Raw genomic sequence first — 114,107 nt, 5'->3', positions numbered from 1 at the left:
AGTCATTGCGATTACCGATACCGGGGATCAGTGCGGACCGGTCCCGGCACAGATGACCTATGAAGACTCTCAGGGCCAACAACACGTTCTGCAGTATCAAGTGATGGGCACTGGCTGTTCAAACGGTTGAGGACCGTGCAGAAGATGGAGGGTCGACACTCCATACCTGCGGCGCCGGCGACGATCACCTTTTCGATGAGCCGACGACTTTTGCATCCGCGGCCAACATGCCCGGAATGTAGTCTTTAAGAAACTCCACCCATGTCCTTATCTTCGCGTCCACGAACTTGCGTGACGGGTAGATCGCAAACAGATTCAACTCTTCCAGATGGTACTCCGGCAGTACGCGCACTAACGTGCCGGCTCTCAGGCCATCGACCGCCGAGGCAATCGGCTGAATCCCAATCCCCATCCCGCTGAGTATGGCCACCGTCATGGCGTCGGCCGTGTTGACATGAATGGGAGACTCGGGAATGGTCACCGTCGCCACGCCTTCCGGCCCCTCGAATGCCCAGTTTTCAACCGGCATTACCGTGTTAACAATCCGCAAGCAATCATGTGAGACCAACGCATCCGGCGAATCGGGACTTGCGCGTTTTTTCAGGTACGCGGGCGACGCGCAAAGAATGCTGAACGTGATGCCGAGCCGCTGCGCGACGAAACCTGAGTCGGGCAAATCCCGCGCCAGGACAATCGACATGTCATAGCCCTCCTCCAGCATATCCGGCAGCCGATTGGTCAGGGTCAAATCGAACATGACCGAGGGATGCGTCTCGCGATACTTGGCAATGGCATCGATCACGTAATGATTACCGATGGCGGCCATCGCATGAATCTTCAGCCGGCCAGCGGGCATGACCTGAGCGGTGCCCGCCTCTTCGTCGGCCTCACGCACCTCATCCAGAATTTTCTCGCAGCGCTGCAAATAACGTTGGCCGGCTTCGGTCAAGGCCAGGCGTCGGGTGGTGCGGTTGATCAGGCGTGTTTGCAGCCGGGCTTCCAGGCTGGAAACCGCTTTGGACACGTTGGTTGTGGTGGTGTCCAGCAGGTCCGCCGCCGCCGTGAAGCTGCCGCTTTGCGCGACGGCGATGAAGACCCGCATGGTTTGGAAAACGTCCATCAATGGCACCTCAATAGCCCGGAAAAAAATCATGGTGGACACAATACCTGTGGCGAGGGGGCTTGCCCCCGCTGGGCTGCGAAGCGGCCCCAAAACCTGCAACCGAAGTGTGTCAGGGACACCGAGTGCAATGGTTTGCGACTGCTTCGCAGCCGAACGGGGGCAAGCCCCCTCGCCACAGGGTAAGTGTCAGTCCAAGTGACCGGGGTTACTCAGCTTTCTTACGCGGAATAAACCCCGGCACACCGGTCTCCACCACCGAGTTGAAGCGCACTCGGGTCGTAATGTCTTCCTTGATCTCACGCATGGCCCGTTGCGGCAAGGTCTCAATATCGATGTTTTCCTGGATATGGCTCGGTGTCGCCGACGTGGTCAGGAACGCCACGCCGCGCTGCACCGACCAGGCCAACGCCACTTGCGCCGGGGTCTTTTGCAAACGCTTGGCGATGCCGGTGATCACCGTATCTTCCAGTACGTTCGGTTCCATGCCATGGCCCAGTGGCGCAAACGCCAGGACGATGATGCCGTGTTGCTGACAAAACTCCAGCAGTTCCCATTCCGGCAGATACGGGTGGGATTCCACCTGCACGACCGCAGGCTTGATCCGGGCGGCGGCCACGATCTCTTTCAAAGCCTCCAAAGTAATATCAGACAAGCCAATGGACCTGCACCGCCCTTCATCCACCAGCCGTTCAAGTGCCCGCCACGTCTCAAGCAACGTCACGCCTGAATCGTAGAGCACATGCCCAAAAGCATCCCTCGGGTCCTGGTTATCACCGGGCTGAAAGGCAAACGGCGTATGGATCAGGTAGCAATCAATGTAGTCAACCTGCAGTCGCCGGCAACTGGCCTCAAAAGCAGGTTCGACCCGCTCGGGACGGTGGTTGGTGTTCCACAGTTTTGTGGTGATGAACAAGTCCTCGCGGCGGATCGTGCCCGCCTCCAGCACTTCGTTTATCGCAACCCCGACCCTATCTTCGTTCCGATAACGCTCGGCGCAATCGAAATGGCGAAACCCGGCGTCCAACGCATGCTTGACCGCTTGGGTCGTGACTGCGAGATCCTTAAACAGCGTGCCAAATCCCACGGCCGGCATCTCGACCGAGCCGTGATTAAGCGCGAACCGGGTATCGCGAAGTCCATCGTGAAAAGCTTCGTATGACATATCGTTACTCCACAACTTGGGGCCGCAGCCGTTATTGATACGAATGTTTCGGTGCTTCGCGAGACGCGACTTTCTGCTCGAACACGCCGACGGAGTTGCCGCCGAGTGCCACGTACAACCGCACGGTGTCGAGGTACTGCGCCGTCTTCACGCGGATTTGCCCGAGCAGTGCCTGCTCATAGGCGCGCTCCGCTTCCAGCACTTGCAGGATGCTGTTCTCGCCTTGGGCGTAGGCTTGCTGGTTCAAGCGAAAACTCGTGTCGGCGGCGCGCAACGCGTCTTCCTGCGCGAGGTTTTGCTCGGCGTCATGGTTGATCGCTTGCAGCGTGTCCGCGACCTGACCGAACGACTGGATAACCGTCTGCTGATAACCAGCGAGAGACGCCTGGTAGCCATCGACGGCGGCCTGACGTTCAGCCTTGAGGGTGCCACCATTGAAAATCGGTGCCGTCAGCCCTGCCGCAAAACCCCACAGCGCCGCGCCGCCATTGCCGGAAGCCGCTTGCGCCAGTGAGGCCGAAAGCTCGACATGCGGATAGAGGTTGGCGGTCGCGACGCCCACCGCCGCGCTGGCCATGTGCAGCTCGGCCTCCGCTTGCAGGACATCCGGCCGGTCGTGGGCCATCTCCGAGGGCAGACTGACCGGCACGTTAGACGGCAAGGCAAACTCCGCCAGTTCAAACTCGGGCGCGATCCAGTCCGCCGGGCCTTTGCCCGTCAGGATCGACAGCGCATGGCGTGCCGAATCGCGCTGCTGTGCGAGAGGTGGCAATAACGTGCGGTCCTGGGCCAGACGGGTTTCGGCCAGCGACACGTCGATCTGGGTGGTGGCGCCACTGACATGCGCCGCGCGTACCAGCTCAAGGTTTTTGGCGTCATTGGCCAGCAACTTTTCAACGGCCTTCATCTGCGCGTTGGCGGACGCCAGCAACAACGCCTGACTGGTGACATCACCGGTCAAGGTCAGGTACGCCGCTTCGTAGCGATGCTTTTGCAACTGGGTAAACGCTTGCTGTTGTTCGACCAGGCGCTTGTTGCCGCCGAACACATCCAGGTCGAAACCGACCCGTGGCCCAATCGCGTAGAAGTTGGAGACGGTTGGCTCGGGTCCGTTATGGGTGCGTTGACGGCCCGCCTGCGCACCAAAATCCACCTGAGGGTAAAGCGCCCCTTCCGCCGCCGCGACCGAGGAGGACGCTTGCCGAATCGTTGCGTCGGCAGCTACGAGTTCAAGATTGCCGTCGATGGCCCGACGCACAAGCGCATCGAGCTTGGGCGAACGAAACGCTGACCACCAATCACCGTTGATCTTCTTGCCGTAGCCGATGTGTTGAGCAAGTTGCTGTTCGGCCTGTTGGTCAAAGTGCTGCGACTCGCTGGCCGCAGGCGTTTTAAAGTCTGGGCCGACGGTGCAGGCGCAGAGGAACACCATAAACGACATCGCACTGACCATCCTTGGGAGCTGATGTCTGGTGATGAAAAGCGCATGAGATTTCATTGGGCACACTCCACGACAAATCAGTAGGTCGGAACGGGTTTGCGAAGGAAGACAACCAGTGGGCTCACCACCAGCATCGCCAGCATCAAAATCTTGAATTGGTCGATCACGGCGATAAAAGCCGCCTGGCCGGTGATCATTTCATTGAACCCCGCCAGCGCTTGCAGGGACGGCATCGCGGCGCGATACGGCGTCACATTGCTGGCCAGCGCCAGGTGCATCGCCTGGGTGTTGTTGAAGAAAAACAGCTGCACAATCGCCACGCCGAGGGTGCTGCCGTAGACCCGTGACAGGTTGAACAGACCGGTGCCTTCCGGGCGCAGTGCCGGGTCGAGGGTGCTGAACGCAACCTTGGTCAGCGCCGGCATCAAGATGCCGATGCCGATCCCCTGAATGGCGCCGGCAACGGCCACCGGCGACCAGTCCATCAACGGCGAATAGCCGAGCATCAGCCAGTTGGCATAAACCACCAGGGCCACACCCGCGGCGACGAACAGCCGACGGTCGAAACGCTCGGGAACCCGGCCCATCAACAGGAACGCGCCCACCAGGCCGATGCCGCGCGGGATCGTCAGGGAACCGGTGGTGTCAGGCGGGTAGCCGAGAATCTCGTCGAGCATCGGCGAGGTCAGGGCCATGGTCGACAACAGCACGAAACCCACGGCGAAAAAGATCACCGTCGACAGCACGAAGTTACGGTCGTCGAACAAACGCTTGTTGAGGAAATGCACCTTGGCGGTTAACACATGCACAAGGAACAGGTAGAACCCCAGCGCACAGCCCAGCGCTTCCAGCCAGATTTCGGTCGAGGCAAACCAGTCCAGGCGTTCACCGCGATCGAGCAACATCTGCAGGCTGATCAACCCCAGCGTGAAGGTGCCGAAGCCAAAGAAGTCGAACGTCGGGCGCTTCTCGGCCTTCTTCTCGGCGAGCAACAGCGCCATCGCCAGGAAGATGAACGCTGATAACGGCAGGCTGAGGTAGAAGATCGGGCGCCAGCCGAAATGTTCGCCGACCCAACCACCGATGCTCGGGCCGCTGACGATGCCCAACAGCACGATAGCCGTCCACGTCGCGCCAAATTTCGCACGCTTGGGCAGTGGCAAAGTCTCCATGGCAATCGCCATCGACAGCGGCGCCAGCACACCACTCGCCAGTCCTTGAACAATCCGCGCGCCGATGAATTCCAACGGGGTCGTTGCTCGCGTAACCAGCAGCAAGCCAAGGACGAAGCAACCCAACGCGACCAGGTAAACCCGCTTCAAGCCAAAACGCCCGGCGAGCCACTGCGCAATCGGCAAAGTGATGGCGCTCGCCGCGAGGTACGAAGTAAAAATCCAGCCCGCCTGGTCGTCGGTCATCGACAGGCTGCCCTGAATCAAGCGCAGTACTGCGTTCGGCAACGGCAAGTTCGCCGACTGCATATAGGTCGCGAGCAGCGCGGCGAACCTTAATGTCCGCGTGTTCATCAGAAGTTACCCGCAGTCAGCAATGATTTCAGTGGATGCCACCACGGCGAGCGAAACCCGGTATCAACCTTGACCGTGGCGCTGGTCCCGGAGAACAGCGGCAGCGCTGGATCTGCTTCATCGAGCTCAAGACGAACCGGTACCCGCTGGACCACCTTGACCCAGTTGCCGGTGGCATTTTCCGGTGGCAGCAAGGCGAAATCCGCGCCGGCGCCTGGGCTCATGCTGGTGACGTGGGCCTTGAAAACGTGATCGGGATAAGTGTCGATGCTGATCGTCGCTTCCTGGCCAGGGCGCATATGAGTGACTTCGGTTTCGCGGAAGTTGGCTTCGATCCACACCTGACGACCGGACAGCAGCGCAAAGGCTGGCGCGCCGTTATTGACGTAATTGCCTACCTGCAAATCGTCGACTTTGGCGACGATGCCATCGTCCGGCGCGTACACCGTCGCGTACAACAGGTAGAGCTGCGCTTCGTCAAGCTGGGCCTTGGCCTCATGCACCGTTGGGTGATTGTCGGCGTTGATGTTGGGGTCACCGTTCAAAGCAACGATGGTGCTGGCGATCTGTTGTTCGATCGATGCGATTCGCTGCCGGGAGACTTTAAGGTCGGTGTCAGCGCGCTCGTAAATGGCGCGGGAGACGAACTCGGTCGCCACCAGTGCCTTCTTGCGAGCAAATTCTTTCTGGTCGAAATCCGCCGACTCTTTGGCCGATTGCAGTTCGGCCTGCTGCTGGCGGTAACTGGCCTTGAGGCCGTCAATGCGCAGCCGGGCGACGCTCAGTTGAGCCTGTGCGCGGTCAACCGCGATCTGCAACGGTTTCGGGTCGATGCGAAACAGCACTTGGCCCTTGCGAACCGGCTGGTTGTCCTCGACCGCGATTTCCACGACTTGCCCGGAAATGCGTGCGTTGATCGACGCTTTCGCCACCCGGGCGTAGGCGTTATCAGTGGTGACGAAGGGTTCGCCGGCCACGTAGTGCGCATACCCGACGGCTGCGAAAAGTACCGGAAAACCAATCATCAGAAACGGCCGCAGTTTCTCTCTGAGGGGCTTCTTGATGGGCATGTCCGGGCCTGGATGCTCGATGGCTTGTGCCGCTGAGATGTCGAACTGTTTAGTCATGATCGCCTGCACCTGTCACTGGGTAATCGGTCAACGCCTGCAAGATTCGCCTGCGGCCCTGATGTCAATAATTGCTATGAGAAAGCCAGCCCGTGCGCGGTCAGGAGGATCACTCCGCCGCGCCTGTTTGGTCGCCGCAACACCCAGTTCGAGCTCCGCTACAACAAACCTGAAGCCAAGGAATTTTTGGTTCCTTATTTTTGTGCGATGATGTAAGAATATAGACACCCCCACCTTCCATCAAGAGTTTTATACGATATGGCACAAAAAAAGATCACCGAGGGAAAAGGACGCGGCCGCCCTCGCGCATACGACCCGCAAACAGCCTTGCAGCAAGCGCTTGGCGTGTTCTGGAACACCGGCTATTCCGGCGCGTCACTGGACAGCATCGCCACCGCGGCCGGCATGAATCGCCCCAGCCTGTATGCCGCGTTCGGTGACAAGCACGCGCTGTACATCAAGGCACTGGAGCAATATTGGGAGTTTGCCGCGGCGGCCATGCACGAGGCGCTGACGGACAGCACGCTGACATTGCGCGAGGCGTTGATGCGTTTCTATGAGGGGCAACTGTCGATCTACTTCTCTGGCGAAGGCCAGCCGCGCGGCTGTTTTGCGATTGGTACGGCGACCACCGAAGCTGTGGAGGATCAGGAAATTCGCGACGTGCTCTCCGATCGACTGAGCCGGCTCGACGCCGATCTCGAAATCCGTCTACAAACAGCAGTCAGTGCCGGCGAGCTGAAAGAAGGCGCAGACCCGGCAGCCCTTGCCGTCCTCGCCTCCTCCCTGCTGCACAGCATTTCTATACGCGCACGAGCAGGCAAATCCCGGGATGAACTGACGGAACTGGCGCGCAACGCGGTCAACGTAATCTGCGGATGAGAGGCTTTTAAGGTGGGACTCGAAGACATTCTGGCCAAGCAATTGGCGGTGGTGTTCTGCGGGATCAACCCGGGAATGACCGCCGCCGCCCAAGGGCATCATTTTGCCGGCAGGAGCAATCGCTTCTGGCGCACGCTGCATCTCGCGGGCTTCACGCCGCAGGAAGTGCGTCCGGAACACGACCGGACAATCTTGCAACACCAGTGTGGATTAACCGCCGTGGTTGACCGGCCCACGGCGCGGGCGGATCAGTTGTCGCGAGATGAGTTCGCCGCTGCCGCCGGAGACTTCGAACAGAAGATCACCCGCTATGCACCACGCTTTGTGGCGTTTCTCGGCAAAGCGGCGTACTGCGCGTTATCCGGTCAACGAACTATTGCGTGGGGACTTCAGCCAAGGACATTTGGAGGTGCAGCGGTCTGGGTCCTGCCGAACCCGAGCGGGCGAAATCTGGCATTCACACTCGATCAACTGGTAGACGCGTACCGCCAACTCTATTTAGCCGCGATAAAGGAAGCAGGACTCCGGTAGCATTACCCAACGGATCAATCCCCCCTCAAGGAGCTTCAATGCTGTTCACCCAACGCTCGACCTACACCCCGTTTCTGCTGTGCGTGGCGATCTTCGGCACTTTCTTGCTGGTCCAGATCAATGTGTTCAACATCATTGTCTGGAGCTACAACTTCTGCCATTTCCTGTATGGCTTCTGCGCGGCAATGTCGTTGGGCTACGTGACCGTCCCGTCGCGGTTTTTCAAGCGCTCGTTGCGGGAAAATTTTTACGCGCTGAAGGCCGGAATCCCGTGGAGTCCGTGGGGTGGTTTGATCATTGTGCTGTTCCTGTCGGCGTACAACGAGATGTATGTGGACCCACGAGAAAACGGCATCCCGTTTGCCTCTGCGTACGCCAATTTTGTCGCCGACATGCTGGGCCTTGGCCTATGCCTTTTTCTCAGCCACTTCACCTTCCGCGACCGCCAGGGCAAGACCCGGACGGATTACGAAACAGCGCCAGCGATGAGTTCCGCCGGCGATCAATGCTGACTCATCAACCCATGCATCACCCCAAAGCGTAATCCCGGCTCGGACGGTGTCATGTGCGAGATGCCAAACACCTTGAACGCCGCCAGCATCACCACCAGGCCGCCGGGCAAGATACTCAGCCGATGAGTCTGCAACCCGGCCAGCTTGAGTTGTTTGACGTGCCCGACTTCGAGCAGGCGCAATGACAGGCGCAACAATCCGCCGTAAGTGATGCCGCTCTGGCCATCGTCGTTCAAGCCGTTGGCCTTGAGCACTTTGGCCAGCATCCGCGCGGTGCCTGACGAGCCGATGGTCTGTTGCCAACCCAGCGCACGATAACGCCGGGCGACTTTTTCAAACTGCAGCGAGGCTACGCGCTCGGCCTCCAGCAGCGCCTGGGCGGTGATGCGTCCGCCATGAAAGTAGCGTGAACCGAACGTGCCGCTGCCGATGGCAATGCTTTCGGTCATCAGTGGCTGAGTTCCGCGCCCCAGAATCAACTCGGTCGAGCCGCCGCCAATGTCCACAACCAAACGCTGACTCTCCGCGCCCGGCAGCGTGTGGGCAACCCCGGCGTACACCAGGTGCGCCTCTTCCTGCCCGGAGATGACGTCGATCCGAAATCCAAGGTGACGCTCGGCGCTGGCCAGGAACAGTTGCGCGTTGTTAGCCTCGCGAACCGCGCTGGTGGCCACCGCCCGCACCCGGCACGACTCAAAACCGCGCAATTTCTTGCCAAATCGCGCGAGCGCCTGCCAGCCCCGATCCAGCGCCAACTCATCCAGCGCCCCACCCTGGAATCCCTCCGCCAGACGCACCGGTTCACGCAGGGTTTTCACTTCCTGGATGACGAACTGCTGATTCCGCCGGACCGACTGGCCAATCATCATGCGAAACGCATTCGACCCCAGGTCAATGGCTGCAAACAGAGAGGCGTCTCCTTTCATGGTAGGGATTCCTGGCAGATTCATTCGCCCGCAGTCGGGGCCTTCAAGACGGTTTGCGAAGATCTTGCCATGGCTTAGGTGACACGAAGATGACACCGCCTCATCCCACGTCCTACAGTCTTTTCGTCACCACTTCGTCATATCTCCCGGAATACCATCGTCAACGCCACCTTCCACGGGAGCCTCCCACCATGCTTGCCAACAACGACACCCTGATGCAGCGAATCCATCGCGAGCTGCTCGATCACAACGACGAAGAGCTGGAACTGGAATTACTGGAGGATGGACACGACCTCGATGCGCTGTTCGACGGGCACGTCGACGAGGGCAGTGAAAAGGAAGAGAGACGACGTTATTTCAGCGAGCTGTTCCGCCTGCAAGGCGAATTGGTGAAGCTGCAAAGCTGGGTGGTCAAGACCGGCGCCAAAGTGGTGATCCTGTTCGAAGGACGCGATGCCGCCGGCAAGGGTGGCGTGATCAAGCGCATTACCCAGCGGCTCAATCCGCGGGTCTGCCGGGTCGCCGCGCTGCCCGCCCCCAATGATCGCGAACAAACCCAGTGGTACTTTCAGCGCTACGTCTCGCACCTGCCGGCGGCGGGGGAAATCGTGCTTTTCGACCGCAGTTGGTACAACCGCGCGGGTGTCGAGCAGGTCATGGGTTTTTGCAACGCCGATCAGTACGAAGAGTTCTTCCGTACCGTGCCCGAATTTGAGCGGATGCTCGCCCGTTCCGGTATTCAGTTGATCAAGTACTGGTTCTCGATTTCCGACCAGGAACAGCACCTGCGCTTTCTCAGTCGCATTCATGACCCGCTCAAGCAATGGAAGCTCAGCCCCATGGACCTGGAGTCCCGTCGGCGCTGGGAAGCCTATACCAAGGCCAAGGAAATCATGCTCGAACGCACCCACATCGCCGAAGCGCCGTGGTGGGTGGTGCAAGCCGACGACAAGAAAAAGGCCCGCCTCAACTGCATCAACCACCTGCTCGGGCAAATGCCCTATGAAGAGGTGGAACATCCGACAATCGAGCTGCCCCAGCGCGTGCGCCAGGAAGATTATTCCCGCAGCCCGACGCCACCGGAACTCATCGTGCCGCAAGTCTATTAAGCGTCATCATTCTGTAACCTGACGCCGTCAATACTCAGGGCATACAACGCGTGCTTTTTTATTGCTGCCTTAACCGGCGGCATTTTTTTTGCCTGTCGGTTTTACCGCGTAAGGGTCTTCAACCTTGCCGGTCAAACCGTTTCAACGAAAACGCCGACAAATCCAGGTCACTGCTGCCCCGCACGCACCATTGCGCCAGTGCTTCGCCCAAGGCTGCGGAATGCTTGAAGCCGTGACCGGAACAGGCGGACACCACCAGCGTGTTTTTCAGATGAGGATGCTCGTCGATGATGAAGTCGCCGTCCGGCGTGACGGTGTAGGCACACACCGACGACTTGGCGACACGCGAAGTGACACCGGCGATCTTGCCGCGCACCTGGGTCTCGAACATCTCACGTGCTTCGGCGTCGCTAACGGTCCGGTCCAGGGTGTCTGGCGAAGACTCCTCGCTGTATTGCTCGGTGCCGACTTTCAGGCTGCCCTCTCCTGGCAACGGCGGAAAACCGTAGTGCATGTCCTCATCACCGGGCCCGTGGTGAAGGATGAACGTCGGTGAGACCTCGGCAAACCGGGCGTTATCTTCCAGTTCGAACCAGAACAACTTCTGTCGGCACACCCGCAGCAAGCGGTCGAAGGGCTGGCCCAACAAGTCGCGGGACCACATGCCGGCACTGATCACAACCTTGTCGGCAAGGATCGTTCGTTGGTCGGTAGTGACGGTGACGCCCTGCTCGTCCGAGGTTATTTGCGTGACGGTTTCACCCTTGAACAGAGTCGCGCCAAGTGCTTCGGCGAGCTGCAGTTGCACAGCTATGCAGCGCTCAGGACGGACGTATCCGCCATCGGGTTCGAAGTAGCCGATGGCGGTGTCCAGCACCGGTGAAAACTGCGGGAAGCGTTGGCGAATCTGTGCGGCTGAGAGCCGTTCATGCTCGATGCCGTTGGTGTGCGCGAGTTGCAGTGTGCGATGAGTGAAGTCAGTGGCGTCCTGCGCGTCATAGTCGGGGTTGGAGGTCATGACCAGCACACCGCACTGCTCGAACAGCGACTCGCCCGACAGCGCTTCGAGCTCACGCCAGATTCTGTGGGAGTTGCGAACGATGGGCAGATAAGCGGCACCTTCACCGACGGAGAGCCGGGTGATGCGCGTATCCCCATGGCTTGAGCCTTGAGTGTGAGGGGGATGATGACGGTCGACGCCGATCACCTTGACCCCTGATTTCGCCAGTTGGTACACCGTGGCAGCGCCCATCGCGCCCAATCCTAGAACCGCTACGTCACATCGTTCCATCGACTCGCCTTCCGAAAAATCGCCATTTGAGTCGTTAACCGTAAGACATTCAACGGTTGAAAAGCCATAAGCCTATGCAGGAATGATGTCGGCGCAGCGCTTCCAGGCCAAGGGTTCAGGCCGTAACCAAGGACACTGAAGCGTCAAGGGGCCGGATATCCCTCGACCTGATCCGGCCAGGAGGTCAACACCTCGAAGCCGTCGTCCGTAACCGCCACCATGTGCTCCCACTGGGCTGACAAAGACAGGTCTTTGGTGACCACCGTCCAGCCATCGGCCAGGGTTTTCACATGGCGTTTGCCGACGTTGAGCATCGGTTCGATGGTGAAAATCATCCCGGTTTTCAGTTTCAGACCCTGGCCCGGAAAGCCGTAATGCAGGACCTGCGGCTCATCGTGGTAAACCTTGCCGATGCCATGCCCGCAGTACTCGCGCACCACACTGAAGCCGTCCCGCTCGGCCACGCTCTGAATCGCATGGCCGATATCACCCAGTGTCGCGCCGGGGCGTACGACGCGAATACCGGCGCACATCGCTTCATAGGTGGTCTGCACCAGACGCCGTGCCTGCGGGCTCGGTTCGCCGACGAAGTACATGCGACTGGTGTCACCGAACCAGCCATCCTTGACCACGGCAATATCGATGTTGACGATGTCGCCGTCCTTCAGCACCTGGGGCGAGGGAATGCCGTGACAGACCACTTCGTTGACCGATATGCACACGGTTTTCGGAAAGCCGTGATAGCCGACATTGCCTGGAATGGCTTTCTGCACGTTGACGATGTAGTCGTGACAGAGCCGATCGAGCTCGTCCAGGCTGACCCCGGCTTTGACGTGGGGCGTAATCATCGCCAGCACTTCGGCTGCGAGCTTGCCCGCCACACCAGACTGGGCGATTTGAACCGGAGTATTGATCACTACGTTGGGCTTCACTGCACGGTTCATTGCGCGGCTCCCGCTGCGACTTGAGCGTCATCGGCAAGTGCGCACACCTGCTTCAAATCAAGGCCACCGACGTGTTCGGCCCGAATCAGCAAACGGCTGATGTCACTGTGGTCCAGATCCGGATGCAGCTCCGCCAGCATACCGATGCGCATCCAGTGCTCAGCCTGAGCATTGATCGAACGACTCAGCGCGTTGCTGGCGACACGCAGATTCTCGTGCATGTCTTCTGAAATTTTTACGATACCCATACAACCCCCCACAACAATACGAAATGCATATGAAACGTATACTAATCGAACCATTGAGGAAGTCGCAAATTTCGATAGCGTTTTTCCGTCCTGCCACACTTTTGCTTGAGCATAATCGGTCTAAAAAGCCCCTTCCGGGCCTTGGGCTTTTTGCTATTCTGAGGTGGTAGGTGAAGACGCAGACTGATGCGCAAGAGGATAGCGAGGAAGCGTGGGGCGCGCTCCGAAGGGTACACGGTTAGAAAGATCTCCGCGCTGAGATCCAGCCCTTATGCCGTGTGAGGCAGTGAAGCACAAAACTTCGCTGTGAGAGGCCTGATAAATCTCGTAAGCCGGAGACCAGCACCGGCCACCTACTCAACTTTCAAAGCCCGCCCAGTGCGGGCTTTTTCATGTTTGCATCCCGCTCCATGACGGCACGCTCCGACAAACGCCACAGACTAAAAAGCCCGGCTAAACCGGGGCTTTTTCACGTCTCGGGCACGCTCGCCAATCGGCGAAGCATTGCGCTTATTGAACGTTTTTCAACTTGACCACATCACCGGAAACCTTGGTGGTGTAACCGGTCAGGACCCACGCCCAGAACCAGTTTTCCTGCACTTGGGTGTTGATCATGGCGTCGCCGCCCTTGGCCTGGATCGCCGCGTCTTGAGCGCGAACAAAACGGCTGTTCTGCTTGATCGGGATGACGCCAAACAGCAACAGGCCAGTAGCGGTTGCTTCACTGTGGCCCAGGACGGTGTATTGGCTGCTGTCATAGTGCTGGGTTTTCATCGGCGCGCCGGTGCAACCCGCCAAAACCAGACCGAACATTGCGACGGCAACCACTTTGCTGAGGTAATTCACTGCGTAACTCCATTAGAAAACGCCCGGGATCCGTCTCCCGGGCGGCGCGTACTCTAACGGAGGTGATGGCCAATTGGTATCGCTTATTCGCACTGTTCAGATTTCTTTCTGCACCACGCCCCGTTCCTCCAGCAAGCGCACAAACATAGTCAGGCTTTGCGACACCGTGCCCCGGCGCCACACCAGCCAGGTGCGCAAATAACGGAAAGACTCCGACAACGGCCAGATGCTCACCGTGGTGCAGCCGGGCATGCTTTCAAGCATGCTGCGGGGCATCAGCGCCAACCCCGCACCGGCACTGACGCAAGCCAGCATGCCGTGATAGGACTCCATTTCGAAGATCTTGCCGGGCACCGAAGCGTCCTTGCTGAACCAGCTTTCGAAGTGATGTCGGTACGAACAATTGGCGCGGAAGGCGTAGATGTTCTCGCCATTGACGTCTTGCGCCCGATGGATCGGGGCATGATTGAGCGGTGCGATGAGCACCATTTCTTCCTCGAACGCCGGCACGCCTTCCAGCGCCGGGTGCAGGACCGGCCCGTCGACAAACGCGGCAGCCAATCGCCCGGAAAGCACGCCGTCGATCATGGTGCCGGAAGGTCCAGTGGACAGGTCCAGTTCGACCTTGGCGTGCTTCTGATTGTAGGCGGCCAACAACTCGGGAATCCGCACCGCCGCCGTGCTCTCCAGCGACCCCAAGGGAAATGATCCCTGCGGTTCTTCGCCCGCGACTGTCGCCCTGGCCTCCTGGACCAGGTCCAGAATACGCCGGGCATAGTCGAGAAAACTCCACCCGGCCGGCGACAGGCGCAAGCGGCTTTTCTCACGGATAAACAGGTCTACGCCCAGATCCTGCTCCAGTTGCTTGATCCGTGTCGTCAGGTTCGACGGCACCCGGTGGATGTGCTGAGCGGCCGCACTGATGCTGCCGTGCTCGGCGACAGCTTTGAAAATCTCGAGCTGGATCAGATCCAAGTCATTCTCCAAACGTGAACGATAGGCTCAATATTATTCAGTTTCCAGAAAACAACCATCCCCTTAACCTGAGCGCATCCCCCACCCAGCAGGACGGTGCCATGACCCAGATTTCCAGTCTCACCCATGCCATTTCGATCAACCCCGCCAACGGCGAGCAGATCGGTCACTATGCTTTTGAATCCGCCGCGGAACTGGATGCCGCCCTCGCCCATGCCGCCAGCGGCTTCGCTGTATGGCGTCGCACGCCCGTAGCACAGCGCTCGCAACAGCTGATTGCCCTTGCTCAGGTGCTGCGCGATGACGCGCAAAAACTGGCGCGCATGATCACCCTGGAAATGGGCAAGCCGATCAACCAGGCCCGTGGTGAAATCGAAAAGTGTGCGCAGCTCTGCGAGTGGTATGCCGAACATGGCCCCGCCATGCTGACCGCCGAACCGACCCTGGTTGAAGGTGGCAAGGCGCGCATTGAATACCGTCCGCTTGGCCCGATCCTCGCCGTGATGCCGTGGAACTTTCCGATCTGGCAGGTACTGCGTGGCGCCGTTCCAGCACTGATCGCCGGCAACACCTACGTCCTCAAGCACGCCCCCAATGTAATGGGCAGCGCCTATCTGCTGCGCGACGCCATCCAGCGCGCCGGGTTTGCCGAAGGGGTGTTTGAAGTCATCAACGTCACGCCGGAGGGCGTTTCCACGGCGATCACCGATCCACGCATCGCTGCCGTGACCCTCACCGGCAGCGTACGCGCGGGTATGGCCATCGGCGCTCAGGCCGGTGCAGCCTTGAAGAAGTGCGTACTGGAACTGGGCGGTTCCGATCCGTTTATCGTGCTCAACGATGCCGACCTGGACGACGCGGTCAAAGCGGCCGTGATTGGCCGTTATCAGAACACCGGGCAAGTCTGCGCGGCGGCCAAGCGCCTGATTGTCGAGCAAGGTGTAGTCGAGGAATTCACCCGCAAGTTTGTCGAAGCGACCCGCCAACTGGTGGTCGGCGATCCGCTGTCCAGTGACACTTACATCGGCCCAATGGCCCGTTTCGATCTGCGTGATGAACTGGATCAACAGGTTCGCGACACCCTGGAAGAAGGTGCGACCTTGTTGTTGGGCGGCAACAAAGCTGAAGGCCTCGGCAACTTCTATGAGCCCACGGTGCTCGCGGATGTCACCGACCAGATGACCTCGTTCAACCAGGAACTGTTTGGCCCGGTGGCCTCGATCATCACCGCACGGGATGCTGCCCACGCACTGGCGCTGGCCAATGACAGCGACTTTGGGCTGACGGCGACGATCTACACCCGCAATCTCAAACTGGCCAAGCAGTTGGCCGACGAACTGGAAACCGGTGGTGTATTCATCAACGGCTACGCCGCTAGCGACCCACGCGTCACCTTCGGCGGCGTGAAGAAAAGCGGGTTTGGCCGCGAGCTCTCGCATTTCGGCGTGCGCGAATTCTGTAACGCGCAGACTGTCTGGCTGGATCGTCGCTGATTACACCGATAAGCCCGGGGGCGTTTGGCTCCCGGGCTTCCTTGTTTAACCGTTGATCTGTCATTTTAGCGTTCAACCAATAAAAACATATTTACATGCTTTAATTGATATTGTTGGACAATCCCACGAATCAGAGGGTGCCGTCATGAATATCAAAACCTTGGCTTTACTGTTGTTGGCTTTCTGCGCTCAACCCGTCTGGAGCCAAACGCCCCCCGCCCCCGCGACCTCCGCCGACAGCGCCGCGCTCACCACGCGCCTGGCGATGCGTGACCTTTGGGTCGAGCATGTTTTCTGGATTCGCAATTACGCGATCGCCAATCAGGCCGCCGACAAATCCCAAGCCAAAATCGCTGCCGATCAGGTCGTGGGCAACGCCACCCAAATCGCCAACAGCATTGCCCCGCTCTATGGCCAGCCTGCTGCCGATCAATTGCTCAAGCTGCTTGCCGGTCACTGGGGCGCGGTGAAACACTACAGCGACGCCACAGTTGCCAAAGATACGAAAGGCAAGCAGGCGGCAGTCGCGGATTTGACCAGCAATGCCAAGGCGATCGCGGCGTTCCTGTCCGGCGCCAATCCCAACCTGCCGGAAAGCACACTGGTCGGCATGTTGACCGCCCACGGCGGGCATCATGTTGCGCAAATCGATGAGCTTGCCGCCCACGACTACGCGGGTGAAGCCCGCACCTGGCAGATGATGCGCCCGCACGTACTGGCACTGGCGGACGCGCTGACGGCGGCACTGGTCAAGCAGTTCCCGGACAAGTTCTGACACCGCACGAGGTCACACTATGTTGGAAGGACTGGGCCGCACACAGCAGGACTTGCTCAATGCGCTGCTGCACCATGCGGGCGGCATGAGCATTGACGAGTTGGCTGATCGCTTGGCGGTCACCCGCACCGCGATTCGTCAGCATCTGGCGGCCCTGGAGCGTGACGGATTAGTGCTGCGCGGGGAAACCCGCCCGACGGGTCGGCGGCCGGAGCAACTGTATCGGCTCACCGACCATGCAAAAGAGCAGTTCCCGCGCCAGTATCAGATGTTGGCCAGCGTGCTGATTGACGAAGTGGCCGACATCATCGGCCCCGAAGCCCTGGGCTCGATGATGCGCAGCCTGGGCCGAAAACTGGCGCTGGACCGTGAACATCAGGTAGTCGACGAAGCCCGGATCGTGCAACACATGAACCAGGCAGGATACGAGGCTGAAGTGTTCTTTCGCAGCGCCGACGAACCGGAAATCGTCGCGCATAACTGCGTCTTCCATCGCCTCGCCGAGGCCCATCCGGTGGTTTGCGAACTGGACCTGGCCTTGATCGGGGCGTTGGGCGGCGCGGAAGTCGACCACACGGAATGCATGGTCCGCGGCGGTCACGTCTGCCGATTCAAACTGCGCCCCATCGAGCCTCAAGCCCGCACCGATTCGACATCAGATTGACGGGCTACCCCGCGCAGCTCTAACAAACCATTGCCCGGTAATCCGTCCTCCCCAGTGCTCGCCCTCTTGTTCCCGCTCCAGGGTGAAGCCCACGTCCTCATAGAGTTTACGGGCCGCATCCAGCCCCTTGAACGTCCAAAGCCGCGTTTCACGAAAGCCCCATTCGTCACAGAACTGCATGGCTTCAGCCAACAGCCGTTTGCCGACGCCTTTGCCCCGCGCGCTGTCATCCAGAATGAAACAGCGCAGCACCGCGCCGTCCTCCTCGCCTTCGCCATCGATGGCAATTGAACCGACAATGCGTTCGCCGTCCAACGCCACCCACACCTCGTTGCGCGGGTTGTGCAAGCGCCCCATCAGCTCGGCCATGTCACTGGCCACCAGACTTTCGAACGGCTGACCGAAGTTCGCGTATCTGGCGTAGTAAGTGGCATGCATTTCGACCATGCGGCCAATGATGCCAGGGCGATAACCCCGGGCAATCTGCAACGAATCCATGGACGGCTCTGTGCCGAGTCGCTGGGTTCGCAGGGCTTCGGCGTAACGGCCCAGGCCTTCACTCACCGTTTGCTGTTGCGTCTGCGTCAGATGAGTCAGGGCCGCGCCGACCCGTTGGGTGGCGAACGCATCCACCGCGCGCAAGGTCCGCCGGCCCTGCTCCGTGAGTTGCAGTTTTTTTGAGCGGGCATCCTGCTCGTTGGGCACTTCTTCGATTTCGCCCGCCTCGATGAGCTTGCGCACCATGCGACTGACACTGGATTTTTCCAGGCCCAGCAGCGCCACCAGTTCCACAGCGGTCAGGGAATCACGGTTCCCCAGCTCGACGATGGTGTGAACGGATGACGGCGGATAATCCGTTGCAGCCAGCGTGGCCTGCATGAAACCCAACTCGCGCACCATCAGGCGCGACGCCGAGCGAACGTGGTGAATCAGGTTTGAATCGATCACGGCGCGCACCTCGAATGCAACGATCATTTAGTTGTATCGCACAACAAAATACTCGTCAATCGGGAGGCTTCTCAATGACCGCCTGTAACCCTGCTCGGGGCCACTGTCCTGCTTAACTATCCTTAACGACACACGGCACTCTGGAGTAAGGATTCTGGTAGGGAGCAGTCACTTCAACCGAGATTCGAATAATGAAAATGATAATGACGGTCGAGTTCCCCCACGAACCCTTCAACACGCTGGTGCGGGCCGGCAAGGTGGGTGAAATCATTGGACGCGTGCTGGAAAGCCTCAAACCGGAGACGGTTTACTTCACTGAGCAAGACGGCAAGCGCGGCGGAATTTTGCTGATCGACGTGCAGGACGCTTCCGAAATCCCGCGTTTTGCCGAACCGTTTTTTCTCAACTTCAACGCCAACTGCAAATTCCGTATCGCCATGAGTCCGCAGGATTTGCAAAAGGCTGGCCTGGACGCGCTCGGCAAAACCTGGAGCTAAGCAATAGGACCGACCACTTTTGTAGTGCAATGCACAGTCCCTGTAGGAGCGGGCTTGCTCGCGAAGAGGGCGTGTCAGTCAATGCTAATGGCGACTGACAGGCCCTCTTCGCGAGCAAGCCCGCTCCCACAGGGTCCGCACGCCTTTATAAGATCTTTATCCCCCCGCCCCCAATCCTGATAACAACTTTCCAGCCATCTCTCTAGGCTTTTCCTCATAGCGGGAGGAAACGCCATGGACTTCATATTTCTGGTACTCGGTGCCTTGTTTTTCATCAGCCTTATCGGCCTGGCACGCGGCTGTGCGGCGCTTAACAGGAGACGGTCATGACAGGCTTCTATCTGTTCGGCGGCATCATTGCGGCCGGGTTGCTGGTGTACCTGGTCGCCGCGCTGTTTTTCCCGGAGGACTTCCTATGACCACGCAAGCCTGGGGCCTGCTCGCAGCCTTCCTGTTAGCGCTGGGTCTGTTGGCCTGGCCGCTCGGGCGTTGGCTGACCACGGTGATGGAGGGTCGGTTTGCCTTCGGCGCGCGCCTCGAATCGCCCCTGTATCGCCTCGCAGGCGTCACACCTGAAGCGCAGATGAGTTGGCTGCAATACGCCCTCGCGCTGGTCCTGTTCAACGCATTGGGATTGCTGTTTGTCTACGCACTGCAACGGTTGCAAGGTGTGCTTCCGTTCAACCCGCAAGGCTTCGGTGCCGTGACACCGGACTCCTCGTTCAACACCGCCGCCAGTTTCGTCACCAACACCGACTGGCAAGGTTATGGCGGTGAATCGACGATGAGCTACCTGACGCAGATGCTCGCGCTGACGGTGCAGAACTTCCTCTCGGCGGCCACCGGCATCGTGGTGGCGGTGGCGCTGATCCGCGGGTTCGCCCGTCACAGTGCAACCAGCATCGGCAATGCCTGGACCGACCTCACCCGCATTACGTTGTGGGTGCTGCTGCCGTTGTCGCTGATCTTTGCGCTGTTCTTCGTTAGCCAAGGGGCGATCCAGAACCTTGACCCGTACAAGGACGTTTCGACGCTGGAAGTCATGCAATACCAGGCGCCGGTGCTCAATGACGCCGGCCAACCGAAGCTCGATGCCCAGGGCAGTCCGGTCACCGTGGCCGCCAGCACCGACAAGCAAACCATCGCCATGGGCCCGGTCGCCTCCCAGGAAGCCATCAAGATGCTCGGCACCAATGGCGGCGGGTTCTTCAATGCCAACTCGGCGCATCCTTATGAAAACCCGACCGCGCTGAGCAATTTTCTGCAATTGATCGCGATCTTTCTGATCCCGACCGCGCTGTGTTTCGTCTTCGGCCACGTCGTCGGTGACATCCGTCAAGGCTGGGCACTGCTGGCAACCATGACGATCATCTTCGTCATCGCGGTGATCGCCGTCACTCATTACGAACAACTCGGTAATCCGCAATTTTCCGCGCTGGGCATCGACACGGCGGCGGGCAATATGGAGGGCAAGGAACTGCGCTTCGGCATCAGCGCCTCCAGCCTGTTTGCCGCCGTGACCACCGCTGCGTCCTGCGGTGCGGTCAACGCGATGCACGACTCCTTTACGCCACTGGGCGGCGCAGTGCCGCTGGTGCTGATGCAACTCGGTGAAGTGGTGTTTGGCGGCACTGGCTCGGGGCTGTACGGCATGTTGGTGTTCGCCATTCTCGCGGTGTTTATCGCCGGACTGATGATCGGCCGCACCCCGGAATACCTCGGCAAGAAAATCGAAGCCTACGAGATGAAAATGGTCGCCATCGCGATTCTGGTGACGCCGTTGCTGGTGCTGTTCGGCACCGCCATCGCCGTCATGGCCGAGGCCGGCCGACTGGGGATCGCCAACCCCGGTGCCCACGGCTTCTCGGAAATCCTCTACGCCTTCAGCTCGGCCGCCAACAACAACGGCAGCGCCTTCGCCGGGCTGTCGGCCAACACCCCGTTCTACAACACGATGTTGGCGATCGTCGCCTGGTTCGGCCGTTTTGGCGTGATCGTCCCGGTGCTCGCCGTCGCCGGCAGCCTGGCGGCGAAGAAACGCCTGGCAGTCACCGGCGGCACCATGCCTACCCACGGGATGTTGTTTGTGGCGCTGCTGATCGGCACGGTGTTGCTGGTCGGCTTGCTGAACTACGTGCCGGCGCTGGCGCTCGGGCCCGTCGTCGAACACCTCAACCTGATCAAGTGAGACCACGAACATGACACGCAAAGCGTTCTCCTTGTTCGACCCGAAACTGATAACCCCGGCCATGCTCGAGTCCGTGCGCAAACTCAGCCCCAGAATCCAGTGGCGCAACCCGGTGATGTTCGTCGTCTACATCGGCGCGATCATCACCAGCGCCCTGTGGGTCCAGGCCTTGCGCGGCCAGGGTGAAGCCAGTTCCGGGTTTATCCTCGCGATTGCCTTGTGGCTGTGGTTTACCGTGCTGTTCGCCAATTTTGCCGAAGCCCTGGCCGAGGGCCGCAGCAAGGCGCAAGCGGCCTCGTTGAGGGACCTGAAAAAGGAAACCTGGGCGAAAAAACTGCGCGAACCGCACTACGGCGCCGAATGGCAATTGGCGCAATCGAGCGGCTTGTGCAAAGGCGATGTGGTGGTGGTCGAGGCCGGCGACCTCGGCGACTCGATCATCCCCGCCGACGGCGAAATCATCGAAGGCGCGGCCTCGGTGGATGAGTCGGCAATCACCGGCGAATCTGCCCCGGTGATCCGCGAATGTGGCGGCGACTTCTCGGCGGTCACCGGCGGCACCCGGGTGCTCTCGGACTGGATCGTCGTGCGCGTCACCACCAACCCCGGCGAAACCTTCGTCGACCGCATGATCGCCATGGTCGAGAACGCCAAACGGCAAAAAACCCCGAATGAAATCGCCCTGTCGATCCTGTTGGTGGCGCTGACCATTGTGTTCCTCGGCGTCACCGTAACGCTGCTGCCCTTCTCGCTGTTCGGGGTCGCGGTGGCCCAGGCCGGGACGCCGGTGTCGATCACCGTGCTGATCTCGTTGCTGGTGTGCCTGATCCCCACCACCATTGCCGGCCTGCTGTCGGCGGTCGGTGTGGCGGGCATGAGCCGCATGATGGAAGCCAACGTCATCGCCACTTCCGGCCGTGCCGTGGAGGCTGCCGGTGACGTGGACGTTCTGCTGCTCGACAAGACCGGCACCATCACCCTCGGCAACCGTCACGCTTCGGCGTTTTTACCGGCGCCGGGGATCAAGGAAGCGGAGCTGGTGGACGTTGCGCAACTCGCGTCCCTCGCCGACGAAACGCCTGAAGGCCGCAGCATCGTGGTGCTGGCCAAACAGCGCTTCAACCTGCGCGAACGGGACATCGGCGCACTCGATGCGCACTTCGTGCATTTTTCGGCGCAAACCCGCATGAGCGGCGTCGACATGGGCACTCGCCAACTGCGCAAAGGCGCTGGCGAGGCGATCCTGAGACATGTGCAGAGCCTGGGCGGTCATTTCCCCGACGCGGTACAAACCATTGTCGAAGACGTGGCCCGCCGGGGCAGCACGCCGCTGGTGGTGGCCGACGGCGCCAAAGTGCTGGGCGTGATCGAGCTTAAGGACATCGTCAAGGGCGGGATCAAGGAACGCTTCGTCGAACTGCGGCGCATGGGTATCAAGACGGTGATGGTCACCGGCGATAACCGGGTGACCGCTGCCGCCATCGCCGCCGAGGCCGGGGTCGATGACTTTCTGGCGGAAGCCACGCCAGAGCAGAAACTCGAACTGATCCGCCGCTACCAGGCCGAAGGCCGGTTGGTGGCGATGACCGGTGACGGCACCAACGATGCCCCGGCGCTGGCCCAGGCCGATGTCGCGGTGGCGATGAACTCGGGGACGCAAGCGGCCAAGGAAGCCGGGAATATGGTCGACCTGGACAGCAACCCGACGAAGCTGATCGAGGTGGTGGAAACCGGCAAACAGATGCTGATGACCCGTGGCTCGCTGACCACGTTCTCGATTGCCAACGACGTCGCGAAGTATTTCGCCATCGTCCCGGCAGCGTTCGTCACCACTTATCCATCGCTGGCGGCGCTGAACATCATGGGCCTGACCAGCCCGAATTCCGCAGTACTGTCGGCGGTGATTTTCAATGCACTGATCATCATTTTCCTGATTCCCCTGGCGCTCAAAGGCGTGAAATACCGCCCGGTCGGCGCCGCCCTGCTGTTGCGGCGCAACCTGTTGATCTACGGGCTGGGCGGGGTCGTCGTTCCATTCATTGGCATCAAAATCATCGACATGGCGCTGGCCGCCGTCGGTCTGGTTTGAGGAGCACTGTCATGGCCACTCTGTTGCGTCCGGCGCTGACCCTGTTGATTGTGTTTTCACTGCTCACCGGCCTGGCTTATCCGCTGGTGACCACTGGCATTGCGCGGCTGGTGTTTCCCCATCAGGCCGCCGGCAGCCTGATCGAACGGGACGGCAAAACCGTGGGCTCGCTGTTGATCGGCCAGGGTTTCAGCGACCCGAAATACTTCTGGAGCCGCCCTTCCGCCACCAGCCCCATGCCCTATAACGCGCAGGCCTCCAGCGGCTCGAACCTCGGCCCGCTGAACCCGGCGTTGATGGACGCGGTCAAGGGACGGATCGGCGCCCTGCACGACGCCGATCCCGACAACAGCGCAACGGTGCCCGCCGACCTGGTCTACAGTTCCGCCAGTGGTCTTGATCCGCATATCAGCGTGGCGGCCGCGTTGTATCAGGCCGGCCGGGTGTCGCGGGTGCGTAACCTGCCGGTCGAACGAGTCCGCCAGTTGATCGGCGAGTATGCTGAAGGCACGCTGCTCGGTTTCCTCGGCGAGCCTCGGGTCAACGTGCTGGCCCTGAACCTGGCGCTCGACGCCGCACACTGAGCGCCAACTCACACACGGTGAGCGTGATGGCCGAACAACGTCCCGACCCGGACCAACTGCTGGCCCGGATTCGCGAGGAAGAAGCGCAAGCCAAACGCGGCAGGCTGAAGATTTTCTTCGGCGCCAGCGCCGGGGTCGGCAAGACCTACGCCATGCTCACCGCCGCCCATACCGCGCAGTTGCAGGACATCAACGTGCTGATCGGGGTGATCGAAACCCACGGCCGCGCCGAAACCCAGGCGTTGACCGAAGGCCTCGAATTGCTGCCCCTCAAGCAGGTCATCGACAAGCAGCGCACCGTGAACGAATTCGACCTGGACACCGCCCTCGCCCACGCGCCAGGCTTGATCCTGATCGATGAACTGGCCCACTCCAATGCCGTCGGCTCCCGCCACCCGAAACGCTGGCAAGACGTGGAAGAACTGCTCAGCGCCGGGATCGATGTCTGGTCAACGATGAACGTCCAGCACCTGGAAAGCCTGAACGACATTGTCGGCGGCATCACCGGGATTCGTGTGTGGGAGACCGTGCCCGACCATGTGTTCGACACCGCCGACGAAGTGGTGATCGTCGACCTGCCACCCGACGATCTGTTGCAGCGTCTGAAGGAAGGCAAGGTTTACCTGGCGCAACAGGCCGAGCGCGCGGTGCAGAATTTCTTTCGCAAAGGCAACCTGATTGCCCTGCGTGAATTGGCGCTGCGCCGCACCGCTGACCGGGTCGACAGCGACATGTTGCAGTACCGCCAAAGCAGCGCGGTGAAACCGGTCTGGGGCACCCGCGACTCGCTGCTCGCCTGCATCGGGCCCCATGAACAGGCGGAGAAAACCGTGCGTTCGACGGCGCGTCTGGCCGCACAACTGAACGTGCCGTGGCATGCGGTGTATGTCGAGACCCCGACCTTGCAGCGCCTGCCAGAGGCCAAACGCCGCCGGGTGTTGGCGACGCTGAAACTGGCTCAGGACATGGGCGCGCAAATCTCGACCTTGGCCGGTCAGGACATTGCCGAAACGCTGGTGAAATATGCGCGTCTGCACAATCTTTCCAAGGTGGTGCTGGGGCGCGACGAGCAGCCGCGACGCAGATTCTGGCGTCAGGTGTTGGCCGACCGGATTGGCGCGTTGGGCGCGGATCTGGATGTGATTCAAGTCTCGCTGCCGGCCGGCAGTCCACGACCCGAGCGCACATCTGCCACTCGCGAAAGTCCGATCCTTTGGTCGGCTTATCTCTGGAGCGCCGGGTTATGCGCGGTGACGACGCTGATTGCCCTGCCGCTGGCGAGCGTTCTTGAGCAGGCCAATATCGTCATGCTGTTCTTGCTGGCCGTTGTCGCCGTCGCCGTGCGCTTCGGTCGTGGCCCCGCAGTGATGGCGGCGTTCATGTCCGTCGGCGCCTTCGATTTCTTCTTCGTCTCGCCGCGTTTTTCCTTCGCCTTTGCCGATGTGCAATACCTGGTGACCTTCGTGGTCATGCTGGTGGTCGCGCTGGTGATCGGGCAAATGACCGCCGGCCTGACGTATCAGGCGCGGGTGGCGCAACGCCGCGAAGACCGCATGCGCGCGCTCTACGAGATGTCGCGCCTGCTCTCCGCCGCGCTGCTCACCGAGCAGATAGCCGACATCAGCGCACAGTTTCTGTCAGCCGAGTTCGGCGCGCGATCGGCTTTGCTGGTGGCCGACGACAACAACAAATTGCAGGCCCCGCTGGTCACCGGCGATGCACCGCAAGTCGACCTGGCCATCGCCCAGTGGTCGTTCGATAAAACTGAACCGGCGGGCTACGGCACCGACACCCTGCCCTCCAGTTCGACGCTGTACCTGCCGCTGTCGGCGCCGATGCGCGTCCGTGGAATACTTGCGGTGCAGCCTCGCGACACCACCCGGCTGGTGGTACCGGAACAGCGGCGCCTGCTCGACACCTGCGCCTCGTTGCTGGCCATTTCCCTCGAACGCATTCACTACATCAACGTGGCCCAGGACACCACGGTGCAAATGGAGTCCGAGCGCTTGCGCAATTCGCTGCTCTCGGCCATTTCCCACGACCTGCGCACGCCGCTGTCGGTAATGGTCGGGCTTGCCGAAGCGCTCAAGTTGACCCAGCCGCCGTTGACCGGTGAAGCAGCCGAGATCGCCACGGCCGTGGGTGAATCGGCGTTGCGCATGAATACGCTGGTCAACAATCTGCTGGACATGGCACGCCTGGAGTCCGGCAAAGTCGTGTTGAATCGCCAGTGGCAACCCATCGAAGACGTAGTAGGCAGTGCCCTGCGGGCCATCCAGCCGATTCTCGGCGGGCGTTCGGTGCACGTCGCGCTGGAAGATGACGTGCCGCCGGTGCGCATCGACGCGGTGCTGATCGAACGCATCCTGATCAACCTGATCGAGAACGCCGTCAAATACACCCCGACCGCCACCACCATTGGCCTCGGCGCCAGGGCCACGACGGACACCATCGAACTGTGGGTCGCCGACGAGGGACCGGGGCTGCCCCATGGTCACGAAGAGGCGATCTTCAACAAATTCATGCGCGGCAAAAAAGAAAGCGCGATCCCCGGCGTCGGCCTGGGCCTGGCCATTTGCCGGGCCATTGCCCAGGCCCATGACGGGAGCATTGCCGGTATCACCCGGCCCGAGGGCGGCGCCTGCTTCACGTTGCGCCTGCCACGTGAAACCCCGCCCGTCATCGAACCCTTTGCCCAGCAGACTGACGAGGAACAGCCATGACCGAATCAGTACCGCACGTCCTGATCATCGAAGACGAAAAAGAAATCCGCCGCTTCGTGCGCATGGCCCTGCAAGCCGAGGGACTGGACGTGCATGAAGCCGACACTTTCCACCGTGGCTTGATCGATGCCGGCACCCGCCGCCCCGACCTGATCATCCTCGACCTGGGTCTGCCCGACGGCGACGGCATCGACCTGATCCGCGACGTGCGCAGTTGGTCGCCGGTGCCCATCATCGTGTTGTCGGCCCGGGGTGCCGAGTCAGACAAAATCCTCGCCCTGGACACTGGCGCCGACGATTACCTGGTCAAGCCCTTTGGCACCGGCGAACTGCTCGCCCGCGTGCGTGCGCTGCTACGTCGACAGGCGAAAGACGCTGATAACAATTCAGTGTTGAGCTTCGGCGATGTGCGCATCGACATCGAACGGCGGGTGGTGGAGCGCTCCGGTATGCCATTGCATTTGACGCCGCTGGAGTATCGGTTGTTGGTGCATCTGTGCTCGCATCCAAACCGGGTGCTGACCCACTTGCAGCTGTTGAAAGCCGTGTGGGGACCTTCGCATACGACCGACACGCCGTACCTTCGGGTGTTTATGGGCGGGTTACGCAAGAAGGTTGAAGTGGACCCTTCGCAGCCCCGGCATCTGGTGACGGAGACGGGGGTTGGGTATCGGTTTATTCCGTGAATGGAATGCCAATAACCGGCTTATTCCCCCGAGCCGCCCATGCACTCCGCAGTGGCGGCAAGCGACGTTCCGGCCTGTTGGACCAGCTTGCGCCACTCGTCACTGGTGATGAGATCAGCACGCTCCATGTCGTCAGCTCTCCTCAACAACCTGAAGTATTTTTCCTCTGGGTTTATTTGGTTTTCAGTCAAGGCGAATAGCTTACGCCAAGCTGTCATGACGAGTCTTCGCTGCGCCTCTCTCATTGGAACCCCTATTGTTGGTCTACAGGGTAGAGGGTAGCCAGTCAGTGGCGTTCCATGTGATGGCACGCTATGCGACCAATGGTGGCTGTGCGCCATGAAAATGCAGGCATTCAGAGGAAAGAAGGGACGCAACACGGGGAGCTGCAGACAGCCGGCGAAGGAGAAAAGGGATCAATGAGCCCAATGCACTTGTGCGAGCAGTTGGCCAAAGTCGCAGCTACGATCCCTGTATTGTCAATCAGGCTCATTGATCGTTGCCCAGCTCAATGTTGGGCTTATTTCCATTTCACCAATGGAGATGATGCAGTGGTCACGCGAATCGCGGCCATGCACTCATTTTTTAGCAAGGTTACTTTTGCCTGTCTAATAACCTTTTGCCTCGGCTTTATAGGCTAATGAACTACCTGATTTGCCCAGGCACGATTCAGTGTGGTGGAGCTGAAGATTACGAGTTCTTCTTCACAGCATTGCGCTTGCCTCGCGCCTGTTCATCCTCCGCCAGTGCCTGACGAACCAGCGCCCGAGCGGCCCAGGCCATAGCGTCGAGGGCTTCCCGACTGTCGAGCCGTTGATTGCCGTCGCGTCCATCCTGATTGGCGTCAGTGTGCTGCTGTTTGCCTGGCTGGTGTTCTCGCGCATCGGTGTAACGGCCGGGAGTTTGAGCAACGAGACAGGCGAATCGCGAGTGTCGTAACGCGCACAAATCCGGGCTCAAGCCAACAATTCAGTAATCCACCGCGCCTGCCGGGCGATCTCTTGCAGCTTCTCCTCGGGCACGGCCTGCCGCGCCTGGGCGAAGTTGGTCAGGGTCTTGTGCTTCTCACGCAGGATGCGTTGCCACTTGGCCAGGAACACCGGGCTGCGGGCCTGCATCTGTAGCGGGCCGAAATACAGTTCCTCGGCGGTGTACTCCACTGGCCCGGCGCGCTCGGCGACGATGATTTCGTAGTCGAAGCGGTTTTCCCGCAACAGTTCCTCGTAGAGGATGCGGTAGCCGTTTTCCATCAGCCATTGGCGCAGGGGTTGTTCGCCGCCGTTGGGTTGCAGGATCAGGCGTTCCTCGCCGTTGAGGTGCGCCTTGCCACTCTCGAGGATGTCGCGGATCGTCTCGCCGCCCATGCCGCAGACGCTGATCGCCGTGATCCCGTCTCCGGGCTCGATCGCCGCCAGACCATTGGCCAGGCGCACACTGATCTGTTGGTCCAGATCGTTCTCGCGCACGGTGCGTTCAGCCGCGCGAAACGGCGTCAACGCCACCTCCCCCGCCACCGCCGCCACGATGGCGCCACGGCGCATCAACGCCACCGGCAGGTAGCCGTGATCCGAGCCGATATCGGCCAGGCGCGCACCGGCGGGCACATGCGCCGCCACGCGTTCCAGGCGCATGGACAATGTGTGTTCGTTCAACTACAACCCCTTTTCACCACGAACGACCGGCACCGTTGGCCGGATCGGGGCGCGACTGTGTCGAGCAACGCCGCGCATGTCAAATTTCTGCGACCGGGGCCATTCAGGGAATGCACCTGAGCAAACGCCTTTTCACTAGTAACTCGACTGCCATCACACAGCGGTCGATACCCGCTCCGTCGTACTCAACTGTTGCTCGTCAAACAAACAAAGCTGAACGCTCGACAAGCGCTGAAACTTGGCGCCCCTAAAGGTTTTGGTGGTTGAGCCGACTCAAATGGACTCGTACCAGAAATCGACGAAGGACCGTCCATGAACTCCCCTCGCAAACCCGGAAATACCGTTTCCTCGCTATTCCTTAGCCTTCAGCGACAACGCAGTACTGTCTCGGGCGCGCCGCAATAACCTCAACCCCTTGATCCCCCTACAAAGTACGCGCCCGCTATCGCGATGAATTCGTGGCGCGCCAAGGAGCTGTTTGCTGTGAAATTACTACTTCGCCTGGCGGGTGCCGTCCTCGCTGTGACCTTGACGGGTTGTGCCCTGCAAGGCAATGGAATGGCCGACTACTACAAACGCGTTGCTGCCGAGCGCGAGGTAGAAAATCAAGCCATGACGAGCCGTATAAAATCCCTGTCGCTGCCGCTGGATAGCACTTTCAGACTCGGCCGAACGGCCGTGGTGACAGTCAATGTACCCGCTGAAGGCACCGGCCCAGCCACCCAGGCCCGGCTTTTCGCGGACTGCGATTCGGCGAAAACATCAATGATCTATCGACGCGCAAAGGACTTGAGCAGTCCTTATTACCTGCCGGCGGACCCCGCGCGCAACATCGCCCAGCAAATGTGCCAAGCGGTTCGAGACAGCGCCTGGAAGCAACTGCCCGGCGAGAGCGAAGACATCTTGTTGTTAGACCCGGGCACCCTCGGCATGGATAACTCCCGACGCTCCATCTGGGCGGGCATCGACTATGGCCGCACCCGCCTCGATGAAAACGAAGGGCAGCCCTACGACCGACAGTTTGAGCGTGTCGAGGTCGACTGCGTTGCCCGTCAGGCCAGCACCCGCCTGGCCTATCGTTTAAGCGACCAGAGTTTGCTGCCAGCACCCGTTCAGCCGCTTGACAGTGCATTGGACAAAGCGCAACGCGCTCGGCTGATTGACGCTGTGTGCACCGCACCCGCCAATCTGGCGCAACTCGGCACGCCTGTCGTCCGGAAAAAATTGCCACCGAACATGCTCACGCCTGAGGTTTCGGCATCACTGCTGACACAGGTAAGCGTACTGCCTCAGGGACAACCGACCCACACGCTCAGCCATTTGCAATTAACCTACAGCGCTTCCTCCCCAATGGTGCCTGGCGCCGAGATCAACGACAGCCCACTTGACCTGTATCTGCAACCGGGCCCTGCTCGCGGACTATGGCGTGAACAGGCGGCCGGTGCCTTGGGCAAGGAATATGTGAGCATCCGCTGGCGCGGTCTGATCGAACTTGCCACGACGAGCAGCGCTCAGCCTGCTGGCAAAACTCGCCAGCCAAGCACGCTCACAAGCATCGACCTGGATGGCGATTGGCAAAACCTCAAGCCTGGGAGTGATATCGCCTACAACAAAAACTTTACGCCCAGCACTGGCAAGCCGTTTGTGCAACATTTCAAATGTTCGGTGGGTGCATCCTTTCCTGCAACGCAAAAAGTAGCCTCGCTGCAAGGGATGGCGCGCAATGTTACTTGCGCCGCAAACAACGGGCTGCAGACAAGTAGTGTGTACCTCTACCTGGAGGCCTATGACCTCTTCGTGGAAACCTCTGATATTTCCATGCTCATGGTCCAGATCAAAACGCTCAGGGCAGCAGAATAGCGCGCCATCCCGGGTTAGCCGGGTATTGGGCAATTACGTCTGAATAGTCTGCCAAACCCGGACACAACAAATGCCGTTAACGTTATTCAGTGAACAGGTTCTATTGATGAAAAAGATCTTCCTGCCATTTGTCGTCGCACTGCTTTGCCTGCACGGTTGTGCGGAAATGCCCGCGTACTCCAACGTCGATCCCGTCACAGAGGGTGACGAGTCGCGTTACACCGTGGTCGAAACCGATACTTATGCGGGCAGACCCCAGCGTCACTATGTCGATCTCCAGCCGAACCTGAACATCATAAGAATCAACGACAAAAAAGTCGGTGATATCCCGTTTTCCACGTACTACTACAAGAACGATTCTCCGCAGCGCGCTGTGCTGAAGCCGGGCACCTACACTATCCAACTGGAATACCGGCTGCCCAGTCAATTTCTGTTTGCGGACCTGAAGTTCGATGGCAAACCTGGCCAGAAAATAATGGCTCGTTCAAGGTACGTGGGCCTCAATCGGCTGGAAGTGTGGCTGGAGGATACCGCCACCGGTGAGGTAGTGAGCACCCGGATTAACTGACAGCGCCCACCGCCGCCGCACAAACGAAAAAGGGAGAGCAAACAAGTTTTGTCTCCCTGTAGTTAACTTACGTAATGCATCCGCTTATCGGCGGCGTCAGCTTTTTCTTTCTGTGTTGCAGCCACTGCCAAGTGTGGATTCAACCGGTCGATGCAACAGAGTTGACGAACAGGAAAGCAGACTGAGAGGGGTCTGCTTTACCAGCGACTCAGCAACAAGCTGAACTAATCACAATCCAGGCCAGTTAACACTGCACTGTCACGCCACAGTTGCTGGGCAACATCCTCACGACGAGCGAGTTCGGATGGCTCGGGCCAAGTCAGTTCACCTCTCACCAGTGATGCATACAGATGCCCCTTCGGCGGGACAATCCGCCCCAACGCAAGGTCGGCCAGGACGTCTCCGGCTTGCCGTCGCATGAGCTCTTCGAAGTAAGGATTCGATGCCAGGGCGGGAGACGAAAGCGCCCCGGCAGGCAAGTTGCGCCCCAGGCCGGTGCCGGGAATGTAACCCGGGTTATAGGCGATAACCCGCAAACGCCGAGCCTTGACCACGGAGGACGCCGCGAAGGCACGGGCCGTCAACAGATTGCACAGCTTGGAGGTGGCGTAGGCGCGAAACCCGGCCTCAAACGCCACGCTGCCATGCGCGCCTTTTTCAAGGTCCAGATGCGCCAGTTGTTGCGCATCGACAAATGCAAACGGGGCGACCGGGCTAAACATCGGATCATGGGTATTGCTGGTAGTCATCACCACAATTGCATGACGCGCCAACGACGGCGCAAGCAGCCGTAACAGCAGATAGTGGCCCAGGTGATTGACCGCAAAAGTGGTTTCGAATCCGTCCACCGTGCGAGCCGCAACGGGGAAGCTGAGCCCGGCATTGAGCACCAGGGCATTGATCTTTCTGTTGCCCAGCGTGTCGAGAACTTGCCTGGCGAACTGCCTGATACTGCCCAGACTGGCCAGCTCCAGTGGCAAGCGGGTTTCTCGCCCACCAACGATGAGCTGGATGTCGGGAGAAGCGCTCAACTGCTTTGCGGTTGCGTCCCCCAGGCCAAAAGTCCCGCCGGTCATGATGATCGTATTCATGATCAAAACACCTCAACCAGGATCACTTCGGTATTGTCGACGGCTTCGATTAGAAGCCGGGTCATTTGAAAACGGGCACAGCGCCCGACTCGCCTGGCTTTTGCAGGTACTCGCGCAACCGAACGGCAATCTCGGCAATTTTTGCCTCTCCTGCACGCAGGGCTTGCGAGTTGGTATGGACCGAGTAGTTGCCCAGCGCAAGATCGTAGGGGTGAGGTGTCGCGGAACCGATCACGAAGACCGCATCTTGGTGTACAGCCTTCAGCGTAACGACGCCGTTGCCAGGTTCGAAGATCACCATTTCTCCCGCAGTGACTATCCCTGGTGCGCTTAGAGCACCTCGACTGACACTCAACCACAATGACTCGTGCCCATTGGGCGGAACATAGGTCCAGGATTCCCCGGCACGTAGCGTGACCAGCAGGTAATTCATTCCGGCGGGCGCACGCACCGGGCTTTTGACACCTTCGTGCGTTCCAAGAGTCACCCGCGCAGGCCCCACTTCAGGCATTGCGCTGGACTCCAGGTATTGACTGTCGACACTCGCGTTTTCCAACGCGGGCGGTAGTGCCACCCACAGTTGAAAACCCTGAACCCGCTTCGATGTCCCTACCGACATCTCCTTCCCGTGCCAGACCCCGCCTCCTGCCCGCATCCATTCAACGCCACCATAGTCAATCGTCCCGGTGCCCGACTCAGCATCCTCGAAGCGCAAATTACCTTCGGTAATAACGGTGACGGTGGCGATCCCCGAGTGTGGGTGCATTGGCATACCGTGAATGAATGAACTCTCACCTTCAAACAGATCAAGGAAAACGAAAGGCTTGATCAGATGGCCCAGATCGGAAGGACTCATCAGTCGCACAATCGCGCCATGCCCGCTACCTGTTGTGCGGTAGCTGATTGCGCGGTGAGTAACGGTTTCGCGTGCAGAGCCGGGGACAATGCCGATGGGAGATTTTTGCTCAAGGGTCATGATGATTCACAGAAAGTGTGCCTCGCGGCTGGATGCCTGAAACAATAGGGCCGGTTCGATTACTTGATTAGCCGATACAATTGGATTGCACTCGTCCACCAGCGCCAGGAATAACCCGCCATGATCGACCTCAATGACATCGCCATGTTTGTACAGGTGGTCCGCAGCGGCAGCTTTGCAGAGGCGGCGCGACGACTGGGCATGCCGCCCAATACCGTGAGTCGCCGCATCCAGCAGCTCGAGGCGCGTCTCGGTACGCGGCTGCTGCAACGCTCCACCCGCAAGCTCACGCTCACAAGTGCTGGCCAAGGCTTTCATGAGCGTTGCGCGGGAGCGGTCGATGGCCTGGTCGAAGCTGGGCAAGAGTTGATGTCGGGCAGCAACGAGCCCAGCGGCCTGGTGCGCGTGGCGGCTCCGGCCGATTTTTTCGACTTCTTCCAGATGGAGTGGGTGACCGAGTTCCTGGCCGCACATCCGCGCGTGCGGCTCGACTTCGTGCTCAGCGATGCGAAGGCTGACTTGATCGCAGAGCAGATCGACGTCGCTTTTCGTGGCGGGTCGTTGCACGATTCAGGCTATGTCGGCCGTCAGATCCTTGCTCCCCCCAGCGTCGGGATGGTGGCAAGCCCCGCCTACATCGCTGCTCGCGGTTCACCCCGCACGCTGCAGGACCTGGTGAGCCACGATTGTGTAATCGCCGCGCACCCAAGCGGCCACGCCACATGGCGCCTGGTCGGCCCAAAGGGAGAGGAAGAAGTGCAGGTTGTCGGGCGCTTCAGCGGCAATACCGCACAGGCACTGCGCAAAGCCGCCGTGGCCGGACTCGGCATTGCGCTGCTCCCGCCCGTGATGGCCAAGATTGAGGTCCAGGCGGGTGTGCTCGTCCCGGTGCTGCCTCAATACCAACCCAATGGCTCCGGCATGAACGTGCTGTATCCAAGCCGTCGGCAGCTGCCGCTCGCGGTATCGGCGTTCATCAATGTGGTGATCCAGAAGATGAACGCGGCAGACGCACCTGAGGTGTATCGATAGCGAATGGCGGCAAGGCCCCTGCCCCCCTGCATCGGGAGGAAAGAGCCTTGGATTCATTCGTGGACAGCCCTGCGAACCCAGCGTCCACAGAGCAGCCAATTCGAATATCACGTCACCGCGTGGCAATCGCAGCGTCAGGCGGATGCCGGGATGTCGAAATTTGCCTGAGCCCATGCGGCAAATTTAGTCGGCTGCCGGCCGGCTACTCTGTTGGCCAACGCTATTTCGTCGCGCGAATCCGCACCGAGGTAGGTGTGGGCCTCGAAGTAGGCAAGCATCTCCGCGATTTCCTTGGCGCCTGGGAACCAACCGGCGAACAGTTCTTGCGGGACGTGTTTGAACGAAAAATCATGCCCCAATCGATTCAGATCGGTGATGACCTCGTTGAAGCTCAGGAAGTCGCCGACCAGGGGTAAATATTCACCGTTCCCTGCAAGTTCAGGCTGCGCGAATGCACCGGCCACGACGTGGCCGAGTTCAGTGACGTCGCCCATGTGAATGACGCGCTGTTGCGGATCGAGCGGCATCGCCCACCCCGTGGTCCCATCCGCTTGTTTATTCGGAGCCATCAAGCCAAGCAGATTTTGATAGAAGAATGGCGCGATCACGAATGTGTGGTGCGCAAATCCAGCCTCACTCACGATGCGGTCGATGTTTGCCTTGTCCGTGAAATGCGGGACATCCAGCTTGCCATGGCTGATCGCCTCCACGTTCGGCAGCGTCGACCAGATGAAATGCTGCACACCGGCACCTTTCGCCGCGTGAATGGCCGCGAGTGCCTGCTTGTGCTCATCCGCGCCGGGTTCCCAAAAATTGGTGACCAGAAAAACCCCATGTGCTCCTGCAAACGCGGCTTCCAGTGTCTGCGGATTATCCAGATCCGCCAGCACGACCTCGTCAGCCAACTGCGGATGCTTGGCCGGATTGCGCGTCAACGCACGTACCTTGAATTGACCGCTTGCCTGCAACGCGCGCACAACGGCGCCGCCCTGATGACCGGTTGCGCCGACGACGGCGATGATCTTTTGGGTAGGTGACATGGTCGTTCTCCAGTAAATAGTTTCTGGGTGGTGAAATCGGTTCGGCTGCAAGTCTTCAGGCCGAAGGAGATTTCAGTGCCTTGGTCAAACGGATCGACGGGCGCACGTAGGCCCGTCCGATGCCTGGAACAATAGGGTCGGGCCAATTAGTTGACTAGTCGGGACAATTGGATTGCACTCGTCCAATAGCGTCAGGAATGACTGACCATGGTCGAACTCGATGACATCGTAATGTTTGTGCAAGTCGTACGCTGCGGCAGCTTTAAACAGGCAGGCCCGCGTTAAATGCGGTCAACTTTTCATCATGATTAATGGTGAATAACCCATCAGGTTTTTCTGATCACGCGCAGACCATTAACTAAACTGGCTGGCCAGCATTTCCCGTACAGCACTCACCAATTCAGACTCACCTGGACGAGGCGGTAAAAGACTGAACTCGACCTCAGGTAAAACCGGCAAATGCCGGGCTGACCGGCACACCTCTGCCCCCGGCGGTACAGCGGAGGCATTCAAGCAAGCGACGCCCAAACCGGCCACCAGGGCTGATTGCAGCCCTGCGACACCGGACGCGGAATGCGCGACCACATAAGGCACGTCATGCTGCTCCAGCGTCTCGCGAGCCAGGCGCTGCAAACTGCATCCCTGGGGCAGTACCAGAAGTGGCAGCGGGGTGTTTTCTTCTCGCTCGGGTTCGAACCCGGCGACCGATACCCAATGCAGTGCCTCCCGTCGAACCGGTATGCCCTCGGGAAGGCTGCGGCCGTCGAGGATGCGCATCGACAGGCCGATATCAAACTCATCCGCCTCCACCCCGCTCTCGATCTGCATGCTCTTGCGCACGGACACATGCAGACGTAGGCGTGGATAGCGTGTTCGCAGTTTTTTCAGCAGATCGGCGATCGAGCTGGGCAGGAAGTAGTCGGTGATGGCCAGCCGCAACTCGCCGGCAAAGGTGACGCCCCGCACGTCTTCCAGGGCGCGATCACTGAAAGCGAGCATTTCTCGTGCATGCACCAACAAGCGCTCGCCAGCCGGGGTGGGCCTGACGCCTTTTTTGCCACGCTCAAGCAATGTCACGCCGGTGAAGGCTTCAAGTTTGCGCAGCTGTTCGCTTAACGCTGATTGGGAGCGAAACAGTTTGGGGGCAGCGTCTGAGAGGCTGCCGGATTCCATCGCCACGGCGAAGGAGTGCAAGAGATCCAGGTCGAAGGGGCGCATATCTATCCTGCCGTTTTACCGATGGATAAGATCATATCTTCCGGCTTTTCAGCATTCAACCAGCGCCTTACCCTGAACCCGACATTACTTCCTGCGAGGATTCAATCATGCCTGGTATCACACTCAAACTTGCTGGCGAGCCCAATGCCGAACTGGTCCGGCGTATCGTTCCCCAGCTCACCGCGTTGACTTGTGAGGTGCTGGAAAAACGCCCCGAACTGACCATGGTGATGGTGCAATTCGTCCCCCATGAACTGTGGTTCATTGACAGCCGCTCCCTGGCTGAACTCGGGCGAAACTCGTTCCGCCTGGAGGTCACCATCACGGATGAAACCAACACCAAGGCGCAGAAAGCACGGTATCAGCAGGAGGCGTTCGCACTGTTGGCCGAGGAAATCGGCAACCTGCACCCGCACTCGAATATTCATGTCATCGATTGCAAGGCGAGTTCTTACGGTTATGGAGGGGTGAGCCAGGAGTACAAGCTTTACCATCCCTGATAGCGGATGCCGTGAGGGAGTATGGCTTGCTCGCGAAAGCGGTGGGTCAGGCGATATTGTTTTTGACTGGGCCACCGTCATCGCGAGCAGGCTCGCTCCCACAGGGAGCCCGCGTCGGTCACAAATCCCGCGAACCACACAGAGCAAATGTGGGAGCGGGCTTGCTCGCGAAAGCGGTGGGTCAGGCGATATTGTTTTTGCCTGGGCCACCGTCTTCGCGAGCAAGCTCGCTCCCACAGGGGGCCTGCGTCGGTCACAAATCCCGCGAACGACACAGTGCAAATGTGGGAGCAGGCTTGCTCGCGAAAGCGGTGGCACATTCAGCATTTACGTCACTGACACCCACTGGTTACCCCCGCACAGCCGCCTCAATCGCCGCGATGTCAATTTTGCCCATTGTCATCATGGCGTCGAACGCGCGCTTGGCCTTGGCTTGATCGGGGTCAGTGACGGCATCGGTCAGGACGCGTGGGCTGATCTGCCACGACACGCCCCACTTGTCCCTGCACCAACCGCAGACGTTTTCTTCGCCGCCGTTTCCGACAATCGCGTTCCACAAGTGGTCGGTTTCAGCCTGGTCGTCGGTCGCCACCTGGAACGAAAACGCCTCGTTATGCTTGATCCCTGGCCCACCATTCAGCCCGAGGCAAGGGATGCCCATCACCGTGAATTCGACCGTCAACACATCGCCCTGCTTACCCGCCGGATAGTCACCTGGCGCGCGATGGACAGCGCCCACGGCGCTGTCCGGAAAGGTCTTGGCGTAGAACGTTGCAGCGTCCAGCGCAGTGCCGTCGTACCAAAGACAAATCAGGTTTTTGCTGACCATTTCGGTTCTCCAGAATCGGGATTGACCCGCTCATTGTAGGAGCTGCCGAAGGCTGCGATCTTTTGGCGTTTGTGAAGGCGTCAAAAAATCAGAATCAAAAGATCGCAGCCTTCGGCAGCGCCTACACCCCTCATTCTTTGACGGCCGCGATTGAATCAGTGGCGTGATAACCACCGCCTAACGCCTTGATCAAGGTCACCTCGCTTTCCAGACGCTGACCCTGCAGCAAGGCCAGGCCGCTATGTTCTGCCAGCAACGGCAGGTTCGCTTCCAGTGCCACGACCCGCCCCAACAGGCCGCGCCGGTAATGCGCCTCGGCGCTGTCACGGTTGAAACGCATGTTGCCGATTCGCCCCTGCTGCAGCACCTCTTGCGCTTCCAGGCCCTGCAACTTGCTGCCGGCTACGGCGACATCGCGCACGGCGTCGAGCACCGCTTGATTGTATTGCTGCACCAGGCTGTTGCTCAGGCTGCGGGCGTTGGCCAGTTCGGCATTGAGCCGCCCACCGTCGAAAATCGGCAGGGTCATCCCGGGAATCAGGTTGATTTGTCGGCTGCTGTGATTCCACAGATCCCCCATGTGCAACGCGTCGGCACCGAAGAATGCCTTGATATCGAAGCTCGGGTAAAAGGCTGCCTTGGCTGCATCGATGTTCGAATAGGACGACTGCACCAGCCAACGCATCGCCTGTAAATCCGGGCGCCGCGCCAGCAATTCATAACCCAGGCTCTGCGGTACGCCATAAGGATGTTCCGGCAGGGCTCGCGGCGCCAATGGCAGGGACACTTCGGCGCCGACACCGAGCAACGCACGCATGGCTTCGCGCAATTGTTGCGTCTGGCTACGCAAAGCGACGATCTGACGATCGATCAGCGCCTGGTTGCTCAACGCCTGCTGCCTCTGTGGCTGCGACTCCAGACCACGTTCGATCAGCGCCTGGTGCGCGGCCACCACTTCGGCGGCAATGATCGACATTTGCTGCAAGTCAGCGAGCAGTTGCTGCGCCGTCTGGATCTGGAAATACAGCAGGGTCACGCCGCTGGACACTTCCAGTTCCACCCACGCCGCTTCGGCCTGACGCGCGTTGCGCACGCCGAGGGCAGCGTCCACTTGCGCGCGCTGTCGTCCCCAGAGATCGAGTGAGTAGGCGCCGCCGAGGCCGACGATGCCCTCGGTGTACCAGGGACCGGTGAGGCCGATCGACGGCTCGTTTTCAGCAAAAGGCCCGAGGAAACCATTCGCGGAAACGTGCTGGCGGTTGACCAGTGCAGTCAGCTCGACCTGTACGCCCGTCAGCGATTTCACCGAAGCCGCCTGTGCGCGCGCCTGATCGATGTGACTGCGAGCGATGGCGATGCTCGTAGACCGGGCGAAGGCCATATCGATCAACTGGTTGAGTTGCGGGTCCTGATAACGCGCCCACCAGCGCGCTTCAGGCCAACCGTCGCGGGCCAGGTGCAGGTCGTCGGCGAGACGGATGCTGGCCGGGTCACGCTGTGCGGCCAGGTTGCCGTCTTCGCGGATCAGCGCACACCCGTCGACGATCAGGCACAGGCCGAGTACCGCGCACAAACGCGCGCCACAGTTCATGAACGCAGCTCCGCCAGCGTGCCGGTTTCGAACGACGGCCAATCCGGCAGCGAGCCTGACAGACGACGTAACTCACGCAGCGCCCGCAGCAGTTCGTCGGCGCCCGGCCCACCATCCGCTGGCGGATCGAATGGCAGCAAGCGTTGCATTTCCACCGCCCGGTCTTGCAGCCACGCCGCGTAGCTGACCAGCCACGCCCCCAACTGCTCCTGCTGTCCGTCCAGCCAGGCCCTGAGCGGCATTGGCAACTGGGCATCGAGCGCCGCCCGGTTGCGCTGCAACTGACCGGTGAGCAAAAGGAGCTGCCGCGCCTTGGCCAGCACCGTTTGAGTGAATAACGTCAGCTCCTCATGCTCGCCCTGTTGCCAACCGGGCTCCAGGGCGACACGCGCGAGCATGGCCTCACAGTCGGCGAGCTGGCCCCAATTGCGTACGCTCTGTTCGTGCAAGTGATCGGTCGAACCACCCGATGCGGGTGCGCGCAACAATCCGCCGATGCCCTGCAAGGTCGCGGACAGGCGTCGACGCAAACTGTCCCCCTCGCCTTCCGGCCACAACAAACCATGCACCAGCGTGCTGACCACAACGCCAAGAATGATCCCCACCAGACGGTCGCGGATCTCCGTCAGGTCGATGCTCGGGCCGAACTGTTCGAGCAAGGCCAGGGCGAAGCAGAACATGATCTGCATCCCGGCATAACTGATGCGCTCGGAACCCGCGGCGACCCAGGCACCGAAGCCGATCACCGGCAGGCTCATGACCAACAAACCGACCAACGTTTCAAGGCCTGGAATGACAAAAACCATGCACAGCAGCGCCAGGGCACTCCCCACCAGACAACCGCCGATGCGCAACAGCCCCTTCTCGGTCGAGGCGCCGAGACTGGGCAAGGCGATGATCACGCAGGTCAGCATCACCGTGTGAATGCCCGGCCAGTCCACCGCGTTGTAGAACACATAGCACAACAGCGCCGCCAACCAGGTCTTGAGGGCAAACAACAGGTAGTTGGGATTGCTGAAGGCATCGCTCGCCAGCATGGGTTCCTTCACCGGCGCTTTGCTGGCCGGGATCTCGTGATCATTGGTGGCCAGGGTGCGCAAAGCGTCGCGCATTTCGTCCAGTGCCACCGGCATCAGTGGCCGCAGCAACGCCTCGCTGTGCAATGGCGGCAACGACATGAGGTCAACCTCGATCCCCCTGGCCAGCGCCACGCAATCCTGGCGTAACGCCGCCAGTGCCTCGATGTCCGGGACGGGCGCGCGCAACGATGCCGCGGCGGCATACAGCCGGGACACGCCGCTGATCCGCGCAAGATGTTGCACCTCTCGGGCCCGATAGCCGGCATCGCGCATGCTGGCGAACTTCAGCAGTTTATGCAGGCTGAGCACGCCCTGTTGCACGTCGGCCGGTTTGATCGCCGGGACGTTTGCATCCCCCTCCTCCAGCGCGGCCAGGCACGCGTCGACTTGCGCCAACTGCCGTTGCATGGCCTCGCGCAGCAGTTGTTGCGGCTCTTGCGGTAGCAGCAACGTGTTGACCAGCACGGTAACCAGCGTCGGATAGACCACGGCCATCCACACCCACAAACAGGCGCGCAGCAGCAACTCGGGTTGCGCCACCAGATCCACCAGGCTCTGCACGTAAATGGTCACGATAGCCACCACAAAAAACAACGGGCCGAGGCGCGTGGCGCGCATGCCGAACATGCTCACGAGGAACACCACGCTGGCACACAGGATGCGCAGCAGCGGATAGCCGTAGGTGAATTTCAGCAGCAGGATCGCAATGCCGATGGCGAGCGTGGCGCTGACGATGAACAGAATGCCGGCCATCCGCGTCAGCACCACATTGGTCTGGCTGACGAAAAACACCATGATCAGCGACAGCGCCAGCAACGGCAGCTCCAGACTCATCGCGAGGATGATCACCAGGGTGCAGGCCACCAGATTGCGCAACAGCGCGTTGGCACGCCCGGGGAAAGGCGCCAGTTGCGCGCAAAGAAAGCGCCACAAACGCGCAGGCCTACTCTCCACGGCTGTCATTGCCGCTGACCTTCGGCGCTGTCGGCATGGATCACCGCCACCGCTGATGCGCCGATGCGAAACAGTTGCGGATCGGGCTGATCGACGCGGATGCGCACGGGAAAACGTTGCGCCACCCGCACCCAGTTTATGGTGCGCGCGACCTTCGGCAGCCCGCTGACCTGGGCGCCGCCATCGTCGGGGAAGACGCCGAAGCCGATGGAGTCCACGGTTCCGCTGAAAGCACGTCGGCTGTCGCTCATCAGATAGAGCGTGCTGCGGCTGCCGGTATGGATATTGGCCAGTTCAGTCTCGCGAAAGTTCGCCACCACGTACCAGCGCCGCGTATCGATCAGACTGAACAGCGGATGCCCGGCGGCCGCGAACTGGCCGTCGGATGTCGTCAGGCCGACGATAAGCCCGTCGAAGGGCGCGCGCACCACACTGTGTTCCAGATCCAGTTCGGCGCGGGAAACCTGCGCCTGGATCACTGCGCGCCTGGCCACCAACGCATCCACCCCACTGACCGCAGCGGCGGCTTGTTTGACCTGCAGCTGTGCGGCATTCAATTCGGCGCGGGCGCTTTTGGCGGCGGTGCGCGCCTGGTCGACCTGTTCCTCGGACACATAGCCGCGCGACAGCAACGGCTCCATGCGGCGCAGGGTGTCCGCGGTCTGGGTCGCCGCCGCTTTGGCCCGGTCGATACTGGCTTTTACCGCATCAGAGTTGAACTGCTGGGCATCCACCTGGCGCTGGCTGAGGATGATTTCCTGGTTCAGCGCGATCAGTGACGCCTGGGTCTGATCCAAAACATCCTGGTAGGGTCGAGCATCGATGCGCAGGAGCACATCGCCCTGCCTCACCTGTTGGTTCTCGTGCACCGGCAGTTCGATAATGCTGCCGCTCACCTCGGGGGTGACGTTGATGGTATCGGCGTAGGCATAGGCGTCATCGGTGCGCGGCGCCTTATCGAGCCGCCAGACCACCCACACCAGCAGCACCAGCGTCAGCAGCAAAAGCACCACCAGTAAGAGGCGCCGGGGCAGCGTCTTCACAACATTGCTCATAACGGGCCACTCCCGGTCAGGACTGAAAGAACAGCAACCAGGTGCACAGGGCAAACAGTACGGTCAGCAAGGGGTAAGTCAGCGACGGTGGCGCCAGCCAGGCATCAAAACCACGCCGGGCCAGCAGAGCGTGGACAAGAAAGGCCAGCAACACGGCGCCGAGGATGCAGAACAGCCAGTCGGGGAAATACGCGCCCAGCACGGGAACCGATGGCGCATTGGAACAGGCTGACAGCATCAGGATCAGCAGTACGAGACCGCCTCGACTCATCAACATCCCTCCATCAAAGGGAATTTATCTGGCTCGATCCGAGTGACTCTTTATAGCCCACAAAAGCGGGAAGTTCATAGCCGTGGCCAGCGGAGAACCGTAAAGGGCACGTATTTATTTTCCGTATGAAACATGTCCCTGCAGGAGCGAGGCTTGCCCGCGAAGAACGATCACGCGGTGTGTCAGGACTGACGCCTTCGCGAGCAAGCTTTGCTCCTACAGGGGCCGGTGCCGGCGGCGATACTCGCGAACGACACCCGATAACCTGTAGGAGCAAGGCTTGCCCGCGAAGAACGATCACGCGGTGTGTCAGATATGGCGCCTTCGCGAGCAAGCTTTGCTCCTACAGGGGTCGGGCCTTACTTTTCCCACTCGGCTTTGGGAATCAGCAAGCCATGGTTGCCGTTATAGGCGGCACGTTCAGACTGTTTCCAACCCTCCAGCAGCGATTCGTCGAGACGGTAGATTTCCACGCCCAATGGCCGGCAGACCTTCAATGGATCTTCCGCATCAGGCCCCCACATCGGCAATGACAGGTCACCACCCGGGCAGGTGGACAGCGCACAAAGCAGGTCGATTTCCGCAAAGAACTCCAGGTAGTCGCCCTGCTTCGCCGGGCAGGCCTTCATGAAGTACATGTCGTCGTGATTGAGGCCGGTGCACTGGAAAATGTTCAGCACATCGTGCACGTCGAACTCGGTCAGACCGTGGGGCAGTACCGCGCGGGTCAGGTTGGAGTGGCAGTGATGATGGAAGTCCTCGCCGGTGAGCATCTTGTTCACGTAAGGGTCACAACGGGTGCCGAGCAGGTCGTGCAAACGGCCGCCATGTTCGTCGATGCCGTAGCCGGCCAGGCTGTCGTCGGTGATGGTGACCATCGGCCGCAGGAACGGCAGGTTCGACCACAACCGGTCATAAGTGGTGACGTGCGCGCCTTGCAACTGACGGGTGCGGGCCGCCCACATGCGCTCGCGCGGATCGTTGGCGCTCCACACGTTGAAGTCGCCAACCTGCGGTCCCACTGGCGTGGTCACGCGAAACACATGCCCCGCCGGCACTTTCCAGGCGCGGCCGGTGCGGATCGGCACTTCGAATTGCTCGACCAGCGTGCGGCCATCCTTGCTTTCACGCACGCGGTCATAGAACGCTTTGTCGACCTGCAGGGCGGCGCCTTTGCTGACTTGGTAAGCCGCTGGATAATCCTTGTACATGATGGATCCTCTCTTCAGTGTTTGGGTTGGCTGCTCAGGATGTGCAGCAGCTCCAGTTCGGAGTCGTTGAGGTAGCTGCTCATGGCTTCCTCGGCTTCTTTCTTGCGGCCATCGCCCAGCAGGTCGTGAATGTGCCGATCACGTTCGAGCCAGGGTTTCTGGAAGGTTTCCTCGCTCGGCGCATTGGAAAACACCAGGCGCATCTGCGCCGCCACATGGGTGAAGAATTCGTCGAACAGCGGGCTGCGCATCAGGCCGACGATGTGTTGGTGAAACCGCAGGCTGTGGGTGCCGAAGGCTTGCCAGTTCTCGCGATCCTGGGCCAGTTGCGCCGCCTCGATGGCATCGAGCATCAGATCGGACTGGTACTCGCGCAACGGCTTGCTCGCGGCAATCGCCTGTAATTCGAGGGTGCGGCGGACCTTAAAGATGTCGCGCACATCGTCGATGCCCATTCGCCGCACCATCACACCTTTGTTGCGCACATAGCTGGTCAAGCCTTCACGGCCCAACTGGTGCAGCGCCTCACGCACCGTGTTGCGCGAGGCGTTGTAGGCGTTGACCAGCTCGCTTTCCACCAACGCCATGCCCGGCAACAGGCGCCCGCCAATGATGTCTTCACGCAGTTCGATGGCGACCTGGTCCGGCAGCGACAGGCTTTTTTCCTTGGGTTGATTCACCGTTGCACTCCTCTGCTCACGCCAGTTGAACGTCTTTGAGGAACTTGGTCATGCGCTCGCTGCGCTGTTCCAGCATCTCGCGCGGCGCGGCGTTCTGGATAATCTCCCCGGCTTCCATGAACACCACCCGATCAGAGAGCCGGAAGGCGAAGTTCATTTCATGGGTCACGATCACCATGGTCATGCCTTCGCGCGCCAGTTCCTCGATCACCGCCAGTACGTCACCGACCAACTCCGGATCGAGGGCCGAGGTCGGCTCGTCGAACAGCATCACCGAAGGTCGCATGGCCAGCGCCCGGGCAATCGCCACGCGCTGCTGCTGACCACCGGACAGTTGATGCGGGTATTTGCCGGCATGCTCCAACATGCCCACTTTGCGCAACAGCGCCAGGCTCAACAAGCGCAGTTCATCGCCGTCGCCATGGGCGTGATAGACCGGCGCGAGCATGACGTTTTCCAGGGCGGTCTTATGCGGGAACAGGTTGAAGCCCTGGAACACCATCCCGACCTGGACGATGCCTTGCATATGTACCTTGTGACCCAGCGCCCCTTGCGGTTCTTTTGTGCCCCGCAGAAAGGGTTGGCCTTGCAGAGTGATTTCGCCGTGATCGAGGCTTTCCAGGCCGTTCATGGTGCGGATCAGCGTGGTCTTGCCGGAACCGGATGGCCCGATGATCGACACCACCTCGCCCCAACGCACATTCAGCTCGACCCCCTTGAGCACCTCCAGTTCGCCATAGGACTTGCGCACGCCCCGCGCCTGCAACGCAAACTCGCCAGGCTCAGCCTGACCGGCCGCACGCCGGGTCGCCACCTGCCCCAGTTCAACGGGAGCTATGCGCTTGGGTTTACGCCGGGTCACGTCCAGATGGTTTTCCAGCAGCCGCAGCAGGCGACTGAACACCGTGACGATAAATACGTAGTAGAAGGCCACCGCGAACAGGGTCTCCATGACCAAGAAGTTCTGGGTGTAGAGCTGTTGGCCGACCAGCAGGATTTCCGACAGTGAAATCACCGAGACCAGCGAGGTCAGCTTGACGATGGTGATGTATTCGTTGGCCAGGGTCGGCAACGCGACGCGCAGCGCCTGAGGTACCACGATCAGTCGTTGCACACCGCGATAGCCGACGCCCAGGGCCTTGCCCGCTTCCAGTTGCCCCTTGGCCACCGCCAGCAAACCACCGCGATGGATCTCGGCGATATACGCCGCTTCACTCAGCACCAAGGCGATCAGGCCGGCCGCGTAGGGATTGGACAGCAGCGCACTGGTGGAAGGAAACGCCTGAGGCAGGTTGTAGACGAAGATCAACAGCACCAGCAACGGCAGACTGCGGAAGAACCAGATATAAAGGCTGGCCGCATCCCGCAGGAAACGCCGCTGCGACTGGCGCGCCAGGGCCAGGAAGAAACCGAAGACGATCCCCAGCAGCCAGGTTTCCAGGCTCAGTTCGACCACTGTTGCCACGGCGCGCCAAAAGTCGCCGTTCCACAACAGGCCCAAGGTGTAATGCCAATCGAATTGCATGTACGTACTCCGCGTTGCTGTGAGGTTTCCACAGCCTGGAAAGAATCGATGAATCGGCTACCGGATACCTCAGGGTGCAGAGGTGCCCAGCGCCGCGTTGATTTCTTCGGCATTCGGTTCGTCCAGGTTGTAACGGGCGAGCAATTCACCGTAGCTGCCGTTCTGTTTGATCTGGCCGAGTGCGGTGGTCAGCTCGCCCAATAGCGCCTGGTTGCCTTTGCGCACGGCCAGGCCGATGACCACCGGGTAGATCAGTTCGTTGGAGCTGATCACCGTTTTGCCCTGCAGTTTTTGCACGGTGATCTTGGCGACGGCGGGATCTTCCATTTGCACGTCAACGGCCTTGGCCAGCAGGGCCTGGGCCGCTTCCGGCGAGGTCGGGAACTCTCGGGATTCGATCGCCGGTTTGCCCGAGGCCAGGCAGTAGTCGGTGGACACTTTGTTGAGTTTGGGCACCCAGGACGCGCCCTTGATCGAGCCCACGCGCTTGCCGCACAGGTCTTCCGGGCGCTGGGGCCGGAAGTCGCTGGCCGTGAGCACCATCAGCGAAGAACCAGTCTTCAGGTAGCTGAGAAAATCCACCTGCTTTGCGCGCTCCGGGGTGACATACAGCGCCGACGCCACCAGGTCGAAACGCTGGGCATTGACGCCCAGTATCAGGTTGGCAAACCGCGTATCGAGAAAGCGCGGCGCCAGCCCCAGCTGCTTGCCGATCAACTGCATGAAGTCAGGGTCGAAGCCGGCAGGCTGCTTTTGCTCCAGATAGGTGTAGGGCGGATAGGTCAGGTCGGAGCCAATCGACAACTCTCCCTGCTTGAGCGTGCCTACCACCTCTGCGGCAGACAGTAGCGGTGCCACACAAGCCAGGGCGACCATCAGCGCCAGGTTGCGCGTGGTTTTGCTGCCGGTCAGACCTTTTTGCATGTTCGTATCCTCGGTTGGAATGCAGTAGGGAAATGACGATTGTTCAACAATCGTCTAATCACACTATTGCGTTTACCGTGCCAACTCAGGAATTCAGGGTCTGATTGAAAGATTTTTGTCTGAGAAATGTCTTCAGGGACAGGCATGCACGCCGAAACGGTGCGATTCGTTACCGAACGCCACGCCGTGGAGCAAAAAATGGTGTTTTTTAATGCGGGTGAAAAACGCGCTGTTACCCATAGCGTGCTGCGCCCTGGAAGACTGCCGTCACCACAAAATAACCACCGATGGTCACCGGTCCGGGCCAGTCGTTATTGGCGATCTATACTCTTTAGTTCGATCTCTGTGTGTGATGCAACATGTCGACACCCGTGCGCAGCACAGCGCGCCCGTGCCAATTGCCAACGTAACCAGCCAAGAGTCCGTGCGCCGCGTCGCCCAACCTAAAACGACCGGCCATGCTCAATGATTTTTGGCTGATGGGTTATGGAGAACATCATGAAATATAAGCTTGTTTCAGGCGTTGTATTGGCGCTCGCGGCAACCATGTTAGTGCCCGGAGCCTGGGCTGCACAGGCACGTGCCTTGGCGGCGGATGGGGCTGATCATGTGGGTGCGGGGTCGGTCGCGGCGGATGGCGCGGACCGTGTCGGAGCAGGTGCGGTTGCGGCTGATGGCTCCGATCGTGTTGGCGCGGGGTCGGTCGCGGCTGATGGCTCGGATCGTGTCGGCGCGGGTGCGGTCGCGGCGGACGGCTCCGATCACGTAGGTGCCGGCGCAGTCGCAGCAGATGGCTCCGATCATGTGGGTGCAGGTGCAGTCGCAGCAGACGGCTCCGATCATGTCGGTGCCGGCGCAGTCGCAGCAGACGGCGCAGATCATGTCGGTGCCGGCGCAGTCGCGGCAGACGGCGCAGATCATGTCGGTGCTGGCGCAGTTGCGGCGGACGGCTCCGATCGTGTCGGTGCCGGAACGGTCGCAGCAGATGGCTCGGATCGGGTGGGTGCCGGCGCAGTTGCGGCAGACGGCGCGGATCGTGTCGGCGCTGGTGCAGTCGCAGCAGATGGCTCCGATCATGTGGGTGCCGGCGCAGTCGCGGCGGATGGCTCCGATCATGTCGGTGCTAGCGCAGTTGCGGCGGACGGCTCCGATCACGTAGGTGCCGGCGCAGTCGCAGCAGACGGCTCCGATCACGTAGGTGCCGGCGCAGTCGCGGCAGACGGCGCAGATCATGTTGGTGCAGGCGCAGTCGCAGCAGACGGCTCCGATCATGTCGGTGCCGGCGCAGTCGCGGCAGACGGCGCAGATCACGTCAGCGCTGCTCGTCTTGCGTATTCGCGCAGTGGAATCGGTTCGGATCGCGTAGCATCCTCGCTCATGGACGGCAGTTACTCCGACCAGTTCAACAGCCCGATCACCAATCAGTAACGCGCACTTCACTGAGGGGAATGACTGTCTATGACGACGCAAACCGAAACCGCCATCCTGGCCGGTGGCTGCTTCTGGGGCATGCAGGATCTGTTGCGACGCTACCCCGGCGTCCTGTCCACGCGGGTGGGTTATTCCGGAGGCGAGGTACCGAATGCGACCTATCGCAACCACGGTAACCACGCCGAAGCGATCGAGATCGTGTTCGACCCGGAACAGATCAGCTACCGCCAGATTCTTGAGTTTTTCTTCCAGATCCATGACCCGACGACCAAGAATCGCCAGGGCAATGATGTCGGCGCCAGCTACCGTTCTGCCCTCTTCTACCTCAGCGATGAGCAGAAACAGGTCGCCGAAGACACCGTGGCCGACGTCGAGGCTTCCGGCCTCTGGCCTGGCAAGGTGGTCACCGAAATCACCCCGGCCGGGCCGTTCTGGGAGGCGGAACCGGAACACCAGGACTACCTCGAACGCCTGCCCGATGGCTACACCTGCCACTTCATCCGTCCAGGCTGGAAACTGCCCCGGCGCGGGTAATTGCTGAAAAGAGGCGGCTCCAATGAGCCGCCTCTTTTCTGTGCGCCGGCCCCTACTCCGCCAGTTGCAACCGTACCCGGCTTCGGCGGGACAAACCTGCCTGCAAGGCAAACGCAACGATCACGGTCGATGGCGCAGAAAAACTGCTCAGGCCGCCGCCGGAAAACATCAATGCCAGCCCCAAAGCGGTGGCACCAAACCACGCCGTCAAACCCACCGGATTAAACGCAGCCACCCGTTCGAGCGCCGCCACTTCACTGCGACCGTAAAGTATCTGCGCCAACGCCACACCCACCCAGGCCACCACGAAAATCCCCTGATAGGCCAACGCCTTGAGGATGTAGGCAAACACGTCCGCGAGCATCAGCCCATACACGATCACCCCGACTGCCAGCGCCCATATCAGGTACGAACCACGCACACCAAAGCGTGCAAAGAACGCCTGCATATTCAGCGTCGCCAAGTAGTAATTGGCGGTGTTGATGCGGGTCTGCGTGGCCCAGACAAACAGCAATCCCCACAAGCCCATCAACTGCAAAATCGCCATTACCACCGAGACTTCATTCAGCGCGCCTTCGTGGGGAATGCTGCTGACCAGATAGATCCCCGCCGCGCCATTGAGCAGGAACGTCACCGCGTAAAACGGCATGCCGAAGTTCCAGCGACCGTGATACTCGGCATCTTTAGGCTTGCCGAAACGCGCATAGTCGAAGGTGAACAGCATCAACACCCAAACGCCCATGTAGGCCACAAAGCAGTCCCACCAGCCGAAAGCGCTGGGCGTTGCCGGGCCGAAATCCAGCCATTGCGGCTGATAGCCATAACGACTGATCGACAGCCCCACCGCCACCAGCAAGCCGCCCAGGTACACCGGCAGCAACACGCCGTTGAGCTTGTCCAGCCAGTGCTGCACGCTGCCCAGAATCATCGGCACGCTGTACAGCACCACGATGAGTGCGGCCAGTGGATAGACCAGCTCCGGGTACAAGTGATTGAGCGCCACGGCAATGACCGAACCTTCGAACACCGCGTAATAGATCGCGGTCGAGAAGAAGATCAACGTCGCCAGGCACGCGCCGGTGCTGCCGAACAACAACCGTGAAAACAACGCCACCGACAAGCCGCTGCGGATCGCGAAGCGGCTGAGCACGCTGTTGACCAGACCGTAGCTGATCACCGACAGGACCATGCCGATCAGTGCGTTGCGAGCACCGAACGACAACGCCAGGGAAGCGCCCACCACGATGTAGAACATCGCACTGCACACCGCCCACCAAGCCATGGTCAGAGACAGTCGGCCCATGCGCGCTTCGGTTGGAACGGGATGGTTGGCCGGGTCTTGCCCGGTTTGACTCGATTGCGATAAAGCAGCCATATGCGTGAACTCCAGAACCAGTCAAAGGTTGAAGCGCGGGCAGCCGTCACCGCACCGAAGTGCGGCGCTGGCTTACCGTTTGGCATGGCCCGCGCGATGCGGCGGGCAGAATCAGGAAGGGAACAGCTTGCTCAGGCAGCTGAGTTTTTTCTTATAGGAGCGTCGCGCTTCCAGCGCCTCTTCGAGGGTGACCGCCACAAAGCGGGCCTTCTGGTTGGGTTGCATCTGGCCGATCAAATCGAGGTCGGCGCTGATCACCGTGCCGATCATCGCGTAGCCACCGCCGGACACCGCATCGCGGTGCAGCACGATAGGTTCGAGCCCGGCCGGGACCTGGATCGAGCCGATCGGGTAGCAACTGTCGACAATGTTCGACGGATCGGAACCGGCGCCGAATGGCTGCTCACGGGGTTGAAAACTCAGTGCGCTGCCGCCCTTGAAGCGATAGCCGATACGGTCCGCTTCCGAACCGACGGTCCAGGGTTCGGCAAAGAAACTGCGAGCCGCCGATTCGGTCAAGCGGTGGTAATACAGCCCCGGCACTACCCGCAGGGTGATTTCGCCACCCAGCGACTGCCGCAACGCCATGGGCAAACTGGCCCCGGCGCGGCTCTTGCCGCTGGCAATGCCCACCGGCAATTCGTCACCAGCCACCAGCCTGCGCCCCTGAAAACCGCCGAGCGCGCCCAGCGCGTAAGTGGAACGACTGCCGAGCACCACCGGCACATCAATGCCACCGGCCACCGCCACATAGGCGCGAGCCCCTGCCTTGGGAAAATCAAAGCGCAGCACCTGCCCGGCCTGCACCGTGAACGCAGTGTCATGGTGCATTTCCACGCCATCGACCCGTGGCGTCATGTGCGCGCCACAGACCGCCACCAGCGCATCCTGCTGAAATTCCAGCTCCGGACCGAGCAGCGTGCATTCCAGCGCCGCCGCCCCTGCCGGGTTGCCGACCAGTTGATTGGCCGCGCTCAAAGCATATTGATCAAGCGCGCCGGAAGGCGGAATGCCCAAGTGGTAATACCCTTCACGCCCCAGGTCCTGTACCGAAGTGGCGAGACCGGGTTTGAGTACCTTGATCATGCCAACACCTCCTGCAACGACTTGGGATAGCCAACGGGATCGGCCAGAAACGCGTCCAGCGAAAATTCCACCGGGCGAATCCGCAGATCAAAGCGCCCTGCTTCCACTTCGGCCACTGCGTGGTCATAGGCTTCACGGTCCATCGGTTTGAACTGCACGATGTCGCCCGGACGGAAAAACACCATGTGTTCTTTCAGGTACGCGAGGTTCTGTTGCGGGTCGTAAATCGGCGCGGGCGTGACGCCAAACATCTGATAACCACCAGCACCGCGCACCGAGTAGATGCAGCCAAAGCAACCGCCATGACCCAGGGTCAATTTCGGTGTGTCGGTGCGTGGGCGAAGGTACTTGGGCACCTGCAACTGACGCTCACGCTCGACCATCTGGAACATGAACGGCAACCCGGCGACGAAACCGACCATTGAGACAAACCATGGCGCGCCACTGTGGGCAGCGATGAACGCCTCGACATCCGCCAGGCCGTTGATCCGCGCGGCGTATTCCAGATCCGTGGCGCTCGGGTCCTGATGACGGTCGCGAAAACGCATCAGGGTTTCGTGGGTCCAGGGGTCGTTGTAGAGCACCGGAATCTCGATGATCCGCGTCTGCAAAGTGCGCTCGGCGACTGCTCCGACCTCGGCGATTTTTACCGCTTCGAGCAAGGTGTGAGGGGCGATGCGATCCGGGTCGAAACGAATCTGGAATGAGGCGTTGGCCAGGCATATGTCGAGCACGCCATCCAGCGCCAGCCGCTCCACGGCTCGGGTAACGGCCAGGCCCTTGAAGAACGCGTCCAGGGACATGCTGTCGCTGACTTCGGCAAACAAATGCTCATCGGCGCCAAAGCTGTAGCGGATTGGCGTGCTCATGCTTCACCTCCGCTGCGGCGTTCGGCCAGCCAGGTTTCCAGGGTGCCAGTGTGGAAGTCGGCACTGTGCAGCCACGGTTGCTCCAGCAGCTCGCCGTGCAGCGCCAAAGTGCTGGCCATGCCGACAAGCGTGGTCTGTTCCACCGCAACCCGCGCCCGGGCCAAAGCTTCGGCACGATCAGCGCCATGCACAATCAGCTTGGCCAGCAGCGAATCATAGTACGGCGGCACGCGGTAGCCTTGATACAGATGCGTATCGACGCGAATGCCTTCACCTTGTGGCCAGATCAGTTCCTCGACCAGGCCCGGGCTGGGGAAGAAATCCCGTGCCGGGTCTTCGGCGTTCAAACGCATTTGCAACGCGGCGCCGTTGAGTCGGATATCGCTCTGTTTGAAACCCAACGGCTCGCCGCCCGCAATGCGCAACATGGCCTGGACCAGGTCGATACCGGTGATCAGTTCGCTGACCGGATGCTCCACCTGAATCCGCGTGTTCATCTCGATAAAGAAGAACTCGCCGGTAGCGTCGTCATACAGGTATTCCAGGGTTCCTGCGCCCTTGTAGCCAAGGGCTTCGGTCAGGCGCACGGCGCTGGTGCAGAGTGTTTCCCGCTGCTGCCGGCTGAGGACTGGCGACGGTGCTTCTTCGAAAATTTTCTGCCGGCGACGTTGCAGCGAGCACTCGCGTTCGAACAAATGCACGGCATGCTGACCGTCACCCAACACCTGCACTTCAATGTGCCGGGCCTTGCTGATAAACCGCTCCAGGTACACCGCACCATTGCCGAACGCCGCCTGGGCTTCGCGTTGAGAACGGGGAAACTCTTCAGTCAGTTGCTGGGCGTTTTCCGCCAGTCGAATGCCGCGCCCGCCGCCACCGGCCGAGGCTTTGATCAACAGTGGAAAGCCAACGGTTTCGGCTGCCTTGAGCGCAGACTCGACGTCGAACAGCTCACCGGGTGAACCCGGCACCACCGGTACGCCTGCCGCTTGCGCAGTACGCCGGGCCTCGGCTTTATCACCCATGCGCCGGATCGTATCTGGGCTGGGGCCGACGAAAATGGCACCGGCGGCGATGACCGCTTCGGCGAAATCCGCATTTTCGGAGAGGAAGCCATAGCCAGGGTGTACCGCGTTGGCGTCAGTGGCTTTCAAGGCGCCAAGCAACGCTTCGACGTTGAGGTAACTTTTATCGGCGCGGGCCGGGCCGAGGATGTGCACCTCATCAGCCATGCGCGCGGCCTGGGAGTCGACGTCCGCTTCGCTGCACGCAGCCACGGTGGGAATTCCCAGCTCTTTGGCTGCACGAATAATCCGCACGGCAATCTCGCCCCGATTGGCGATCAGTAATTTACGAATACCTTGAGTCATGATCGCGCCCTCACTCCTCGTCGAGTGTTGCGATGACCTGACCCGGCTCCACCGGATCACCGTCTTCCACCAGAAATGCGCCAAGGCGACCGGCCGTCCCGGCGGTCAGTTCGGAAAACTGCTTCATGACTTCGATCAGGCCAATGACCGTGTCGGCGCCGACGTGCGCGCCGACCTCGACGAAATTCGCCGATTCAGGGGTGGCTTTGCGGTAGAAGGTCCCGGGTAACGGGGTGATGACAGTGTGTTCGGCCATGTCTGTTCCTCTTGGAATAGTTGTAGAAAGGCAGGCAAAAATGAATCGGTGTGCAAACCCTGGCGTCTGTGTGCCCGGTGTTCTGGTGTGGTATCAGCGGGGTGCGCGCACCTTGATCCCGGCGCTATCGAGCGCACTGCGCGTGGCTTCGACCAACGCCAGGGCCCCCGGGGTATCGCTGTGCAAACAGATGGAGTCGAATTCGATGGCCAGGTCTTCACCCTCGACCGTGCGCACGACGCCTTCCTGGCAGGCGCGCAACACTCGCGCGGCCACCTGCGCCGGGTCGTAAGCGCGCACGTTGCGGGTGAAGACGATGGAGCCGCTGAGGTCGTATTCACGGTCGGCGTAGAACTCGCGGATCACCGGTTGGCCGAGTTCTTTGGCAACGCGCCAGATCACTGAGTCGGGCATGCAATACAGCAGCAGTTCAGGCTCCAGACGCTGAAGGTTTTCCACCAGAAGACGGGCCGCCTCCTCATCACGGGCCAGGTGCATGTAGAGCGCGCCGTGGGGCTTGATGTGTTGCAGCGCCACGCCCTGAACCCTGGCGAGTTCACGCAGTGCACCCAGCTGATACAGCATGTCGTCGACCAGTTCCTGGGCCGGTGCATTGATGTGCCGGCGGCCAAAACCGACCAGGTCGCGAAACCCTGGATGCGCGCCGATGGCCACGCCCAGGCGCTTCGCCTGCTCGACGGTACGGCGCATGGTGCTGGGATCGCCAGCATGAAAACCGGTGGCGATATTGGCCGAACTGATAAAGGCCATCAGCTCATTGTCGACGCCATCGCCGATGGTCCATGGACCAAAACCTTCGCCCATGTCCGAGTTGAAATCTACTGCCTGCATGACGCTTGCTCCCGACGCTTGTGACTTCATGCAGGCCACGTTAGATTCCCCTTTACCCCTTGGGAAGATCTATTAACAGATAAGGTATCTTCTGAAAAACAGATACCTCATTGTCCGGAGTGCTCATGTCCTTGACCTTGCGCCAAGTCCGCTATTTCGTCGCCACCGCCGAGATCGGGCAAATCTCCCAAGCGGCGATCCACTTGAATATTTCCCAGTCCGCGGTGACCACGGCGATCAAGGAACTGGAGGCGATTCTCGGCACGCTGTTGTTCCAGCGCTCGGCTCAGGGCATGAGCCTGACCGATGCCGGGCGGCACTTTCTCAATCGGGCCTACGTGATTTTGCGCAGCGTCGATGACGCACTGAACAGCCCGTTGCCTGACATCCGCGCCAGTGGTCTGTTACGCCTGGCCGCGAGCTATACGGTGATCGGCTACTTCCTGCCGCACCATCTGCAACGACTGGAACACTGGCATCCGGATGTGGCCATCGAAGTTCACGAACAGGAAAGGACGGCCATCGAACAAGGCTTGCTGGAAGGTCGATTCGACATGGCGGTGGTGCTCACCGCGAACCTCACTCACCCGGACATCGTTTCGGAAATTCTCTTCAACTCCGAACGCCGGTTATGGCTGCCCAGTCATCATCCGCTGTGCGAACGTTCAGCCGTCAGCCTCGCCGATGTCGCGAAGGAACCTTACATCCTGCTGACCGTGGACGAAGCCGAACAAAGCGCCATGCGCTACTGGGAAAACGCACACCAACAGCCAAACGTGCGGGTGCGCACCAGTTCCGTCGAAGCGGTGCGCAGCATGGTCGCCAATGGCAGCGGCGTGGCGATTCTTTCGGACCTGGTGCACCGCCCCTGGTCGCTGGAAGGCAAACGCATCGAAACCCTGACCGTCACCGACAAGGTGACGCCCATGAGCGTCGGCCTGGCGTGGCATCGCGAGCGCGAATTCAGCCCGGCGATGCAGGCGTTTCGTAACTACTTCCACGATGCTTTTTTGGCGCCGCAGCAGCTTTCTGCGCGGCGTTGAATGTGACGCAAGTTGTGCCTGTTTTTTGTGCGCTGATGATGTGGGCTTGGGGTCGACAACCCCGGCAACCCGGCTAGCCAATCGGCTGCATCGTCCGACACTTGGGAAACGTGCTGCACCCCCAAAACTGTTGGCCCATTTTAGGGCCGCTTTTGAATGTACGAACCACCAGCTCACTGCCGCAGCGCGGGCATTGGCGCAACGCCGATGGATCGCTGCGCTGCTTGAGACGTTGCACATGCTCACGCTGGGTCGCGAACGTCGGTGCTCGGCGGCCGGTTTGCAAGGCCTGCAACATCACGGTCACCTGCGCCTCGCTGAACACCGGTTGCTGGAAGGATTTGATGTAGCGAATGAAGCGCATGCCTTGGATAACATTGGCGGGCATTTCGGTCTTGAAGGTGCTGCCGCCAACGAAAGCAATGACCGAATGCAGATGCTCGGGCCCAACACCCAACGCGACTTCCAATGCCTTCAAGTGCTTGTAGTTCTGCCGCATCGGGTTTTGGAATTTGGAACGCCGTTTGTAAATTTGTTGCGTCCACTGCGCCTGATGTTCACCGCCGAAGATCCAGCCGCGCATGTTCTTGGTCTCCAGCACGAAGATGCCGAAGGGCGACAAGAACACATGATCGATCTGGGTGGTGCCGTCCGGGGTGTCCAGCGTCACGTTATGCAGGCGCCGATAGACGTGACGATCCAACCGATAGTGTGCGAAAAAACCTACTAGCCGCTCACCGAACCAGCCCTTGAACCGTCGCGTTTTCAGCAGCGACGCCAACAGCAGCAGCGGGAGTAGCCATATCAGCTTGTCGAATAACGGTTGCAAGATAGCGAGCGTGTTCACATGCAGTCCTTTGCGGTGTGGGGGATGACGCTCGTTGTCTTATCCGGCGGCAATCACTCGCGCAGCGCCGCCGGATAACACAACAGACTCAGACTCAGCCCTTCGCCGCCATCGCCGTGACTTCCACACGCATGCCTTCCACCGCCAAAGCAGCCACGCCGACCGCGGCGCGAACCGGCCAGGGCTTGGCGAAGAAGCGCTGATACACCTCGTTGAACGCGGCGCGGTCGGCCATGTCGGTGAGGTAGATGGTCAGGTGCAAGACCCGATCCATAGAACTTCCGGCACCCTCCAGCGCCACTTTCAGCGCCTGCAAGGTGCATTCACTCTGCTCGACAATCCCGCCCAGCTCCAGGCTGCCGTCGGCACGCGTGGGGATCTGCGTGGAAACCAGCAGGCCGCCGAAACCGGCGACGTCGGAGGAAATGGAGTCCGCGTCTGGGTCGGGGATGAAGGTGATGTCTTGGTTTGCCATTGAGGATCTCTTGAAAGTGGGTCGTGTATCGGGCGGCCAGTTTACAGCGCCATCGTCGGGCTGTTCGAGCATTGATCCGGAAACGCCGATTTACCGCTCGTCGGCGAGGCCCCAAATTCCCTGTTGACACACCTCTGCATCTGGAGGAATATTATTCCATCGGATGCGATATAAACGCACACGATAACAAAATCACCCCTAATGCAATTTTGAGGATTCATCCCATGAGCAAGATCGAAAAAGTCCTGGCCAGCGGCAAAACCCACACCACCCTGAGCAGCGCTGGCACCACCGCCCGTGGCCATAACGGCAGCGTCGACATCCAGCTCTCTTCGCCCGGCAGTACCCAACCGGCCCACGTGTTCACTGCCATCCAACCGCACCCGACCGCCGAGCAACTGTTCTCCGGCGCCTGGTCTGCCTGCTTCATCGCCGCTGTCGGCCTCGCCGCCAAGCAACTGAATGTCGAGTTGCCGGCCGATCACGCTGTCGACATCGAAGTCGATCTGGGCCAGACCGGCCAGGCCTACTTCCTCCAGGCTCGCTTGACCCTGCGCGTGCCAGGTTTGTCAGAAGACACCGCCAACGCACTGGTGCACGCCGCCGACAGCATCTGCCCGTACTCGAAAGCGATCAAAGGCAACATCGACGTAGCCCTGAACGTACTCACGGCGTGATGCCTTGAGCAGCTTGGATAACAACTGACATCTTAAAAGCTCCCTATATGTCGCATGCGATACAAGCGCATGCGAACACAACCACCGAGACGTTGAGAACTCACCATGAGCAAGATTGAAAAAGTACTGGCCACCGGCAAAACCCACACCACCCTGAGCAGCGCTGGCAGCACCGCCCGTGGCCATAACGGCAACGTCGACATCCAGCTCTCGTCGCCCGGCAACGCGAAACCGGCACACGTGTTCGCAGGCACTCAACCGCACCCGGCCGCCGAGCAACTGTTCGCCGGCGCGTGGTCAGCCTGCTACACCGCTGCCGTCGGCCTGGTGGCTGGTGAAATGAATGTGGTGTTGCCGTCGGACTTCTCCGTGGATATCGAAGTCGACCTGGGTCAGACCGGCCCGGCCTACTTCCTCCAGGCGCGGTTGACGCTGCGGGTGCCAGGCCTGGCACACGACGTGGCAACAACACTGGCGCACACCGCCGACCAAATCTGCCCGTACTCGAAAGCAACGCGAGGCAACATCGACGTGGCCCTGAACGTTCTCACCGCGTAATACCTCGTGTGGCCGGTTCGACGCTGCCCTGCTCGTCGAACCGATCGCCCACCGCTGACGTTCGCGCTAAATTTGAGCATTTCCGACACCATCGCACACGATGTATATTTCACGCATTCAAGCCATAAAACTGGCCAAAGAGGATGCACATGGAACCCACCGACAAATTTAACCCCGCCGATCTGAAACTCTCCGACTTCCTGTGTTTCGCGGTCTATTCCACCAACCTGGCGTTCGGCAAAGCCTACAAACCGGTGCTCGAACGAGTCGGGCTGACCTACACGCAATACATCACTATTGTTGCGCTGTGGGAGGCAGACAATCAGACCGTCGGCAGCCTCGGTGAAAAGCTGTTTCTGGAATCGAACACCCTCACCCCCATCCTGAAGAAGCTCGAAGCCATGGGCTACCTCCAGCGCCAACGCGATCCCGAGGACGAGCGCCAAGTGCGGATCAACCTGACGCAGGCCGGTCACGATTTACGCAAGGACCAGCCGCAATTGGGCGCCGATACCACGGGCCTGACGCAGGACGAGTTCACGCAATTGCAGAAAGCGATCGTGCGGTTGCGCAGCAATGTCATCAAATCGACGAAAGACGGGGAATGACCACTCACCACCCTGCCCTGACCGCCCGCGAGGTCTGTCAGGTATTGCGCGATGCCGCCCTGGGCATTCGCCCTCTGCTGCGCCTCGACGCACCCGGTGCGACTGGCCACATGAACATCGATATCGAGGGTTGGCGCCTGACCCTCGACCTTGATGGTAACCATCTGCGGCACTGCCAAAGCTGCAAGACCCCGGACGGTCGCGAGGGTGTGCTCGATACCTGGCAACGTTACGGCACCGACCCGGTGAGTTTGCTCAGTACTTGGGAGTTGGCGCAAATTGAGCGGTTGTTGATCGAGGCTCGAGACTGAACAGCCGATGCGGGGCGAGTTTTCAGGTGGTGGGTATCAGTTGATGACAGCTTCTTTCGGGCCGCTTGCAATCAAGCTGGCGCCGCAGGCGGTTTTCATATTCCCTTGCATAGCGGACAGCTGACTTTATGGCCAACGCCGGCCATTGATTTACCTTAAGGTCGGCGCTGCTCTGTCACCTGCCCCCACGCCTTGTACTGTGCGGTCAAGGCCATGTTGCCTTGTGGATCGGTCAGCTCCTGCGGTGTGCCCAGGTGATCGCACTGATACCAGGCCAGCGCATCAAACGCTGAGGCCGTGGCCTTGTGATTCCACAACGGATCGTCGTCGAGGCTGTACTCGCCGCTGTGATCCGGTTGGCCCAGCAGATTGATCGGTGCGTGGCGCACGGCTTGGGCGACCGGGACGAAGCAGCCGGGTTCGAAGAGGTAGTGAACGGTGCAGCCGGGGGCACCATCGGTTTGCGCACTTGGCTGTAAGCCTTTAACGGCGTGGCTTACAGCGAATTATCCGAAGAGAAATCCAATACAAGTGCGCAACTTTTTGCGCACTTCCAAAAAAACAATCACGCCATGAACCAGATTCAAAACCCGCAGTCTTAGACCTGCCCTGAAATGTGCTCGCCCACCCAGGTGGCAAGCGCAGCCTCAGTCCCATGGTCGTATTTCCTCAGAGCCGTTCGCCCCATGCGCCACCCCTTCGTGTCCTTTCGCGTTGTTTCGCTCGGCCTTGTTTCATTGTTTCCCCTGTTCGCGCTGCCCGCCCATGCCAGTGAAGAACGGCAACTGGTGTCGGACATCAACGACTTCCGCGCCCACCCCCGTCGCTGTTCGATACGTCCGGTCCAAGCCTTGAAGCCCCTGGCGCTGAAGTCGAACCTGGCCTTGCCGGTCGGTTATGGCGGTGCGTTGCGCGAAGGGTTGAAGCAGAACGGTTATCAAGCGGTGACCGTGCGGACCATCCGCCTGGTCGGCGCGCAAGATGCCGAAGACGCCTTCGACATGCTGCAGAACAACTACTGCGGCGCGCTGCTCGATGCGCAGTACGCCGACATCGGCATCAGTCGCGCCCGCAGCGAATGGCAAGTGGTACTGGCGCGGCCGGTGCTCGACAGTCAGATGAGCGACAGCCGAGCAGCGAGCAAAACGTTGCTGGCCGAGGTCAACGCGGCACGGGCGAGACCACGCATGTGTGGTCGTCAGCGCTTCGCCGCCGCTCGGCCACTGAGCTGGAATGCCGCGCTGGGTGCCGCCGCACAGGGCCACAGCAAGGCCATGGCCTACGGCAATTACTTCGCGCATCAGGACCCGGACGGCGAAATGCCCGCAGACCGTGCCAGGGCCGCCGGCTACCGTGGCCGGCAGATTGGCGAGAACATCGCCGCCGGCCAGGGCTCACCAAGCAAGGCGATGGCCGGCTGGCTCGCCAGCCCCGGACACTGCGCCAACCTGATGAACCCGATGTTCACCCAGGTCGGCGCAGCCTTTGCCACGGATGCGCGCAGCGACGAGGGCGTTTACTGGACGATGCTGTTCGGGGCCAAGTAAGTGAGGGTCGCGGACCGTCTACCGATTTAGGTAGAGTGAGGCCCTTGCGCAACGCCTGCACACGGGGAATCAGCATGATCAGTCTTTCAGTCCTTGTCCTGGGCGGTCGCAACGGATGACTCAACCCGCCTCCCAACTGCCCACCGTCGCATCCGGCAAACTCACCCCCCGCGAACTGCGCGGGCTGGTGGCGATTCTGGTGTCGATTGCCCTGGCGGTACTCGACACCGCCATCGCCAACACGGCGCTGCCCACCATTGCGGCGGACCTTAACGCCTCCCCCGCCGCGTCGGTCTGGATCATCAACGCCTATCAACTGGCGGCCGTGGCCACGTTACTGCCGTTTGCCGCGCTGGGCGGGATCATCGGGCACCGCAAAGTGTTCCTCGGCGGCATCATCCTGTTCGTGGTGGCGTCGGGGTTGTGTGCGCTGGCGTGGTCGCTGCCGACCCTGACCGTGGCCCGCGTCCTCCAAGGCGTCGGGGCCAGTGCGATCATGAGCGTGAATGCCGCGTTGATCGGTATGATCTTCCCGCCGGAACGCATGGGCCGCGGCCTTGGGTTGAACGCGCTGGTGGTCGGCACCTGCTTCGCCGCCGGCCCGACTATCGCCTCGCTGGTGCTGTCGGTGGCCAATTGGCCCTGGCTGTTTGCGATCAACCTGCCCCTGGGTTTGTTCGCCCTGACCTTCGCCTGGAGTTCCTTGCCGGCCAGCCAACCCAAAGCCGTAGTGTTTGACCGGTTGACCGCCGTGCTCAATGTCATCACTTTCGGTGCGCTGATTTTCGCGCTGAGCCAGGCCGCACAGTTGGGCTCGATGAGCAGCGTGTTGATCGCCCTGGCGGTGTTCCTGGTCGCAGGCGCTTTTATGCTGCGCCGCGAAGCCGGGCATCCGGCGCCGATGTTCCCCCTCGACCTGCTCAAGCGCCCGATGTTTGCCCTCTCCACGCTCACTGCGTTCTGTTCCTTCGCTACGCAAGGCCTGGCGTTCGTCTCGTTGCCCTTCTTCTTCGAAACGACCCTGGGACGCGACCCGATCCAGACCGGTTTTCTGATGACGCCATGGTCCATCGTCGTAGCGCTCATCGCGCCCTTTGCCGGGCGTCTGTCCGACACCTATCCGCCCGGTCTGCTGGGAGGGATTGGCTTAGCCATTCTCAGCGCGGGCATGGTGTCCCTGGCGATCATGCCGAGTGATCCGAGCGCCATCGGGATCGTGATTCGCATGATCATCTGTGGCATCGGCTTCGGATTCTTCCAGGCCCCCAACCAGAAAGCCCTAATGACCAGCGCGCCCAGGGAACGCAGCAGCGGCGCCAGCGGCACCATCGCCATGGCCCGACTGATCGGCCAGGCGACTGGCGCGGCGTTGGTGGCGTTGAGCTTCGGGATGTCAGGCACCCATGGCCCGGTGTTGGCGCTGAGCATTGGTGCGGGATTTGCGGCGGTGGGTAGTGTGGCGAGTGCGTTGCGGTTGGTGGCGCGTCAGGCATAACACTGAACCTGTGGCGAGGGGGTTTACCCCCGTTGGACTGCGCAGCAGTCCCCTTAAAAGCGGGGGCCGCTTCGCGACCCAACGGGGGTAAACCCCCTCGCCACAGTAAGTTTGCTCGCCATAGGTTAACGACGGAGTTAACGAGCCGCCCACGCATTAAAGCGCTCTTCCAGCTCCTCGCCATGATCCACCCAGAATTCCGCATCCACCGCCCGGGCCTTGGCCATGTTGGCGTCAGCCGTCGGTAATTGCTGCTGCACTTGCTGAGGCAGCAGTGCCAGCGCCTGGCGGTGAACCGGGCCGTAAGGGATGTTTTCCGAGAACACTTTCTGGGTCTGCGGCTGGCTGGCAAACGCGATGAATCGTTCGGCCAGGGCCTTGTTCGGCGTGCCTTTGACCACGGCCCAGTATTCCGGGTCGTAGAGGCTTTGCGGCCAGACGATGCTCAGGTTCATGCCCTCTTTCTGCGCCGAGGCGATGCGGCCGTTGTAGGCGGCGCTCATCACCACGTCACCGGCAATCAGCCACTGCGCCGGTTGAGCGCCAGCCTCCCACCACTGGATGTTCGACTTGATCTTGTCGAGCTTGGCAAAGGCGCGGCTCACACCTTCGGGCGTGTTCAGCACTTTGTAGAGTTGATCCGGCGCGACGCCATCGGCCAGCAGGGCGATTTCCAGGGTGTACTTCGCGCCTTTGCGCAGGCCGCGCTTGCCCGGGAAGTCGTTGACGTTCCAGAAATCCGCCCACGAGGACGGCGTCTTGGTCAGCTTGTTCTGGTCGAACGCCATGACCATCGACCAGACGTAAGTGGCCACGCCGCATTCGGTAAACGTCCCCGGCACGAACTGGCTCTGGTCGCCAAAACTGGCCGGGTCGAGCTTCTCGAATAAACCGGCATCACAGCCCCGCAACAGCTCCGGACTTTCGACCTCGACCACGTCCCAACTGGTATGGCCGACATCGACCATCGCCTTGATTTTCGACAACTCGCCATTGTATTCACCGGCGACGATGCGTCCGGCACCGCTGGCGTTGAAGGGTTGGAAGTAGGCCTTGTCCTGGGCCTGCTTGGTGACGCCGCCAAATGAAATGACGGTCAAATCCTGCGGCGCGGCGAACACGCCAGTGCACAACAGGGCCAGGGAAAAAGGGATACATGTACGTAAGGTTAAAGACATGGAACGCTCCCGCAGCTGTTTTTTTAAAATTAGGGTAAAGCCGGGCAGTGCTGGCCAGAGACCAATAACAGTTCCATCGTGCTGGCCTCATGGGACCTACATCGTTATGAGCAACGGCCTTCATCCGGGAGAGCCGAACCACGCTGGGTGTGGCTCGATAGTGCGACATCCCTCTGCAGAGGAAAATTATTAAAAATATGCTGAGGAGCGATAAAAAAGCTCGTTAGCGGGTGATCCGACTGACGGTATTCAGCACCTCCTCATTCGGCTGAAACCCTCAGGCAAGACGCCTGCGAACAATAGGCCACGAATCAATCGAGGCTTTTTTTACGCCCCATTTTGACATGTTTATTTTCACTGTATTGATTTATGAAATTTTACGTGTCATTTATAGCCACACCAAAACCACCCGAACCGCCCCTCCAAGGAGTCAACAATATGAACAAGACAGCATTCCTAGGCGCCCTGGCCCTGTGCGCCGCAAGCTTCATGGCCCACGCCGACGAAGACAGCCTGCGCATCGGTATAGAAGCCGCTTACCCACCCTTCTCCTACAAAACTCCGGAGGGCAACGTCAGTGGTTTCGACTACGACATCGGCAATGCGCTGTGCGAAGAAATGAAGGTCAAATGCGAGTGGGTGATTCAGGAGTTCGACGGCATGATCCCGTCGCTCAAAGTGCGCAAGATCGATGCGGTGCTGTCGTCGATGTCGATCACCGAAGACCGCATGAAGTCGGTCGACTTCAGCAAAAAGTACTACCACACGCCGGGCAAGTTCGCGATGAAGACCGGCAACGTGATAAACGACCCACTGGTGGATCTCAAGGGCAAGAAAGTCGGGGTGCAACGCTCTTCGACCTACGACCGTTTCGCCACCGAGCAACTTGAAAAAGCCGGGGTTAACGTTGTGCGCTACGGCTCACAGAACGAAGCGTTCCTCGACCTCGCCTCGGGTCGTCTGGACGCCACCCTCGCCGACATCGTCAATACCGACGAGAGCTTTATCAAAACCCCGGCAGGCAACGGTTTTGCCCTGGTCGGGCCGGACATCAACGACCCGAAATACTTCGGTCGTGGCGCCGGGATCGCAGTGCGCAAAGGTGACAGCGTGACCGTTGCGCGCCTCAACACCGCGATTGACGCGATCCGCAGCAACGGCAAGTACCAGCAAGTCATGGCCAAGTACTTCGCGTTCGATATCTACGGCGAGTAACCCCCCTATCCGACACCCCGGCGCCGGCCCTTGCGGGCGCTGATTTGGGCATTGTCTCGCGCGTTTTTTGAGGAACTTCATCATGCTTCACGGCTACGGATCGAGCATTCTCGATGGCGCCTGGCTGACCATCAACCTGGCTTTGACCTCCATGGCCATGGCGATTGCCCTCGGCCTGATCGGTGCAGCGTTTCGCTTGTCGCCGCTCAAATGGCTGGCCATGCTCGGCGAAAGCTACACCACCCTGATTCGCGGCATTCCCGACCTGGTGCTGATCCTGCTGATCTTCTACGGCGGCCAGGATCTGGTGAACCGCATCGCCCTCGCGCTCGGTTACACCCACTACATCGACATCAATCCTTTCATCGCCGGCGTCTGCACCATGGGCTTCATTTTTGGTGCCTATCTCTCGGAGACCTTTCGCGGTGCCTTCATGGCGATTCCCAAAGGTCAGGCCGAAGCCGGCATGGCGTATGGCATGAGCGGCGCGCAAGTGTTCTGGCGAATCCTGGTGCCGCAGATGATCCGTTTCGCCATTCCGGGGTTCACCAACAACTGGTTGGTGTTGACCAAATCCACCGCACTGATTTCGGTGATCGGCCTGCAGGACATGATGTTCAAGGCCAAGAACGCCGCGGACGCGACCCATGAGCCGTTCACCTTTTTCCTCGCGGTGGCGGCGCTGTACCTGATGCTCACCAGCCTGTCGTTGCTGGTGCTGCGCTATCTGGAAAAACACTATTCGGTCGGCATCAAAGCCGCCGAATTGTGATCGGGAGCTATCCAAGATGCTCGACTACAACCTGATCTGGGAAAACCTGCCGCTGTATTTCAGCGGTGCCCTGTTGACCCTCAAAGTGCTGCTGATTTCCCTGGCGTTCGGCCTGGTGCTGGCGATCCCATTAGCGCTGATGCGCGTGTCCCGCTCGCCGCTGATCAACTTCCCGGCGTGGCTCTACACCTACGTGATTCGCGGCACGCCGATGCTGGTGCAATTGTTCCTGATCTATTACGGCCTGGCGCAGTTCGCTGCGGTGCGTGAAAGCGCGCTCTGGCCGTACCTCTCCAGTGCAACTTTCTGCGCCTGCCTGGCCTTTGCGATCAACACCAGTGCCTACAGCGCGGAACTGCTGGCCGGCAGCCTGAAATCCACGGCCCACGGCGAGATCGAAGCGGCCAAGGCCATGGGCATGTCGCGCTTCACTTTGTACCGACGAATCCTGCTGCCGTCGGCCCTGCGCCGGGCGTTACCGCAGTACAGCAACGAAGTGCTGATGATGCTGCAAACCACCAGCCTCGCATCGATCGTCACTCTGGTGGACATCACTGGCGCCGCGCGGACAGTCAGTTCGCGGTTCTACCTGCCGTTCGAGGCGTTCATCACCGCCGGCCTGATCTACCTGGCCCTGACCTTCATTCTGGTGCGTCTGTTCAAGCTGGCCGAGCGCCGTTGGCTGGCATACCTGGCACCGCGCAAGCACTAAGGAGCGTTTATGGAACACATTGAATACCTGTTGCCGTGGAGTGCTTCTGGCACGGAACGGCGCCTGTCGCTGTTTCGCTTTGGCAGTGGATCGCGCAAGGCATACATCCAGGCCTCGTTGCATGCCGATGAGTTGCCAGGCATGCGTGTGGCGGTGGAGCTCAAGCGCCGCTTGCGGGTGCTGGAAGAACAAGGTCGGCTGAACGGGACAATCGAGTTGGTGCCAATGGCCAATCCGATCGGCATCGCCCAGATGTTCCAGGCCACCCACCAAGGTCGCTTCGAATTCAACAGTGGCAAGAATTTTAACCGCGACTTCCCCGAACTGACCGAAGCCGTCGCCGCGCTGGTGAACGGTCAACTGGGCGACGACGCCGACGTCAACACCGCGCTGATCCGCCGCGCCATGACCGATGTCCTCGCCGACATGCCGCCCGCGACGTCAGAACTCGATGGCCTGCGCCGACTGCTGCTGGAGCATGCGTGTGACGCCGATGTGGTGCTGGACCTGCACTGCGATTTCGAGTCGATCATGTTGCTTTACGCCATGCCGCAAAACTGGCCGCGCCTGCGTTCATTGGCCGCCCGACTCGGTGCCGGCGCCGCGTTGCTCGCTGAAGATGCCGGCGGCAGTGCCTTCGACGAAGCCTGCGCGTTTCCCTGGTTACGCTTGGCCGAGCTGTTTCCCGAAGCCAACATAGCGCTGGCGTGTGCCGCTACCACCATCGAACTGCGGGGCATGGCCGACACCGAGCGCGAGCAATGCATCGACAGCGCCGAAGCCATTCTCGGTTACCTCGCCGAACAAGGTCTGATCAGCGGTGACTGGCCGGACGCGCCACCGAGTTGCTGTGAAGCAACACCGTTTGCCGGCGCGCAGTACGCCTATGCGCCACACCCCGGCGTGGTGAGTTTTCTGCAACCACTGGGCGCGCGGGTCCGGGTCGGCGATCCACTGTTTGAAGTGCTGGATCCGCTGACCGATCGCCACAGCATCGTGCGCGCCAGCACCGACGGCATCCTTTATGCCCGGGAGCGTCTGCGCTTTGCCCAACCCGGTTTGTGGCTGGCCAAAGTCGCCGGCACCCGCCTTATTCGCCAGGGTCGCTTGCTCAGCGACTGATGCCAGAAGAGTGAACAGCATGTACAAACTTGAAATCCAGAACCTGCACAAAAGCTACGGCAGCCACGAAGTGCTTAAGGGCGTGTCCTTGGAAGCGAAGGCCGGCGATGTGATCAGCATCATCGGCTCCAGCGGCTCCGGCAAAAGCACCTTCCTGCGTTGCATCAACCTGCTGGAACAACCCAACGCCGGCAACATCGTACTCAACGGCGAACCGCTGAAACTGGTGACCAACAAACTCGGCGGGCTCAAGGCTGCAGAGCCGAAACAGTTGCAACGCATGCGTTCGCGGCTGTCGATGGTGTTCCAGCATTTCAACCTGTGGTCGCACATGAGCGCCCTGGAAAACGTCATGGAAGCCCCGGTGCATGTGCTAGGCATCGGCAAGAAAGAGGCACGGGAAAAAGCCGAGCATTACCTGAACAAAGTCGGCGTGGCCCATCGCAAGGATGCGTGGCCCGCGCACATGTCCGGCGGCGAACAGCAGCGCGTGGCGATTGCCCGGGCGCTGGCGATGGAGCCGGAGGTGATGCTGTTCGACGAACCGACCTCGGCCCTCGACCCGGAATTGGTCGGCGAAGTGCTCAAAGTCATGCAAGACCTGGCCTTGGAAGGCCGGACCATGGTGGTCGTCACCCACGAAATGGGCTTCGCCCGGGAGGTGTCGAACCAATTGGTGTTCCTGCACAAAGGCCAGGTCGAAGAGCGCGGCGACCCGCGTGAAGTACTGGTCAATCCGCAGTCCGAACGCCTGCAGCAGTTTTTGTCCGGGAGCCTGAAATAGTCAGGCACACCCGCGCAGCGCACCGACGGTTGGCTTCGGATACACTCCAGCCAACCTTATGCCCTCAGGATCTGTTGAGCCGCACATGCCGACTTCATCGAAAAACACCACGGTCTATGCCGCGCCGGTCATGCGCAAACTCGCGGAAATCGTTGCCGAGTTGCCGCCATCACTGCGCAAGGTCGCGGATTTTATCCTGCGTCATCCGTTGCGCGCGGCGACGTTAACCATCGAAGAGATGGCCCACGAAACCTCGACCTCGCCCGCGGCGGTCAATCGCTTGGCCAAGGCCCTGGACCTGGGCGGCTACACCGGGATGAAGGCCGAACTGGTGGCGACGTTGCAGCAGATGGTGTCCCCGGTGGACAAACTGCGTAACGAACTGGCCCACCGTCCGGGCGGCGCGTTTGGCCTGCATGAGCAAATCCAGAGCGCCAGCAGCAACCTCGCCACGGCCGCGACCAACAACCATGCCGACACCTTTGAAGCGTTCGTCACCCGCCTGACCACGGCGCGCAAGATCTACATCCTCGGCTTTGGCAACAGCGTCTACTTCGCTGGCCTCGCCGCCTCGACCCTGATGCCGTTCTGCGCCGATGCCACCGCGATCAGCATGGAAGGCGGCAACGAAAACGCCGCCTACCGCCTGGCGGCGATCACCGATCAAGATGTGTTGCTGGCGATCTCCCTGCCGCGTTACTCCCTCGACACCCTGCAACTGGCGCGTTTCGCCAACGAGCGTGGCGCCTCGGTGCTGGCGATCACCGACTCCCCTGCTTCGCCGCTCACCAGCATCGCCGAACACACGCTGTTTGCCCCGGCTGATCACCCGGTGTTGACCAGTTCCAACATCGCGGTGCTCGCGTTGATCGAAGGCCTGGTCGCTGGCGTGATGGCGCGCAATAAAGAAGCGGTGAAACTGGCGACCGAGCTGACTGAAAGCGTGATGGCTTACCTGCACATCCCCAGCAGCGGTAAAGCGCCGAAAAAATAATGCCGCTCCGACAAGGACTGACCGGACCATGCACAGAACCACCGCGCGATTGATGTTGAGGCCACCGAAAGCCGAAGGGCTGGCTCGCATGTGTGCAATTTACCTTCCGATCTTATGCCTGGGCCTCGTCGTGTCTGGCGTGACTCACGCCGAAACCCGGCCCGAGCACATGGTCTACTTGCGCTCGATCGACCCAAGCATTGAGCAAGACATCCGCTACGCCACGGCCCACAACTTCACCGGCCACCCGCTCGACGGTTACGAGGCGCCCGAGTGCCTTTTATCAGTAGACGCGGCTAAGGCCCTGGCCCGTGTCCAAACCGCGCTGAAGTCGCAAGGCTACGGATTGAAAGTATTCGACTGTTATCGGCCCGCCCGTGCGGTCGCCGATATGGGCAATTTCGCCAAGGTGCCGGGCGATCCGACCAAAGCCGAATTCTATCCTCGCGTGGACAAGCAAGACTTCTGGCACCTGGGGTATGTGGCCCGAGTCTCGGGGCATTCCAAAGGCAGCACGATGGACCTCACCCTGACGGGCCCGAATGCCCTGCCCGCCGCCACTGGCTCACCCTCGGCCAGGCAAGTCGATTGCACCGCCCCGTATGGCCAGCGCTGGCACGACGGCGCGCTGGACATGGGCACCGGTTTCGACTGCTTCGACGAGCCGGCACACGCCGACAGCACGGCGATCAACGCGACCGCCAAAGCCAATCGCCAGCGACTCACCAGCGCCATGGAAAAAGAAGGGTTTGTCGGCTATTCGAAAGAGTGGTGGCACTTCACCTACACCGGCAATCCGGCGTTGAATCAGGTCATGGATTTTCCCATTACCCCGATGGAACTCAGCAGCAGTCATCAGTTAATCATCGTCACCACCAAAAACTGGACCGACATCCAGGGTACCGCCCAGCGCTATGAGCGTCATGGGCCAAGCTTTCAAAAAGTCGGTGAGCCGTTTGCGGTGATGGTCGGTAAAAGCGGACTGGCCTGGGGCAAGGGCCTGACGGTTGTTGAGCAACGTGCAGGACCGGTCAAACGTGAAGGCGACGGCAAGGCACCGGCGGGGATTTTCAAACTGGGCACAGCCTTCGGCTACGCCAATACCGCCGACACCCGACTGCCCTACCAGCCGCTGACCTCGACCATTGAATGCGTGGATGATAGCCAGTCCAAGCGCTACAACGAACTGGTCGACGGAACCACGGTGACCAAGGACTGGAACAGCTCCGAACAGATGCGACGTGACGATGACATGTACCGCAACGGCATTTTCATCGAGCACAACACGCCAGCGTCTGCGGGTGCGGGGTCGTGCATTTTCTTCCATATCTGGCGGGGGCCGACTTCGCCGACGGTGGGCTGCACGGCCATGGACCCGGCGGACATTGCGAAGTTGTTCAGTTGGCTGGACCCGCGACAGGAGCCGTTGCTGGTTCAGTTGCCCGAAGCTGAATACGCGCAGTTGCGTGAAAAATGGGATCTTCCAGCACGCTGATACCCGTCAATCAAGCCTGACACCGAACTTGTGGCGAGGGAGCTTGCTCCCGCTGGGCTGCGAAGCGGCCCCGCTCTATCCAAAAAAGCAGGGGCCTGCTGTGCAGTCCAGCGGGAGCAAGCTCCCTCGCCACAAGTAAGTTCTTTCTCCTCAAGGACAATGTTCTCAAGTGACCTTGAGTTGAATCACACCCGCACGTTCCGCGCCGGCAACGAGGTCCGCTGACTCGTCTCCCAATCCTCAACACGCCCCACCGCCGCTTCCGACGCCGGCAGCATCTTGCGCCCGCGCACCAGATCAGAGGCCCGCTCGGCCAGCATGATGGTCGGCGCATTGAGGTTGCCATTCGGCTCAGTCGGGAACACCGACGAGTCAATCACCCGCAACCCGGCGATGCCATGCACCCGCAGCTCAGAGTCGACCACCGCCCTGTCGTCCTCACCCATGCGGCACGAGCCACAGGGATGGTAGGTGCTCTCGAGGTTTTCACGCACGAACGCGTCGATCTCCTCATCGCTGTTGACCAATGGCCCCGGTGCGATCTCGCCGTCGCGGAAGCGGTCCATTGCCGGTTGGCCGATGATCTCCCGGGTCAGGCGGATACAGCGGCGAAACCCTTCGCGATCCTCTTCCCGTTGCAGGTAGTTGAATTGAATCTGCGGATGCTCGTACGGGTCGGCCGAGCGAATGCGCACATAGCCGCGACTCTTTGGCTTGTTCGGCCCGGTTAGGACCATGAAGCCGTGGCCCTTGATCGGTTTGTTGCCGTCGTAGCGCATGGCTGCCGGCAGAAAGTGGAACTGAATGTCCGGCCAGCGCAAACCCTTTTCGGAGCGGATAAAACCACCGGCCTCGAAATGGTTGGTGGCGCCAAGCCCGTCCTTGAACAACAGCCAGCGCAGACCGATCAACAGCTTGCTCAACGGGTCCATTTTGCTGTTGAGGGTCACCGGTTCCTTGCAGCCGAACTGGATGTAGACCTCGGCGTGATCCTGCAGGTTTTCCCCGACACCCGGCAGGTCGTGGCGGACGTCGACCCCGGCCTTGCGCAGCACCTCGGCCGGGCCGATACCGGAGCGTTGCAGCAGGTGCGGCGAACCGATCGGCCCTGCGGAAATCAACACTTCGCGGTTGCAATAGACCTCATGGGTCTGGCCTTCGTGGTCATAGACGATTCCCACGGCGCGCTTGCCTTTGAGGATGATATGACGGGTCATCGCCTTGGTGACCACCGTCAGGTTCGGCCGATCCATGGCCGGGCGCAGGTAGGCGTTGGCCGTGGAGCAACGCACGCCATTCTTGACCGTCATGTGCATCGCACCGAAGCCTTCCTGCATAAAGCCATTGCAATCGTCGGTCTTGATGTAGCCCGCTTCGGCACCGGCCTCGACCCACGCGCCGTACAGCGGGTTTTTCATGTGGTTGCCGTTGGTGGTGTGCAACGGCCCGGTTTGCCCACGGTAACTGTCACCCCCGCCTTCGTAGTTTTCCGCCCGTTTGAAGTACGGCAGGCAATTGCGATAGCCCCAGCCTTGCGCGCCAAGGGATTCCCATTCATCAAAGTCATACGCATGGCCACGGATGTAGACCAGGCCATTGATCGAGGATGAACCGCCCAGCACCTTACCGCGTGGACAATGGATACGGCGCCCGTTGAGGAAAGGTTCAGGCTCGGTTTCGTAGCGCCAGTTGTATTTCTTGGTATTCATCGGGATCGAAAACGCGCTCGGCATCTGAATCACCACACTGCGATCACTGCCGCCGAATTCCAGTACCAGCACCGAGGTGGATGGGTCTTCGCTCAAGCGGTTGGCCAACACACAACCTGCCGAGCCGGCGCCGATAATGATGTAGTCGTATTTTTGCGTAGTCATGGTTATCTCCCGACCGTCGATTCGTTGAAAACGGGCAATGGGTGCTTGGTCAGCGTGTCGCCGGTGGTGTATTGCGGGCAGGTTTTCTCGATGTGCTGGATCACGACCTCTTCGCGCTTGAGATCGATCGAGCGGCTGAACCAGTAGTAGACCAGGCCCGAAACGATCAGCCCGACGAGCCAGGCGATGTCGATGCTGCCCAGCGCCTTGGCGAGCGGCCCGACATAGACTTCACGCTGTTCGACACCGTCGTAGATGTAGAAGAACGGGATCATCGAGATGAAGCCGATGGCATACGCGGCGATACCGCGCAGGCCCCAACTGCCGTAGATGTTGCCGTGGGGCATGAAGAAGTGCGGGATGGCGTAGCGGCCCTTGCGCACGAAGAAGTAGTCGGTGAGGTTGACCGAAGTCCAGGGCACCAGGAAGTACAGCATCACCACCAGGTAGATCCCCAGCACCGACAAACCTTTGCCGGAACTCTGGATGCTCAGGGCCACGCCCAGTTGCAGCAGGATCACAAAACCGATCGCCAGGATCCGCGCCTTGCGGGTCGGCTCGATGTGTTTGATGGAGTCGACGCAGGTCAGCGTGGTCAACTTGGCGCTGTAGATGTTCATCGCGATGACCGGCAGGAACGCCAGAATCGTAATGACCACCACGGCAGTGCCCATTAGCGGCGAGACGGTGTTGCCGACTTGCCCGAGCGCCACCAGCACGTCAGTGGAATGCAGGTGATCGGCGAGCCAGCCACCGACGGAAATCATCCACGCGCCGGACAACGAAGCGCCGATAAAGACCACCGCAATCAGCTTGCCGCTGGAGGTGTTCTTCGGCAGGTAACGCGAGTAGTCGGACACATAAGGGGCGTAGGCAATGTTGTAGCTTGCCGCTGCGGCGAACTGCGCGATAAAACCGGTCCAGTTGAAACCCAGTGGCGCCGGGGCCACTTCGCCTGCCGCCAATGCCGGCATCGCCGCATCCGGCACCCAGCCCATCAGCACAGCTAACGTCACCAGACCGTAAAGCGGCAGCGACAGGTACAACGCCCATTTGAAACTGCGGTGCATCCAGTCATGGCCGAGGATCGCCAGGACCGCCGCCGGTATCGTCACCGCCACCGCGATCACCGCGGGGTTGAAGCCGAACAATGTGTGCAGCCCTTGCATCATCAACACCAGGTTGACGATGTTGAACCCGGCGAACACAAACAACGTCGCCAGCAGCACCAGGATCACGCCGCGATAGCCGAACTGCGCCCGCGACTGGATCATTTGCGGCAGCCCGAGGTGTGGGCCTTGCGAGCCATGAAACGCCATGAACAGCGTGCCGAACATGATGCCTAGCGTGCCGGCGAGTGTGGTCCAGAGCGCCGTCAGGCCGACGCTTGGGCCTACGAAGCCGATGGTCATGGTGAAGAAAGTGAAATTGCCGAGGAACCAGAATGGGCCCTGGCTCGACAGTTTGTCGGTGCGCTCGTTCTCCGGGATGAAATCAATCGAATGGCTTTCGACGACGGGTTTGTCATCGAGGACCGACACGCTCGGGGCGGACTTGGCGTTAATGTTCATGATGGACTCTTATTGTTGGAAGATCATGACGAAGTAACCGCATCCTTACGGGTGAACGCCTCTGTGGGAGCGAGCCTGTTCGCGAAGGCGATGCATCAGCCGGCATCAACGTTGGATGTGCCGGCCTGTTCGCGAGCACGCCCGCTCCCACAGGGTTTGAGTCAACCTTGACTCAGGGCAGCGTGATCCAGACCGCCTTGGTTTCGAGCAGGTATTCAAGTTGCTCCGCACCCAAATCCTTGCCGAATCCGGACTGCTTGTAGCCACCAAACGGCATCGACGGGTCGAGGGTGCCGTGGGCATTGACGTAGACCGAACCGGCGCGCAATCGCGGGATCAGGCTGTGCACTTTTCCAAGGTCATTGGAATACAGCGCGGCGGCCAGGCCGTAGGGCGAGTCATTGGCCAGGGCCAGCGCCTCTTCTTCGTCATCGAACGGCGCGGTCACCAGCACCGGGCCAAAAATCTCCTCCTGGACGATGCGCATGTCGTTGCGGCAATGGGCAAAAATCGTCGGCTCGACAAAGAAGCCCGGGCCCTCGACAGGCTGGCCGCCGTAGACCAGTTGGGCGCCTTCCTGGCGGCCGGTTTCGATGTAGTCGGTCACCCGCTCCTTTTGCAACGCCGAAACCAACGGGCCAATAAAGCAGTCTGGATCCAGCCCCGGTGCGATCTTCAGCGTGCGGGTGTAGGCGATCAGTTCACGCAGGAACTCGTCGTAGACACTGCGATGAATATAGGCCCGCGTACCGGCATCACACACCTGGCCGGAATTGAAGAACACGCCGTTGGCAATCGCTTGGGCGGCGGCCGGCACGTCGGCATCGGCGAGGACGATTACCGGTGATTTTCCTCCGAGTTCGAGGGTTAGTCGCTTCATTTCATCCAGTGCCGCGCGGCCGACAGTACGACCCACTGGCGTGGAGCCGGTGAAGGTCAGCTTGTCGATGCCGGGGTGCGTGGCCATCGCCGCACCGACCACGCTGCCGCGCCCGGTGACGATGTTGATCACGCCGTCCGGGATCCCGGCTTCTTGCACCAGTTCGGCGAAACGCAAGGCCGACAGCGAAGTCAGTTCGGCGGGTTTGACCACCACGGTGCAACCAGTGGCCAGCGCCGCACCGAGCTTCCAGGCCATGGTTTGCAGCGGAAAGTTCCACGGCACGATGGCGCCAACCACCCCCACCGCTTCCTTGCGGGTATAGGCCAGGTAATTGCCCGGCAGCGAAGGCTCGACGGTGCGGCCATGGAGTTTGGTGGCCCAACCGGCGAAGTAGCGCAGGGTGTCGACGGTGCCTTGGATATCGACGTCTTTGGCAAACGCCACCGACTTGCCCATGTCGATCGATTCGATCTCCGCCAATTCAGCGGCGTTGTGTTCAATCAGGTCTGCCAGCCGCTGGATCAGTCGTTCGCGCTCCGCCGGTTTGGCCTGGCGCCAGGCGCCGCCGTCGAACTGGGCACGGGCGGCTTGCACGGCGCGGTCCAGGTCGTCGGTGGTGCCCATTGGGATGCGGGTGATCAGGCCTTCGGTGGACGGCTCGATCACATCGGACGTTTGCCCATCGCTGGCCTCGACAAAAGCGCCGCCAATAAACATCTTCTGCACTTTGCTGAGGAAGGTTTGAGTCGCTTCCGAGACGCCGAATTTCTGCAAATACTGCTTAACGATTGTGTCCATGTTCATGCCCTCTGTGCGGCGGTCAGATCACGCCGAGGCCGTGGTGGTTTCGCTCATGAGCTGCCGCGCCTGAGCCCGCTCGTGGAAGATGAAACCGATGCTGTTGAGCAGCAGTTGCGCCGCCAGGATTGAGGTCATGCCGGTCGGGTCATACACCGGCGCCACCTCCACCAGGTCCATACCGACGATGTTGCCCTGGCTGCGTTTGGCCAGGGCCTGGATGATTTCCAACACTTCGTAATAGAGAAAGCCGCCATGGCTCGGCGTACCGGTGCCCGGGGCGATGGATGGGTCAAAACCGTCGATGTCGATGGTGATGTAGTAGTTGATGTTCTGCGGGATCAACGCCAACACGCCTTCGACGCCGAGGCGACGGACATCGCGCACCGAAAGGATCTTCGAGCCTGCCGCATGGGCCGCTTCGTAGTCATCGCGGTTGGACGACGAGACGTTGCGGATGCCCATCTGGGTCATGCCGACGATGTGGTTCATTTCCGAAGCGCGACGCAACGGGTTGCCATGGCCGTAGCGAACGCCGTGACGCTCGTCGACGAAATCCAGGTGTGCATCGAAGTGAATGATGTGGATCGGACCACGGCCCTCGAAGGCCTTGATCACCGGGGCGTGAATCGAGTGATCGCCGCCGAGCACCACCGGCATCACGCCCGCATCGAGGATTTTGCGCACGGCGTATTCGGTGTTCTGGTTACTGGTGACCATGTCGGTGTGGACGATATCGGCATCCCCGACGTCGACCATGCGCACGTCGGACGCGGTCAGGTACATGACGTCATCTTCGTGGTCGTAGGCGCCGGCATGGCCAAAGGAAAACAGCGTCGATGCCTCGCGAATCCCCCGTGGCCCGAAGCGTGCGCCGGAGCGCCACTGGGTGCCCATGTCGTTGGGTGCGCCGAGGATCGCCACGTCGGCATCCAGCGCATCCCAATCGGTGCACACCGGGGATTTGGCGAACGTGCAGTGCCCTACGAACGGCAAGTTCAGGCGACCGGATTCATAACCGTTGTTCGACATTTCAGGCCTCTCCAATTCTTGTTATCGACTCAGCGGACATGGAAGGTGACCGCCGTTGGAAAGACTATGAGCGCAGGTTTTCGTGGAAAAAATGCTAAACATCAGATACTCATATCGGCATTACCGATGCATCCACACGCGGGAGGTCCAAGGTGATTCAGCTGCACGATGTCGATCTGAAACTGCTCAGGGTGTTTGCCACGATTGTTCGGTGCGGTGGGTTTTCCGCGGCGCAGGCGGCGTTGAATGCCGGCCAGTCGACCATCAGCGAACAGATGACCCATCTGGAAACGCGCCTGGGGGTCAAGCTCTGCCAGCGCGGGCGCAGCGGCTTTCGCCTGACCGAGCAAGGCGTGGCGATTCATGAAGCCACGCAGCGCCTGCTCTCGGCGGTGGAAAATTTCTGCATGGACGCCGACGTGCTCAAGCAGCACATCAGCGGCAAGCTCAACCTGGGGATCATCGACACCACCATCACCGATCCCGATTCCCCCCTGCCGCGCACCACCCAGCGCTTCGTGTCTCGGGGGCATGACGTGCACCTGAACGTGTACGTCGGCACCCCGGCCGAGCTGGAGGAACGGGTGCTCGACGGCCGCCTGCACCTGGCCATCGGGCACTTCCCGATCCATGTGCCCGGCCTTTTGCACACACCGCTGTATCAGGAGGCGCTGGGCTTGTATTGCGGGCGTCGGCATCCGCTGTATGGCAGCCAGGCCGAGAACGACGAACTGCTCGAAGAGATCGCCACCAGCCGAATCGTTGTCAGGGGCTACATGCAGCAATACGACCTCGAACACCTGGGTGTCAGTAAGGCCGCGGCGACCGTGGACAACATCGAGGCCCTGGCCATTCTGCTGATCTCTGGGGCCTATCTGGGCTTTCTGCCCATGCATTTCGCTGCCCAATGGATCAAGACCGGCGAGATGCACCAATTGGCGCCCAGCAGCATGTGCCTGATGTCACCCTTCGATGTAATCACTCGACGCGGCACCGCCCCGCCGCCGATCCTTCAAGCGTTCCTTGAGGATCTGGCGGCCTGTTCGCGTAAAACCGCCAACACCTGACAGACCCGGCGCGTGCCGGTCATACTCATTCCGTTCGTCACCCTAGCAGGCCATTCATGCGCATCCACGTCACCTTTATCGACCGCGTCGGCATCACCCAGGAAGTGCTCGCGCTGCTCGGTGGGCGCCGGTTCAATCTGGATGCCGTGGAGATGGTCCCGCCGAACGTTTACATCGATGCCCCGACCCTCGACGCCGAGGTTTTGGAAGAATTGCGCGAAGCGTTTCTCGGGGTCCAGGGTGTACAGGCAGTGACGGTGGTCGACATCCTGCCCGGCCAGCGCCGGCATTTGCAGCTCGATGCATTGCTCGCGGCCAGCACCGATCCGGTATTAGCGGTGGATGAGCGTGGCTACGTGTTACTGGCCAATCCGGCGCTGATTTCACTCTGCGGTCGTGAACCCGCTGGTGAGCCGCTGTCCGCGTTGTTTGATGAGGCGGATTTGCTGGACGCGTTGATCGAGCATGGTTTCCGCTTGCCCATGCGCGAAGTCAGCCTCGCTGGCCAGACCTTGTTGCTGGACGCCATGCCAATCACCGATGCCGGCGCCCTGCTGACCCTTTATCAACCGAACCGCATCGGCGAACGCCTGTCGGCGCTGCACCACGACCATGCCGAAGGTTTCGATGCGCTGCTCGGCGAGTCCCCGGCGATTCGCACGCTCAAGGCCCGCGCCCAGCGGGTGGCCACCCTCGACGCGCCGTTGCTGATTCAGGGCGAAACCGGCACCGGCAAAGAGCTGGTGGCCCGCGCCTGCCATGCCATCAGCAGCCGCCACGACTCGCCGTTCCTGGCCTTAAACTGCGCGGCATTGCCGGAGAGCCTTGCCGAGAGCGAACTGTTCGGCTACGCCGCCGGCGCTTTCACCGGTGCCCAGCGCGGCGGCAAACTCGGCCTGCTGGAGCTGGCCGATCAGGGCACGGTGTTTCTCGATGAAGTCGGTGAGATGTCGCCGTACTTGCAGGCAAAACTGCTGCGGTTCCTGAGCGATGGTTGCTTCCGTCGGGTGGGTGGTGATCGTGAAGTCAGGGTCAACGTGCGAGTGCTCAGCGCCACCCATCGCGACCTGGAAAAAATGGTCGCCGAAGGCAGCTTTCGCGAAGACCTGTTCTATCGCCTCAACGTGCTCAACCTGCAAGTGCCGCCACTGCGTGAACGCGGCCACGACATTTTGCTGATGGCCCACCACTTCATGCAGCAGGCCTGCGCGCAGATCCAGCGGCCGCCCTGTCGCCTGGCCCCCGGGACGTTCCCGGCGCTGCTGGGCAACCGCTGGCCGGGCAATGTGCGGCAACTGCAGAACGTAATCTTTCGCGCGGCGGCCATTTGTGAAAACCCGCTGGTGGACATCGACGACCTGGACATCGCCCGTACGGCGGTAGAGCGTAAAAACGATGGCGAGGTGCGCAGCCTGGAGGATGCTGTCGAAGGGTTTGAAAAGAACTTGCTGGAACAGCTGTATCGCAGTTATCCGTCCAGCCGTTTGCTCGCGGCACGCTTGCAAACTTCCCATAGCGCGATTGCGGTCCGGTTGCGCAAGTACGGGATTCCCACCAAGCCATAAGCCCTGCACGATCCCCCTACGGGGGGGTGTATTTAAATCAATACACTGTATTGAATTCAGGACAAAACCCTGTCGACCTGTCTGGCCCGGACTTCTCCCTCTCTCCCTTCTTCGCCTGTATTGATTTCAATACGAGCGCTCGCTACCAATTTGCTTATAAACATCTCAAGTCATTGATTTACAACAACTAATTAACATTGGCACCGCCCTTGCTATCAACCCTCAAGCCACGCTCGTTGCCCGACACGAGCTTGCAATCGTCATTCGCCACCTGCAGCGGATGAGTCAGAACAATGAGGAGTTGATATGAGCGAATTGCGTTTTACCGTCGATCACGAATGGCTGCGCCTTGAGAGTAATGGCCTGATCACCGTGGGCATTACGGCTTTTGCCCAGCAAGCGTTGGGGGATGTGGTTTTCGTTCAGGTGCCGGAATTGCGCGCGTTCGGTGCCGGCGATGAAGTGGCGGTGCTGGAGTCTGTGAAAGCCGCCAGCAGCGTGTACATGCCGCTGGATGGCGAAGTGGTCGAGGTGAATTCGACGCTGGAAAGCTCCCCCGAATTGATCAACGAAGATGCGCTGGGGGCAGGCTGGTTTTTCCGTATGCGCCCCAACGACGCCGGCGCCATGGGCACCCTCCTCGACCAGGCCGCTTACGAGCGCCTGACCCGCGACGACGCTTGAGGACTTCTGCATGACCACCCTCCTCGACACCCGTAACGAATTCATCGCCCGCCACATCGGCCCGCGTTCCGGCGATGAGCAAGCCATGCTCAACAGCCTCGGTTTCGACTCCCTGGAAGCCCTGAGCGCCAGCGTCATCCCGGACAGCATCAAGGGCACCAGCGTGCTCGGCCTCGAAGACGGCCTGAGCGAAGCCGATGCCTTGGCCTTGATCAAATCCATCGCCAGCAAAAACCAGCTGTTCAAGACCTTCATCGGCCAGGGCTACTACGGCACGCACACGCCGTCGCCGATCCTGCGCAACCTGCTGGAAAACCCGGCCTGGTACACCGCGTACACGCCGTACCAACCAGAAATCTCCCAGGGCCGTCTCGAAGCGCTGCTGAACTTCCAGACCTTGATCAGCGACCTCACCGGTCTACCGATCGCCAACGCCTCCTTGCTGGATGAAGCCACCGCTGCTGCCGAGGCGATGACCTTCTGCAAACGCCTGAGCAAGAACAAGGGCAGCCACGCGTTCTTCGCCTCGGTGCATTGCCACCCGCAAACCCTCGACGTATTGCGCACCCGTGCCGAGCCATTGGGCATCGACGTGGTCGTTGGCGACGAACTCGAACTGACTGACGTGACGCCGTTCTTCGGCGCGCTGCTGCAATACCCGGCGAGCAACGGTGATGTGTTTGACTACCGCGAACTGACCGAGCGTTTCCACGCTGCCAATGCGTTGGTTGCGGTCGCTGCTGACCTGCTGGCCCTGACCGTGCTCACCCCGCCGGGCGAGTTCGGTGCCGACGTGGCCATCGGCAGTGCGCAACGCTTCGGCGTGCCGCTGGGCTTCGGTGGCCCGCACGCAGCGTATTTCTCGACCAAAGACGCATTCAAGCGTGACATGCCGGGCCGTCTGGTCGGTGTCTCCGTGGACCGTTTCGGCAAGCCGGCCCTGCGCCTGGCGATGCAGACTCGCGAGCAACATATCCGCCGCGAGAAAGCCACGTCGAACATCTGCACCGCGCAAGTGCTGCTGGCCAACATCGCCAGCATGTACGCCGTGTACCACGGTCCGAAAGGCCTGACGCAGATTGCCAATCGCGTGCATCACCTGACCGCGATTCTGGCCCAAGGCTTGAAAGCGATCAGTCTGAACGTCGAGCAGGAAAACTTCTTCGACACGCTGACCATCAAGACCGGCGCCCAAACTGCCGCTCTGCACGAAAAAGCACGTACTAAACAAATTAACCTGCGCGTGGTGGATGGCGAACGTCTGGGCCTGTCCCTCGACGAAACCACCTCGCCAGCTGACGTGGAAACCCTGTGGGCCCTGCTGGCCGACGGTAAAACCCTGCCGGACTTCACCGCGTTGGCTGCAAGCGTTCAAAGCACCATTCCAGCCACACTGGTGCGTCAATCGCCAATCCTCAGCCACCCGGTGTTCAACCGCTACCACTCGGAAACCGAGCTGATGCGCTACCTGCGCAAGCTCGCCGACAAGGACCTGGCGCTGGACCGCACCATGATCCCGCTGGGTTCTTGCACCATGAAACTCAACGCCGCCAGCGAAATGATTCCGGTGACCTGGGCTGAATTCGGTGCCCTGCACCCGTTCGCCCCGGCCGCGCAAAGCGCCGGTTATCAGCAACTGACCGACGAACTGGAAGCGATGCTCTGCGCCGCCACCGGTTACGACGCGATCTCGCTGCAACCGAACGCCGGCTCCCAGGGTGAATACGCCGGCCTGTTGGCGATTCGCGCCTATCACCAGAGCCGTGGCGAAGACCGTCGCGACATCTGCCTGATCCCCTCCTCGGCTCACGGCACCAACCCGGCCACCGCCAACATGGCTGGCATGCGCGTGGTCGTCACCGCGTGCGATGCGCGTGGCAACGTTGATATCGAAGACCTGCGCGCCAAAGCCATCGAGCACCGCGAACACCTCGCCGCGCTGATGATCACCTACCCGTCGACCCACGGCGTGTTCGAAGAAGGCATCCGCGAAATCTGCGGCATCATTCATGACCACGGCGGCCAGGTGTACATCGACGGCGCCAACATGAACGCGATGGTCGGCCTCTGCGCGCCGGGCAAGTTCGGCGGCGACGTGAGTCACCTGAACCTGCACAAAACCTTCTGCATCCCCCACGGCGGTGGCGGCCCAGGCGTCGGCCCGATTGGCGTGAAATCGCACCTGACGCCGTTCCTGCCGGGCCATGCCCAGATGGAACGCAAGGAAGGCGCGGTCTGCGCCGCACCGTTTGGCAGCGCGAGCATTTTGCCGATCACCTGGATGTACATTCGGATGATGGGCGGCGCCGGTCTGAAGCGCGCTTCGCAACTGGCGATCCTGAACGCCAACTACATTTCCCGTCGCCTCGAAGAGCATTACCCAGTGCTCTACACCGGCAGCAACGGCCTGGTCGCGCACGAATGCATCCTCGACCTGCGTCCGCTGAAAGACAGCAGCGGCATCAGCGTCGATGACGTCGCCAAACGCCTGATCGATTTCGGCTTCCACGCCCCGACCATGTCGTTCCCGGTGGCCGGCACGCTGATGATCGAGCCGACCGAAAGCGAATCCAAGGAAGAACTGGACCGCTTCTGCGACGCCATGATCCGCATCCGCGAAGAAATCCGCGCGGTGGAAAACGGCACCCTGGACAAGGACGACAACCCGCTGAAAAACGCCCCGCACACTGCGGCGGAAATCGTTGGCGAGTGGACGCATCCGTATAGCCGTGAGCAAGCGGTGTATCCACTGGAAACCTTGATCGACGCCAAATACTGGCCGCCCGTGGGCCGGGTCGACAACGTGTTTGGCGATCGCAATTTGATCTGCGCCTGCCCATCGATTGCCGACTACCAGGACGCCTAACAACACCGCACGGAACGCAAAAAAACGCATAACCCGTAGGAGCGAGGCTTGCCCGCGAAGCTTTTGGCGGTTTTGAAGGCCTCTTCGCGGGCAAGCCTCGCTCCTACAAAGTCCATATCAACCGATTCAGAGAACAACAGAGGGTTGCACCATGTTCAGCAAACACGACCAGATCAAAGGCTACGACGACGAATTGCTGGCGGCGATCAACGCCGAGGATGCTCGACAAGAGCATCACATCGAATTGATCGCCTCGGAAAACTACACCAGCCAACGGGTGATGGAAGCGCAAGGCAGCGGCCTGACCAACAAGTACGCCGAAGGCTATCCGGGCAAGCGTTATTACGGCGGCTGCGAACACGTTGACGTGGTCGAGCAACTGGCGATTGATCGCGCCAAGCAACTGTTCGGGGCTGATTACGCCAACGTCCAGCCGCACTCTGGCAGTCAGGCCAACGCGGCGGTCTATCTGGCGCTGCTGCAAGCCGGCGACACGGTTTTGGGCATGAGCCTGGCTCACGGCGGTCACTTGACCCACGGCGCCAAGGTGAGTTTTTCCGGCAAGTTGTACAACGCCGTGCAATACGGCATCGACACCACGACCGGGCTGATCGACTACGACGAAGTCGAGCGTCTGGCGGTCGAGCACCAGCCGAAGATGATCATCGCCGGGTTCTCCGCGTATTCGAAGACCCTGGACTTCCCGCGCTTCCGGGCGATTGCCGACAAGGTCGGTGCTTACCTGTTTGTCGACATGGCCCACGTCGCCGGGCTGGTGGCGACCGGTCTGTACCCGAACCCGATCCCGTTTGCCGACGTTGTCACCACCACGACCCACAAAACCCTGCGTGGCCCGCGCGGTGGCCTGATCTTGGCCAAGGCCAATCCGGAATTGGAGAAAAAACTCAACGCAGCGGTATTCCCCGGCGGTCAGGGCGGCCCGCTGATGCACGTGATCGCGGCCAAAGCCGTGTGCTTCAAAGAGGCGCTGGAGCCGGCCTTCAAGACCTACCAGGCACAGGTGATCCGCAATGCCCAGGCGATGGCGACAGTCTTTATCGAACGTGGCTACGACGTGGTGTCCGGTGGCACCGACAACCACTTGTTCCTGGTCAGCCTGATCCGCCAGGGCCTGACCGGCAAAGACGCCGACGCCGCCCTTAGCCGCGCCGGAATCACCGTGAACAAGAACGCCGTGCCCAACGACCCGCAATCACCGTTCGTGACCTCGGGCCTGCGCATCGGCACGCCGGCGATCACCAGCCGTGGTTTCAAGGAAGCCCAGAGCATCGAACTGGCTGGCTGGATCTGCGACATTCTCGATCACCTCGGCGATGCCGATGTCGAGGCCCACGTCGCACGGCAAGCGGCTGCGATGTGCAGTGATTTCCCGGTCTATCGCGACTGATCCGCCAGCGGGAGGGCTAACCACACCGCGACTGTATTTGGCCCTGTAGGAACTGACGAGTGAAACGAGGCTGTGATCTTTTGATTCTGGCTTTTTAAAAGATCAAAAGATCGCAGCCTCGTTTCACTCGTCAGCTCCTACAGGGATCGTTTTCTTCGGCTCGTATAAAAGGAAAAAGTACATGAGCACACCGGCGCAATCGCCCGTAACCCCCACGGCAAAAATGCAAGTCGGCGTCAAACTGCGCGGCGCGGAAAAGGTTGCGCGGATTCCGGTCAAGATCATCCCGACCGATGAGTTTGCGCGTAAACCCGACTGGATTCGCGTACGCATTCCGGCGTCCCCGGAAGTCGACCGCATCAAGGCCCTGCTGCGCAAACACAAGCTGCACAGCGTCTGCGAAGAAGCGTCCTGCCCGAACCTGGGCGAATGCTTCTCCGGCGGCACCGCGACGTTCATGATCATGGGCGACATCTGCACCCGTCGTTGCCCGTTCTGCGACGTTGGCCACGGTCGTCCGAAACCACTGGACGTCAACGAGCCGCAAAGCCTGGCTATCGCCATCGCCGACCTCAAGCTCAAGTACGTGGTGATCACCTCGGTGGATCGCGATGACCTGCGTGACGGCGGTGCTCAGCACTTTGCCGACTGCATCCGCGAGATCCGCAAGCTGTCGCCCAACGTGCAGCTCGAAACCCTGGTCCCGGATTACCGTGGGCGTATGGACGTGGCGCTGGAAATCACCGCCGCCGAGCCACCGGATGTGTTCAACCACAACCTGGAAACCGTGCCGCGCCTGTACAAGGCTGCGCGTCCGGGTTCGGATTACCAGTGGTCGCTGACCCTGCTGCAACGCTTCAAGCAGATGATGCCGCACATTCCGACCAAATCCGGCCTGATGCTCGGCCTGGGCGAGACCGACGAAGAAGTCATCGAAGTCATGAAGCACATGCGTGAACACGACATCGACATGCTGACCCTCGGCCAGTACCTGCAACCGTCCCGCAGCCACTTGCCGGTGCAGCGTTTCGTGCACCCGGACGTGTTCGCCTGGTTTGCCGAGGAAGGTTACAAGATGGGCTTCAAGAACGTCGCTTCCGGCCCGTTGGTACGTTCCTCGTACCACGCCGATGAGCAGGTTAAGGGGACGAAGAACGCCTGAAGCGTCACGGGAGTACTACCGGGTGCCGGGGACCAGATCGAGTATTTCATCGATCCCCAGGCAACGCGGCTCCATCTCCAGGGTTCGACCGAACCCGTTTTGCGGCGGTCAAATCCTGTCAGTCCCAGGCAGGCACTTCGCTTTTCAATACAGAAGCCATCTTGCCGAGGTGGTCGCAGGCCCTGGCCACGTAATCCTTGGACAGACGCTCGATACGCAGGTAGTTGATCGGTTGCCGAGTCGCGCTGGCGTAGAGTTTCAAGGCCTCTGCCGCATGCTTGAAATGGCGGGCCTCGACGCTGCCGCAGTGGACACTGAGGAAGGCGGCGACCCGATTGGCTTCACCCGACGGGTAACCACGAACCTCGCGCAGCCACTGCTTCCACATCGGGGTCATCACGTTGTATTCGCCGGTGTTGAACAACTCGGTCATGGCCATCATTTCAAGCGCTTCGATGAGGTCCGGAGCCAGCGGGCGTTTTTCCCCGACCCAACTGGAAAACTCTTTGGTGAGCGGGTCCAGGAACCGGTCCTGAAGGCGCCAGTCATCGGAGCCGCAAATGGCCGACGCCATGCGGTAATACAACTTCGAGTGGTGCGGATGCCCATGCATTTCACCCAGGCCCACGTCTTCAATGATGATCTCGCCACAATGCCGCGCCGCGTCCAGCATCTTCAACTTGGCATCGTCGGTTAACGACTCGGACTCCTGGAGAATCCGCACAATAATGCTGGAGACCGCGTGGGCCGCCCCGTCCGGGCTGCGCCAGCCACAAAAGAACGTGCACAGTGACGACTCGGTCCAGTTGTTGGACGTCATGTCGACATAGGTCTCGCAGTACTTATCCAACTTGTCGAGGTGGCTGTGAAAACCACTCAGCAGTGCTTCAACAAGATTCCTGTCCTCGACATCAACCAGTGCCTGATTGACGTATTCGATGAAATTGCGGCTTAACTTCTCCACATTGTTCTCCTTGTTTAGTGGATCACTGCGCTACGACAAGAGGAATAACAGCCGTCAATCCGCGACGACTTCCGACATGAATTGCCCGAAGCGCGTCAGCCCTTCGATCAACTCTGCACGCTCAACGGCGTACGAAATACGAATGCTATGGGGATCACCGAAACCCGAACCGGGAACCACGGCGATATGCGCTTCGGTCAATAACAAATCGGCGAGATGATCGACGTCGCGAATTTTCGTGCCGAGGTAATGGCGCCCCAGATGACGGGAGACATCAACAAACAGATAAAACGCACCTTCCGGTGGCGCGCACGTAATGCCGTCGACATAACCAAGACAGGTACAGGCCGCCACCAGTTGTTGATCCAGAAAGGTGTTTACCTTGCGGGCGAAGTGCGGCGAATCGACGTTCAACGTATTCAGCGCGGCGGATTGAGCAAGGCTGCCGGGATTGGAAGTCGTGTGCCCTTGCATGTTATGCATGGCCGTGATCACTTCCGCCGGGGCGCAGGCGTAACCCACGCGCCAGCCTGTGACGGCCTGGCTCTTGGAGAACGAATCGACCAGGACTGTCTGTTGTTTGAGCGCCGGAAAGAGCGACACGATGTTGTGATGTTCATGGGGCTGGCGCACCAGTTTGCGATAGCACTCGTCGAACACCACCCAAAGTTGATGATCGAACGCGAGTTGCGCAATCCCCAATAACTGCTCTCGTTGATAGACCGTTCCCGTCGGGTTATTAGGCGTGTTGATCACGATCATTTTAGTGCGCGGGGTCAAGGCGCTTTCGACGGCCTTGCAGGTCAGGCGATAGTCGTCGGCTCGGGTATCGACCAACACCGGAATGCCACCGGCCAGCAGGATTTGCGTTGGAAAGGTTTCCCAATAAGGCGTCGCGACGATGACCTCATCGCCGGGATTGAGCAGTACCATTGCCGCGTTATAAAGCGCCTGTTTGGCACCCGCAGTCACGGCCACTTCATTGGCGGCATACGGGACACCACAACGCTGACTGACCTGTTGCGCAAGTTTCTCCCGAAGTTGGGGCAAGCCAATCGGCGGTGTGTAACGGTTGCGCGCGCCTTCTATGGCCTCGATGGCGCCCGTTTTCATGTCCTGGCTGACATCGAACGATAATTCGCCCGCCGCAAAGTTGATGACCTCGATGCCCTGCTCTTTCAAGGCATTGGCTTTACTGCGCATGCTGGAGGTTCCCGGTGCACTGAGATTCAGCGCACGACGGGATAACGACAATCGGATTGCAGAGGTCTCGCTGTTATTCATTTTTCTACCTGCGAAAACGATTTGAAAACCAGGCGACCGGGTGACGTGCAACTCCCCGCACGTCCAAACCGGGCACCTTTACCGAACGGGTCTTCTCACATTCTGACCACCGACAGAAACACCGGCCAATACCGTTTCCGTCGTTATTGATACTGGAAAAACAACAAATGCCGGGCCTGCATCACTTGCGCTACTTCATGACCGTCGCCGATGAATTGCACTTCGGCCGCGCGGCGTTGCGCCTGCGAAAACCGCCCGCCGCAACGTGCCAAAAGTGAAATGAATATTCAGGAAAGTTCGAGCACCGGCAGTTCGATCACCTCAGGAACCGGCGATTAACCCGCGCGCTGATAAAGGCGCGCATCCGCGTCCATACCTCGTTGCACCCACCAGGACAGCGGCAACGTCAACATTAGCGTGGCGGCCAACAGGATCACCGCGACGGGAACGCCAGTGACGTCGCCGAGGCTGCCGAACAACACCGGCGCCAGCGCCCCACCGCCAATGGTGCCGGTGTAAAACACGGCGAACGCCTGCTCGCGTTTGCCCGGCCCCGCCAGATCCGGCACAGCCCCGTACAGCACCGACGACGTGCCATTGAGCGCCAACCCCAGCAGCGGCAACATCACCATCAGGCCGAGAAACGGCAGGTACACCGCCATGACGATCAACACCGCCGTGGTGAACTCGGTCAGCCACACGGTTTTGACCATGCCGATGCGCGCGCCCAGATAACCGCACAACAACTTGCCGAACGCACCGCCGATAAACAGCATCGTCAGCGCCAGACCGATGCCTGCCGTCCCGGCGCCCTTGTCTTTCAATAGAAAAGGCAAGAACGTGAGAAAACCCATGCGCACCGCGCTGTCCAGGGTTCCGGTCAGGATCAGCGCGCGCAACCCACTGGCAGAACCACTGCCGGTGATCGCCCTGGATGCTTTGCCTTGGGGGGTCAATGACTCGGAACGCGCTGGAATCAGCCACCACAGCAAGCCTGCCGCGCCCAGCCCGAGCAGGCCCAGCAGCGTGACACTCGCGCGCCAGCTGATGACCGTCAGCAACAAGCCGATCAACCCCGGAATCAAGGTTTTGCCGATGTCACCGGAGAAGTTGTACTGCGACAACGCTTGTTTGACCCCGCCGCCGGCCTCGTGAGTATCGGTAATCAACGAAGAGGCCAGCGGGTGCTGGGTACTGGCGCCCAATCCGCCCAACAGCAGCGCCAGCAACAACACCGTCAACCCGCCCGCCTGCCCCGCCAGTAAATAGGCCAGGCCGGCGAGTGCCGTGCCGCCCACCAGCATGCGCTCTCGTCCCCAGCGTTTGGCCGCCCGGCTCGCCAACAGTTGAAACCCGGCCATCATCCCGGCATAGGCACCACGCAACAGGCCGATCTGGGCGAAACTCAAGCCGAACTGCGCCTGCCAGATTGGCAACAGCACATAAATCACGTCGGTCAGCCCGTCGTGGATGGCATGAGCACCGCAACCCGCCACCAGGGATCGGCGACGCACAGAAGCATCGACAGATTGCGATGCAGGCAAGGAAGCTGATTCGTGTTTCAGATCGTTCATCGTCTTGAGCGGCTGGCGAATGGACGTTGGTAGTTAAGCAGGACCGTACCCGGGTTGCACGGGCCGGCTAAGCCCCCGATCACTGCAATACGTGCGCGCAATCCTTCATCACGCCGGCCTTGCGACGCAGGTATTCAGCGAAAATCTCCCGCGCGGTGTCGTGGTCGACGGCAATCTGCATCGCATCGACAAACTCACTGACCGCCGCCACGGCATGTGCGAAATGATTGCTCTCGGTGCCGCCGGTGTGCACGGTGACCCAGGCCACCGTGGCGCGGGCCTTGGCCTCTGGCACGCCCATGTCGCGGACAAACCACTGCTTGTACAGCGGGTGGATAAACTCCACTTCACCGTGGGTGTACACCTCATGGATCAAGGTCGTCAGCAGGCCTTGCAACAAATCGCGATCGCGCAGGCGACGGGTGTCGGTCCAGTCTTTGAAGGCCTGGGCCGAAGGCAGGCAATTTTCCTTGAGCAGCCACTGGTCATCGCCGCACAACGGCGTCGCCATGTTGTAGAACAGATCCGAGTGCAACGTATTGCCCAGCGCGCCGAGGTCTTCATCGGTGATCCGTTGCAGGCTGCCGCAAGCCCGATAGAGCTGCTCGGCGGCCTCCGAACCTTGTTCGGAGCGCGCCAGCAAGGTAATGCGATTGGCCAGGCCGGACACACTGGTGGCCGAGTTGTTGGTCTTGGACCAACTGGCGAAAAACTTGCGCAATGCCACCGGTGAATGACGACGCGAGGTGAGTTGCTCGAAGGCATTTTCGATGTCCACCAGGGCCTCTTCTTCACTCCAGAACGCCTCGAACAGTGCGTGTTTCAAGACACTGGCCGGCATGTCGTTCAACACCGGCTCGACGATCTTCAACAGCTGGCTCTGGCGGGTCATTACGTTACTCATGGTCACCTCTTATATTCCATTATTGGATGATGAATCAGGCAGGTTCACCGGTTCGGCCACGCGCCACCGGTGTATCGGGTTTAGGGGGTTTCCAGCCAGTCAAGGCGATCAGCAACGACAACAGCTGGAAGCCGATGATCAGCGCCACACAGCCTTGCCAGCCCCAGCGGCTCCAGATCATCGCCGGGACGATGGCGCCGAAACTGCCCCCCAGGTAGTAACCCGTCAGGTACAGCCCCACCGCGCCGGCCTTGTTGTGTCGGGCGGTTGCTGTGATGAAGGCATTGGCGCAAGCCTGGGCAAGAAATACCCCGGTCGAACTCAGGGCCAGGCCCAGCACGATCAGCCACAGAGACGGCAGCAAGGTCAGGATCGAGCCGCAGACGCCGAGCAACACTGCGCCTGTCAGCAATTCGGCTTGCGGTCGGGATTTGCTCAAGCGTCCCGCAATCGGGATGACCACCAGCGCCAAGAGGAACACCGCATAAATCGTCCCCAGTGCCGCAGCGCCCAGGTTGAATGGCGCCTGGCTGAGGTAGAGCCCCGCATAGGTAAAAGTCGCCACTTGTGAAAACAGCACACAAAAACCGACGCCATACGCCGCCAGCAAGGGCTTGCGGCACAGTTCGTGAAACGCTTGCAGACGAACAGGCGAAGACTTGGCCACCAACACTGGGTTGGCCGGCAACAGGAAGTGGATGGCTACGCCGACGAGCAAACTCATCGCCGCCAGCAGCTCAAAGGCTTCACGCCAGCCCACGTATTGCGTCATGATCCCCGACACAAAACGCCCGGCGAAGCCTCCCAGCACCGTACCGGCCACGTAAAGGCTGGTGATTTCGGTGACGGTGCCACCGCTCCAGCGGTCGCCGATGTAGGCTACGCTGGTTGCGAATACCACCGGGATCAACATGCCCTCAACAAAGCGCCAGACCAGCAACTCGGCAAAGCTGCCGGCATGGGCAGCCAGCAGCGCCGGCACCGCCAACAGCAGCGCCGCGACGACAATCACCGAGCGTTGCTCGAAGCGACCGGTCAAGCGGCTGATAAAGGGTGCCGTGAGGGCGACCGCCAGGGTGGTGACTGTGATGCTCCATCCCGCCTGGCGGGCGCTCACCTGAAAACTCAGGGCAAACTCCTGGAGGATGCTCTGGGTTGAATAGAGGTTGAGAAAAGCCGCACAGCCACACAGGAACAGGGCGACGCGAGCACTGTGCAGGCGCGAATTCATGAGACCTCTCGTTTTCTCCTCGGAGGTCTTTATAGAATATGCAGCCCGCCGAACACCAATACCGAATTCGGACCGATCAATACCCAAGGAACAGGATGCTTGACCTCCGCAAGTTACGTTACTTTTTGACGGTCGCCGAAGAGCTGCACTTTGGCCGCGCAGCCTTGCGCCTGCACCTCGCCCAGCCTCCCTTGACCCGACAGATTTCGGCGCTGGAATCCGAGCTGGGCTTTCGCCTGTTCGATCGCACCAGCCGCACGGTCACGCTCACCGCACAAGGCCGGCATTTCCTGCCGTACGCCCGCGCCGTGCTGGACCAAGCCAGCCTGACCGAAGTCATCGCCGGCAAGCTGGCCGCCGGCTCGGCCGGGCAATTGGCGCTGGGGTACGCCAGCTCGATTGCGCTGTCGGATTTGTTCAGCCAAACCATCCAGGCCTTTGCCCAGCGCTTCCCGGACGTCCAGCTGACCCTGGTGGAAAGCGCGTCCGGCAGTCTGTATTCGCAAGTGGTCGATGGCCGCATCGACATTGGCATGAGCCGACTGCTGCCTGAAAGCGGACAGACCGAGGTGCAGGTCTTGTCGTTGGGAGGAGAACCGCTGGTGGCCGCCCTCTCCAGTGACAACCCGCTGGCCAGCCAGGACGAAGTCACCCTGGAACAGCTCAGTGCGCACCCGTTGATTCTGTTTCCGGCCGATTATGGCTCCGGGCTCAATGAGTCCATTGAGCAACTGTACCGACGCAACGGTCTGCCCATGCGACCCGGCCCGTCGGGGCGACAGATCACCTCGATCATCGCCCTGGTGGCCGCAGGCCAAGGCGTCGCGCTGGTTCCCCAGTGCACCAAGACCCTGGCCAAAAAGGGTGTGACCTACCGGCCGCTGGCAGAGCCCGAAGCCTGTGCGCAACTGCTGATACTGACGCGAACCCAAGGACGTACGCTGCTCGTCGAGGCCTTCATGGGCGTGGTCGATGAGCTTTTGCGGGGGCGCTGAAGTCCTTCTCTCTGGCGCTCAGTTGTAATCCCCACCGGCGCGCTTGAGCATTTGCTTGCAACGCTCCGACAAGTGAAACACCCGCAGATGTTTGCCAGCCTTGTCGTAGCGTTCGCGCAAGGTCTTCAACGCGGCGATGGCCGAGTAGTCGACAAAGCTCAGGTGACGGCAATCGAGGGTCACTTGGGCGGGATCGTTGGCGGGGTCGAACTGGTCGAGAAAAGGCGTGGTCGAGGCGAAGAACAGCGTGCCATGCAGTCGGTAAAGTTTGCTGCCGTCGGTTTCCAGATAGGTGTCGGCATACAGCTCGCGAGCCTGTTGCCAGGCGAAGTTGAGCGCGGCGATGATGATCCCGCAGAGCACGGCAGTGGCCAGGTCGGTGAACACGGTGATGGTGGTCACGGCGATGATCACCAGCACGTCGTTGAGCGGCACTTTGTTGATCACCCGCAACGAGGCCCAGGCGAACGTCTGCTGCGACACCACGAACATCACGCCAACCAGGGCCGCCAGCGGAATGCGCTCGATCAGCGGCGACAGAAACAACACGAACAGCAAGATCATCACCCCGGCGACCACGCCCGAAAGTCGGCCACGCCCGCCGGAACTGAGGTTGATCACGGTCTGGCCGATCATCGCGCAACCGCCCATGCCGCCGAACACCCCCGACACCATATTCGCCGCGCCCAGCGCCACACACTCGCGATCCGGGTAACCGCGGCTTTCGGTGATTTCGTCGGTGAGGTTCAGGGTCAGCAGGGTTTCCAGCAGACCGACCAGCGCCATCAATATCGCGTAGGGCGCGATGATGCGCAGGGTGTCTAGGTTCCACGGAATGTCCGGCAGTGCGAAGCTCGGCAAGCCCCCGGCAATGTGCGCCATATCGCCCAAGGTGCGCGTCGGCAAGCCGAGCAGATACACCGCCAACCCGACGCCAAGAATCGCCACCAACGCCGGCGGCACCGCGCGAGTCAGGCGCGGCAGCAGATACACGATGGCCATCGTCAGCGCCACCAACCCGCTCATCACATACAGCGGCGTGCCACTGAGCCAGGTGTCGCCACTCTTGAAATGCTCCAGTTGCGCCAGCGCAATGATGATCGCCAAACCATTCACGAAACCGAGCATCACCGGGTGCGGCACCATGCGCACCAGTTTTCCCAGCCGCAGCAACCCGAACGCCATCATGATCACCCCGCCCAGCAGCACCGTCGCCAGCAAGTACTGCACGCCGTGTTGCACCACCAACGCAACGATCACCACCGCCATCGACCCGGCAGCACCGGACACCATCCCCGGCCGCCCGCCGCACAGCGCGGTCAATGTGCAAATGATGAACGCACCGTACAGCCCCATCAGCGGATTGAGATGAGCGACCAAGGCAAAGGCGATGCATTCGGGCAGCAATGCGAAGGATGTAGTGAGCCCGGCCAGGGCATCGGCGCGCAGACGTTGTGGTTTCATGACTTACCTGAAATGCGGGCCGGTAGCACTGGCCGCTGGGAATTGCGGGGAATAAGGGGTGCGGATGTTACGGAATCGGGGGCGGTTGGGCCAGTGACTGATAGACCCGACATAGGTCTCTTGCTTGACTGCTTAAGCCCGACAGTACTGTTTGTCACGGACAAAGCAGCTATGAAACCTGTAATGAGCTGTCCGTGATGGTTCCTGAAAAAACGGCCTCTACCGGCCCGATGAGAAAGACAGGTCCCACGCCATCCCACTGAACCGTTACGGTTCCGCCATCACATTCAACCTCGACGCAATTGTCTAACAAGCCCCGACGAATTCCGTTAACCGCGGCGCCACAAGAGCAGGAACCTGAACCGAGCGCAATGCCGGCCCCGCGCTCCCAAATACGCAACCGAATATGCTTTCGGTTAGTGATCTGGACGAAATGCACGTTCGTCCTGAGGGGAAACAGAGGATTGGTTTCAATGGCCGGTCCGATGGCCGCTATATCAACGGCCGTCAGATCATCTACAAAATAGGTGCAGTGCGGGTTCCCCATGCTGCAAGCGGCCGGGTCGCCAGCAAGTGGCAAAACAGCCGTATCCAGCTCCCGCGCCAGGGGAATATCCGACCAGCCCGTAAGCGGCATCCCCATGTTGACTGAAATGGCGCCTGTCGAGGTCCGTTCGCACCTGAGTAAACCACGGTTGGTTCGCAGCGCTATCGACGTCATATTGGATTCGCGCATCAGCCTGTCCGCTACGCCTCGCGTTGCGCTGCCACAAACATCCAGCGCGGAGCCATCGGCATTCCAAAATACCAAGCGCGCCGCTGCATCATCGCAATCGAGTATCACCGCCAGTTGATTGAACCCGATACCTCGGTTCCGATCACCCATTTGCCGTGCCACGGCACTTGTTATGGGAATGGCCGAGTTTCGCGAGTCGACAATAACGAAGTCATCACCATTGGCGTGCATTTTATGGAAACTCAGCGGCATACATGGACCCTGGCGACGAGACGTGTGGTGAGTTGATGTTTAACGCAGTGCGGTCATGAAATTACTGATCGTCCAAAATGTAAATCGGATAGCTTTCAGGGTAGGGGCTGTACTGGGCTGCCCACTCGTCCAAACCAATCAGCGTATTGGAAACACCATACTTGTAGACCTGCGATACCTTCCAGCCATTGGATGTCTTTTCGACGAGGTATCTGAGTGTTTCACCCTTATTTCGGGCTTCCTCATCATCTTCAGTGTGGCTCACAGACGATGGGGTCACGTTGGTGACTTTGACAGTCGCGATAGCCCGCGCCTCAGTCTCCTGCCTTACCTCAATGATCTCTCGCTTATAAACGGTCTTTTTGCACAGTCGCCCGCGACTTTTGAAGGACTGCACCACTTCTCCCGTCGCAACTCTGCTCACATCAAATTCGTCTGTGCGTTCTTTGATGATTGTTTCGCAGTTAGCGTCCGCGACAGCGGCCATGGCACCCAGATAGCGCCACCATGTCTTGAGCGCTTGTTCAGGTGAGCCTGTGTTGATTTCAAACTTATAGACAAACTTCTCAGTCGGGGCTGGCGCTGGTGCTGACGGAGTCGCAGGCGTTGAGGTGACATTTCCCTGGTTTGCGCCTGGAGCATTGGCGATTTTTTCACAGCCCGACAGTGACAGGAAAAGGGGCAACAGCAAAAGTGCTCGTCTCATAAAATCCATTTTTTTGAGGTGATTGTATGGCCGGCATTCTGCCTAATGATTCTCCTGAGGGCTACGCGTTAATGGGGAAGTTTGCCTGGTTCACTAAAACTGACAGGCTTACGCTATCAACCCTGCTTCAAATCCAGCATATAAGTGTAATACCCCGTATCCCGCACATACCCCAACGACTCATACAACCTCTGCGCGCCAAAGTTATCCGTGGCCGTTTCCAGCACCAACCCCTTCGCGCCTGTTGATAGTGCAAACGCGCGGGCGGTGTTCATCAGCAACGTCCCTACCCCGCGGCCCCTCGCAGCAGGTGCGGTAAAGAGGTCGCTGAGCAACCAGGTGCGGTGGGCGTCGATGGAGGAAAACGTCGGGTACAGCTGGACGAAACCCAGCGCTTCGCCGTTGTCGTCCAGAGCGAGGAAGATCGCCGATTCATCCAGGGCGATGCGCTCGGCGATGAAGTCTCGGGACTGCCGCAGGTTCGAAGGCTGGCCGTAGAAACCTCGATAGGCGTCGAAGAGTCGGGCGACTGGGTCGAGGTGGCTGGCGTCGGCGCGTTGGGCCTGGATGGTCATGCTGTTCCCTCCTTAGGATTTGGTCCGAGTGTAGCGGGCCGCCATCATGTCTGGTGTTTCACGTACGCCCATTTATCCAGCCAATTTGCAGGGCGCTCCCGCACTCATCAAACTGGAGAACCCGCCCGCCGCCCCCCAGGAACCCAAAATGCCTGATCTATTGCTGAAGCCAGCCCTGCCCGGCATTGCGCTCCGGCGATGGCGTTTGCTGCACCGCGTCAAACAAGCCCATGCCGCGCAGATGTTCAGCGTCACCCAATCGACGATTTCCCGATGGGAGAGTGGCGTACAAGCAATGGATCGCGCCGCACACCAGCAACTTGAACGGTTGCTGGCCGCTCGTCTCGATTCCGCCGCCGATCACGTCCTCGCCAGGCTGGTCGCGGAAAGCCCGCGGCCGGTTCATCTCATTTGCGACCTGACCCATCGTCTGCTGGCCTGCTCCCCGTCTCGTGCCGCTGAGTTTGCCAGCCCGCTGGGCGATCTTCTGGGGCACTCGCTCTGGCGCTTCGCAACGCCAGAAATCCTGAGCACTGAGGCCGCGCTCGATGAGTCGGGTTGGCGGGAAACCCTTGCCCTACCCGCCCTGGAATTTGTCACTGGCAGCAATGATTCCGCGCTCGTCCCCATCCGCCATAGCCTGTGTCGCTGGACGCGTATCCCCCTCTCCGACGGCTCGGCGGCACGTCTGGTGGAAACACTCTGACAGCACGGCCGCGCATATTTTATGCGTGGACGATGTGCCTCGCCGGGCCTAGTCTGGCGCCAGTAACCGGGACGTTATGCTGCCAGGCAAAACGCCGGTCAACCTACTGGGCGGATGTATGGATATCGAAAAAATCAAAGGACGCCTCGACTTTCTGCGCGAAGCGGAAAAGCTCAAGGATGTACTCAGGAGTGCGCATACCACCTCCGGGCGCACCGAAAGCACGGCTGAACATAGCTGGCGCCTGTGCCTGATGGCCATTGTGTTCTCGGACGAACTGGCCAGCCTCGACCTTCTGAAAGTCCTCAAGATGTGTGTCATTCATGACCTGGGCGAAGCCATCAACGGCGACATTCCGGCCGTCAACCAAGCCTCGTTCCCCGACAAGAGCGAGCATGAACGACGCGATCTTTTGCTCTTGACCAGCACCCTTGATGACGCGTTGAAAACAGAGATATTGGCGCTCTGGGATGACTACGAAAACGCGTTGTCCCCCGAGGCGCAGGCGGTCAAGGCACTGGACAAACTGGAGACCCTGCTACAACACAATCAGGGCCTGAACCCGCCGGACTTCGACTACGCGTTCAATCTGGCGTACGGCAAAAAACACACCAGTGCCCAACCGATTTTTGAGGCTCTGCGCAACATCATCGATCAGGATACGAAAGCAAAAATCGACAGGGACAGGAAGTGACGGGGCTATCTTCATAGCTCCGTCGTCTTTGGCGATGGGTTGAAGAACAACATCAGCCTTCAAACACCGTCCTGTGGCGAGCGAGCTTGCTCGCGCTGGGCTGCACAGCGGCCCCGCTCTTTCCTGAAAAGCAGGGGCCTGCTGCGCAGTCCTGCGCGAGCAAGCTCCCTCGCCACAGGTTACTCGTTCAGCAAGGCGTGCAAGGATCAGGCTTTCGACTGCTGTTCAGCAGACACCGCCATCGCCGAGTTCCTCGCCAACCCGTAATAAAGCACCCCCGGCACCACCAGCCCCACGATCCACGAAATGTCCACGCCTCCGAGTTGCGCCACCATCGGTCCTGAGTAGAAATGTGTGTCCACAAACGGCAACTGGATCAACACCCCGATGACATACACACTGATCCCTCGCACATTCCAGCGACCATAACGCCCCGCCGGATCGGACAGCGCCGGGATGTCATAACGCTCCTTGTTGATGAAGTAGTAATCCACCAGGTTGATCGCGCTCCACGGCGTGAAGAACGTCAGCAAAAACAGGATGAAGTACTTGAACGAGTTCAGGAACGAGTACTGCCCCAGCAGCGCCAACGTGGTGGACGCGGCGACAATCAGCAGCACAAACACCATGCGTTGGCGGGCGGTGATTTCCAGACGGCTGCGAAAGCCGCTGATAATCGTCGCCACGCACATGAAGCTGCCGTAGGCGTTGAGCGTCGACACCGTGACCTTGCCGAACACCACGCTCAAATACAGCAGCGACGCCATCACACCGGTGCTGCCCAATCCGACGATGGTCGCCACCTCATGACCGCGAAAGTTCGCACCGGCCAACGCCGCCGCGAACACTCCGAGGACCATGGAAGCCTGGGCGCCCAGCACCGTGCCGAGGCCGACGGCGGCAAAGGTTTTCCAGGATGAAGTCTTGCTCGGCAGATAGCGCGAGTAGTCGGCCACATAAGGCCCGAACGCGATCTGCCAGGATGCCGACAGCGAGACCGCCAGCAGGAAAGTGCTCCAGCCAAAGTGGCGGTTTTCCAGCAACAGGCCGATATCGTTGACGGTCATCAGCCGGGTAAACAGATAGGCGAAGGCAATGATGCCCAGCACGCTCGCCACCCGGCCCACCCAGTGAATAACCCGATAGCCGAAGATCGTCAGGAACGTGATGCACGCGGCGAAAATCAGGATGCCCGTGCTGTCGCTGACATGGATCAACTGCGCAATCGCCTGCCCCGACAACACCGCGCCAGTCGCACTGAAACCGAGGTACATCAGGCACACCAACACAATCGGGATCGCCGCGCCGTAGACGCCGAATTGCACCCGGCTGGAGATCATCTGCGGCAGCCCGAGCTTCGGCCCTTGGGCGGCATGCAAGGCGACGACGGTGCCGCCGAGCAGTTGGCCAATCAGCAAACCGATCAGTGACCAAAACACATCACCGCCGAGCACCACCGCCAACGCGCCGGTAACGATGGCAGTGATTTGCAGGTTGGCACCGAGCCACAACGTGAACTGGCTGTAAAGGCTGCCATGGCGCTCGGCCTCGGGGATGTAATCGATCGAACGGGTCTCGATCAAGGGACTTCGTTGTTGAGTCATTGCGCTGTGCTCTTCAGAAAAGGTAGACGCCAATACCGAGCAAGCGAAGCTGCGTCCGGCGTAGCAGCTGGCGAAGCCTGCGTTCGGCTGCGAAGCAGTCGTGAAACCAGAGCACGCGGTACATCAGGCAAACCGCGTGAGCTGAATTGACGACTGCTTCGCAGCCGAACGCAGGCTACGCCAGCTGCTACATGGAGCGATGCGTTCGGCTGCCACCACGATTCGCACTGATCGGTATTAATGGCGGGTGGTGTTTTTTTATTGTTGTTGTACAACGCCCACGAACGGCGCCTTGGCCCACACCACTTTGCCGCCGACCATGGTCAACAGCACGTTGTTGCGCGCCAGTTCAGCCTCGGGCACCTGCATGAAATTCTTGTCCAGCACGATCAAGTCCGCGAACTTGCCAACCTCGACCGAACCGACCACCGCGTCCAGTTTCAACTGCTCGGCGGCGTTCTGGGTGATGGCGCGCAACACTTCCGAGCGCGACAGCGCCGGGTCGCCGTTCACCTTGCCCGCGTATTTTGGGCCGTAGCTGTGCGGGTTCAGCGGATCGCCCGAGCGGGTGACACCGACCTTCAGCGCGAGGAATTCGTCGAGCGGGTCCACCGGCCAGTCGCTGCCATAGGCGATGCGACCGCCCGCACGGGCGATGCTGCCCGACGGTTCCATGCGCGCAAAACGTGCGGCCCCGAGATGATCACGGGTGCCATCGTCGGTGGACGGCGCCTGCTGGGCCCATTGGAAGGACATGTTGGCGGTCACGTCCAAAGCCTTGAAGCGCGGATAGTCGGCCGGGTCTACTTCTTCGTTGTGGGTAATGGTCGGGCGAAATGCGTTGCCCGGCAGCTGATGACGCACGTATTCGATGCTGTCCAACGAGTCCCGCACCGCCCGGTCACCCGTGGCGTGAAGGTGCGGATCGAAACCGGCCTCGACCGCTTTCAGCAGCAGCGGATTGAGCACTTGCGGCGGGAAGTACAGCTCGCCGACATTCTTACCCGGTGCCCACTTCGGTGCCTTATCGGTGCCCGCGTTATGCAAGTACGGCGTCAACATCGCCCCTGTATCCGCCGGCGCATTGATGATGCCGTCCATGAACAATTTGACGTGGCGCATGCTCACGCCCGGCGCGACTTTGGTTTCGCCCTGATCGTAGATGTTGGCCAGTGCCTTGGCGTCGGCGATGGTTTTCGCCGGGTCTGCCGCTGCGGCGGCCGGGTCGAGCTTGATCGCCAGCAACGCCCGGGTGGTCAGCTCGCCGGACTGCTGCAACGAGGTGAAGGCTTTGCCATTCTCCGGCCCGGACAAGGCGTCGAAGAAACTGGTGATGCCTTGCTGGCGCATGGCGTCGAGGGCTGCGCGAATCTGAATCAGTTTCTCGGCATCAGTGGCCGGTGGCACCACGGCGGCCATGGTATCGGCGGCGCCGTCTTCGCAGATACCGTTCGGGTTGCCGGCCTTGTCACGCACGTACTTGCCGTCACTCGGGTTGGGCGTTTGCTTGGTGATGCCGGCCACTTCCAGGCCACGGGAGTTGGTCAGCACGGTGTGGAAGTCGGTGGAACGCACTTGAATCGGGCGCTTGGTCTTGAGCGCGTCCAGGGTCGATTTGTCCGGGTCGCCGTCGAGTCCGTCCATGCCCATGCGATCCCAACTGCCGACTTCGAGCCAGACGTCGGGGCCTTTGTCCTTGTCGGCGTCGAGGCAGGCCTGAATGGTTTCCTGGAAGACTTTGCGGGTCATGGTCTGGTATTTCAGGTCGCACAAGGTCATCGCGCGGCCGCCATCACCGGGATGCATGTGCGCATCGATAAAGCCCGGCATCAACATGCGCCCGGCCAGGTCGATCAATCGGGTCTGCTTGCCGATGTAGGCAGAAACCCCTTCATCGCTGCCGACATACACGATCTTGCCGCCGGTCACGGCAATCGCCTGTTGCACCGAGTTCTTGCCGTCGACGGTGTAGACATAGCCGTTGCGCATCACCATGTCGGCGCCGCTCGAACCTTGGGTCTGACACCCCACCAACCCCACACTGGCGAATGCCGTCGTCGCGGCAACCGCGATAAATAACCTGGAAAATTTCAACTGCCTCACCTCTGTTTTTATAATTTTGAAGTGCCCGAACAGACTGTCGCGCCAGCCCGTGGCAGGCAGGGCCTACCCTATAGCGCGCAGTCGAAATCCGGACCTCCACAAATGAGGAGGGTCAGGCATTTAGTGGGGTGTACGACGGGTATCGTGGGGAAACGACGTCGGCGAACGCAGGACAGATCCCAGCTCCACCTTGCTCTTCACGCCGAGTTGCAAATAGCAGTTGCGCAGATACGTGCGCACGGTGGCCGGGCTCAGCCCGAGGGTTTTGGCAATCTCTTTATAGGAATGGCCGGCGGCGAACAGCATCGCCGCCGTGCGCTCCCGTGGCGCCAGCACCGCCCCACGCACTTGCGTTTCGAGAGACAGAATCACGTGCTCAGCGTTCGGACTCAGCGTCAAGGCGCAGCGACCGAGACGGATCACGCACGGCGCTTTCGGCAGTTGCGCGATCACCTCAAACGGCAGCGTCGAGCCGCTCCACCCCGGCAACTCACGCTGGATGGCGGCGCACAGGCTGGCGCCGACATACAGCAGACTGCCGTCCAGTCGCGCGATGCCGAAATCAGTCGCCCCGCTGCCGGTGTTGAAGCGGATCATGTCCTGCACCTGGAAACGCCACAGTTGCAGCAGGTGATCGCAGAACGCCGAAAACAATTCGGCTTCGTTGTCGTTGAACACTGGCGCGTGTTCCCCACGGTAGAGACAGACGAAAAACATCAAGCCGCTTTCGGGCAATTCGAAGGTGATGCACATTGCGTGGTACAGATCGTGGCGCCGCGCAAACGCGTCCACCACATCGTTCAGATTGTCGAATCCGCTTTCGCGCACGACCTCGCCGGGCTGACTCAAGGTGTCATGGGAGAAGCTGTCACTGCCGGCCCCTTTGTGCCATTCGACAGCAAACGACTCCGGCAGATTGATGCGCCCGTGCATCCAGCTCTTGGGCGGCGCGTCGGCGGCGGAGGCGGACATCTCGCCCCACCAGGCCGAAGCGAACGGCACCAGTTCGCTGAAGGCTTGCAGGCCCTCTTCGATAAACTGCGAGGCGCCGCGATCCCGGGCCAGGCGACCGAGGTGCAGCACGCAGCGGTTGAATGCGTTGAGTGTTGCCATGGAAGTGACGTCGTTACCCAACCCCATTGTTCTTATCCTGTTGGCTGCATGGCGTATTCATTCGACCATGCCATAGGCGCAGTAATCGCGTCCAGCTCAGGACTATTAAAGGAAAGGCACTTCCCGTACACCGTCTAATCTTAGGAGAACACCCGCACCAACATGCCTCAGCCTCTTGCTACAGGGGAAACGGGATGACCGGACAATCAGCACGTCAATGCTCGTCATGGATCCTGCTCTCCTTGCTCGCCATCAACCTGGCGCTGACCGCCGGATGCGCAGGCAAAACGGCCAAAGCTCGTTATTCGGCCTCAAGCGCAGGTTCAAGCTGCTATGCAAAAGCGCTACCTACTGCCGGCGAGGGCGGCCTGGCTTGGGGCGACACCTTGAGCATGGCGCGCAAGAAATCCCTGGATAACTGCATACGCTATGCCGGGCGGTCTGGCGGCACGCCGGATACTTGTCAGGTGGTGTTGGCGGAGTGCAAACATTAGTAGAGCGGCCCCGACTACAAACTAACCCCGCAGTACTCGCAGTCAATCAACCGGAATCACCACCGGATTCCCGCAGCTATGCAGAAAACTGGATTAGGCGGAGTTCGTCTTACCGCCGCTCCACTGACATATGCAGCGCTGGAATTAACGCTATTCCAAAATTTTTCGCTTACAAAATGCAGCGCCGCCTCACTGTGCTTTAATGCACTTTGAAAGCGCGTTTTGATTTTTTAGAAGTTTGGTTTTCTGTGCGCAGTGTTTCATTAGTTTAACAACTTACCCAGCACTAACGAGGCGAGCAAATGGAAATCCCTTCTAATTTACTTAGCGCGTTCATCCTGACAACTGCACTCTTCAGCAGTAACACGGCATATGCCAGTGAGGCGGAATTACCAGATGCTAAAAGTCTTGGGCTAACCGAGCTAACTGATGACCTTTCACGACAGGACCTGTTCAAGGAAATTCTTCTAACCGATCCCGTGAGAAAAAATGAGTACGATTCCTTTGCGCTTAAACGTTCGTTCAAGTTCCCCCACGATGTAGATTACGATGAGGCTCTTAAGGCGGAGCGTAAAGACTCGCTTTTCGGGATCGACATCAGCCATCACAACGGGGATAAATTCCCGATCGACCAACTGAACAACAATAAGTCGTTGTTCGTCTACATGAAGTCCAGTCAGGGGACGGGATACCTAGACCCGTTGTTTTCGACTTTCTGGAAACGAGCGGGACAGGTCGATAAAGGGATCAAGCTTCACCGTGGCGCTTACCACTTCTTGTCCAGTGGGAACGCATCGGATGATGCACAAGCCTATGGTATAGCTCAGGCCAAGACCTTCGTGAAGGTGATAAAGGCCAATGGTGGGTTGAAAACCACTGACATGCCTCCCGTCGTCGATGTTGAGTGGGACAAGGCGAACCCAGATGGGCCAGACCGCTGGGCGAACCGAAAACCCGCGCAAATAATGGCAATGGTCAAGGCGTTCTCGAAACAGGTGGAGGCAGACCTCGGCAGGAAACCCATGATCTACACCGCTCGATCATGGTGGACAGCAAGAATGGGATCAGAAGCCAGCTTTGCCGCCCTCGATGACCACTTACTGTGGATTGCTGACTATTCCAACTCATCGCAGGCGAACGAAAACCCTCGTACGATAAACAAACGTGAATGGGCGCTATGGCAGTTCACCGACTCCGCAGCACTGTCGCTTGGGTATGACAAGAAGTTCGATGCGAATACCTATAAAGGCAAGCCATCGGATTTCTACACGAAGCTGGGGGTAGAGGAGTTCTGATTACATGGAGATCAGAGGTCAGACGTTGCGCAGAGCAATACTCGGGCGTTTCGGCATTTGTTGCTTAATATTATTTAGAGCATCCATAGCGGAAGCAGGATGCCCGAATGGCGCCATCGTCGAGGACAAATATTGTGACCTTTTTGTTTATTACGAAAAAAATGAAAATAAAAAATTAGAGCCAAGAATAGCGGATGCTCTCAGGATTGATAAATCCTCTCAGACGCGAGCAATCGGTTTAGTAATTGCTATATCCAAATACCCCAACATGGAGGGCGTCAATCTTCCCGCAGCGGCGACTGATGGACAAAAGATGGTTCAGTTCCTCGTCGCATCGCAAAAGTTTGATGAGGTAATACTGCTCGCCGACGAAAATGCAAATCAGGAAAACCTTACCTACTTTCTGGAAGACTACCTGCCCAACCGGGCAAACTACTTCAATAAAAAGGCGAGATTGCTCATAGCTTACAGCGGGCACGGTAGAAGCCCGACCTCTGACGTTCAGGCTGCATTTGTGCTCAGTAATGCCAAGGATTACGAAAAACCTGATGGCATGTATGCGATGTCCAGACTTACTGACAACCTCGACCTTCTCTCTAAAAAGTATTTCCACGTCCTAACGCTTGTGAATGCATGTTTCGGCGGTGGCGTATTCACCATCGGGAGTGCCGGAGGTAACGCTGACGCTTTCACTAAACCAGGCTCTTATGCAATAACGGCCGGCGACGAAACTAACGAAGTATTTTCCTTAACCTCTACCCGCGGAAGTGTTTTCTTCGACAACATCATCACCGGCGTGACTCGTGGCGATGCGGACGTAGACAAGAGTGGCTCATACATGCGTCAGACGGGGGAAGGGGAAACTGTTCGTACCGGCTATACGCGCACTATGATGCTCGCCAGTTATCTGACCAGAGTCTTTGAAAATGTAAACAACGACCTTAAAAAAGAAGGGAAAAATCTGCAAATCAGCGAGCCGTGGTTCGGGCCGGCTCAAAAGAATTACGCGCGCGGTGGCTTCTTCTTCCTCTCTGACGGTGACGGACATGCCAGCCTGAGCACTCCTTTCGACGTGCTTTTTAAGACATCGACAATAACCTTCAACTCCACGCCTCCAAACGCTCCTAGCATCTCTGACTATCAATGGTCGAATACAAGTGGAGAACTGGTTCGACAGCCTGTGCCTAATGAGACTGTCCTGATAGCCTCGGCCGGACGCTACACCGGTTTCACTCCCGCCAGCTTCGGGATAAATCCAAGGGTCGCGACAACATCTCGGTTTAATCTGCCACCGATACCCAAGAAGATCGTCCTGGACTTAGAACCCAAGACTGAATTTCCGATAGGCCCGGTCAGTAGTATTCCAGGGCGCCCGGATATCAAGATCTTCAAGACACCCGATGTCTATCCAATTCATGGATATGACATCTCATCTGCTGATGGGAAAATTGATTGGGTGAACTTTATCGGCGGCGAAGAAAAGCCTAAATTTGTTTATGCAAGAGCGTTCGGTTGGCGAGGTGTCGACTCCTCTTTTGAAGTTAATTTTGAAAAAATTAAAGAGGGGGATGTTGATTATGGAGCGTACCTAAAGTACGACTTCTGTCGCACACCGGAAGAACAATTCGAAAGAACGGCATCTCTTCTTGCTCAAGATACTTCGATGCTACCGGTCGCGATATTACTCGTTAACCCTCAAGGCGAGGACGAAAAGCAACTGGAGTGCCTCAATCAATCCGGGATGACGAATGCCAAAGAGGGCATGCTCACACTGGCGGCCCTGATTCAGGAGCATTATGGAAAAACCCCGCTGTTTTATGGAAACCACAACAACTTGTCGACATTTCTTGATGATCGCTTCAACAAGTACATGGTATGGCTAGGTTACTGGGGAAAAGCCAACATGAAGTACGGTGGCAGCAATCCCTGGACTCTCTGGCAACACTCCGGCTCATTGGTTGTACCGGGAATCGGACCAAAAACGGCAGGCGAGGTCTTCTTCGGGACCGAAGCGCAGTATCAGGCATTCAAAGCAGGAAAAACAAACGTCGCACTGACGGCCGTGAAGCAAGTATGGGGAAGCAGCCGCGAATAAATTGCCAACATTCGGGGCTGTCCATTTTGGCACCCTCTCCTTGGCCCGCAGTGCTTGCAGTCATTCCACCGGAATCACCGCCGGTTTCCCCGTCTCCTTCAGCAGAAACACCAAAAACTTCGCGGGTTTGTCCTGGCTGGCATGCGTCCCACTGTGTGCACGTCGTCCGGCCCTTCATGGAAACTCTGTCCCGGCGTCAACGTGACCTCCTTGCCGCCCTTCACGCCCATGACGATGGAGCCTTCGAGCACGTAGATGAAGCCATGCGCGTCGTGGCGATGCACTGGGTCCGCGCCGCCGGGCGGGTATTCGACGGTGATCATCAGCACTTCTTTGCCGGGGTAGTCGGGCAGCGCCTGTTCCATCACGGGTTTGACGACCGGTGGCTCGGGGGCAGCCATTGCCAGTCCGGTGCACAACAACGGCAGTGAGGCGAAGAAAGAATGGAGGTGCATGAGGGTTTCCTCATCTGATTGGCCAACAGCGGATCGGTGGCGATCCCGTACGGGCGACCGCCATATACCTATCCGCTAATTGCCTTTGAGCCATGTTTCAAAGTGAGTCGCGCCAATGATCGGATTGGCGCCGGGGGTCAGTGACCGGTCGTCGATGGGCGCGCCGAAATAGGTGGCTTCGGCGTCCGAAATCACCTCTCGCGGATCATCGTTGTGTTTCAGATAGGTTTGGACGAACGAGGCGATCGGCAGCCGATCAGGCCCGGCCACTTCTTGCGTCTGGTTCGTCGGTGATTGCTCGGCAATGTCGGCCAGTGCCGCCGCAACGTCGGCCGAAGCGATCGGTTGCAGGTCGGCTGCGGGCAAACGCGTGCTGTTGCCCTGCTCGCCGGATTGGGCGATGGCGCCGATGAACTCAAAGAATTGCGTGGCCCGCAGGATCGAGTAGGGAATGCCCGAATCCTTGATCAGTTTTTCCTGGGCCATTTTGGCGCGGAAGTAACCGCTGTCGAGCATGCGTTCCGTGCCGACGACGGACAGGGCCACGTGGTGTTTCACGCCGGCGGCTTTCTCGGCGGCGAACAGGTTGCGGCCGGAGGTTTCGAAGAATTCCAGCACGGCGGCGTCTTCGAATGACGGCGAGTTTGCGACGTCGACCACCACTTCGGCGCCGTTCAGCGCTGCGTCGAGGCCTTCGCCGGTCAGGGCGTTGATGCCGGTGCTGGGTGAGCCGACGAGGACGTCGTGTCCGCGCTGGCGAAGGTTATTGCAGAGCTGGGTGCCAATCAGGCCAGTTCCGCCGATGACGACAATTTTCATGGGAATGCCTCCAGTTGGATGGTGCATCTGTCGGCGTTTGACTATGCAGGGCCGAAGCCCCATTCAGTTTAGGACACGGTTGCCGGCCTGCCCTTTTGATTTGAGCAACCGCCCCTGCAATCTGACGATTCGCGTCTGGCTCATTCGCTGTATAGTTTTGTATATTACGAAACCGATTTTTCAAGACGCCCCTATGCCCTCCTCCTTCGTTCCGTCCCCATGACCAGTATTCGTCAACGCAATCAGCACCTGATCCTGGTCGCCGCCAGCGAAGAGTTTGCCGCCAAAGGTTTCGACGCCACCCAGACCCGGGACATCGCGGCGCGCGCGGGGGTGCCGAAGGCGAATCTGTATTACTACTTTCAGAGCAAGGAAAACCTCTACGCCAAGGTGCTGCTCGGGTTTGTCGAGCCGTTGCTGGAGGCGTCGGCGGTGTTGCGCGAGAGCGATGATCCGGTGGTGGGATTGCAGGCCTACATCGCGGCGCGAATCCGCATCGCGCGCGAGCATCCGCATATCGCCAAGGTGTTCAGTGGTGAACTGCTGCTGGGGGGACGGCAGTTGCCTGAGGAGTGTCGGGATTTGTTGTATGCCGAGGCGCAGCGCAATGTCGACTGCCTGCGCAGCTGGATCGAGCGCGGGTTGTTGGCGCCGGTGGATCCGGAACATTTGATGCTGTTTATCTGGTCGGCCACGCGCACCTATACCAATCTGGGCTGGCAGATGGCGCATATCACTGGGCGGCAGGTGCCGCAGGATGGGGATTATCAGCAAGCAGCGGCGACGATTACCCGGTTGGTGTTGGGGGGTGTGGTGCCGGAGCGGGTCGGGGCGATTGGGGGGTTGTTGTTTGCTACTTGAGTTTTTGGGGGGCTGCTGCGCAGCCCAACGAGGGCAAGCCCCCTCGCCACAGGTGAGCGTCGCTCCTGGGCCTGATTTGGTTGTGTGTGTGTGTAGGAGCGAGGCTTGCCCGCGAAGAACGATAACGCGATATGTCAGACCTGACGCGTTAACGGTAGGAGCAAAGCTTGCTCGCGAAGAACGATAACGCGGTGTGTCAGGCGAGACGCCTTCGCGAGCAAGCTTCGCTCCTACAGTACCTGGCTGCTACCCAGGTTTGTGGTTATCCAGTACGCGATTGACCGCTAGCTCACCCATTGTGATCACCTGCAACAACAGCAGCATCCTCTTGCGTTGCGGGCCTTCCATCTGCTCGGCGAAATCGCTGGCCATGACGCTGGCCAATGAAAACGAGTCGTAGGCCTGGACCAGCAACGCTTCGTCATCCACCGCCGCTTCGATGGTGAAGATGGTGTTGGGGCTGCGGGGCGGTATCTGCGTTTTCGTCGCCCCGGGGTTCAGGTAGAAGTTGAGTGCGCGGTCGGCGGCCTCTTTCATTTTCTTGGGGTCAAGATCGAGAGACGCGTCGTAGGGTACTGGACGTGTATGCGGGGGATTCGGCGTTACTTTGAACATAGATCAGATTCCAAAATTGGGGCCGCAACCGTTCTCTACTAAAAGAAGGGTGGCGGCTGTACGCAGGTTAGTAGACCGGTGGAATCAGCAAGCCCGGCGCGCCCGAGGGCGCCCTGCGCACAACCACCATCAAGTGCAGGCATAGAATGACCTGACTGAATGGCGCTCATGCACCTTACTAATAACCACCGGGCTACTAAACCCGACCACTGATGAGCAGTGGCAGGTAAACGATAGAGGCCGGGGTCAAAGCGCACAAGCCAGCGGATTCTGGCGTACGCGTAGGTAAAGGCGCAAGGCGTTGTAGCCGTTTATGACGTAACACCGGGTGTCCTTAAACACTCACTCAAAAACATGTTTAAACGCGGCAAAAACCGAACAAAATCCCATCTCGGTCACGCCATTGATACCAATCAACCGGCTAAGGCATCAGGTCCAGCGGCAAAGACCCGGCCGCCGCTCGTTTGTCATACCAACGCTTGAGGGTTTCGGGCAGGCGCCCTTTCCAGCTCGGGACATTGGTGTAGTAACGGGCCCGGAGGTTGCCCCGCGAGTCGCTGACTATCAGCACCAGCCAGAAGCGCGAGTCTGTGGTGTGCATGAAAATGGAAGCGTTGATACCGCCGAGCCCGCGCACCCACATTTCATCGACTTCAGCGCCTTGCACATCGCTGGATGCATCGCCAATGGTCCGCGAACTGCTGCTCTCGACCAACCGTTGGTAGTCGTCCTTGAGCAAGTTGTGCAGCACGTCGTCTTCCTGCCGAGTACGCACTAATCCTACGCTGAGCAAGTCGTTTTCCGCCGCCAGGGATTGTTCCGATGCCACGTACCGTCCGGCATAAAATACGCCCATCCCCGCCCCGCAATCGGCATCACTGCCCTCCTGATTGATATCGAGCACGCCGTTCATGGCGATGAAGGTCAGCGCGCAATCGCCCTCGGAGTAATGCGCCGTCGTACCGTTGAGCGTGGCGATACCGTCCAGATTGCCCATGTTGGCGCCACTCGCCCCCAAGACGTCGAACGTTATGTGAGTCGAGTCCTTACGCTTGGTCTTCAACTCGCCACCGGTCGATACACCCCACGCAATCATCTGCCAAGTGGCGTCCCACGAGAACGGCGTGGTCATGTGCCCGAGTTCGGTGATGCGCATCTGGTACTTCTGCCGCAAACAACTGAGGTTATCCAAGCACTGATTGCGCTGTTTCAGCCACTGACGCTGGTCCGTCTTCAGTGCCTTGGGATCGACGACTTTGGGCAGCGTGGCGCTCCACAGTTCACCCAGCTTTTGGTCGAGATTCGAGGTGTAGGCGTCAGCGCAGATGGCTTTTTCACTAGGGCTGGTAGCGCTGGTGCAGTCGAAGCTGCTGGCGAGGGCAACATCGGACATCAACACAAAGGCAGCTATGGCTATAAAGCGAGAGAACTTGGGCATACGGGACAGATTCCATTCTTCAGGCGAGCCGGGAAATCGGCGCTCTCAGGGGTATTTTTAGACTCAAATAAAAACGGGCACCTCACGGGCGCCCGTTTTGTTGGCTTCACGGCTTACAGATTCTTGGCCATGGTGTCGGTGACGGTTTTCAGCGCTTGTTCAGTGCTTTCCTTCCAGTCGTTGTCGGTCACGGCCTGCACACCTTCGCGGTGCTGCCCGAAAATTTCGACCGGTGGCTTCGAGGTGCCGGTGTCTACTTTCAGGTGCACTTTGTTGTTCACGCCGACCGTCAGGAAGCCTGGGGACATCCACGACCAGAATTCGATGACATGCACCGTTACCGCTTGGGTATCGACGGTTTTTTCGCTGCTCGGCACAACCCGATAACCCGCCTGACCATAGGCCGCGGCAATGCTCTTGGCAATCAGGTCGCTGAGCTTGGTGCCTTCAGGTAACAACACATCGCCCAGCCCTTTGCCGTAGCCATTGCGTTTACGGGCGATGGCGCGTTCGGTGATGGTCTTATCGGTGATTTCGCCTTCCTTGAGGGACGGGGTCTCGGGGATTTCGGGTTTGAGTTCGAAACGGCGTTCGTCCAGCACGCTGATGACCACTTTCTGGCCATTGCCATTCGCCGCTGGCGGTGTATTGATGTCCACCACCGAGCGGCTGGCCGCGCAGCCGAACAGCGCAGTGGTTGCCAGTAACAGGCAGGCGAGTTTGAGGTGTTTCATGACGACTCCGGTCATTGTGATCAGTCCACTATTCGATTCTGGAAAGCAGGCGGGTTTCGCGCGACTGCGCGATCACAAGATCGGCCGCGAGGCGACAATCATGAGTCGCCACGGGAGTTTTTTGGGTTGGAAGCTGTCGCGGCTTAAACGCGTATCTCGGCGGTCGGCAGAACGTCGATCCGCGCCACAGGCCCCGTCAAGTGCGCCAGGTCGGCGTTGTGCTCGGCGATGATGTCCTGAGCGGCGACGTTGCCGTTGTCGACAGTGGAATGCGCGTCGGCGGCGAGTACCACGTCATAGCCCAGGTTAAGGGCCTGGCGGACAGTGGCGTTGACGCAATAGTCGGTTTGCAGGCCGCAGATGATCAGTCGATCAGTGCCCTGGTCTTGCAGCAATGCTTGCAGGTGGGTCTGGTAGAACGAGTCCCGGGTGGTTTTACGCACGCGCAGGTCTTGCGGTGAAGTCTCCAGGCTGTCGGCCAACTGCCAGCCTTTGGAGCCGTGTTGCAACAGCTCACCCTTTTCTTCGTGCTGGATCAGGACTACAGGAACCCCGGTTTCCCGGGCCTTGCCGCTCAGGCTGTTGATGTTCTCGATGACGCGTTTGATGTCAAAGCATTCGTATTCGCCGGTGCACAGGGCGTGTTGGACGTCGATGATCAGCAGTGCAGTGGTCATGGCGGAAGGCCTTAAAGTAATCCATCAGATTAAGGGGTACGCAACCTGCCCATTGGGAGCCGGGCGTGGATCGCGTGCAGTCGATAATGCCGTAAATCGTTCCCTGATAGAACCGCTTCCTGCCAGAGTTTTCAGAGAGCGTGACAGCCGCCCCAACGCCGCTAATTTGAATTAAAAAAGCATTAAACCATATTAGCCATGACAATAATTTGTTGTTCTATTGTAACCAGCAATATCAATTACATAACAACAGCAATAAGTGTGGTCAGCACTGATAGTTTGCTTTAGGGTAAATCATCGATATCGAGAAGTTTCGCCAGGACTGCGACCTGTTTAACAACAGGCTTGCGGCTTGCCGCTGGTTATTAATGGATTTCAGCCAGTGACGTGAGAGTAATCGCCTGATCGTTCTTTTTTGAACTTGATAAGCACTTACAATCCTGATCCCCGCTGATGCCGTTATATACATTGAGTACACTTGATATGAATGACAACAAAGTCCTGGCCTTGCGCACTTGCGCCAATGACATGTCGGACCATGCCGGCCAGGTATGGCCGGAAGCCGGCCTGGTGGTGTGCAAGCACTGGAAGCCCAGCAAAAACCTCGAGAATGGCCTGGTCGGCCTGTTGTGGGGAGAAGGTTGCTCTACGCAGTTGAGTTTGCGGGCTGATGCCAAATGGATTGTCTGTGAAGTGCATACTGATCACGTCTTGAAACTTGAAGAAGACGGCATGATCAAATTTCCGGAAGCGCAAGTTGTTCATACCGGCACACAAGAAAGTTCGATCAACTACATCGCAACGCATATTGAGCATTATCAAAGTTTAAACATTACACCCAGCGACACACCACTTGATTGCGCTGATAAAACTTTCAGCCGAGAGTTCGAAAGTCGGCGAGCCCAAGGCTACAGCCCTTCCAGCATTGGCGCTAAAACCGACGCCTCGCAAAAATTCGAAACCGCTGTTTACGGCAGCACCCTGACGGGCGGGCATCAAAGCTATTTACTGGCGGGCTATGGCAGCACGGAAACGGCTGGCGGCCAGAGTTCTCTGATTGCCGGTTACGGCAGCACCCTGACCGCCGCCGACAGCAGTTCACTGACCGCCGGCTACGGCAGTACGGAAATGGCCGGGGACGATAGTGCGTTGATCGCCGGATATGGCAGCACCCAGATCGCCGGTCAGAAAAGCACGCTGACGGCCGATTACGCAAGTACCCAAACTGCGCAGGACAGCAGCACCCTCACTGCCGGTTACGGCAGCACTGAAACGGCGGGAAGCGACAGTTCACTGACTGCTGGCTACGGCAGTACGCAAACGGCGGGACAAGACAGCACACTGACCGCCGGTTACGGCACTACCCAAACCGCCCAGGACAGCAGCGCCCTCACCGCCGGTTACGGCAGCACGGGGACGGCCGGACCGGAAAGTTCGTTGATCGCCGGATACGGCAGCACACAAACCGCCGGCCATGAAAGCACCCTGACCGCTGGATACGGCAGCACCCAGACGGCTCAGGAAGGCAGCTCACTCACAGCGGGGTATGGCAGCACGGCCACGGCAGGGGCGGACAGTTCGCTGGTCGCCGGATACGGCAGCACACAAACCGCAGGCCACGAAAGCACCTTGACCGCTGGGTATGGCACTACCCAGACCGCGCAGGAAAGCAGCTCACTGACGGCAGGCTACGGCAGCACCGCCACAGCCGGGCACGACAGTTCGCTGATCGCGGGTTACGGCAGCACGCAAACCGCCGGTTACGAAAGTACGCTGACCGCCGGCTACGGCAGCACGCAAACTGCCGAGGACAGCAGTTCCCTCACGGCAGGCTACGGCAGCACTGGAACCGCCGGA

The 114,107-nt window shown here is 59.9% G+C and carries 108 protein-coding genes and 2 pseudogenes (2 of these 110 only partly in view); 49 read left to right on the top strand and 61 right to left on the bottom strand.

Annotated elements, in window-relative coordinates; translation table 11 throughout:
* Nucleotides 1-130, top strand: the final stretch of a protein-coding gene (locus tag ACWIKB_RS22030; protein WP_475269372.1) for a DUF2790 domain-containing protein. Its footprint begins 143 nt before the window's first position; 130 of the gene's 273 nt are visible here — the last part of the coding sequence; its start codon lies beyond the left edge, outside the window; the stop codon is at nt 128-130.
* A gap of 54 nt (nt 131-184) precedes the next feature.
* Here the strand turns inward: ACWIKB_RS22030 and ACWIKB_RS22025 are convergent, their stop codons facing one another.
* The 5 genes from ACWIKB_RS22025 to ACWIKB_RS22005 all read right to left on the bottom strand — a co-directional run bounded on the left by ACWIKB_RS22025 (nt 185) and on the right by ACWIKB_RS22005 (nt 6,379).
* Entirely contained in the window at nt 185-1,120 is a 936-nt protein-coding gene (locus tag ACWIKB_RS22025; protein WP_475269371.1) for a LysR family transcriptional regulator, read from the bottom strand.
* A 208-nt stretch (nt 1,121-1,328) separates the two neighbouring features.
* Complete coding sequence (locus ACWIKB_RS22020) at nt 1,329-2,285, bottom strand: aldo/keto reductase (RefSeq protein WP_475269370.1); 957 nt, start codon at nt 2,283-2,285, stop codon at nt 1,329-1,331.
* Between the two features lie 31 nt (nt 2,286-2,316).
* On the bottom strand, nt 2,317-3,783 hold the full coding sequence (locus tag ACWIKB_RS22015; RefSeq protein ID WP_475269369.1) for an efflux transporter outer membrane subunit: 1,467 nt from the start codon (nt 3,781-3,783) through the stop codon (nt 2,317-2,319).
* Between the two features lie 20 nt (nt 3,784-3,803).
* A complete protein-coding gene (locus tag ACWIKB_RS22010; protein WP_475269368.1) occupies nt 3,804-5,252 on the bottom strand; it encodes a DHA2 family efflux MFS transporter permease subunit in 1,449 nt (482 codons plus the stop codon).
* Nucleotides 5,252-6,379: an HlyD family secretion protein gene (locus tag ACWIKB_RS22005; protein WP_475269367.1), complete on the bottom strand. Its 1,128-nt coding sequence runs from the start codon at nt 6,377-6,379 to the stop codon at nt 5,252-5,254. The genes ACWIKB_RS22010 and ACWIKB_RS22005 overlap by 1 nt, the downstream gene beginning before the upstream one ends.
* Before the next feature lie 258 nt (nt 6,380-6,637).
* Between ACWIKB_RS22005 and ACWIKB_RS22000 the strand changes: the two genes are divergently transcribed.
* From ACWIKB_RS22000 to ACWIKB_RS21990, 3 genes are read left to right on the top strand one after another with little or no spacing between them, the layout of a single operon-like run.
* Nucleotides 6,638-7,261 (top strand): TetR/AcrR family transcriptional regulator, encoded by a 624-nt coding sequence (locus ACWIKB_RS22000; RefSeq protein ID WP_475269366.1) that lies wholly within the window; start codon nt 6,638-6,640, stop codon nt 7,259-7,261.
* 12 nt (nt 7,262-7,273) lie between these two features.
* On the top strand, nt 7,274-7,792 hold the full coding sequence (mug, locus tag ACWIKB_RS21995; RefSeq protein ID WP_475269364.1) for a G/U mismatch-specific DNA glycosylase: 519 nt from the start codon (nt 7,274-7,276) through the stop codon (nt 7,790-7,792).
* A 38-nt stretch (nt 7,793-7,830) separates the two neighbouring features.
* Nucleotides 7,831-8,304: a hypothetical protein gene (locus ACWIKB_RS21990; RefSeq protein ID WP_475269363.1), complete on the top strand. Its 474-nt coding sequence runs from the start codon at nt 7,831-7,833 to the stop codon at nt 8,302-8,304.
* On the opposite strand, the gene ACWIKB_RS21985 is transcribed toward ACWIKB_RS21990, so the two are convergent.
* Nucleotides 8,295-9,230, bottom strand: a complete 936-nt coding sequence (locus ACWIKB_RS21985) for a Ppx/GppA phosphatase family protein (protein ID WP_475269362.1) — start codon at nt 9,228-9,230, stop codon at nt 8,295-8,297. The genes ACWIKB_RS21990 and ACWIKB_RS21985 overlap by 10 nt on opposite strands.
* A gap of 191 nt (nt 9,231-9,421) precedes the next feature.
* Here ACWIKB_RS21985 and ppk2 point away from each other — a divergent pair, with 191 nt between their 5' ends.
* On the top strand, nt 9,422-10,339 hold the full coding sequence (ppk2, locus tag ACWIKB_RS21980) for a polyphosphate kinase 2 (protein ID WP_475269361.1): 918 nt from the start codon (nt 9,422-9,424) through the stop codon (nt 10,337-10,339).
* Nucleotides 10,340-10,457: 118 nt separating this feature from the next.
* Here the strand turns inward: ppk2 and solA are convergent, their stop codons facing one another.
* From solA to ptrR, 5 genes are all read right to left on the bottom strand, one after another.
* Nucleotides 10,458-11,630, bottom strand: a complete 1,173-nt coding sequence (gene solA, locus ACWIKB_RS21975) for an N-methyl-L-tryptophan oxidase (RefSeq protein ID WP_475269360.1) — start codon at nt 11,628-11,630, stop codon at nt 10,458-10,460.
* 143 nt (nt 11,631-11,773) lie between these two features.
* Nucleotides 11,774-12,562 (bottom strand): type I methionyl aminopeptidase, encoded by a 789-nt coding sequence (map, locus tag ACWIKB_RS21970; protein WP_475269395.1) that lies wholly within the window; start codon nt 12,560-12,562, stop codon nt 11,774-11,776.
* Between the two features lie 8 nt (nt 12,563-12,570).
* On the bottom strand, nt 12,571-12,822 hold the full coding sequence (locus tag ACWIKB_RS21965) for a ParD-like family protein (protein WP_475269358.1): 252 nt from the start codon (nt 12,820-12,822) through the stop codon (nt 12,571-12,573).
* A gap of 510 nt (nt 12,823-13,332) precedes the next feature.
* Nucleotides 13,333-13,668, bottom strand: a complete 336-nt coding sequence (locus tag ACWIKB_RS21960) for a hypothetical protein (RefSeq protein ID WP_475269357.1) — start codon at nt 13,666-13,668, stop codon at nt 13,333-13,335.
* A gap of 96 nt (nt 13,669-13,764) precedes the next feature.
* A complete protein-coding gene (gene ptrR, locus ACWIKB_RS21955; protein WP_475269356.1) occupies nt 13,765-14,643 on the bottom strand; it encodes a putrescine utilization regulator PtrR in 879 nt (292 codons plus the stop codon).
* Nucleotides 14,644-14,744: 101 nt separating this feature from the next.
* On the opposite strand from ptrR, the gene ACWIKB_RS21950 reads away from it, so the two are divergent.
* From ACWIKB_RS21950 to ACWIKB_RS21940, 3 genes are all read left to right on the top strand, one after another.
* Nucleotides 14,745-16,136, top strand: coding sequence for an aldehyde dehydrogenase family protein (locus tag ACWIKB_RS21950; protein ID WP_475269355.1), 1,392 nt, complete (start codon nt 14,745-14,747; stop codon nt 16,134-16,136).
* Between the two features lie 145 nt (nt 16,137-16,281).
* Complete coding sequence (locus ACWIKB_RS21945) at nt 16,282-16,911, top strand: hypothetical protein (RefSeq protein WP_475269354.1); 630 nt, start codon at nt 16,282-16,284, stop codon at nt 16,909-16,911.
* Between the two features lie 19 nt (nt 16,912-16,930).
* The gene (locus ACWIKB_RS21940) at nt 16,931-17,575 is read left to right on the top strand and encodes a helix-turn-helix transcriptional regulator (RefSeq protein ID WP_475269353.1); all 645 of its coding nucleotides are present in this window, start codon (nt 16,931-16,933) and stop codon (nt 17,573-17,575) included.
* Here the strand turns inward: ACWIKB_RS21940 and ACWIKB_RS21935 are convergent.
* Entirely contained in the window at nt 17,567-18,550 is a 984-nt protein-coding gene (locus tag ACWIKB_RS21935) for a bifunctional helix-turn-helix transcriptional regulator/GNAT family N-acetyltransferase (RefSeq protein ID WP_475269352.1), read from the bottom strand. The genes ACWIKB_RS21940 and ACWIKB_RS21935 overlap by 9 nt on opposite strands.
* A 164-nt stretch (nt 18,551-18,714) precedes the next feature.
* Between ACWIKB_RS21935 and ACWIKB_RS21930 the strand changes: the two genes are divergently transcribed.
* The 7 genes from ACWIKB_RS21930 (at nt 18,715) to ACWIKB_RS21900 (ending at nt 27,290) form a co-directional block, all read left to right on the top strand.
* Nucleotides 18,715-19,020, top strand: a complete 306-nt coding sequence (locus tag ACWIKB_RS21930) for a panthothenate synthetase (RefSeq protein WP_475269351.1) — start codon at nt 18,715-18,717, stop codon at nt 19,018-19,020.
* Between the two features lie 326 nt (nt 19,021-19,346).
* Nucleotides 19,347-19,439: a K(+)-transporting ATPase subunit F gene (gene kdpF, locus ACWIKB_RS21925; protein WP_123402870.1), complete on the top strand. Its 93-nt coding sequence runs from the start codon at nt 19,347-19,349 to the stop codon at nt 19,437-19,439.
* Nucleotides 19,436-21,208 carry a potassium-transporting ATPase subunit KdpA gene (kdpA, locus tag ACWIKB_RS21920; RefSeq protein WP_475269350.1) on the top strand — a complete coding sequence of 591 codons (1,773 nt, stop codon included), beginning with the start codon at nt 19,436-19,438 and terminating at the stop codon, nt 21,206-21,208. Before kdpF ends, kdpA begins: the two co-directional genes overlap by 4 nt.
* Nucleotides 21,209-21,218: 10 nt before the next feature.
* Nucleotides 21,219-23,297 carry a potassium-transporting ATPase subunit KdpB gene (kdpB, locus tag ACWIKB_RS21915; RefSeq protein WP_475269349.1) on the top strand — a complete coding sequence of 693 codons (2,079 nt, stop codon included), beginning with the start codon at nt 21,219-21,221 and terminating at the stop codon, nt 23,295-23,297.
* Nucleotides 23,298-23,308: 11 nt separating this feature from the next.
* Nucleotides 23,309-23,881, top strand: coding sequence for a potassium-transporting ATPase subunit KdpC (kdpC, locus tag ACWIKB_RS21910; RefSeq protein ID WP_475269348.1), 573 nt, complete (start codon nt 23,309-23,311; stop codon nt 23,879-23,881).
* A 26-nt stretch (nt 23,882-23,907) separates the two neighbouring features.
* On the top strand, nt 23,908-26,604 hold the full coding sequence (gene kdpD, locus ACWIKB_RS21905; RefSeq protein WP_475269347.1) for a two-component system sensor histidine kinase KdpD: 2,697 nt from the start codon (nt 23,908-23,910) through the stop codon (nt 26,602-26,604).
* Entirely contained in the window at nt 26,601-27,290 is a 690-nt protein-coding gene (locus ACWIKB_RS21900) for a response regulator (RefSeq protein ID WP_475269346.1), read from the top strand. Before kdpD ends, ACWIKB_RS21900 begins: the two co-directional genes overlap by 4 nt.
* A gap of 690 nt (nt 27,291-27,980) precedes the next feature.
* Here ACWIKB_RS21900 and ACWIKB_RS21895 read toward each other — a convergent pair.
* Nucleotides 27,981-28,238, bottom strand: coding sequence for a hypothetical protein (locus ACWIKB_RS21895; protein ID WP_475269345.1), 258 nt, complete (start codon nt 28,236-28,238; stop codon nt 27,981-27,983).
* Between the two features lie 8 nt (nt 28,239-28,246).
* Nucleotides 28,247-28,942, bottom strand: a complete 696-nt coding sequence (locus ACWIKB_RS21890) for a tRNA (adenine(22)-N(1))-methyltransferase (RefSeq protein ID WP_475269344.1) — start codon at nt 28,940-28,942, stop codon at nt 28,247-28,249.
* A gap of 483 nt (nt 28,943-29,425) precedes the next feature.
* Between ACWIKB_RS21890 and ACWIKB_RS21885 the strand changes: the two genes are divergently transcribed.
* Both ACWIKB_RS21885 and ACWIKB_RS21880 read left to right on the top strand, forming a co-directional pair.
* On the top strand, nt 29,426-30,802 hold the full coding sequence (locus ACWIKB_RS21885) for a hypothetical protein (RefSeq protein WP_475269343.1): 1,377 nt from the start codon (nt 29,426-29,428) through the stop codon (nt 30,800-30,802).
* A 106-nt stretch (nt 30,803-30,908) separates the two neighbouring features.
* Entirely contained in the window at nt 30,909-31,370 is a 462-nt protein-coding gene (locus ACWIKB_RS21880) for a hypothetical protein (RefSeq protein ID WP_475269341.1), read from the top strand.
* Between the two features lie 224 nt (nt 31,371-31,594).
* On the opposite strand, the gene ACWIKB_RS21875 is transcribed toward ACWIKB_RS21880, so the two are convergent.
* Together ACWIKB_RS21875 and ACWIKB_RS21870 are read right to left on the bottom strand one after the other, a co-directional pair.
* Nucleotides 31,595-32,461 (bottom strand): SDR family NAD(P)-dependent oxidoreductase, encoded by an 867-nt coding sequence (locus ACWIKB_RS21875; protein ID WP_475269339.1) that lies wholly within the window; start codon nt 32,459-32,461, stop codon nt 31,595-31,597.
* A 61-nt stretch (nt 32,462-32,522) separates the two neighbouring features.
* Nucleotides 32,523-33,437 (bottom strand): pirin family protein, encoded by a 915-nt coding sequence (locus tag ACWIKB_RS21870; protein ID WP_475269338.1) that lies wholly within the window; start codon nt 33,435-33,437, stop codon nt 32,523-32,525.
* Nucleotides 33,438-33,557: 120 nt separating this feature from the next.
* Between ACWIKB_RS21870 and ACWIKB_RS21865 the strand changes: the two genes are divergently transcribed.
* Nucleotides 33,558-34,469, top strand: coding sequence for a LysR family transcriptional regulator (locus tag ACWIKB_RS21865; protein ID WP_475269337.1), 912 nt, complete (start codon nt 33,558-33,560; stop codon nt 34,467-34,469).
* 134 nt (nt 34,470-34,603) lie between these two features.
* On the opposite strand, the gene ACWIKB_RS21860 is transcribed toward ACWIKB_RS21865, so the two are convergent.
* Nucleotides 34,604-35,509 carry an NmrA/HSCARG family protein gene (locus ACWIKB_RS21860; RefSeq protein WP_475269336.1) on the bottom strand — a complete coding sequence of 302 codons (906 nt, stop codon included), beginning with the start codon at nt 35,507-35,509 and terminating at the stop codon, nt 34,604-34,606.
* 354 nt (nt 35,510-35,863) lie between these two features.
* On the bottom strand, nt 35,864-36,727 hold the full coding sequence (locus ACWIKB_RS21855) for a LysR family transcriptional regulator (RefSeq protein WP_475269335.1): 864 nt from the start codon (nt 36,725-36,727) through the stop codon (nt 35,864-35,866).
* Nucleotides 36,728-36,834: 107 nt separating this feature from the next.
* On the opposite strand from ACWIKB_RS21855, the gene ACWIKB_RS21850 reads away from it, so the two are divergent.
* Complete coding sequence (locus ACWIKB_RS21850; protein WP_475269334.1) at nt 36,835-37,227, top strand: tautomerase family protein; 393 nt, start codon at nt 36,835-36,837, stop codon at nt 37,225-37,227.
* A 349-nt stretch (nt 37,228-37,576) separates the two neighbouring features.
* Here the strand turns inward: ACWIKB_RS21850 and ACWIKB_RS21845 are convergent, their stop codons facing one another.
* From ACWIKB_RS21845 to ACWIKB_RS21800, 10 genes are all read right to left on the bottom strand, one after another.
* Nucleotides 37,577-38,056, bottom strand: a complete 480-nt coding sequence (locus ACWIKB_RS21845) for a VOC family protein (RefSeq protein ID WP_475269333.1) — start codon at nt 38,054-38,056, stop codon at nt 37,577-37,579.
* A 130-nt stretch (nt 38,057-38,186) separates the two neighbouring features.
* The gene (locus tag ACWIKB_RS21840) at nt 38,187-39,647 is read right to left on the bottom strand and encodes an efflux transporter outer membrane subunit (RefSeq protein WP_475269332.1); all 1,461 of its coding nucleotides are present in this window, start codon (nt 39,645-39,647) and stop codon (nt 38,187-38,189) included.
* Complete coding sequence (locus tag ACWIKB_RS21835) at nt 39,644-41,689, bottom strand: FUSC family protein (protein ID WP_475269331.1); 2,046 nt, start codon at nt 41,687-41,689, stop codon at nt 39,644-39,646. Before ACWIKB_RS21835 ends, ACWIKB_RS21840 begins: the two co-directional genes overlap by 4 nt.
* Entirely contained in the window at nt 41,686-42,735 is a 1,050-nt protein-coding gene (gene mdtN, locus ACWIKB_RS21830) for a multidrug transporter subunit MdtN (RefSeq protein WP_475269330.1), read from the bottom strand. Before mdtN ends, ACWIKB_RS21835 begins: the two co-directional genes overlap by 4 nt.
* Nucleotides 42,736-42,751: 16 nt before the next feature.
* Nucleotides 42,752-43,006, bottom strand: a complete 255-nt coding sequence (locus ACWIKB_RS21825; protein ID WP_475269329.1) for a YtcA family lipoprotein — start codon at nt 43,004-43,006, stop codon at nt 42,752-42,754.
* 359 nt (nt 43,007-43,365) lie between these two features.
* A complete protein-coding gene (locus tag ACWIKB_RS21820) occupies nt 43,366-44,217 on the bottom strand; it encodes an urea carboxylase-associated family protein (protein ID WP_475269328.1) in 852 nt (283 codons plus the stop codon).
* 14 nt (nt 44,218-44,231) lie between these two features.
* Nucleotides 44,232-44,897, bottom strand: coding sequence for a GntR family transcriptional regulator (locus tag ACWIKB_RS21815; RefSeq protein WP_475269326.1), 666 nt, complete (start codon nt 44,895-44,897; stop codon nt 44,232-44,234).
* 16 nt (nt 44,898-44,913) lie between these two features.
* Entirely contained in the window at nt 44,914-46,422 is a 1,509-nt protein-coding gene (locus ACWIKB_RS21810) for an amino acid ABC transporter permease/ATP-binding protein (RefSeq protein WP_475269325.1), read from the bottom strand.
* Between the two features lie 69 nt (nt 46,423-46,491).
* The gene (locus ACWIKB_RS21805; RefSeq protein ID WP_475269324.1) at nt 46,492-47,346 is read right to left on the bottom strand and encodes an ABC transporter substrate-binding protein; all 855 of its coding nucleotides are present in this window, start codon (nt 47,344-47,346) and stop codon (nt 46,492-46,494) included.
* A 549-nt stretch (nt 47,347-47,895) separates the two neighbouring features.
* Nucleotides 47,896-48,618, bottom strand: a complete 723-nt coding sequence (locus ACWIKB_RS21800; protein ID WP_475269323.1) for a hypothetical protein — start codon at nt 48,616-48,618, stop codon at nt 47,896-47,898.
* Between the two features lie 186 nt (nt 48,619-48,804).
* Here ACWIKB_RS21800 and msrA point away from each other — a divergent pair, with 186 nt between their 5' ends.
* Nucleotides 48,805-49,311 carry a peptide-methionine (S)-S-oxide reductase MsrA gene (msrA, locus tag ACWIKB_RS21795; RefSeq protein WP_475269321.1) on the top strand — a complete coding sequence of 169 codons (507 nt, stop codon included), beginning with the start codon at nt 48,805-48,807 and terminating at the stop codon, nt 49,309-49,311.
* A gap of 52 nt (nt 49,312-49,363) precedes the next feature.
* Here the strand turns inward: msrA and ACWIKB_RS21790 are convergent, their stop codons facing one another.
* The 6 genes from ACWIKB_RS21790 to ACWIKB_RS21765 form a co-directional block, all read right to left on the bottom strand.
* On the bottom strand, nt 49,364-50,686 hold the full coding sequence (locus ACWIKB_RS21790) for a purine-cytosine permease family protein (protein WP_475269320.1): 1,323 nt from the start codon (nt 50,684-50,686) through the stop codon (nt 49,364-49,366).
* Nucleotides 50,687-50,797: 111 nt separating this feature from the next.
* Nucleotides 50,798-51,772, bottom strand: coding sequence for a 5-oxoprolinase subunit C family protein (locus ACWIKB_RS21785; protein ID WP_475269319.1), 975 nt, complete (start codon nt 51,770-51,772; stop codon nt 50,798-50,800).
* Entirely contained in the window at nt 51,769-52,641 is an 873-nt protein-coding gene (locus ACWIKB_RS21780) for a 5-oxoprolinase subunit B family protein (RefSeq protein WP_288111577.1), read from the bottom strand. The genes ACWIKB_RS21785 and ACWIKB_RS21780 overlap by 4 nt, the downstream gene beginning before the upstream one ends.
* Nucleotides 52,638-54,011 (bottom strand): acetyl-CoA carboxylase biotin carboxylase subunit, encoded by a 1,374-nt coding sequence (locus ACWIKB_RS21775; RefSeq protein ID WP_475269318.1) that lies wholly within the window; start codon nt 54,009-54,011, stop codon nt 52,638-52,640. Before ACWIKB_RS21775 ends, ACWIKB_RS21780 begins: the two co-directional genes overlap by 4 nt.
* A gap of 10 nt (nt 54,012-54,021) precedes the next feature.
* Nucleotides 54,022-54,267, bottom strand: coding sequence for an acetyl-CoA carboxylase (locus ACWIKB_RS21770; RefSeq protein WP_475269317.1), 246 nt, complete (start codon nt 54,265-54,267; stop codon nt 54,022-54,024).
* A gap of 93 nt (nt 54,268-54,360) precedes the next feature.
* Nucleotides 54,361-55,119, bottom strand: a complete 759-nt coding sequence (locus tag ACWIKB_RS21765; protein WP_475269316.1) for a 5-oxoprolinase subunit PxpA — start codon at nt 55,117-55,119, stop codon at nt 54,361-54,363.
* Between the two features lie 125 nt (nt 55,120-55,244).
* Between ACWIKB_RS21765 and ACWIKB_RS21760 the strand changes: the two genes are divergently transcribed.
* Entirely contained in the window at nt 55,245-56,162 is a 918-nt protein-coding gene (locus ACWIKB_RS21760; RefSeq protein ID WP_475269315.1) for a LysR family transcriptional regulator, read from the top strand.
* Between the two features lie 73 nt (nt 56,163-56,235).
* On the opposite strand, the gene ACWIKB_RS21755 is transcribed toward ACWIKB_RS21760, so the two are convergent.
* Nucleotides 56,236-57,009, bottom strand: coding sequence for a nuclease-related domain-containing protein (locus ACWIKB_RS21755; RefSeq protein ID WP_475269313.1), 774 nt, complete (start codon nt 57,007-57,009; stop codon nt 56,236-56,238).
* 94 nt (nt 57,010-57,103) lie between these two features.
* Nucleotides 57,104-57,484, bottom strand: a complete 381-nt coding sequence (locus ACWIKB_RS21750; protein WP_054048905.1) for a RidA family protein — start codon at nt 57,482-57,484, stop codon at nt 57,104-57,106.
* Between the two features lie 224 nt (nt 57,485-57,708).
* Between ACWIKB_RS21750 and ACWIKB_RS21745 the strand changes: the two genes are divergently transcribed.
* The 4 genes from ACWIKB_RS21745 (at nt 57,709) to ACWIKB_RS21730 (ending at nt 59,638) form a co-directional block, all read left to right on the top strand.
* Nucleotides 57,709-58,161, top strand: a complete 453-nt coding sequence (locus tag ACWIKB_RS21745; protein ID WP_475269311.1) for an Ohr family peroxiredoxin — start codon at nt 57,709-57,711, stop codon at nt 58,159-58,161.
* A gap of 105 nt (nt 58,162-58,266) precedes the next feature.
* Nucleotides 58,267-58,719 (top strand): Ohr family peroxiredoxin, encoded by a 453-nt coding sequence (locus tag ACWIKB_RS21740; RefSeq protein WP_475269310.1) that lies wholly within the window; start codon nt 58,267-58,269, stop codon nt 58,717-58,719.
* A gap of 149 nt (nt 58,720-58,868) precedes the next feature.
* Nucleotides 58,869-59,327, top strand: a complete 459-nt coding sequence (locus ACWIKB_RS21735) for a MarR family winged helix-turn-helix transcriptional regulator (RefSeq protein ID WP_475269309.1) — start codon at nt 58,869-58,871, stop codon at nt 59,325-59,327.
* The gene (locus tag ACWIKB_RS21730; protein ID WP_475269308.1) at nt 59,324-59,638 is read left to right on the top strand and encodes a DUF7693 family protein; all 315 of its coding nucleotides are present in this window, start codon (nt 59,324-59,326) and stop codon (nt 59,636-59,638) included. Before ACWIKB_RS21735 ends, ACWIKB_RS21730 begins: the two co-directional genes overlap by 4 nt.
* Before the next feature lie 36 nt (nt 59,639-59,674).
* On the opposite strand, the pseudogene ACWIKB_RS21725 reads toward ACWIKB_RS21730, so the two are convergent.
* Both ACWIKB_RS21725 and ACWIKB_RS21720 read right to left on the bottom strand, forming a co-directional pair.
* Nucleotides 59,675-59,793: pseudogene (locus ACWIKB_RS21725) on the bottom strand (PAAR domain-containing protein); the annotation flags it as partial.
* Nucleotides 59,794-60,027 carry an RHS domain-containing protein gene (locus ACWIKB_RS21720; protein WP_475269307.1) on the bottom strand — a complete coding sequence of 78 codons (234 nt, stop codon included), beginning with the start codon at nt 60,025-60,027 and terminating at the stop codon, nt 59,794-59,796. It lies immediately after the preceding pseudogene.
* 297 nt (nt 60,028-60,324) lie between these two features.
* Here ACWIKB_RS21720 and ACWIKB_RS21715 point away from each other — a divergent pair, with 297 nt between their 5' ends.
* Nucleotides 60,325-61,185: a CAP domain-containing protein gene (locus ACWIKB_RS21715; RefSeq protein ID WP_475269306.1), complete on the top strand. Its 861-nt coding sequence runs from the start codon at nt 60,325-60,327 to the stop codon at nt 61,183-61,185.
* Between the two features lie 115 nt (nt 61,186-61,300).
* On the top strand, nt 61,301-62,680 hold the full coding sequence (locus ACWIKB_RS21710) for an MFS transporter (RefSeq protein ID WP_475269305.1): 1,380 nt from the start codon (nt 61,301-61,303) through the stop codon (nt 62,678-62,680).
* 137 nt (nt 62,681-62,817) lie between these two features.
* On the opposite strand, the gene ACWIKB_RS21705 is transcribed toward ACWIKB_RS21710, so the two are convergent.
* Complete coding sequence (locus ACWIKB_RS21705) at nt 62,818-63,858, bottom strand: ABC transporter substrate-binding protein (RefSeq protein ID WP_475269304.1); 1,041 nt, start codon at nt 63,856-63,858, stop codon at nt 62,818-62,820.
* Between the two features lie 438 nt (nt 63,859-64,296).
* On the opposite strand from ACWIKB_RS21705, the gene ACWIKB_RS21700 reads away from it, so the two are divergent.
* The 7 genes from ACWIKB_RS21700 to ACWIKB_RS21670 all read left to right on the top strand — a co-directional run bounded on the left by ACWIKB_RS21700 (nt 64,297) and on the right by ACWIKB_RS21670 (nt 70,952).
* Nucleotides 64,297-65,073 carry an ABC transporter substrate-binding protein gene (locus tag ACWIKB_RS21700; RefSeq protein ID WP_475269303.1) on the top strand — a complete coding sequence of 259 codons (777 nt, stop codon included), beginning with the start codon at nt 64,297-64,299 and terminating at the stop codon, nt 65,071-65,073.
* 82 nt (nt 65,074-65,155) lie between these two features.
* Complete coding sequence (locus ACWIKB_RS21695) at nt 65,156-65,845, top strand: ABC transporter permease (RefSeq protein WP_475269302.1); 690 nt, start codon at nt 65,156-65,158, stop codon at nt 65,843-65,845.
* 16 nt (nt 65,846-65,861) lie between these two features.
* On the top strand, nt 65,862-66,557 hold the full coding sequence (locus tag ACWIKB_RS21690) for an ABC transporter permease (protein ID WP_475269301.1): 696 nt from the start codon (nt 65,862-65,864) through the stop codon (nt 66,555-66,557).
* A gap of 9 nt (nt 66,558-66,566) precedes the next feature.
* Nucleotides 66,567-67,679 (top strand): succinylglutamate desuccinylase/aspartoacylase family protein, encoded by a 1,113-nt coding sequence (locus ACWIKB_RS21685; protein WP_475269300.1) that lies wholly within the window; start codon nt 66,567-66,569, stop codon nt 67,677-67,679.
* A gap of 19 nt (nt 67,680-67,698) precedes the next feature.
* Complete coding sequence (locus ACWIKB_RS21680; protein ID WP_475269298.1) at nt 67,699-68,463, top strand: ABC transporter ATP-binding protein; 765 nt, start codon at nt 67,699-67,701, stop codon at nt 68,461-68,463.
* Between the two features lie 85 nt (nt 68,464-68,548).
* Nucleotides 68,549-69,457, top strand: a complete 909-nt coding sequence (locus tag ACWIKB_RS21675) for a MurR/RpiR family transcriptional regulator (protein WP_475269297.1) — start codon at nt 68,549-68,551, stop codon at nt 69,455-69,457.
* A gap of 88 nt (nt 69,458-69,545) precedes the next feature.
* Entirely contained in the window at nt 69,546-70,952 is a 1,407-nt protein-coding gene (locus tag ACWIKB_RS21670; protein ID WP_475269394.1) for a M15 family metallopeptidase, read from the top strand.
* 185 nt (nt 70,953-71,137) lie between these two features.
* On the opposite strand, the gene betA is transcribed toward ACWIKB_RS21670, so the two are convergent.
* The 4 genes from betA to speB form a co-directional block, all read right to left on the bottom strand.
* Nucleotides 71,138-72,826, bottom strand: coding sequence for a choline dehydrogenase (betA, locus tag ACWIKB_RS21665; protein ID WP_475269296.1), 1,689 nt, complete (start codon nt 72,824-72,826; stop codon nt 71,138-71,140).
* Nucleotides 72,827-72,828: 2 nt separating this feature from the next.
* A complete protein-coding gene (locus tag ACWIKB_RS21660; protein WP_475269295.1) occupies nt 72,829-74,397 on the bottom strand; it encodes a purine-cytosine permease family protein in 1,569 nt (522 codons plus the stop codon).
* A gap of 172 nt (nt 74,398-74,569) precedes the next feature.
* On the bottom strand, nt 74,570-76,078 hold the full coding sequence (locus ACWIKB_RS21655; protein WP_475269293.1) for an aldehyde dehydrogenase family protein: 1,509 nt from the start codon (nt 76,076-76,078) through the stop codon (nt 74,570-74,572).
* 27 nt (nt 76,079-76,105) lie between these two features.
* On the bottom strand, nt 76,106-77,110 hold the full coding sequence (gene speB, locus ACWIKB_RS21650) for an agmatinase (protein WP_475269292.1): 1,005 nt from the start codon (nt 77,108-77,110) through the stop codon (nt 76,106-76,108).
* A 152-nt stretch (nt 77,111-77,262) separates the two neighbouring features.
* Here speB and ACWIKB_RS21645 point away from each other — a divergent pair, with 152 nt between their 5' ends.
* The 6 genes from ACWIKB_RS21645 to lipA all read left to right on the top strand — a co-directional run bounded on the left by ACWIKB_RS21645 (nt 77,263) and on the right by lipA (nt 85,862).
* Nucleotides 77,263-78,177, top strand: a complete 915-nt coding sequence (locus ACWIKB_RS21645; protein ID WP_475269291.1) for a LysR family transcriptional regulator — start codon at nt 77,263-77,265, stop codon at nt 78,175-78,177.
* Nucleotides 78,178-78,233: 56 nt separating this feature from the next.
* On the top strand, nt 78,234-79,742 hold the full coding sequence (locus ACWIKB_RS21640; RefSeq protein ID WP_475269290.1) for a sigma-54-dependent transcriptional regulator: 1,509 nt from the start codon (nt 78,234-78,236) through the stop codon (nt 79,740-79,742).
* 306 nt (nt 79,743-80,048) lie between these two features.
* Complete coding sequence (gene gcvH / locus ACWIKB_RS21635) at nt 80,049-80,426, top strand: glycine cleavage system protein GcvH (RefSeq protein WP_475269289.1); 378 nt, start codon at nt 80,049-80,051, stop codon at nt 80,424-80,426.
* A 10-nt stretch (nt 80,427-80,436) separates the two neighbouring features.
* Nucleotides 80,437-83,292: an aminomethyl-transferring glycine dehydrogenase gene (gene gcvP / locus ACWIKB_RS21630; RefSeq protein ID WP_475269287.1), complete on the top strand. Its 2,856-nt coding sequence runs from the start codon at nt 80,437-80,439 to the stop codon at nt 83,290-83,292.
* Nucleotides 83,293-83,443: 151 nt separating this feature from the next.
* On the top strand, nt 83,444-84,700 hold the full coding sequence (glyA, locus tag ACWIKB_RS21625; RefSeq protein ID WP_475269286.1) for a serine hydroxymethyltransferase: 1,257 nt from the start codon (nt 83,444-83,446) through the stop codon (nt 84,698-84,700).
* Nucleotides 84,701-84,881: 181 nt separating this feature from the next.
* Complete coding sequence (gene lipA, locus ACWIKB_RS21620) at nt 84,882-85,862, top strand: lipoyl synthase (RefSeq protein WP_475269285.1); 981 nt, start codon at nt 84,882-84,884, stop codon at nt 85,860-85,862.
* Between the two features lie 118 nt (nt 85,863-85,980).
* On the opposite strand, the gene ACWIKB_RS21615 is transcribed toward lipA, so the two are convergent.
* A complete protein-coding gene (locus ACWIKB_RS21615) occupies nt 85,981-86,826 on the bottom strand; it encodes a hypothetical protein (protein WP_475269284.1) in 846 nt (281 codons plus the stop codon).
* Between the two features lie 54 nt (nt 86,827-86,880).
* Nucleotides 86,881-88,110, bottom strand: a complete 1,230-nt coding sequence (locus tag ACWIKB_RS21610) for a pyridoxal phosphate-dependent aminotransferase (protein WP_475269283.1) — start codon at nt 88,108-88,110, stop codon at nt 86,881-86,883.
* A gap of 167 nt (nt 88,111-88,277) precedes the next feature.
* On the opposite strand from ACWIKB_RS21610, the pseudogene ACWIKB_RS21605 reads away from it, so the two are divergent.
* Nucleotides 88,278-88,367, top strand: a pseudogene (locus ACWIKB_RS21605) (LysR family transcriptional regulator); the annotation flags it as partial.
* A gap of 78 nt (nt 88,368-88,445) precedes the next feature.
* On the opposite strand, the gene ACWIKB_RS21600 reads toward ACWIKB_RS21605, so the two are convergent.
* The 3 genes from ACWIKB_RS21600 to ACWIKB_RS21590 form a co-directional block, all read right to left on the bottom strand.
* Entirely contained in the window at nt 88,446-89,684 is a 1,239-nt protein-coding gene (locus tag ACWIKB_RS21600) for an MFS transporter (protein WP_475269282.1), read from the bottom strand.
* Nucleotides 89,685-89,763: 79 nt separating this feature from the next.
* Nucleotides 89,764-90,588, bottom strand: coding sequence for a hypothetical protein (locus ACWIKB_RS21595; protein ID WP_475269281.1), 825 nt, complete (start codon nt 90,586-90,588; stop codon nt 89,764-89,766).
* A 34-nt stretch (nt 90,589-90,622) separates the two neighbouring features.
* The gene (locus tag ACWIKB_RS21590; RefSeq protein WP_475269280.1) at nt 90,623-91,819 is read right to left on the bottom strand and encodes an MFS transporter; all 1,197 of its coding nucleotides are present in this window, start codon (nt 91,817-91,819) and stop codon (nt 90,623-90,625) included.
* Between the two features lie 95 nt (nt 91,820-91,914).
* Here ACWIKB_RS21590 and ACWIKB_RS21585 point away from each other — a divergent pair, with 95 nt between their 5' ends.
* A complete protein-coding gene (locus tag ACWIKB_RS21585) occupies nt 91,915-92,814 on the top strand; it encodes a LysR family transcriptional regulator (protein WP_475269278.1) in 900 nt (299 codons plus the stop codon).
* 18 nt (nt 92,815-92,832) lie between these two features.
* Here the strand turns inward: ACWIKB_RS21585 and ACWIKB_RS21580 are convergent, their stop codons facing one another.
* From ACWIKB_RS21580 to ACWIKB_RS21565, 4 genes are all read right to left on the bottom strand, one after another.
* A complete protein-coding gene (locus tag ACWIKB_RS21580) occupies nt 92,833-94,278 on the bottom strand; it encodes a SulP family inorganic anion transporter (RefSeq protein WP_475269277.1) in 1,446 nt (481 codons plus the stop codon).
* A gap of 169 nt (nt 94,279-94,447) precedes the next feature.
* The gene (gene dapF, locus ACWIKB_RS21575; protein WP_475269275.1) at nt 94,448-95,266 is read right to left on the bottom strand and encodes a diaminopimelate epimerase; all 819 of its coding nucleotides are present in this window, start codon (nt 95,264-95,266) and stop codon (nt 94,448-94,450) included.
* A 61-nt stretch (nt 95,267-95,327) separates the two neighbouring features.
* Nucleotides 95,328-95,957, bottom strand: a complete 630-nt coding sequence (locus ACWIKB_RS21570; RefSeq protein ID WP_475269274.1) for a hypothetical protein — start codon at nt 95,955-95,957, stop codon at nt 95,328-95,330.
* A 131-nt stretch (nt 95,958-96,088) separates the two neighbouring features.
* The gene (locus tag ACWIKB_RS21565) at nt 96,089-96,547 is read right to left on the bottom strand and encodes a GNAT family N-acetyltransferase (RefSeq protein ID WP_475269273.1); all 459 of its coding nucleotides are present in this window, start codon (nt 96,545-96,547) and stop codon (nt 96,089-96,091) included.
* Nucleotides 96,548-96,695: 148 nt separating this feature from the next.
* Here ACWIKB_RS21565 and ACWIKB_RS21560 point away from each other — a divergent pair, with 148 nt between their 5' ends.
* Entirely contained in the window at nt 96,696-97,253 is a 558-nt protein-coding gene (locus tag ACWIKB_RS21560; protein ID WP_475269272.1) for a helix-turn-helix domain-containing protein, read from the top strand.
* Between the two features lie 118 nt (nt 97,254-97,371).
* The gene (locus tag ACWIKB_RS21555) at nt 97,372-97,947 is read left to right on the top strand and encodes an HD domain-containing protein (RefSeq protein ID WP_475269271.1); all 576 of its coding nucleotides are present in this window, start codon (nt 97,372-97,374) and stop codon (nt 97,945-97,947) included.
* Between the two features lie 206 nt (nt 97,948-98,153).
* On the opposite strand, the gene ACWIKB_RS21550 is transcribed toward ACWIKB_RS21555, so the two are convergent.
* The 3 genes from ACWIKB_RS21550 to ACWIKB_RS21540 all read right to left on the bottom strand — a co-directional run bounded on the left by ACWIKB_RS21550 (nt 98,154) and on the right by ACWIKB_RS21540 (nt 102,794).
* Entirely contained in the window at nt 98,154-99,551 is a 1,398-nt protein-coding gene (locus ACWIKB_RS21550) for a purine-cytosine permease family protein (RefSeq protein ID WP_475269270.1), read from the bottom strand.
* A 258-nt stretch (nt 99,552-99,809) separates the two neighbouring features.
* Complete coding sequence (locus ACWIKB_RS21545) at nt 99,810-101,645, bottom strand: amidohydrolase (RefSeq protein WP_475269269.1); 1,836 nt, start codon at nt 101,643-101,645, stop codon at nt 99,810-99,812.
* 129 nt (nt 101,646-101,774) lie between these two features.
* Nucleotides 101,775-102,794 (bottom strand): helix-turn-helix transcriptional regulator, encoded by a 1,020-nt coding sequence (locus ACWIKB_RS21540; protein WP_475269268.1) that lies wholly within the window; start codon nt 102,792-102,794, stop codon nt 101,775-101,777.
* 167 nt (nt 102,795-102,961) lie between these two features.
* Between ACWIKB_RS21540 and ACWIKB_RS21535 the strand changes: the two genes are divergently transcribed.
* The 3 genes from ACWIKB_RS21535 (at nt 102,962) to ACWIKB_RS21525 (ending at nt 106,651) form a co-directional block, all read left to right on the top strand.
* Nucleotides 102,962-103,261, top strand: a complete 300-nt coding sequence (locus tag ACWIKB_RS21535; protein ID WP_475269267.1) for a hypothetical protein — start codon at nt 102,962-102,964, stop codon at nt 103,259-103,261.
* A 302-nt stretch (nt 103,262-103,563) separates the two neighbouring features.
* Nucleotides 103,564-104,556, top strand: coding sequence for a glycoside hydrolase family 25 protein (locus ACWIKB_RS21530; RefSeq protein ID WP_475269265.1), 993 nt, complete (start codon nt 103,564-103,566; stop codon nt 104,554-104,556).
* Nucleotides 104,557-104,560: 4 nt separating this feature from the next.
* On the top strand, nt 104,561-106,651 hold the full coding sequence (locus tag ACWIKB_RS21525; protein ID WP_475269264.1) for a GH25 family lysozyme: 2,091 nt from the start codon (nt 104,561-104,563) through the stop codon (nt 106,649-106,651).
* A gap of 98 nt (nt 106,652-106,749) precedes the next feature.
* Here ACWIKB_RS21525 and ACWIKB_RS21520 read toward each other — a convergent pair whose 3' ends face one another.
* Nucleotides 106,750-107,106 (bottom strand): cupin domain-containing protein, encoded by a 357-nt coding sequence (locus tag ACWIKB_RS21520; protein WP_475269263.1) that lies wholly within the window; start codon nt 107,104-107,106, stop codon nt 106,750-106,752.
* Nucleotides 107,107-107,181: 75 nt separating this feature from the next.
* Complete coding sequence (locus ACWIKB_RS21515; RefSeq protein WP_475269262.1) at nt 107,182-107,925, bottom strand: SDR family oxidoreductase; 744 nt, start codon at nt 107,923-107,925, stop codon at nt 107,182-107,184.
* Nucleotides 107,926-108,144: 219 nt separating this feature from the next.
* Here ACWIKB_RS21515 and ACWIKB_RS21510 point away from each other — a divergent pair, with 219 nt between their 5' ends.
* Nucleotides 108,145-108,786: a TetR family transcriptional regulator C-terminal domain-containing protein gene (locus ACWIKB_RS21510; RefSeq protein WP_475269261.1), complete on the top strand. Its 642-nt coding sequence runs from the start codon at nt 108,145-108,147 to the stop codon at nt 108,784-108,786.
* Nucleotides 108,787-109,032: 246 nt separating this feature from the next.
* Here the strand turns inward: ACWIKB_RS21510 and ACWIKB_RS21505 are convergent, their stop codons facing one another.
* The 4 genes from ACWIKB_RS21505 to ACWIKB_RS21490 all read right to left on the bottom strand — a co-directional run bounded on the left by ACWIKB_RS21505 (nt 109,033) and on the right by ACWIKB_RS21490 (nt 112,250).
* Nucleotides 109,033-109,401 (bottom strand): DUF6124 family protein, encoded by a 369-nt coding sequence (locus ACWIKB_RS21505; RefSeq protein ID WP_054053597.1) that lies wholly within the window; start codon nt 109,399-109,401, stop codon nt 109,033-109,035.
* A 421-nt stretch (nt 109,402-109,822) separates the two neighbouring features.
* A complete protein-coding gene (locus tag ACWIKB_RS21500) occupies nt 109,823-110,839 on the bottom strand; it encodes a lysozyme inhibitor LprI family protein (RefSeq protein WP_475269260.1) in 1,017 nt (338 codons plus the stop codon).
* A 113-nt stretch (nt 110,840-110,952) separates the two neighbouring features.
* The gene (locus tag ACWIKB_RS21495; RefSeq protein WP_475269259.1) at nt 110,953-111,573 is read right to left on the bottom strand and encodes a YajG family lipoprotein; all 621 of its coding nucleotides are present in this window, start codon (nt 111,571-111,573) and stop codon (nt 110,953-110,955) included.
* A gap of 143 nt (nt 111,574-111,716) precedes the next feature.
* Nucleotides 111,717-112,250: a cysteine hydrolase family protein gene (locus ACWIKB_RS21490; protein WP_475269258.1), complete on the bottom strand. Its 534-nt coding sequence runs from the start codon at nt 112,248-112,250 to the stop codon at nt 111,717-111,719.
* A gap of 807 nt (nt 112,251-113,057) precedes the next feature.
* Between ACWIKB_RS21490 and ACWIKB_RS21485 the strand changes: the two genes are divergently transcribed.
* Nucleotides 113,058-114,107 carry the 5' portion of a beta strand repeat-containing protein gene (locus ACWIKB_RS21485; protein WP_475269393.1) on the top strand. 1,776 nt of this gene lie beyond the right edge of the window, so only the first 1,050 of its 2,826 coding nucleotides appear in the window; its start codon is at nt 113,058-113,060; its stop codon lies off the right edge, out of view.

It is taken from the genome of Pseudomonas sp. 5Vm1k, from assembly GCF_056161485.1.
The sequence above is the reverse complement of the archived record's forward strand: the minus strand, read 5'-3'. Positions and strand labels throughout refer to the sequence as shown.

Coding starts and splice junctions, on each gene's coding strand:
- ACWIKB_RS22025 (WP_475269371.1), bottom strand. CDS start 1,120: ATGGACGTTTTCCAAACCATGCGGGTCTTCATCGCCGTCGCGCAAAGC.
- ACWIKB_RS22020 (WP_475269370.1), bottom strand. CDS start 2,285: ATGTCATACGAAGCTTTTCACGATGGACTTCGCGATACCCGGTTCGCG.
- ACWIKB_RS22015 (WP_475269369.1), bottom strand. CDS start 3,783: ATGAAATCTCATGCGCTTTTCATCACCAGACATCAGCTCCCAAGGATG.
- ACWIKB_RS22010 (WP_475269368.1), bottom strand. CDS start 5,252: ATGAACACGCGGACATTAAGGTTCGCCGCGCTGCTCGCGACCTATATG.
- ACWIKB_RS22005 (WP_475269367.1), bottom strand. CDS start 6,379: ATGACTAAACAGTTCGACATCTCAGCGGCACAAGCCATCGAGCATCCA.
- ACWIKB_RS22000 (WP_475269366.1), top strand. CDS start 6,638: ATGGCACAAAAAAAGATCACCGAGGGAAAAGGACGCGGCCGCCCTCGC.
- ACWIKB_RS21990 (WP_475269363.1), top strand. CDS start 7,831: ATGCTGTTCACCCAACGCTCGACCTACACCCCGTTTCTGCTGTGCGTG.
- ACWIKB_RS21985 (WP_475269362.1), bottom strand. CDS start 9,230: ATGAAAGGAGACGCCTCTCTGTTTGCAGCCATTGACCTGGGGTCGAAT.
- ppk2 (WP_475269361.1), top strand. CDS start 9,422: ATGCTTGCCAACAACGACACCCTGATGCAGCGAATCCATCGCGAGCTG.
- solA (WP_475269360.1), bottom strand. CDS start 11,630: ATGGAACGATGTGACGTAGCGGTTCTAGGATTGGGCGCGATGGGCGCT.
- ACWIKB_RS21965 (WP_475269358.1), bottom strand. CDS start 12,822: ATGGGTATCGTAAAAATTTCAGAAGACATGCACGAGAATCTGCGTGTC.
- ACWIKB_RS21950 (WP_475269355.1), top strand. CDS start 14,745: ATGACCCAGATTTCCAGTCTCACCCATGCCATTTCGATCAACCCCGCC.
- ACWIKB_RS21945 (WP_475269354.1), top strand. CDS start 16,282: ATGAATATCAAAACCTTGGCTTTACTGTTGTTGGCTTTCTGCGCTCAA.
- ACWIKB_RS21940 (WP_475269353.1), top strand. CDS start 16,931: ATGTTGGAAGGACTGGGCCGCACACAGCAGGACTTGCTCAATGCGCTG.
- ACWIKB_RS21935 (WP_475269352.1), bottom strand. CDS start 18,550: ATGATCGTTGCATTCGAGGTGCGCGCCGTGATCGATTCAAACCTGATT.
- ACWIKB_RS21930 (WP_475269351.1), top strand. CDS start 18,715: ATGAAAATGATAATGACGGTCGAGTTCCCCCACGAACCCTTCAACACG.
- kdpF (WP_123402870.1), top strand. CDS start 19,347: ATGACAGGCTTCTATCTGTTCGGCGGCATCATTGCGGCCGGGTTGCTG.
- kdpA (WP_475269350.1), top strand. CDS start 19,436: ATGACCACGCAAGCCTGGGGCCTGCTCGCAGCCTTCCTGTTAGCGCTG.
- kdpB (WP_475269349.1), top strand. CDS start 21,219: ATGACACGCAAAGCGTTCTCCTTGTTCGACCCGAAACTGATAACCCCG.
- kdpC (WP_475269348.1), top strand. CDS start 23,309: ATGGCCACTCTGTTGCGTCCGGCGCTGACCCTGTTGATTGTGTTTTCA.
- kdpD (WP_475269347.1), top strand. CDS start 23,908: ATGGCCGAACAACGTCCCGACCCGGACCAACTGCTGGCCCGGATTCGC.
- ACWIKB_RS21900 (WP_475269346.1), top strand. CDS start 26,601: ATGACCGAATCAGTACCGCACGTCCTGATCATCGAAGACGAAAAAGAA.
- ACWIKB_RS21880 (WP_475269341.1), top strand. CDS start 30,909: ATGAAAAAGATCTTCCTGCCATTTGTCGTCGCACTGCTTTGCCTGCAC.
- ACWIKB_RS21875 (WP_475269339.1), bottom strand. CDS start 32,461: ATGAATACGATCATCATGACCGGCGGGACTTTTGGCCTGGGGGACGCA.
- ACWIKB_RS21870 (WP_475269338.1), bottom strand. CDS start 33,437: ATGACCCTTGAGCAAAAATCTCCCATCGGCATTGTCCCCGGCTCTGCA.
- ACWIKB_RS21865 (WP_475269337.1), top strand. CDS start 33,558: ATGATCGACCTCAATGACATCGCCATGTTTGTACAGGTGGTCCGCAGC.
- ACWIKB_RS21860 (WP_475269336.1), bottom strand. CDS start 35,509: ATGTCACCTACCCAAAAGATCATCGCCGTCGTCGGCGCAACCGGTCAT.
- ACWIKB_RS21855 (WP_475269335.1), bottom strand. CDS start 36,727: ATGCGCCCCTTCGACCTGGATCTCTTGCACTCCTTCGCCGTGGCGATG.
- ACWIKB_RS21850 (WP_475269334.1), top strand. CDS start 36,835: ATGCCTGGTATCACACTCAAACTTGCTGGCGAGCCCAATGCCGAACTG.
- ACWIKB_RS21845 (WP_475269333.1), bottom strand. CDS start 38,056: ATGGTCAGCAAAAACCTGATTTGTCTTTGGTACGACGGCACTGCGCTG.
- ACWIKB_RS21840 (WP_475269332.1), bottom strand. CDS start 39,647: ATGAACTGTGGCGCGCGTTTGTGCGCGGTACTCGGCCTGTGCCTGATC.
- ACWIKB_RS21835 (WP_475269331.1), bottom strand. CDS start 41,689: ATGACAGCCGTGGAGAGTAGGCCTGCGCGTTTGTGGCGCTTTCTTTGC.
- mdtN (WP_475269330.1), bottom strand. CDS start 42,735: ATGAGCAATGTTGTGAAGACGCTGCCCCGGCGCCTCTTACTGGTGGTG.
- ACWIKB_RS21825 (WP_475269329.1), bottom strand. CDS start 43,006: ATGAGTCGAGGCGGTCTCGTACTGCTGATCCTGATGCTGTCAGCCTGT.
- ACWIKB_RS21820 (WP_475269328.1), bottom strand. CDS start 44,217: ATGTACAAGGATTATCCAGCGGCTTACCAAGTCAGCAAAGGCGCCGCC.
- ACWIKB_RS21810 (WP_475269325.1), bottom strand. CDS start 46,422: ATGCAATTCGATTGGCATTACACCTTGGGCCTGTTGTGGAACGGCGAC.
- ACWIKB_RS21805 (WP_475269324.1), bottom strand. CDS start 47,346: ATGCAAAAAGGTCTGACCGGCAGCAAAACCACGCGCAACCTGGCGCTG.
- ACWIKB_RS21800 (WP_475269323.1), bottom strand. CDS start 48,618: ATGATCGGAGCCGTCTGCTGCGACTGCGCCTGCACCAACATGATCTGC.
- msrA (WP_475269321.1), top strand. CDS start 48,805: ATGACGACGCAAACCGAAACCGCCATCCTGGCCGGTGGCTGCTTCTGG.
- ACWIKB_RS21790 (WP_475269320.1), bottom strand. CDS start 50,686: ATGGCTGCTTTATCGCAATCGAGTCAAACCGGGCAAGACCCGGCCAAC.
- ACWIKB_RS21785 (WP_475269319.1), bottom strand. CDS start 51,772: ATGATCAAGGTACTCAAACCCGGTCTCGCCACTTCGGTACAGGACCTG.
- ACWIKB_RS21780 (WP_288111577.1), bottom strand. CDS start 52,641: ATGAGCACGCCAATCCGCTACAGCTTTGGCGCCGATGAGCATTTGTTT.
- ACWIKB_RS21775 (WP_475269318.1), bottom strand. CDS start 54,011: ATGACTCAAGGTATTCGTAAATTACTGATCGCCAATCGGGGCGAGATT.
- ACWIKB_RS21770 (WP_475269317.1), bottom strand. CDS start 54,267: ATGGCCGAACACACTGTCATCACCCCGTTACCCGGGACCTTCTACCGC.
- ACWIKB_RS21765 (WP_475269316.1), bottom strand. CDS start 55,119: ATGCAGGCAGTAGATTTCAACTCGGACATGGGCGAAGGTTTTGGTCCA.
- ACWIKB_RS21760 (WP_475269315.1), top strand. CDS start 55,245: ATGTCCTTGACCTTGCGCCAAGTCCGCTATTTCGTCGCCACCGCCGAG.
- ACWIKB_RS21750 (WP_054048905.1), bottom strand. CDS start 57,484: ATGGCAAACCAAGACATCACCTTCATCCCCGACCCAGACGCGGACTCC.
- ACWIKB_RS21745 (WP_475269311.1), top strand. CDS start 57,709: ATGAGCAAGATCGAAAAAGTCCTGGCCAGCGGCAAAACCCACACCACC.
- ACWIKB_RS21740 (WP_475269310.1), top strand. CDS start 58,267: ATGAGCAAGATTGAAAAAGTACTGGCCACCGGCAAAACCCACACCACC.
- ACWIKB_RS21735 (WP_475269309.1), top strand. CDS start 58,869: ATGGAACCCACCGACAAATTTAACCCCGCCGATCTGAAACTCTCCGAC.
- ACWIKB_RS21730 (WP_475269308.1), top strand. CDS start 59,324: ATGACCACTCACCACCCTGCCCTGACCGCCCGCGAGGTCTGTCAGGTA.
- ACWIKB_RS21715 (WP_475269306.1), top strand. CDS start 60,325: ATGCGCCACCCCTTCGTGTCCTTTCGCGTTGTTTCGCTCGGCCTTGTT.
- ACWIKB_RS21710 (WP_475269305.1), top strand. CDS start 61,301: ATGACTCAACCCGCCTCCCAACTGCCCACCGTCGCATCCGGCAAACTC.
- ACWIKB_RS21705 (WP_475269304.1), bottom strand. CDS start 63,858: ATGTCTTTAACCTTACGTACATGTATCCCTTTTTCCCTGGCCCTGTTG.
- ACWIKB_RS21700 (WP_475269303.1), top strand. CDS start 64,297: ATGAACAAGACAGCATTCCTAGGCGCCCTGGCCCTGTGCGCCGCAAGC.
- ACWIKB_RS21695 (WP_475269302.1), top strand. CDS start 65,156: ATGCTTCACGGCTACGGATCGAGCATTCTCGATGGCGCCTGGCTGACC.
- ACWIKB_RS21690 (WP_475269301.1), top strand. CDS start 65,862: ATGCTCGACTACAACCTGATCTGGGAAAACCTGCCGCTGTATTTCAGC.
- ACWIKB_RS21685 (WP_475269300.1), top strand. CDS start 66,567: ATGGAACACATTGAATACCTGTTGCCGTGGAGTGCTTCTGGCACGGAA.
- ACWIKB_RS21680 (WP_475269298.1), top strand. CDS start 67,699: ATGTACAAACTTGAAATCCAGAACCTGCACAAAAGCTACGGCAGCCAC.
- ACWIKB_RS21675 (WP_475269297.1), top strand. CDS start 68,549: ATGCCGACTTCATCGAAAAACACCACGGTCTATGCCGCGCCGGTCATG.
- ACWIKB_RS21670 (WP_475269394.1), top strand. CDS start 69,546: ATGTGTGCAATTTACCTTCCGATCTTATGCCTGGGCCTCGTCGTGTCT.
- betA (WP_475269296.1), bottom strand. CDS start 72,826: ATGACTACGCAAAAATACGACTACATCATTATCGGCGCCGGCTCGGCA.
- ACWIKB_RS21660 (WP_475269295.1), bottom strand. CDS start 74,397: ATGAACATTAACGCCAAGTCCGCCCCGAGCGTGTCGGTCCTCGATGAC.
- ACWIKB_RS21655 (WP_475269293.1), bottom strand. CDS start 76,078: ATGGACACAATCGTTAAGCAGTATTTGCAGAAATTCGGCGTCTCGGAA.
- speB (WP_475269292.1), bottom strand. CDS start 77,110: ATGTCGAACAACGGTTATGAATCCGGTCGCCTGAACTTGCCGTTCGTA.
- ACWIKB_RS21640 (WP_475269290.1), top strand. CDS start 78,234: ATGCGCATCCACGTCACCTTTATCGACCGCGTCGGCATCACCCAGGAA.
- gcvH (WP_475269289.1), top strand. CDS start 80,049: ATGAGCGAATTGCGTTTTACCGTCGATCACGAATGGCTGCGCCTTGAG.
- gcvP (WP_475269287.1), top strand. CDS start 80,437: ATGACCACCCTCCTCGACACCCGTAACGAATTCATCGCCCGCCACATC.
- glyA (WP_475269286.1), top strand. CDS start 83,444: ATGTTCAGCAAACACGACCAGATCAAAGGCTACGACGACGAATTGCTG.
- lipA (WP_475269285.1), top strand. CDS start 84,882: ATGAGCACACCGGCGCAATCGCCCGTAACCCCCACGGCAAAAATGCAA.
- ACWIKB_RS21610 (WP_475269283.1), bottom strand. CDS start 88,110: ATGAATAACAGCGAGACCTCTGCAATCCGATTGTCGTTATCCCGTCGT.
- ACWIKB_RS21600 (WP_475269282.1), bottom strand. CDS start 89,684: ATGAACGATCTGAAACACGAATCAGCTTCCTTGCCTGCATCGCAATCT.
- ACWIKB_RS21595 (WP_475269281.1), bottom strand. CDS start 90,588: ATGAGTAACGTAATGACCCGCCAGAGCCAGCTGTTGAAGATCGTCGAG.
- ACWIKB_RS21590 (WP_475269280.1), bottom strand. CDS start 91,819: ATGAATTCGCGCCTGCACAGTGCTCGCGTCGCCCTGTTCCTGTGTGGC.
- ACWIKB_RS21585 (WP_475269278.1), top strand. CDS start 91,915: ATGCTTGACCTCCGCAAGTTACGTTACTTTTTGACGGTCGCCGAAGAG.
- ACWIKB_RS21580 (WP_475269277.1), bottom strand. CDS start 94,278: ATGAAACCACAACGTCTGCGCGCCGATGCCCTGGCCGGGCTCACTACA.
- dapF (WP_475269275.1), bottom strand. CDS start 95,266: ATGCCGCTGAGTTTCCATAAAATGCACGCCAATGGTGATGACTTCGTT.
- ACWIKB_RS21565 (WP_475269273.1), bottom strand. CDS start 96,547: ATGACCATCCAGGCCCAACGCGCCGACGCCAGCCACCTCGACCCAGTC.
- ACWIKB_RS21560 (WP_475269272.1), top strand. CDS start 96,696: ATGCCTGATCTATTGCTGAAGCCAGCCCTGCCCGGCATTGCGCTCCGG.
- ACWIKB_RS21555 (WP_475269271.1), top strand. CDS start 97,372: ATGGATATCGAAAAAATCAAAGGACGCCTCGACTTTCTGCGCGAAGCG.
- ACWIKB_RS21550 (WP_475269270.1), bottom strand. CDS start 99,551: ATGACTCAACAACGAAGTCCCTTGATCGAGACCCGTTCGATCGATTAC.
- ACWIKB_RS21540 (WP_475269268.1), bottom strand. CDS start 102,794: ATGGGGTTGGGTAACGACGTCACTTCCATGGCAACACTCAACGCATTC.
- ACWIKB_RS21535 (WP_475269267.1), top strand. CDS start 102,962: ATGACCGGACAATCAGCACGTCAATGCTCGTCATGGATCCTGCTCTCC.
- ACWIKB_RS21530 (WP_475269265.1), top strand. CDS start 103,564: ATGGAAATCCCTTCTAATTTACTTAGCGCGTTCATCCTGACAACTGCA.
- ACWIKB_RS21525 (WP_475269264.1), top strand. CDS start 104,561: ATGGAGATCAGAGGTCAGACGTTGCGCAGAGCAATACTCGGGCGTTTC.
- ACWIKB_RS21520 (WP_475269263.1), bottom strand. CDS start 107,106: ATGCACCTCCATTCTTTCTTCGCCTCACTGCCGTTGTTGTGCACCGGA.
- ACWIKB_RS21515 (WP_475269262.1), bottom strand. CDS start 107,925: ATGAAAATTGTCGTCATCGGCGGAACTGGCCTGATTGGCACCCAGCTC.
- ACWIKB_RS21510 (WP_475269261.1), top strand. CDS start 108,145: ATGACCAGTATTCGTCAACGCAATCAGCACCTGATCCTGGTCGCCGCC.
- ACWIKB_RS21505 (WP_054053597.1), bottom strand. CDS start 109,401: ATGTTCAAAGTAACGCCGAATCCCCCGCATACACGTCCAGTACCCTAC.
- ACWIKB_RS21500 (WP_475269260.1), bottom strand. CDS start 110,839: ATGCCCAAGTTCTCTCGCTTTATAGCCATAGCTGCCTTTGTGTTGATG.
- ACWIKB_RS21495 (WP_475269259.1), bottom strand. CDS start 111,573: ATGAAACACCTCAAACTCGCCTGCCTGTTACTGGCAACCACTGCGCTG.
- ACWIKB_RS21490 (WP_475269258.1), bottom strand. CDS start 112,250: ATGACCACTGCACTGCTGATCATCGACGTCCAACACGCCCTGTGCACC.